Origin of the sequence: Chitinophaga sp. GbtcB8 (genome assembly GCF_019091455.1) — a bacterium.
In the GTDB taxonomy this organism is placed as follows: Bacteria; Bacteroidota; Bacteroidia; order Chitinophagales; family Chitinophagaceae; genus Chitinophaga.
Map to the genome: position 1 here is coordinate 57,672 of NZ_JAGXJN010000006.1, position 115,343 is coordinate 173,014.

The window sequence follows — 115,343 nt, forward strand, 5'->3', positions numbered from 1 at the left end:
CTTAAGCGGCCGCGCTTTTGCTGCCAAGCATTACTGGTTGCCTATTCCAAGAACAGAGATCCAGGCATCTAATAACAAGATAACGCAGAATACAGGGTATTAGAAGAATGTAAAATCATAAACCGGCGAAGGAGGTTCATAGAGACATTTAAAGACTTTATGAACGAGATAAATGCAAAATGTAAAATGTAAAAGTTAATGCAGTGAACACGTTACAGTACGCTGTTCATACTTTTACATTTTACATTTAAGACTTTACATTTTACATTCCTCATTTCTTTACGGCTATGCGACAGATTACATTATTGCTATGGTTTTTTACAGGAGCAGGCATTGCGCAGGCGCAGATCAAACCGGTTGTTGTAAACATAGATGCTGCGATCACTCATCAAACCATCCGGAACTTTGGCGCATCGGATGCATGGTCATGCCAGTATGTTGGCAACTGGCCGGATGTTAAAAAGCAGCAAATGGCAAACTGGCTGTTTGGCATGGATACTACTGCCGGCGGGCAGCCGCAAGGTATAGGCCTTTCCATGTGGCGTTTTAATATTGGCGCAGGCAGCGCCCAGCAGGGGAATGCCAGCGGCATTAAAGATGAATGGCGCCGTGCAGAATCGTTCCTGGAAAAGGATAGTACCTGGAACTGGAAAAGACAGGCCGGGCAATTATGGTTCTTACAGGCAGCCAAAGCAAGCGGCGTGCAGCAGTTCCTGGCTTTTCTTAACAGCCCGCCGGTGCAGCTTACAAAGAACGGAAAAGCGTTTGCAAGCGGGGGAAATTGCAATATTGATCCTGCTAAATACAGCGCCCTGGCTGCCTACCTGGTGCAGGTACTGAACGGTGTGTATACAAGCGCAGGCATCCTGTTCAATTATATCAGCCCGGTTAATGAACCGCAGTGGGACTGGAGTGATGGAGGGCAGGAAGGTTGCCCTTATACCAATGAGCAGATCAGCGGCCTTGTACGCAGCATCAGCAGCACTTTTGCAGATAAAGGACTTTCTACAAAAATACTGCTGCCCGAAGCAGGCCAGATCAATTATCTCTACGAAAAAGGAGATAAGCCCGGCAAGGGTGAGCAAACCAATACTTTTTTTGACCCGCATTCCACGGGATATTTAGGCAATCTGCCGCAGGTACAGCACAGCATTGCCGCACACAGCTATTTCACAACATCCCCTTACAACAAGGCGGTGCAAATGAGGGAAAAGCTGGCTGCCGGTATTGCAAACATAACCGGCCTGGAATACTGGCAATCCGAATATTGTATCCTGGGCGATAATGCAGGCGAGATCAATGGCAGTAAAAAAGACCTGGGCATGGAAGCTGCCTTATATCTTGCAGGGGTTATTCATAATGACCTGGCAGTGGCCAATGCGGCTGCCTGGCAATACTGGCTGGCCATATCGCCCTATGATTATAAAGACGGCCTGATCTACATAGATAAAAATAAAACAGACGGGCAGTACCATGATAGTAAAATGCTGTGGGCCATGGGCAACTACAGCCGGTTTATACGTCCCGGCGCCCGGCGTGTACAGGTAACCGTTAGTGACAGTGCCGCGCTGGGAAAGAACCTGTTGATCTCTGCTTACAAGAACATTGATAATACCATTAGTATAGTAGTAGTGAACAATAGTGCAGCCGCGGTGGACATAACCCTCCACTGCCGGCATGCAAAATTAAGCCGGGTACGTTCCTACACCACATCAGACCAGGGCAGCCTGGCTCCCGGCAACACTGATATTACTGTAACAAACAGCATCCGTATTCCTGCCCGTGCAGTGGTAACCCTGGCGGGGAAATCTTGATTAAATCAGTAAAGCATGAAAAGGATAAGCGTAGTGATTATTACTATGATGGCTTTTTATTTGGCAGCAGCAGGGCAGCAAACCGGCACACATAGTTTTGCGTTGGGCGATTCTGTTTTTCTGCTGGATGGTAAGCCGTTCCAGATGATCTCCGGCGAAATGCATTACCCCCGCGTGCCCCGGGAAGCCTGGCGCGCACGGATGAAAATGGCAAAAGCAATGGGGCTGAACACCATAGGTACCTATGTGTTCTGGAATGTGCATGAGCCGGAAAAAGGGCATTATGATTTTTCAGGGAATAATGATATTGCCGCCTTTGTAAACACTGCTAAGGAAGAAGGTTTGTGGGTAGTGCTGCGGCCAAGCCCCTATGTTTGTGCAGAGTGGGAGTTTGGCGGTTATCCTTACTGGCTGCAGGAAGAAAAAGGACTGGTGGTGCGCAGCAAGGAGTCCAGGTACCTGGAAGCCTATCGCAATTACATAAAAGAAGTAGGTAAACAGCTGGCGCCCTTACAGGTGAACCATGGCGGAAATATTTTAATGGTGCAGGTGGAAAATGAGTATGGCTCTTATTCAAATGATAAGGAGTACCTGGACATTAACCGTAAAATATTCCAGGAAGCCGGTTTTGACGGCCTGTTATATACCTGCGATCCGGAGCCTGCTATCAGGGACGGGCATTTACCCGGCCTGCTGCCTGCTATTAACGGGATAGATGATCCTGCAAAGGTGAAACAGTTGATCCGCACCTGGCATAACGGCAAAGGTCCTTTTTACATTGCAGAATGGTACCCTGCCTGGTTTGACTGGTGGGGAACAAAACACCATACCATACCCTATGAGAAATACCTGGGCAGGCTGGATAGTGTGCTGGCTGCAGGCATCTCCATCAACATGTATATGTTCCATGGCGGCACCACACGGGGCTTTATGAATGGCGCCAACTATAATGATCAGAATCCTTATGAGCCGCAGATCAGCAGCTATGATTATGATGCGCCCCTGGATGAAGCCGGCAATGCGACAGAAAAATTTATGAAGTTCAGGGAAGTGATCAGCAGGCATTTGCCGGCAGATCAGGTACTGCCTGAAGTGCCTGCAGCCCGGCCGGTTATTGAGATCCCCGCCATCCGGTTCACACGAACCCGCAGTTTATTTGACCTGTTGCCCAAACCGGTTAATAATACAACACCTTTAACGTTTGAAGACCTTGGGCAAGCCTATGGATGGGTATTATACCGCACTACCCTGAACGGAGGCCAGGCCGGCTTGCTGAAAATAAAAGCCCTGCGTGATTATGCGCTGGTGCTCATTAATGGTAAAAGGGCCGCTGTGCTGGACCGGCGTTTAAACCAGGACAGCCTGCAGGTGCAGCTGCCCAAGGGTAAAGTAACACTGGAGCTGCTGGTTGAGAACCTGGGCCGTATTAACTTTGGCCCTTACCTTTTACAGAATAAAAAAGGGATCACGGAAAAAGTGCTGTTGAATAACCGGGAGCTGCTGAACTGGCAACAGTTCAGGCTTCCATTTGATACGTTGCCTGCCGGTGCTGCTAAAGCGTATAGGATTCCCCGTGGTAATGCGCCGGTGCTGAAGGAAGGTACTTTTGTTTTATCAAAAACTGGCGATACTTACCTGGATATGAGCAGCTGGGGCAAGGGAACAGTATGGATCAACGGGCATAATTTAGGCCGGTATTGGGAAATAGGCCCTCAGCAAACTATTTATGTACCTGCAGAGTGGCTGAAGAAAGGTGTGAACCACGTAGCCGTGCTGGAGCTGTTAAAACCCGGTGTGGAAACGTTATCAGGGGTAGAGCGCCCGGTGCTGGATGTGCTGAAGCAGTGAGTTACCCATAATATATTATTGTGCAGCTGGGCGGTATCGTCCGGCTGTTTTATTTAGTATTTGCGCTATACCGTTGTAATGAACCTTTTTTGTTAAACAGTGTTATAGTAAAAAGTGACCCCCTTGCAGCCATACAGCCATGGCTCCCGGATCAAGACATAATGTTTGTCCTATGAAGAAGACCATCTGCTGGGGGCAGCAGTTATAAGTTTTATTAGTCTGTTCATTTTGTTCATTTTGGGAACAAGATCTTTATTTCTATGAAAAAGCAGCTACTTTCAGACCTGATAGCCCTAATGTTCATCATCCTGTTTGTATATGCCGGCTGGATCAAGCTATTGGATCATCATATGTTTCGCAATCAACTTACCGCCTTTGACTATATAAATAGTTTTGCCGGCTTCCTGGCCTGGGCGGTGCCGTTGATCCATTTGGGCCTGGCGCTTCTTTTTATCTGGCCCAGTATGCGTTTATGGGCATTGGGCGGCACCTTTATCCTCCTGCTAACCTATTCTGTCTATATTATTTTAATACTATACCGGGGCGTTAATGTTCCCTGCGCATGTAGCGGATTATTCAGATTTACGTCCTGGGCCGGACAGCTGGTAATGAACAGTCTGCTCCTTGTAATGGCAGCTGCCGGGATAATTTTTGAGATCAGCCCTAAACAGCGTCAGTCATTTTTTTAACCATAATAAAAAATACATTCTATGAAAAAGATCCATTTCGCCACCTTAGTTTTTTTACTTGTTACAACGGCCGTGTTTGTAGTAAAAGGCGCCCATAAGTCCGTTGATATATATTACCAGTTTTATACAGATGCATCCGGGGTTCCTAACCTTTTTGCCGGGGCCAGTGAGGATTTTCTGCTGACAGGCTGCAAATTCGGCCCTGTTATTTGCGGAAAGGTCTACACCGAAGCAGATGTGGAAGAAACCTCCCCCGGCTCTGGTGTGTATGTAGTAATTGCCGGCCATGAGAATAATGAAATAGCTGCCTTTAATAAGTTCGAATAAATTTTAGTTAGCATGTGAAAGGCGATAAACAAAAAACTGGTTTAGCTCCACTTGTGCAGCAAACGATTTGTATGCCCGGAAGGGGCTGACTAAAAGTAAAACCTCTTTTTAGTCAGCCCCACCATTGCTCCTCCATCAGTATCACAATGATCACCGGCATGGCCATTACCCCAGCTGAACCAGACTGGAATCTTTAATGTGAAATATATGATAAAAAAAATCATACAATTATTGATTGGGTGCTGGTGCTGCTGCTGTTCTTCAGCATTTTCCCAGACAGTGATCGTTACAGATGATGCGGCTTATACAACGGGGCAGGCATCAGCGGCGCTGGACGTAAAGTCCACCAGTAAAGGTTTTCTGCCGCCCCGTATGACAGCAGCGCAACGGACAGCAGTTGCAAGCCCGGCTGAAGGTCTGCTCGTTTTTCAGACAGATGGTACTAAAGGGCTTTACTATTATATCAATGGCGCGTGGACCATTCTCACTTCCGGGGCAGGCGGTCCCTGGTCCATCACCGGTAACAGCGGCACCAGCTCCGCCACAAATTTCCTGGGCACAACAGATAGTGTAAGCCTGCGCCTGAATACCAGCAACACTAACAGGATGATCATTGACAGCATTGGCAATATTGGCATCGGTACACTAACGCCCACACAAAAGCTGGCGGTGAACGGCGCCATTGTTTCCACAGCCACCACCTACCCGAATTATGCGTACAACAGCGCATTCAGGATGGCCTTTGGAGAAAGTAATGTACCGGCCAATGAAACCGGCTCCGTAGTGCAATACGGGTCAGGAAGCAATACCCGCAACATGCTGTTTGCTTTCACCAAAACCAATGTAAATACGTCCTTTTTCGGTAATGACGGCAACCAGATGATGCTGGGGTCAGAATCAACCAGGCCTATCACTTTCCGCACCGGCCTTGTGTATACAGCCGCAAATATTATGGGCTCCGGTACAGAGATCATGCGGGTCACACCTACCGGAGTAGGCATTGGCGTTACCAACCCTGCTAACCGCCTGGTAGTAAAGGATACCCTGGAGATCCGGCATGTGGCTGGTGTATCCCAGGTTTTGTTCTCCAATACGTCAGGCGAGGGTGTGGGAGATCTCCGTATTGCCGGCGACGGCGGAGACCTTTTCTGGCAGGGCGGAGGAGGCAGGGCCCTGCAAATGGGATCCTATCATACCACCATCCTGGGTGGGGACCGCCAGACAGCTACCTTACCGGCATTTGTGAGTGGCAGCACCCTGCTTAATACAGGCGTACTCGTAAAAGCACAGCGGGATGTAAGCGTAGCGCTGGCTCTTCAGCCCAATTCCGCTTCCCAGACCGCCAATATCACCGAATGGCGCAATGCCTCAGGTACGGTAATGAATGCAGTAGCTCCTACCGGCTACCTGGGGCTTGGCACTGGAACGCCTACAGCACCCCTGCATGTGGTAGGTACTAATCCCGTAACACTGTTAGGGGTACAGGCAGGTACTGCCACCAGTACAGACAGTATGCTAACTATTTCCAGCGGCATCGTCAAAAAGCTGCCTGTAAGCACTTTCAGCACGCCAGGCAGCAGCTGGTCTACCACCGGCAATACAGGCACCAGCCAAACCACCAACTTTGTGGGTACTACCAGTAATGTAGGGCTTAGCTTTCGCACCAATAACACGCAAAGGATGATCATTGACAGCGTTGGCAGCGTAGCTATCGGAACTACTGTATTTGATCCTGACAACCGGGAAAAGCTCCTTATAGACGCAGGCACCACTACTTCTGTGAATGCTGTTTATGCGAAAGGCACGATCAACAGCTATTTCCAGATGAATATCCGCAATTTATCCAACGGCACGCAGTCCAGCTCAGACTATGTAGCAACCGCAGATAATGGGACAGAAACCACCAATTTTGTGGACATGGGGATTAACGGCTCCGGATATACATACCAGGCTGGCAACCCCATTGAAACCGGTAAACCCAATGATTGTTACCTGATAGGTTCCGGTAACGACCTTTATATTGTCAACAATAACGCAGCTAAGTCCACCATATTCCTGGTGGCCGGTACAGCTGCCTCTAATGAGGCCATGCGGATCTCACCAGCAGAAAATGTGGGCATTGCCACTACAAGCCCTGCCGCCAAGCTGGATGTAGGAGGCACTTTTAAGCTGGGGGCCAGCGGCACTGTTATGAACAACATCATTAAAACATCCGTTTCCATTACAGATAATACCAGTATTACGTATACGGGCAGCCTTACCAAAACGGCCACCGTAACCGGCGCTACCGTTAATGCAACGGTTATTATAAATCCCCGTACCGCATTGCCTAATGGTTTAGGCATTGCATGGTCGCGGGTGAGCGCCGCTAATACGGTACAGCTCAATTTTACCAATACCGGCGCCGGGCTCTTGGGTAACCAGAGCCTGGGCACCGTGGTATTTGATATCACCGTTATTCAATAAATATGATCCTGACCCGGTATATCTTTATCCTGGCTGTTCTTATCCCGGCTGTTTTACGGGCCCAGGGGCTTATTATTCCCTCCGGCGCTTATGTGATCAGTAAAGGGAATATCGTTTTGCAGGCTAACTGGCAGAATGATGGCAGCTTTACCCAGGACACCGGTACCGTGATATTTCACGGTAACGTACAAACGCTGAACGGCGGGCCAACGATCTTTAATAATATAACAACCGGCGCTGGCAGCACCACCACAATTACTACCGCCGGCCATTCGCTGAAAGCGGTCCTCTTATCTGATGGCACGCTGCAGGCGGGCGGAAATCTCACCCTGCTTTCTACCGCAGGGCAAACCGCCCTGATCGATGGAACAGGAGCAGGAGAGGTGCTGGGTAATGTAACCATGCAGCGATATCTGGCTTCCGGCTTCGGGTACAAGTATCTGAGCTCGCCCTTTCAAAATGCTGCTGTTAGTGAGCTGGCAGATGATATAGACCTTGGCGCCTCCTTTCCCACACTGTACCGGTATGATCAGAGCCTCACAAGCTCAGGCTGGGTCCATTACGTGAACCCTTCAGATCCCCTGGTAGTAATGGAAGGGTATGCCGCCAATTTTGGAACAGGCGCCTTGCCCGTTACGGCAGATATTACCGGTGTGGTGAACAATCATACCGTATCCTTACCTGCTTTGTATAACAACCATCAGCCTTATACCCTTGGTTTTAACCTGGTTGGCAATCCTTATCCCTCGCCGGTTGACTGGGATGCTTCCAGCGGGTGGACCAAAACAAATATTGACGACGCCATCTATTATTTTAATGCAGGAACCGTGGATCAGTATACCGGCACCTACAGCTCTTACATCAATGGCGTATCCAGCGACGGTATTGCCGGTAATATCATTGGCGCCATGCAGGGTTTTTTCGTGCATGTGTCAGATGGCGCTTACCCGGTTACAGGCGCTTTGTCTGTTCAGAATACCGCCCGGGTCAATGACCTGAACCCGGACTTTCACCGGGAATATCCTAACCTGTCGCCTGTGCTGCGTTTAACCGCTGCATTTGCCGATGAAAGCTACCCGGCAGACCCCGTGGTGGTTTATTTTGAAGATACTGCCAGTACCCGCTTTGAAGAGCGCCTGGATGCTTTGAAAAGATTGAATACAGATCCGCAGGTGCCCAACCTGTATGCGCTATCCACCGACAATGCAATGTTATCCATATGTGCCTGGCCTACTCTCAAAGACAGTGCAGGCGCCATTCCGCTGGTGCTCCAGACAGATCGTGCAGGATGGATCACCTTTAAGGGGCAGGACCTGGAACGGATCCCAGCCAACTGGCATATTTATCTGCTGGACACTATTGCAAAGGTTACCCGTAGCCTCCAGGCAGAGGCGCCCTACCGGCTGTACCTGGACAAAGGAGAATATAAAAACCGCTTTTACCTGGTATTTCAAAGAAAGGATGATGCCGGGCCGGGCCCTGGCAGTAATAACAATGCTGTTTTTAATGCCTACAGCGTTGCCGGAAGATTATACGCCAATATGCAGAACGTAGCCGCTGGGAAGTGTTATATTACCGTCACTAATTTGCTGGGACAGGTTATGCTGCGGCAGCAGCTTTTTGGCAATGGCATACATGAGCTGAAAGGCCCTTTGAGCAGCGGCCTGTATATTGTAAGCTTTTATGCGCCGCAGCTGCAATACTCGAAGAAAGTGCTGGTTACGCAATAAACCAATTTCTCACTTTAAATACTTTATTTTGTACCTGCAAGCTATCATAACAGCATCCCTGGCTGTAAACGTGAAAAAGGAATTTTATGTACCGTACAAGTGCATTACAGCAATATCATCACTCAGAGCAGGACCCGTCCGGCTATTACCTGGATACTGAAGAACTTTATTTTGGGGACATTGGCCTTAAATGGGGCAGCTGCGCTAACCCTGAACAGCGCGTATATAGTTTCAAACCACGGCAGAATGCAATTGTTTCCCACTTTCGCCTGACCGATCCTGCACCGGAAACACGTTCCGGTAAAGACCAAAGTTTCAGGGAAAAACATTTTGTTGTTTTCAGGGAAGCAACGGAAACCTACGAGCTATCTATATCACCCACCTATGGCGGCACCCGGCAGTTTTTTGAGCTGATGTTATCTGAGCAGCTTTTTAAAAGCATCTTTACACCGGAAAGTGATTTTATGAACCGCTTTGAAGAAAGCGAAATAGTGAACCACCCGCTGCCTGGTTTTTGCGCAGCCATGCAGCCCAATATGTACGCCATCATAAACGAAATGAAAAGCGCACCTTATAGTGGTTCATTAAAGGGGCTCTACCTCGAGGCAAAGTCCATAGAGCTGTTCCTTTCGCAGGTGAGCCAGCTGGATAAGGGTACAGCCGGCAATACAAAATTAAAGCCCGCAGATAAAGACGCATTATACGCAGTTAAAAGCTATATAGATACGCATTATCAGCAGGCTTGCTCTATTGTGGACCTGGCCCGTATGGCCTGCATTAACCAAACCAAGCTAAAAACCGGGTTCAAAGCTTTATTCGGTAATACTGTATTTGCCTATATAAGCGACCTGCGTATGCAGGAGGCTAAAAAATTACTGCTGGACGAAAAATTGCCGGTAGGCGAGGTAGCTGATAAAGTGGGATATGCCCATGCACATCATTTTGCAGTTGCTTTCAGAAAAAAATTCGGCGTGCTGCCGGGAAGCATAAAATTGTTATAGATCATACCCCCGCCATATTAACCGCCATCTCCCGGATGGCAGCGCAGGAATTTACCGGCATTAAAGAACAGCTGGTCCGGAAAATATTCCTGATCGTCTGTAAATGCTGAATTCTCCGGAATATAATCGAAATTGGTATGGCTTTCTGCAAGGCCATTAAAGTCATATAATATGCCCAACCGCACCTGCATACTTGTTTTGCTGTTCTTCATACTACAACAAACCGGCCTGCAGGCGCAATCAGTTAATGTTTACGGCATTGTGCAGGATTCAGTGACCCAATTGCCAATGTCTAATGTAAAGGTAAGCGCAGGAAACGGCCATTATACCACCCTTACGGATACCGAAGGCAAATATTCACTGCGTATAGGCAGTAATGTGCGTTTCCTGCAATTTTCGATGGCGGGTTTTTTTACAAAGGTACGGCCTTGCACCAATGCGTATATACAGGAAATGAATGTGCTGCTGGTCTCCCGGGAGCGGCAGCTGGAAATGGTGGTGGTAAATAGCAAACGGCAGCGTTACAGCAACCGGAATAATCCTGCGGTGGAATTAATAAAACAGGTAGTTGCCCACCGTAATGAGAATGGCATTGGCGCATATACTACTGCAAGTTATGGCCAGTATGAAAAGCTGTGCATGTACCTGGATGGGTTTCCACGCTGGCTATCGGATAAAGGCCCATTGAAACGGTATCATTTTATTTTTGAAAATAAGGATACTACCAAGGTAGCAGGCAAGCAGCTGGTGCCCATTTATATAGAGGAAAATGTATCCCGCAATTATTTTCAGCGCAGCCCGCAAAAGAAGAACCAGGTGATAGAGGGGCAGAAGAAAGTTGATTACGGTGATTTTATAGATACACATGGAGTAAGCGTTATCCTGAACCGGCTATACGAAGATATTAATATCTACGATCCTGTTGTGGTGGCTTTTACCCGGCAGTTCATCAGCCCTATCTCAGACGCAGGACCTGCCTTTTACAAATATTTCATACAGGACACCATTGTAGAGGAGAATGTTAAGCTGGTACGCCTTTCTTTAATGCCCCGGAATACCAACGCACTGTTATTTACAGGTACCTTGTATATTACGCTGGACGGGCATTACGCGGTAAGAAAGCTGAACCTGCATACCAATAAGAATATGAACCTGGGCCTGGTACGGAATTTCTCTGTTATCCAGGATTTTGAGCAGGATAGCGTTACGCATAAATTTCACCTGGCTTACTCTGATGTGATCACAGACTTTGGCTTAACCAAAGGTACCTCCGGCCTGTTTGGTGAAAGACTGGTGCTTTTCAGCAACTTTGTAACCGGGCAGCCCATTGCAGACAGCCTTTTTAAAAAAGACTACACCGTCGAGTATAAGCCGGTTGTAAAACCGGATAGTTTTTTCCGGGCCTACCGGCTCAATACCCTCTCCACAACAGAAGCCCGCACCTACGGGAGCATTGATAGCCTGCTGCATATGCCATCCTACAAACTAACCACAGACCTGATAAATATGAGCGCAACGGGTTATAAATCCTTTGGTGCTGTTAGCGCAGGGCCGGTTTTCAGCTTCCTGAGCTATAACCCGGTGGAAGGTTTTAAGCTCCGGGTAGGAGGGCGCACCACTACCACTTTCAGCAAGCGGTATTACCTGGATGGTTACCTGGCATATGGTACAAAAGACCAGCAATTCAAATACTTTGGCAGCGCCACCTATTCCTTTAATAACCGCTCTGTTTACAGGTATCCCATGCATTTTCTGCGGGTAGGCTACCGGCACGATACCAACATTCCAGGTACGGATGATGAATACGTGGAAAGCAATCTTTTACTTTCCATTAATAGCGGGGCTAATGACAAATACCTGTATAACAACATTTTCCGGGTGGATTATGTCTATGAATTTAGCAACCACCTGCTGGCTGGCTTTGGTTTTAAATATAAAAAACAGCATCCCTCCGGAAGCTTGCTCTTTGCACATGGCGTGGATACGGTTAGCTCCCTGCAAACAAATGAGCTCTCCGCCACATTCCGCTGGGCGCCTCATGAGCAATTTTACCAGAATGATCTGGGCCGTTTTAGCGTTGTAAACCGTTACCCCATACTAACCCTTAATTACACGCATGGCTTTAAGGGGTTGAGTGGCGAATATAATTATAACCGCTTTGATGCCACCCTCACAAAAAGGTTTTACTGGGCACCCTTCGGTTATACGGATATAACGGGCAATGCGGGGTACATTACAGGAAGCTTACCCTGGCCTTTGTTAGAAATGCACCAGGGCAACCAAACGCTGGGATACAGCTCAAGCGGCTTTAATATGATGAACTACCTTGAGTTTGTAAGCGATCACTATGCGGGCATCAGTATTGAACACTCTTTTAAAGGCTTCTTTTTTGACCGTATACCACTGATAAGGAAATTAAAATGGCGTGAAGTAATATCCGGCAGGTTGCTCTATGGTGGCTTACGTACAGAGAACCAGCCCTGGGCAAATGGCGCTTTTAAATTTCCGGTTAAGGATAATGTAACGGCTACGTATATACTTAACAGCGGTCCGTATTTTGAAGCGGGCGCTGGTATTACCCGTATTTTCAAAGTACTGCGTATAGATGTGATCCGGCGTTTTACCTACCTGAACCATCCCTCCGTATCGCAATGGAGTGTACGGGGAGGAATAAACTTTGAGCTGTAAGTATGATCATTCCGGTTAATTACGCCAGCTTCCCGGTAGCAGTTTTAAACCTGGAGATTAAAATTTATCGTGGGCCCTTCCTGGTTGCTGCCGGAAACTTGTAATATCCTGCCTTTGCGTAAAAAAAGATGGCGCCTCACAACCGGGGCGCCATCATAGTATAAGATCGTTAAGCGCTTTATAAATGCAGCAGCTTAATAGTTTTTACAGGCTCCTTACTGCCGGCATCCTGCACCTGCAGATAGTAAATACCTTTTATGAACAGGCTGCCACTCAGCTCAAGCACTTTTTTGCTTTGATTAAATGAGCGGTCTGTAAGCACAGCCCTGCCCTGCGCATCAAACAGCTGCAGGATGTACGTTTTGTTTGCATCCAAACCAGTAACCGTAAGCTGTTCGCTGAAGGGATTAGGCGATACGCTCAGCGGGCCGGTTTCCTCCGTTATCCGCAGCTTATCGGCCCCCACCATTAATGGCGACAGGGCATTGGTAATGGTAAAGCTGCGCACTATACTGATACTATCCAGCTTGTGCTTAAAGCTCACTTTCAGCTGATGTGTGCCGGTAGTATACAATGAGGGAGAAATGATAAAGGTATGATCCGGTGTTATGGGCAGCAGCTGGTTGTTATCCAGCAGCACCATTACATCCGTACGCGCCTGTGGAATGGGATAGTTGGCTATAAGAATGGTATCCGGGGCAGCGGCCCTGCTATAGCTGCTTTCCAGCGTTCTTAAAATGGGCGGTGTATTCAGCTGCGGGTAAACGCGTAAGATCACCGGCGTGTCGTTTGCTGAATAGGCAGCCACCGTGTTAAAGCTCATCCATTGCAATGTATCTACCCCTACCATATTGGGGTTGGGTGTATAATACATGCGGTCTATTTCAGCCAGTGTTATATCAACGCTTCGTTGATAAAATACCGCCCTGCCATCTACCGTAAGCTTACCCCAGGTGGGTAGCTTGTTGATCCTGATACCGATCAGCGGGTTGGAAGAATTTTCCTTAAACTGGCTTGACCAGAAACGGATAGGCACACCTGCCAGCGTATTACGTTCAAAGGGTTTTATAGTGTCGGGCGGCAGGGTAATATTTAGATAAATATCAGCAGGCTCCGTCCAGGTTACCCCGTCAAAGGCCCGCCATTTAATGGTATCCCGGCGGATGGGCAAGCCAGGGGCGCTGTATTTGAGCGTGTCCAGGTCGGCTCTTAAAATAATGTTGTTATTGCCCAGGATAGGCTGGTTGTTCTTATTTAACAATACACCTTTTGAAGGGCGTTTAACAATTTCTATGCGGTCCAGCTGACCGGGACCGGAGCCGGGGCCTACATAATGTTCCAGGAAATCGCTGGCGGGCAGCGGGTTACGGGTGTTTGTATAAGCCACTTTGCTGAAAGACTTTAAATAATGGTTGGCAAGGGTATCCTTTATTACAGTATATAAGGTAGTGCCAATAGCAGCCAGCCAGGTAGTATCCTGGTAGTACATCCAGGAGGTGCCGCCGGCTATTTGCCTGTTATAGCTTCCATCCTGGCTAACAAGGTAGGTGCGCTGCTCTCCGCCCGACACAGTTCTTACGGCAATATCTCCCTGTGCATTTATGGCAGCCATGCGCGCATAACCAATATCCGTATGCGTTTGTATATTCAGCACATCACGGAAAGTGCCCTGCCTGTCGCGGGTATACACTTTTCCCACAGTAGTATAATAGTAAGGCGCGGTTAAATTTACGCCTGCTATATAACCGTTATTGATAATAGGGTGGGTAACGTTCATTAAAAAATCAGAAAAGCCGCCATAATCGCCTCCGGTCAGCAACAGGGTTACGGAATCCTGCTCATATAAAAAAGCCTGCGTTGCATCCTGCTCCCGGTAATTCAGGAAGGTAACGCGTTCCCCGTCGGTTTGCAGCTCATAAATGTATTCGGGGCCGTCCGGAAACTCGGAAGGTATTAAATGATAGATCAATTTGTTTACGCCGTTTTTATAGGTATACAGGTATTGACCGGTGCTGTATGTCACCATGCCATTGGCCGCCACGTTTGCAGACTGTACGCTGCTGTCTGCCACAAGGGTTTGCTGGTTGGTGGCCAGGTTCCTTAAAAACAGGCCCCCGCCGCCGCCGGGCGCTGTGGACCATATGGCATAATCGCCGGCCGTATGTACGTTGGACATTTGATCTGCCAGCTTGGTAAGCACACCTTGTTTCCATTCGTATAACGATACCAGGCCACTACCGGAAGCACTTCCAATAGTTTGTCCTGAAATGAGGGCGCCGTAAGGGGTAACCCAGGCATATGCGTGATCTGAATTGATCTGGGTTAAGCCATTAATATCGTATGATTTATTATACGGAATAACGGTAACGGCGCCTGTACTTACATCGCCCAGGTAGTAAGTGAAATTATTGACCACCTGTTTCACCGACAATACCTTGCCGTAGCCATAATCCAGTATAATGGAACTGTCCGGCCCCTTGTAAGCGGGTTTCAGGTAAGGATTCTGGGCAATTGAAGCTGTACTCCATGACAGGAGCAACAGAAAGGAGTAGATTTTTCGCATAAAGAAATTATTGAGGTTTTATTAAAGTTACTGACACAGAAGGCCGCAAACATTCAAAATGCCAATCCGGCCACAGGTCATAAATATTAAATAAGAAAACAGGAAAGCGTTAATCTTCCGCTAATGTGTGGTTAATACAACAAACACAAGTTACGCGAAAAAATTATTGGTTGTTAGTTATTTTTGTCAACCTGATGAAGGCAATGAACAAACATTTTATATCAACCAAAAGCTTATTATGAAGGGGGCGCGCAGCATATTGAAAATTAACTTGAAACGTTTTGCAGTTTGGTCCGTTCTGTGTATACCCGCTTGGGCAAATGCACAGCGCATACCGCCACAACGCCCGGTAGATCTGGTTTACCCGCTGCTGGATGCCGCCAATTCACGCTGGTTTTATTTTTCATCTGCCTGCCGGCCCTTTGGCATGGTAAGCGTTTTTCCTGATAATATTGTTACCGGCGACTGGAACGGCGGCTACCGGTATAAGGAAGATACCATCCGTTATATCAGCCATATCCATGAGTGGCAGCTCTCCGGTGTAGGGGTAATGCCCTGTACTTTTTCGGGGGATAGTTTGGCGGCGCTGCTGAAAGATCCATCCTCCGTTTTTTCGCACAAAAAAGAAACCATTAAACCCGGTTATCATTCGGTTTTTTTAGACAGATACCATATCACGGCAGAGGTAACAGCTACCGGCAGGGTAGGGCTGCACCGCTACCGTTATGCCGGGAAAGGCAGCCGGGGTATTGTTTTCCAGCTAAGCGGCAACCTCGGGCCCTCGGAAATTATAGCAGCGGGTTATGAGCAGGTATCAGATTATGAAATAAGAGGTTATGTGGTTAATGGGAAAACAAGCAGGCGTCCCAAGCCGGTGACGGTTTATTTTTCGGCAATATTCAAAACTCCTGTTACGGCCATCTACCTGTCAGAAAATAATGTTGTAAGATCAGCGGTGAAACAATGGAAAGGTACCAACGGAATGCTGCTGGTGCAGCTGGCAAATACCACTGAGCCGGTAGAAATGAAAGTAGGCATCTCTTTTACCAGCCAGGAAGCAGCAGCGGCCAACAGGCTGGCAGAAGCGCCGGACTGGAATTTTGACCAGGTGGTAAAAGCCGCAGGTAATGAATGGAATGAAATGCTGGGCCGTATAAAGGTGGAAGGCGGAACGTATAAGCAACAGCGCAGGTTTTATACGGATCTATGGCATGCCATACAGGGCCGGCGCGTAATAAGCGACATAGATGGCAAGTACGTGGATAATACAGGCAGCGCATCTGTTGTAAAACAGGTGCCGTTAAACAGCCAGGGAAAGCCTGAATTCAGCATGTACAATTCCGATGCCTTCTGGGGCGCGCAATGGACATTAAATACCCTCTGGGACCTGGTTTACCCGGAAATAACTTCCGGTTTTTGCAATTCCTTCCTGCAATATTATAAAGATGGCGGCCTTATACCACGCGGCCCTGCCGGCGGTAATTATACTTTTGTGATGACAGGTGCGCAAACAACACCTTTTTATGTAAGCGCCTGGCAAAAAGGCATCCGGGATTTTGATGTGAACCTGGCTTATGAAGGATTAAGGAAAGATCACTTTCCCGGGGGCATGATGGCAAAAGCCGGTTACGAGCATACCACTGCAAAAGGTGGCGGTATTGAGCAGTATATTGCCAAAGGGTATGTGCCTTATCCGCTCTCAGATACGGTGTATGGTATGCATATGGACGGCGCTTCCATTACACTGGAAAATGCTTACCAGGACTGGTGCCTGGCGCAAATGGCAAAGGAATTGGGTAAGCAGGACGACTACCGCCTGTTTATGGAACGCTCGGGGAATTTTAAAAACCTGTATAATTCCCAGGCAGGATACATGGTGCCTAAAGACCGGGAAGGGAAATGGCGGGAGCCATACGATCCTTTGGAAGATCAGCATGGTTTTGAAGAGGCAAACGGTGCGCAGGCTACCTGGTTTGTGCCGCATGCGCTGCCGGAACTATTTAATTTAATGGGCGGTAAAAAGAATGCGGTTGAAAAATTAAACAGCCAGTTTGAGGCTGCGCGTGCTTACCGTTTCTCCAGTGAATACCAGGGCAACCCGCCGGAAATGATCAAAAAGCAGCGCATCCCGGTTAATTATTCCAACCAGCCAAGCATACAAACTGCTTTCATTTTCAATTATGCAGGGGCACCCTGGCTTACCCAATACTGGAGCCGTACGGTGATTGACAGCGCTTACAGTGAGCTGTCGCCCTATTTAGGTTACAACGGTGATGAAGACCAGGGCCTGATGGGATCCCTGAATGTATTAATGAAAACAGGTTTGTTCCAGATGACGGGTGGCTGTGAAGCTGATCCGCGTTATGAAATTTCCAGTCCTATTTTTAACAGGATCACCTTTGTGCTGAACCCGAAATATTATAAAGCAAAAACTTTTGTGATAGAGGCCCGGCATAATTCCGCAATAAATAAATATGTGCAATCCGCCACGCTGAACGGTGCGCCGCTGAATAAATTTTATTTCAGGCAAAGCGATATTAATAAAGGCAGCACCTTAATACTGAATATGGGAGCAGAGCCTGATAAGAGCTGGGGAACAGCCATTGAATAAGAGCGCCGGGTTATAACAGGCAGCATCACCAACCTTATCACTATTCACTGGCAAGGAAGTTGTTGTAAAACAATGATATTGATAGCGCTGGTCACTTGATAAGCCGGCCAGTTGCAGAAACTTTTTCTTTAAAAAAACCAGTCTTATGGAAAAGCAGCAATCAACCCTTGTAAGCCCGGCAGAAGCAGTACAGGGCTTTCTTCAGGCATTGAATGAAGATGACTTTGATACGGCCAGGCAATACCTGGCAGATGACTTTACTTTTGTGGGCGTGCTGGGTACGCGCAATGGTGCAGAGGTGTACATGCAGGATATGAAAAAGATGAAATTTAAATACCAGGTAAAAAAACTTTTTGTGCAGGATCAGGATGTATCCGTATTTTATGACATCAATATGGGAGAGGTGGTAATCTTTGCTGCCGGCTGGTACAAAGTAGGCAAGGATGGTATTAAGTCATTGAATGTCATCTTTGATCCCAGGCCGGTACTGGCCAAATCTTAAAAATATTTTCCATTTTGTCCCCATTGAGAATTACCGGTCGTCCCTAGGGTATAAACCAATAAAACTTAAAAAAATGAAAGAGTTCTTATTTGTATTCAGAGCAGACTACAAGACCATGCCCCAGGCATCACCGGAACAAATGCAGGCCAATACCCAAAAATGGATGAACTGGGTGGCAGGGATTGCCGCACAGGGTAAGCTGGTTGACCGGGGCAACCGGCTGATGAGCACGGGCAATGTGTTAAAAAGCGATGGCATCATTTCAGATGGTCCTTACACGGAGATCAAGGAATCCATCCTGGGCTACACGCTTGTAAAAGCGGCCTCTCTGGAAGAAGCAACCGCGCTTGCAAAGGATTGCCCGATATTATCATTCGGCGGAAATGTGGAGATCAGGGAAATTAATGCACTGTAATAATTATTATAGCCCTTGCAAATTTGCAGGGGCTTTTTTTATCTATGCAACAGGATAACTTAATACCACACTTATTTAGAACGGAGTACAGCAAAATAGTGGCTGTGCTCTATCATTCGTTTAATTTAAAGCAGCTTGAAATTGCCGAAGATATTGCGAGCGAAACCTTTCTGAAAGCCGCCGAAGTCTGGAGTATTAAAGGGATCCCGGAAAATCCGGCTGCCTGGCTTTATACCGTGGCAAAAAACAAAACTAAAGACTATTTTAAACACAATGCTGTTGTTGAAAAGCAGGTCAGAGAGGCCAAACAGTTAAATGATATTGAAGCAGCGCCGGAGTTTGACTTCAGCGATCAGAATATAGCCGACAGTCAGCTGGCCATGATCTTTACGGTTTGTGATCCCGGCAATTCTGCAGAGTCCCAGATCTGTTTAGCCCTTCAGATCCTTTGCGGGTTTAGCATGGAAGAAATTGCAAATGCTTTTTTAACAAAAATAGAAACCATAAAAAAGCGTTTGCAACGGGCCAGGACCAACCTTCGTAATGGTGATTTCCAGATCAAAATTTTAAGTGAAGCGGAAATTAAGACCCGCTTGGAAAGTGTTTTAAAAACGTTATACCTGTTGTTTAATGAAGGGTATTTTTCCCAGACCAATAATCAGCTGATCCGTAAAGATCTTTGTTCTGAAGCGGTCCGGTTAACGTATATCCTTACGGAGAATAGCCTGACCAACACACCCCAGGCAAACGCATTGCTTGCCTTAATGTGTTTTCAAAGCTCACGTCTTGACGCAAGAATAAGCGATAACGGGGAAGCAATTCTGCTGGAAGACCAGGACAGGAATTTGTGGGATGGGGAATTAATTGAAAAAGGAAATCATTACCTGGTACATGCCTGCCAGGGCAATGAAATTTCAAAATATCACCTGGATGCAATGCTTGCATACTGGCATACCACCCCAACTGATAAAGATAAGTGGCAGCATATTTTGCAGTTATACAACCAGCTTATTATTATTGAATACTCACCTGTAACTGCATTGAACCGGGCATTTGCGTTTGCAAAAGTATTTGGTCATGAAAAAGGCATACAAGAAGCGGAGAAGCTAAAGCTGGATGAACATGTCTATTATCATTCCCTGCTGGGGTATCTGTATGCAGGCATCAACAGCGGCAAAGCAATTCACCATTACGAAAAAGCGGTTGGGCTTACAAAGTCCAGGATAGAAAAGCAAACCCTCTCAAAGGAAATAAAACGGCTGACTGAAAAGAAGGCTGCTGGTTAATGACATTTTTTATGCACATCCTGCCATACGCTGGTGCCCATATTCTTCCGGTTGCTGTAGTCTGATGCATATTTCTGGCGTATAGGCCAGGGCGGGCTTAACGGATATCTGACTTTGTTTTATCAGGAAGTTTAGTTTTTTTTGTACTTTTTTATTTATGATGAGTAAAAAGATTATAGCCCTGTTCATTTTAACAATAGCATCTCAAACTTCATACGCCCAGAGCCCGGAATATATATACAGGAATGCAAAAGATAGCCTCCGGAATTTTTACGTGGTAAGGCAGCCTGCCGGCAGTATAAAAGGTGCTATCGTCCTGGTAAGTATAGGATTGTCAGATAGTGCCAAGAAGGCCGCTTATGCAAAAGGGATCTTGTTAATGACAGCGGTGCCTACAGACGCTTATCCTGATTTTCTTATAGGCAGCCTGGTGCCGGAGCGGCTGGATTCAATGATCAGCGAAGCAATACTAAAGTATAAGATCCCTGGTAGAAAAATAGTGATTGGCGGGATGTCTGCTGCCGGAACAGCGGCAGTTAGGTTCGCGGAATACTGTTCGCAAGGAAAAAGTGTTTTCGGGATAAGACCGTTGGCTGTATTTGCGGCAGATCCTCCGTTAGACTATGAACGGCTCTATAATGAATCAGAAAATGCTGTTCTGAGAAACTATAGCGCTGATGCAGTCGCGGAGGGTAAACAGCTGATGTCTTTCTTTAAAGACAAACTGAAAGGAGCTCCCGGCGATAACAGGCCCGCGTATCAGCAGGCATCGCCTTTCAGCCATACCGTGAAACAGGGCGGAAATGCATCTGTTCTCACAGATATGCATGTAAGAATGTATGCAGAACCGGATATAAACTGGTGGATCAATAATAGAAGAAAAGATCTTTATGATTTAAATGTTTTGGATCTGGCTGCTTTTATTAATCAGTTAAAATTACTGGGTAACAATAACGCAGAATTAATTGTAACCAGTAACAAAGGGTATGGAAAGGATGGAAGCAGGCATCCTCATTCCTGGAGTATTGTTGATGAAACAGATCTCCTGAACTGGTGTATCCATCTATTTGAAAATCATTAAGACAGATCTTATGCATATCAGCTTAATCATTATACGCTTTTGCTTCCAGCCTGTACCCGTTCTTCAATAATGCCTTATCTACTGCTACCTGCACCTGTTTTTGCTCTTCCTGCATCAGGTTAAAATAGGAGTCGCTGATCAAAGCCGGTAAGATCTGTTTATTATTATTGTCCAGCAGCTGCACACGTACACCAACAGCAGCGGATTGCCTGGATCTGTTGGTAACGGTGAATGTAAGATGGTTACCAGATAATGCCGGTTGGCTTACAGCAACAGTTGCCCGTGGCAGTGTATTCAATGCCGTATAATTCAAATATTCTTTTCCCAGCAGGTAAGTGTTTGTTGATAGTAACACGCCTTTATCATCATATAATTTCAATCGCAGGAAATACACGGCAGACAAGCCTGAAGAATCATCCAACAAGGTAAAGGCTTCTTTTAAAGAAGTTGCATTTACCTGTAAGGTTGTTTTTTTTCCATATCCGGCAACCGGCTTACCATCTGCATTATAAACACTTGCTTCAGCAGTCAGGTTATGCAATGCATGTTGCGTATTATTGATCACTTTCACCATTCGTGTAGCCGGGTTCCATTGAATATGCAGGGGCTCACAGGCTGATCTTGCGCCAAAATAAGCGCCTGTAAGATCGTAATAGTAATCATAGGTTTGCCAGATCATGGAAGGGTAAGCGGACTGGCTCATCCAGATCAGCAGACCGGATGCATCATTCCACATATGATCATTCCATGCCTCAAACATGGCTTTCATGGTTTCAAGGTTCAGCAGCTGCGCCTTTTTACAAAAATCTTCCAGGGTAGTAGCTTTACCATAGCTTTTATTAATATCGTTGATGTATTTAACCGGGTCGGCCCCGCCGCCCATTGCACCATCTGTACTAAAGAAATGCCTGGCCCACATGTTATCCTTGCTGTTAACAGCCTCCGGGGTGGGAGGGATCCAAAACTCCTGTGGCATGAATTTTTTAAAGCTCTCGGGGTTCACAAATGTGGCCATGCCCAGCTCACTGCGCATGCCCCAGCTATTACGGGAAAATAGGTAGCCATTATGCGGGTCGGTAAAATAGGTCTTTGGATCAACATTGGCCCAAATGCCGCTGCCGGAAAGGTTTTTACTGCCTCCCTGTATGGAGAAGTTAGGGTTGGCAACTCCTGCATTTGAACGGGGCAGGTATAACCTGCTATCCCCGTCGTACTGTTGAATGGCAGCCGTAATAACATTGCTGATAGCGCCATGCGCATCACCGCCAGGTACCCCTTCATTGGCGCCGCACCATATTACAACCGCAGGGTGGTTCCTGAACTTTTTAAGCTTTTCCACAACATTATCCCTGAACATATCCAGGCTGTCAATACCGCCCATGTTGTTCAGCCAGAAATCGTCCCAAACCATAATGCCGTATTTGTCGCAGTAGTCATAAAAGGCATTATCCGTTACTTCTCCTGTCCAGTTACGGATCATATTAAAATGCATGGCCTGGTGCAGGCGTATGCGGGTATCATAGTCGCTGCCCCTTGCTTTCAGCATATAGTCGGACATGCCCCAGTTGCCGCCTTTCACAAGTACAGGTACATCGTTCACGTATAAACGCATAGGCCCGTTGAGGGAAGTTGTGTCGCTGGAAATTTTGCGGATACCAAAAGCCTGTATTGTTTTGTCTGTGACAGAGCTGCCTGTTTCAAATGACAGCTTGCAGGAATACAGGAATGGATCGCCATATCCATTAGGCCACCAAAGATGTGGATGTTGGATTGTTTGGACGGGAAAGCTGTATTCCTGGCTGCTTCCCGGTGCCAGGGTAATGGCTTTGCTATTAACGGTAATATTACCCGGGCTGATCACGGCTTTCAGTGTGCCGGTAATGCTAACCGGGGAGGCGTTCGTAAGCCGGGCAGCTACTGTGACGGCTGCCGCGCTGGTATCCGGCATATCGGTTCGTATCGAGGGATCAGAGATGTTCACAGGGCCTGTAACTGCAATGGCTACTGTATCGGTGATGCCGCTGTTCAAACCAGGTACGGCCGGCATCCAGTCCCAGCTGCCGCTGCAAATGTAGGTGGGGCTTTCCCAATTAGCCAGGCCATGATCATGGGCAGGATCGTATTTAGGAGGGGAGATCAGCACCGCAATGGCATTCCTGCCTTTTGAATGCAGCAGGGAAGTAATATCATAGATGCCCCGCTGCATATGCCCGTGTAAGTAGCCCAGGTGTTTGCCATTGAAATAGATGTCTGCGTATTTATTGATACCATTAAATTTTAACCATACACGCTGCTGCTGTTGCACCGTTATTGCAGGAAATTCTGTTCTGTACCAGAAAGGCCGGTTATATTTTGCGGCATCTACCTGGTAAATATTATCCGCGTAATCCGGATCTTTTTCTTTCCCTGCTTTCACATAGGCGTAAAATACAGTGCCGGGTACAAGGGCCGGTACCCAATCCCTGTCGGGAAAACCAGGGCTGGCAATATCAGCGGCTTGTCCCTGTACGGTTGCCTGTGGAGCGACTTTCCAGTGAAGGCTTTGACCATATAATAAGGTACCGGTAAGCAGGGATAAGAGCAGCAATGCAATTGACTTCATAAGTGGTGAAATGTTTCCGCAATAATAAAAAATATTTGCTAAACCGGTTTAGTAATGTTAAAATAGCGATTTTTACAGTTTATTATTTTACTGCTCTGCAAATAAATACAAATTATATAAATATTAATATGTTAATGATGTTGTACGGGAAATTCTTTTATACTTTATTTGCTAAATCAGTTTAGCATATTTCACGCGTATGAAAAGGTTCCTTTACCTGCTACTGACGGGCTTTTTGGGGGTATCTGCAGCGGCGCAGACCGGGCCTGTGCTCAAAAATGACAATTGCCACTTTTACAGAGGGTTGCCACGTTTTAGTATCTTGCCGCAAAATTAAATCATAGTGAAGCAGATCCAGTTAATCATCGTTTGTACGTTTGTATGTTGTATTCACCGCGCAGCCGCCCAGTCGCCGGCGGACCTGGTGAACCCCTTTGTAGGCGCCAGTACCAGCGTAGGTGCTGCCGGCACCTATCATGGGTTGGGAAAAACATTTCCCGGGGCTACTACTCCCTATGGTATGGTACAGGTTAGTCCTAATACCATCACCGGTGGCGATAACGGTTCCGGTTACAGCTATGAACATACCAGCATAGAAGGATTTGCATTTACCCAGATGAGTGGCATTGGATGGTATGGAGACCTGGGCAATTTCCTCGTAATGCCCGCTACTGGGCCTTTAAGAACACAGGCAGGCAAGCCGGGTAGCCAGGAAGGCTATCGTTCAAACTATCTTAAATCAAGTGAAAAAGCAGCTGCAGGATATTATTCAGTGCAGCTATCAGATTATAAGATCAAAGCTGAAATGACGGCAGCGCCGCATAGCGGTATATTGAAATTCACGTTCCCCGCCAGCCAGCAGTCAAGGATCCAGATCGATCTTGCCCGCAGGGTGGGTGGTACTTCCACCAGCCAGTATGTAAAAGTAGTGAATGACAGCACCATCACAGGATGGATGAAATGCACACCGGATGGCGGTGGCTGGGGCAATGGAGATGGTCATGCAGATTATACCGTTTATTTCTATGCAGTATTCAGCAAGCCGTTGCGGCACTATGGCGTATGGAGCACTGATATTCCGGATAGTTGGCCGCGCAAGCTGGAAGATGTAACCAGTGACCGGTACCAGCAGCAGGTAAGCCATGCCGCCATCCTGAACGGCGTTAAAGAGAAAGAAGGAAAACACCTGGGCTTTTTCACGGAGTTTGATACAAAGGAAGGAGAGCAGGTATTCATGAAAGCAGGTATCTCCTTTGTCAGCATGGAAGGCGCGGCAGCTAACCTGCATCAGGAAATAAAAGACTGGAATTTTGATAAAGTACATAACCGTGCACGTGAGCTGTGGAACAGGGAGCTTTCCCGCATACAGGTGGCCGGTGGCACAAAAGAAGAGCAGCAGGTATTTTATACTGCCTTATATCATACCATGATAGACCCGCGTATTGTGCAGGATGTAGATGGTAAATATACGGGCGGAGATGGCAAGGTACATACCGGCAGCACTTTCCGCAAGCGTACCATTTTCAGCGGATGGGATGTTTTCCGCAGCCAGATGCCGCTGCAAACCCTGATCAATACTTCATTGATCAATGACCTGGTTAACTCGCTGGTTACCCTGGCGCAGGAAAAGAATAAGGATTACCTGGTACGCTGGGAGCTGCTCAATGCTTATTCCGGCTGTATGCTGGGCAATCCTGCTGTATCGGTGATCGCAGACGCCTATGCAAAAGGCATCCGCAATTATAATGTGCCGGAAGCGTACCGCCTTGCTGTTAATTCTGTAGAGCGCTTTGGAAACGGCGATAAAGGTTATACGCCGGGAAACCTCTGTCTTTCCTATACACTGGAATATGCCTACACGGATTGGTGTGTATCTCAGCTGGCTAAATGGTTGCATCACCCGGACGATGAAAAGAAATACGCTTTAAGAGGCAAAAATTATAAAAAGATCTTTGACGCAGAGAAAGGATGGTTCAGGCCCCGCGATACAGCTGGCAGCTGGCTGCCATGGCCGGATGCAGGCCGCATGACGGCCTGGTATGGCACCATGGAAAGCAATCCTTATCAGCAGGGATGGTTTGTGCCGCAGGATGTAGATGGGATGGTGGCGCTCATGGGTGGAAAAGAAAAAGTGATCAGCGATCTTCAGTCATTCTTTGAACATACGCCGGAAAATATGATGTGGAATGATTATTATAATCATGCCAATGAGCCGGTGCATCATGTGCCTTTCCTGTTTAACAGGCTGGGAAAACCCTGGTTAACACAGCAATGGACAAGAGCTATTTGCCGCAGGGCCTATCATAACAGTGTGGAAGGGCTGGTAGGTAATGAAGATGTGGGTCAGATGTCGGCCTGGTATGTGCTGGCAGCTATTGGCCTGCACCCGGTATGCCCCGGCGATACCCGGCAGGAGATCACCAGCCCGGTGTTTGATAAGGTAAGCTTAAAGCTGGAGAAGGGCATCTTTACCATCAAAGCCATTAACAATTCACCAGAGAATATTTATATACAAAGCGCAAAGCTGAATGGAAAGCCGCTCAACCAGTGCCACATCGACTACCGGGAAATTGCAAAGGGTGGCATGCTGGAGCTGGTAATGGGCCCTGCTCCCGCTCAGCAATGGGGGATCAACTAATTAATAGATGCACATGCGAAGAAAACTACTGTTATTGTTCATGGCTGCAGCAGCTTTACAGGCAAAAGCGCAGCAACATCCTGCGCCTTTTCAGCAGGGCGACCGTGTTGTTTTTGTTGGCAACAGTATTACGGACGGGGGCCATTATCATTCCTATATCTGGCTGTACTACATGACCCATTTTCCGGGCAGGCGTATTACCTGCCTCAATGCCGGGATAGGAGGGGATGTTATTACCCAGATCCGCGACCGGTTTGAGGATGATGTGCTTTCAAAAAAGCCTACGGTACTTACCCTTACCTGGGGCATGAATGATACCGGTTACTTTGAATGGTACAAAGCAGATGGAAAGGATACCATGCAGAAAAAGCTGGAGCGTTCGTATAGCAGTTACCGTATGGTGGAAGATCAGCTGAAAAAGCGTGCCGATATTAAGAAGATCTTTATTGGCACTTCGCCTTATGATGAAACAACCAGGTTCACGGATAAAAATATCTTCCCTCACAAAGCCGAAGCCCTGACCGAAGTAGTTGCCTTCCAGGAACAGGCGGCAAAAAAGAACGGATGGCCGTTTGTTGATTTTTACCATCCTATGAGGACCATCAATCAGCGCGAACAACAGCGGGATTCCACTTTCAGCCTTACGCCCGGTGATCGTATCCATCCTGATAACGATGGCCATATGGTAATGGCGTACCTGTTCCTGAAGGCTCAGGGCCTTGCTGATCAGCCGGTGGCCGGCATACGGATCGATGCTGCTACCAAAAAAGTACAGCAGGCAGTGAACTGTAAGATCAATGCAGTAACAGGAACTGCATCCGGTATCAGCTTTGGTTACCTGGCGCAGTCGCTGCCTTACCCGCTGGACACTATTCCACGTGGCTGGGGCAATCACAATAGACAGGCCGATGCTATGAAAGTAGTGCCTTTTATGAAAGAGTTCAACCAGGAAATATTGCAGGTGAGCGGGCTGCAGGCAGGCTCTTATAACCTGCTGATGGATGGTGAAAAAGTTGGCGTTTATGATGCAGGGCAGCTGGCTGCAGGTATTAACCTGGCAGAAAATACCCGTACACCGGAATACCAGCAGGCTATCCAGATCCGTGAATTGAATGAGGAGCGCTGGGATATTGAAAGACGTTTGAGAATGTATGCCTGGATAGAATTTGATTTCCTGAAACCAAGAGGAATGCTTTTCAAAGATGACAATGCAGCAATGGATTCTGTGAATACCCATGCAGCAACAGATTGGGCCGTAGGCGGTAACAAGGATAACTTTTCCCGTGCCCGTTACAAAGCCCTGCGTGAAGTATGGCAGGGAGAAATGAATATCCTGACAGATAAAATTTACGAGATCAATCAACCAAAACTGCACACCGTTACTATTGCAGCAGCCAGATAGTTATGAAGAACATTTTCAGAATTAGTTTATCACTGCTTTGCATACTGTATACATCAGTATTGCTGGCAGCAAAGGTGGATACTGTTACCACATTCAGTGCTGTTATGCACAAAGAGATCAAGGCCGTTGTGATCACCCCGCGGAATTACAGCAGCAAAAGCAGGCTCCCGGTGCTTTACCTGCTGCATGGCTTTAGCGGTAATTACAGCGACTGGGTAAAAAAAGACACAGGGCTGGCAAAGCTAACAGACGAATACCACATGATCATTGTATGCCCCGATGGTGATTTTGCCAGCTGGTATTTTGACAGCCCGGTAAAAGCCGGCTCAAAGTATGAAACCTATGTTGCAGGGGAACTGGTGAGCTGGATAGATCAGCATTATTCCACTATTGCAAGCCGTAAGGGAAGGGCTATTGCAGGACTGAGCATGGGCGGGCATGGCGCGCTGTTCCTGGCTTTCCGGCATACCAGCACTTTTGGTGCAGTGGGCAGCATGAGCGGGGGAGTAGACCTGCGCGCTTTTCCGCAAAGCTTTGGGCTGGACGAGGTGCTGGGAAAATACAGTGAAAACCCCGAGCGCTGGGAAAAGAACAGTGTGATCAACATGCTGTACCTGATCACGCCCAACCAACTGGATATTACTATTGATTGCGGAGCAGATGATTTCTTCATCCGGTATAATAACAAGCTGCATGAAGCGCTGCTGGAGCGTAATATACCGCATGATTACACGGTAAGACCCGGCTCGCATGCCTGGGAATACTGGTCTAATTCCATCCGGTACCAGGCCTTGTTTTTTCATCAATACTTTGAGAAAAATAATTGATTTAATTTGCTAAACCGGTTTAGTAGTCGTATTTTAGTATTCATCAGCCAGATCAGAGAATTTTAATACTATACCATCTTAGCAGACTTTTTGGGGCAACCTATTCACTGATACAAATAAACCACGCCAATTTATGATAAAACGAATTCCCGTTTTAGTGCTAATGGCATCGGCATTGGTGTATGCATCCTGCAGGAAAGAGGGCTTCCTTGCTGCCACCTCTACCACCAATCTGACCGAACAAACTATTTTTGCTGACAGTTCCAGGACCGTTGGTTTCTTAGCCAATATTTATTCCAATACAGGACTAAGTGCAAGCCTGAGCCGCTTTTCCTATAACTATGTCGTTTGCGGCGGGCTGGAGGCTGCCTGTGATGAGGCAGAACCTTCACATGCTTTTTCAACACCCGCCACACAGTTTGCTACCGGTACAGTAAATGCAGGCATCATTGGCGAAGAGCCGTACAAAACCTGCTACAGCAATATCCGTGCAGTGAATGTATTAATTAAGAACCTTCCCAACGCACCCTTAAAACCAGCTTACAAAACCCAGATGGTAGCAGAAGCCCGCTTCCTGCGCGCCTGGTACTATGCTATGCTGGTGCAGCATTACGGAGGCGTGCCGCTGGTAGGCGATACGCTGCTTACATATGATAAGCCCATCCAGGCAAAGCGGAATACTTATGCGGAGTGTATGGATTACATCCTCTCTGAATGTGATGCTGCTGCCGCCATTCTGCCCACCGCGCAAACGGGCCTCAATTACGGCCGTGCTTCCAAAGGAGCCTGCCTGGCATTGAAAGCGCGGGTACTGTTATACGCAGCCAGCCCGCTGTTCAATGGCACTACATTACCGGCAGATGCGGGTCCGGGTGGTGGAGTAAGCGTAGATCCTGCACTGGTAGGTTATGCAACCTTTGATATGAACCGCTGGAAGCTGGCAAAGGATGCTGCACAAGCAGTTATTGCACTGGGCGTGTATTCTTTGAATACGGTGAATAATTACCAGACAAGCTTACCGGGTTATGGGTTCCAGGGATTATTTCCCTTACGTGTGAATACGGAATACATTTTTGAACTGATGCGCCCTACGGGTAACAGTGATCTCGAAAATATATGCCTGCCTCCTTCCAGGGGCAGCAATGGTACCGGCTCTTTCCCTTACCAGGGGCTGGTGGACGCTTTCCCAATGAAAAACGGAAAGCCCATCACGGATCCCACTTCAGGTTATAATCCTGCTGATCCTTATAAAGACCGTGACCCCAGGCTGGGATACAGCATTATCCGGGATCAAACGGTTTTGCTGGTACGTACCGGTAACGGGCAAACGAACGGATCTGCTCCTGTGAACATTTTCGTGGGTAATTATAACGGCATCCTCACCGGGCAGGATGCAGTGCACCAGGGTACTATTACAGGGTATTACAATAATAAGATGCTGGATCCTGCCGCCATTGCAGCAACGCTCAGCTTTGCCAGCAACAGGGTAATGCCGCTGATACGCTATGCAGAAGTATTGCTGAACTATGCAGAAGCTGCCAATGAATATGAAGGCCCTACCGGCAATGTATATGCAGCTGTAGAAGCGGTACGGCAGCGCGCAGGACTGGATCCTTACCAGCTGCCCACCGGCCTTACACAGGCTGAAATGCGCACCCGGATCCAAAATGAGCGAAGGATAGAGCTGGCGTATGAAGGGCACCGCTTCTGGGATGTAAGAAGGTGGAAGATAGCACCGCAAACGGAAAGCATACAATCCATGGGCATGGAAGTGAACCGCAATGGAGGCGCAGTTACCTACAAGCCATTCAACGTTACCAAGCATAATTTCCGCCCGGCAATGTACCTGTGGCCCTTCCCGCTTTCAGAAACCGGTAAGTCGCCGGAATTAGTTCAAAATCCTGGTTATTGATCTTAATCCTGTATGATATGAATCGCTTTATACTCTTCATCGCCGCCTGTATCTGCTTCCTTGTTTCCTGTAAAGTAGAGGAGATTGCCCCGGTAGCTGAAGCGCCCAAGAATTTAACCGGCCGCTGGAAAATTATTAAAGCTACCCGGAATGGTACGGACATTACCAACGTTTTTGATTTTACACAGTTCAGGCTCAGATTTGATTCCACGGGCAATTATATGCTGGAGAATAAGCTGCCCTTCCTGGTGAATGTAAACGGGAAGTATGCGCTGGATGATCCGGAATACCCGTTCAAGCTCACGCTTACGCCTGAAGGGGGGAGCGCTATAACTACCTCGCTCAATTATCCAACGAGCGCCGGTGTCAGGCTGTTAAACCTCACTTTCGTTCCCGGCTGTGAGCTCAATGCCTATATCTATACACTGTCAAGGGATAATTGAAATATATGAGGAACTGATTTTTGAAAACTTACCTGATTATTATATGTTACCACGTTTACGTATCAAAGGACAAAGGATCTGGATGCTGGCTGCGCTGCTTATAGTGGCCATTATTTTCAGCTTCTGTCATATAAAGATCACCAAGGTCACCATTCCCGCATCTGCTAAAGTAGGGGATGTGGTGCCTATTCAGCTGGACATTGATGTATCCTGTAATTCCGATGGCTCTGATAAGCTGATCCTGGGAGTGCTGATGCCCAAAGGCTGGAAGGGTACACAGAACTTAACAGCCACTTACAAAGGCAGCAAAGGGGATGGCAGCTTTGTAATGACGCCGCTCAGCACCCTGGCCCCGCATGGCGATGGCAAGAACTGGCCGGATTACATGCGCGCAACATTTGGTATTGCCGGCAACCTGATAGATGATATGGAATGGGTGGTGATGCAGAGTGATGTACCATTTACCTATGGCAATAATGACAAGATCACCGGCTCTATTTTCCTTAAGCTGAAAGTTGGGGCAGATGATAACCCCACGCTTGTAAAGCTGGCGTATGTAGTAGCTAACACTACCAATGGCTTTACTTCTGATGGCAACGTGGATGCAGGATACGGGCCTACCGCGGAGTATTATAATGAATATATCGGGGACTGTTTTACCGTAACCGGCGGCAGCGGCGACCTGGTTGACTTCTGTAATCCACAGCTCACCACTATTTCACCGCCCAAATCCCTGGATAATGACCTGGTGACCATCACCTTTGATTCCAATGTAGCCAATACGGCCCTGTCAGGAAGCAGTGAAGTATACCTCTGCGCTACCGGTACCACCAATGATGGTAAAACGATCATTATCTGTGAGCAGACCAGCAAAACACTGATGAAGCTCACGGGCAGGGGAAGGTACGAGATCACCCTTTGGCCGCGGTCGTTCTTTGGGATCAACGATAGCCAGACGGTCACTAATATGACTTACTATATCCGGGATAAATCCGGCACCAAACAGGTTGGGTATGGTAATACCACTGCTCCCTTCACTTATAAGTTTAAATGTGGCTGATCATTGCCACAACCAAAATCATCGTTTAAAACCTGATTCTATGCGCTATTGGTACTATAATATATGCCTGATCGGTGTAGCCTGTCTGCTGGCGCTTCCGCATACTACGCGCGCCTTTCAGTCATCACAGGATACCACCACAAAGGGCATTGCTCATCCGGGATGGGCAAATGGCACTGTTGTGAATGAATTTAATGAACCCTTGCCCGGTGTAAAGGTGGGCGTTAAAAATAAAGCAGATACGGTATTCACAGATAAGAACGGGCATTTTGAAATAAATGCGCCGGCAGGCGTCATGCTCGTGTTTTCGTATAAGGATTACTATACCCGTGAATTACCGGTAAAAGCAGGAAAGGCCCTGGATGTGCAGCTAACAGATGCTTTCCTGAGATCGCCAAAGGAGGTGAACATGTTATATGAGCGGGTAGACCGTTCACGCGTGCCAGGTGCGGTATCCACCATTTATACCAACCAGCTTACCACCACGCCGGCTTCCCTGTACGTATATGCGTTCCCGGGTCAGATGTCCGGTGTGTACACCAAACAGAATAGCGGGTTTACCTCTTTCAATGTAAAGGAAATATCTTCTCCCGAGGTTATTGGACAAACACTGGTAAATGCAGGCTCCAATAACAACCGGTCTACAGATAATTCAGAGATTGCCCTGAGCGTACGCGGGCAAACGCCTATCACGGTGATAGACGGGGTGCAGCGGGAGATCTCTTCTATTGATCCGGAATCCATCGAATCCATTTCAGTGCTGAAAGATGGTTTCTCCACCTTATTGCTGGGCAATAACAGCTCGCACCCCGTGGTGCTGGTCACTACCCGGAGGGGAGAGCTGGGACGCCCGCGTATTTCGTTTACTGCGCAATCAGGCGTACAGCAGTCATTAGGCATGCCAAAGCCGCTGCCCGCCTACCAGTACGCCTATCTGCTGAATGAAACGCTGGCCAATGACGGCAAGCCCGCACTGTATAGCGCGGAAGATTTCAATGCTTACCGGAACCATACTGATCCTATTGGTCATCCGGATGTGAACTGGTTTAATACCCTGTTGCGGAACTATTCTCCTATCTCCAATTATAAGCTGAACGTGAACGGGGGTACGAATGTAGCGCGCTATTCCGTATCGCTGAGCTATTTTGACCAGGAAGGGATCTTCAAAACCAGCCCGGATATTACTTATAATACCAACAACAGCTTAAAACGTTACATCATCAATTCCGACATCGGTGTGCAGGTTAATAAAAACCTGGATGTAGACCTGCAATTGTTTGGCCGTGTGCAGAATGCGCGGGAGCCTGGAAATGATTACAATGCACTGCTGTCGGCACTGTATGCCACACCCAATAACGCTTATCCCATCTATAATCCTAACGGCACTTTCGGCGGTAATAATACCGGCGGTAATAACGGCCCTTATAGTAATAACCTGTTGTCAAGGGCGCAGTACTCCGGGTATACACAGAATAATACCAATGATATCCTGGCGAATGTAGACCTGCATTATAACCTGAATAGCGTATTACCCGGACTAAGCGCAAAGCTGAAAGGGAATTTATCTTACCAGTCCATTACAGCGCTGGACAGGAGCCTGCAGAACCCTTCCTATGGCCTGATGGATAATGAGTATCTGATTTATGGCACTACCACTGCGCAGAACAATAAGTTCCGTACAGTATTCACTTCCCGCCAGTCCTTCGGACAATTAAGCCTGAACTACGACCGGCACTTTAATAAAAGTAATGTAACGGCACAGGCATTATATGATGTGAAGTCTATTGTGGCAAACTACGACCTGGCTTCTACCACCACGAATGTTGGTCTAAGGGCAGGGTACGATTATGAGAATAAGTATTTTGTAAATGCAACGCTCATCGGCAGCAAAAATAACCGTTATCCTTCCGGCGGCCAGTGGGGCCTGTTCTATGGCGCAGGCCTGGGCTGGGAAATGGGGCGTGAATCATTTATAAAAGATAATATTTCCTGGATCAGCGGCTGGAAATGGAGGGCTACCTATGCAAGAACAGGCAATGCAAACATTGATCTGAACGCAGCGCTGTATTACGCCTATTCACAAACATATTCTTCCAACAACAATAATAAGAATTACCAGGTAGGCACCAGCTATACCAATGTGTATTACCAGTATGAGGGTACCCTGGCTAATCCATACATCACCTGGGAAAAAGGCGATAAGCTGGATATTGGTACGGATATTTCTTTCCTGCATGATCATTTGCAGCTGTCAGCTGATTATTACCATGACCGCTATTCGGATGTGCTGGGCTTTCGCGGCAATTCCATCGCCCTGTTAGGTACTGCTTACCCGTTGGAGAATATTGGTAAGAACCTTTACCAGGGTATAGAGCTGTCCCTTACCTATAACAACCACGCAGGCAATTTCAACTACTTTGTAACAGCCAATGGCAGCCTGGCTTATTCAAAGATCCTTTACAACGACGAGCTGGCAACGCCATACGCCTGGAACAGCCGCACAGGATTACCGGTATCAGGTACCTTCTACGGTTATACGGCATTAGGGCTTTACCAGGATGCGCATGATGCTGCCACTAGCGCGCATATAGCAGGGTATACCCCCAGCCCCGGTGATATCAAGTACAAAGATCTTAACGGGGATGGAGTTATTGACTACTTTGACCAGTCCACCATCGGGGGCCGTAAGCCGCTGGCTTTTTACGGTGTAACCCTGGGCGCTAATTACAAGGGATTTAATTTCAGCGTTATTATCCAGGGGGTAGCCAACCGGCAGATCAGCGTAGAAAATAATGTGATCGATCATTTTGGCCTGGATTATTCCACTACTAACGGGCAGGCATATGCCAGCGCCACGGGCCGCTGGACGCCGGAAACGGCAGACAGGGCTACGCTCTCACGCCTGGCAGTATCTGCGGCAAATAATAACGCACTGTTCTCCACCTTTTACCTGAAGAATGGAAACTATGTACGCTTGCGCAATGCGGAGCTGGGATATTCATTGCCTTATAGTTTACTGAGAAGGATCCGCATCTCCGGTTTAAAGATATTCCTGGATGGCGAGAACCTGTTCACCATGGCAGGATTTAAGGGGATGGACCCGGAAGTAATGCCCACCAGCTACCCTATACAAAGAGTGGTAACTGCCGGGGTTAATATTAAGTTATAAATGAGATTGAGCTATGCAAAGACATTATATCCATACAATAGCTGTTTTCCTGCTGGTGGCGGTCATTTTGGGCGCTTGCAAAAAATATGAGCAGTTCCCGGTAGACAAAGTGACCGGTAACTATGTATTTGATCCGCTGGATTCTGCAGGGGTAAATGCACAGTCGTTCTTATATGGGATCTATGCCATTGTCAAGAATGGCCACAACCGGGTGGGCGGTGATTACCTGGATGCAGCCTCAGATGATGCAGTATCTTCCAAAACAGGCGGCAATATACCGGTTACCCTCATCGCTACCAATGCGGTAACTGCTTTCAATTTCCCGGGTGCGGAGAATCTCTGGGAAGGTACCAATCTCTCGCAGTCGCCTAATAGTACCGGCGTACCGGAATCTTTCTGGGCAGGGATCCGCAATGCCAATATTTTCATCAATAACATTGGCGTAGTGCCGGTAAAGGGAGGGCTTGCCAATGGCACTACAACAGCCCAGGTGTGGAGAAGCGAAGCGCGGTTCCTGCGTGCCTATTTCTACTTTGAGCTGGTAAGGCGTTATGGCGGCGTACCGCTGCTGGGCGATAAAGTGTATAACATCGGAGAAGATCTTAGCCTTCCCCGCAGCAGCTTTGCAGATTGTATATCTTATATCACAGGGGAATGTGATGCCATCAGGGATAGCCTGCTCACAGCCCCGGTAGCAGATGCAGATAACTACCGCGTTACAAAGGGTGCCGCTATGACCCTTAAGATGAAAGCCCTGCTGCTGGCTGCCAGCCCGCTCTTTAACGGCAACAATATTGATAATGCAAATAACCTTACCGGGTATACGAATTATGATGCAAACCGCTGGGTGCAGGCAGCACAGGCTGCAAAAGATGTGATAGACCTGCATACTTATGCCCTGCATACTTCTTTTACCGGCATTTTCCTGGATCAGAATAACAGTGAGCGCATTTTTATCCGGCCGGGGAACAACACTACCAGTATTGAAACAGGCAATAGCCCTGTAGGGTTTTCAGCAGGCGGCACCGGCAATACCAGCCCTACGCAGGAGCTGGTGGATGCTTTTCCCATGCAGAACGGCCTGCCCATTACAGACCCGGCTTCCGGGTACCTGGTATCTGATCCCTATAGTGTATTGTCTGATGTAAAACGTGATCCACGCTTTACCGCCACCATTTTCTATAATGGCGCCAAATGGCTGAACGGCACGGTACAAACATATGAAGGAGGGCAAAGCAAGCCTAATTCCTCTTTACAGCAAACAGTAAGCGGTTATTACATGCGCAAGTTCATGGGCAATTTTGAAGCTGCCGCCACCTTCAGCAATCATTCTTCCGACTGGATCATTATGCGGTATGCAGAGGTGCTGCTGGCCTATGCAGAGGCGCGTAATGAAGCAGAACCTGCGCCGCAGGCAGATGTGTATGAGCAGCTGTATGCCATCAGGGCACGTGCAGGAATTGAGGCCGGGGCAGGCGGCAACTATGGCCTGGCGCCTGGTATGACGCGGGAGCAGATGAGAGCTGTTATTCAGAATGAATGGCGGATAGAGTTTGCCTTTGAAGAGCACCGGTATTTTGATATCCGCAGGTGGAAGATAGCCGGCACCGTTATGAACCAGCCACGTACGGGCGTATCCGTAGTAAAGAGCGGTAACGCTTTTACCTATAATCCCATTACGGTGCTCACAACGGTGTTTAAGGAAAGTCAATATCTGTATCCCATCCCTTACAATGAGGTGGCCAAGAACCCGAATATGAAACAAAATCCGGGACAGTAAACCCATTGCATTCCTAAAATTATAAACAAACAGATATGCGGAAAATAATACTGCTCATTTGTATAATTATAAATATCATTCCCGGTTATTTGCTGGCGCAGAACCGCGTTATCACCGGCACCGTGCGGGATCTCCAGGGACCGCTGCCCGGGGTATCTGTGGGCGAGAAGAATGTGCCGGGTAACGGGGCGGTTACCGATGCCGGAGGTAAGTTCAGAGTAACGTTAAAAGGCAGATCCAATACGCTGATATTCCGTTTCGTGGGATATGTAACCCGGGAGCTGAACGTTGCAGGAGAGGAGAAGAGTATCGACGTAACCATGGCTTCAGATAACCAGGCGCTGGGCGAAGTAGTGGTGGTAGGTTATGGCAAAACAACCCGTATTACCAATACCGGTTCTGTAAGCACCATTAACGCAGCGGAGATCAGGAACGTGCCAACAGCCAATGTGCAGAATGCATTAACAGGAAGGCTGCCGGGCTTCTTTTCCCAGCAGGGATCAGGCCAGCCGGGAAAAGATGCTTCTGACTTTTATATACGGGGCGTAAGCTCGCTGAACCCAGCCGGCAATAAGCCCCTGATCATTGTGGATGATGTAGAGTACACCTATGACCAGCTGCAGCAGATCAATGTGAATGAGATTTCTTCTATCTCTGTGCTGAAAGATGCTTCTACCACTGCTATCTATGGTATCAAGGGGGCAAACGGGGTGCTGGTAGTAACTACCCGCCGTGGTAAGCTGGGCAAGCCGCAGATCAATGTGCGGGTGGAAGGTGGGATACAAACGCCTACAAAGATCCCTAAATTCCTGGATGCCTACCAGTCTGCCACCCTGATCAACCAGGCGGAGGCAAATGATGGCCAGATCCCTGAATTTACACAGGATGACCTTAACCTGTTTAAGAACGGGCAGGATCCTTACGGGCATCCCAATGTGAATTGGTATGATGCTATTTTTAAACAGTACAGCTACCAGCAAAATACCAACCTGGATATTTCCGGTGGTAATAACGTGGTGAAATACTTTATTTCCGGCGGTGCGCTGAACCAGAATGGACTGGTGCGTAGTTTCCCTGATCCGCGGGGCAACGTTAATACCAACTACAATTTTAAGCGGTATAATTTCAGGTCTAACCTGGATCTGAAGGCCAATAAAACATTGGACCTGCGGCTGGATGTGACCACCCGTTTTTCCACCACCAACTCGCCTAACCTGAGTGCGGCCAGCGCCTTATCAGAGGTGTTTGACTTTAGCCGTTTAACGCCTTTTACAGCGCCCTTCCTGAACCCGGATGGATCTTACGCTTACGCCTACTCGCGGTTCAACAGCGGGCATTTGCCTACCCTGAATGCTAGGCTGGCCACCGGTGGTTACCAGAATGCAAAACGTACGGATTATAACATTATGTTCAATGCTACCCAGCAGCTGAATGCTATTACGGATGGATTGTCTGTGACTGCGCGCGTGGCTTATTCCAGCCAGGAGCAATATACCCGGGGTACCGGTAACTACGGGCCTATCCCATCTTACCACTATGATCCGGCCAGTAAATCTTACCTGCTGAATCCCGGCGGTACCTATGTATTCCCGAATATTTACTATAGCGGCAATACAAATATTTATACCACCAATGTCAATGTGCAGCTCTTTTCCAATTATGACCGCACTTTTAATTCCAAACACCATGTGAGCGGCCTGGTATTGCTGAATCAGCAGTCGCAGACCTTTGATGCGTATGATAATTTAGATCCCGCATCAGTAGGCGTGCCGGCAAAGTTCCAGGGGGTATCTGCATCTGCTAATTATGAATATGACGGCAAGTATTTATTGGACCTGAAAGCCGCCTATAACGGAACGGACCGGTTTGCGTCTAACCACCGTTTTGGGCTTTTTCCTGCCATAGGCATCGGGTATAATTTGTCCGGTGAAAAGTTCTTTAAAGAAGCCTTCCCCGTGTTCGGGCTGTTCAAGATCCGCGGTTCCTATGGCATTGTAGGTTCAGATGCAGCGCCTAATAACAGGTATATCTATGCACAGAACTACATTCAAAATCTCAATAATTATCCGTTCGGGGAATCACCCATTAATTACAACATGTTTTATGAGGGCAACCTGGCCAACAGCAATGTGGTATGGGAAAAGCAGCGGGAAATCAACCTTGCGCTGGACCTGAACATGCTGAAGGATAACCGCCTTTCCGCTACCATCGAGGTATTCCGTAACATCCGTTATGATCAGCTGATAGTGCCTAACAATGTACCTGATATTATTGGGGTAGGGTTGCCGGCTATAAACGTGGGGCGTACACGTAACCAGGGCTTTGACGGGCAGATAGGTTATCACAGCAGCATTGGCAATGTACAGTGGGGAACTAACTTTGTATTCTCCTATGCAAAGAATAAAATATTGTATGAGAGTGAAGCAGCGCCGGCATACACCTGGCTGGCACGCACCGGCCAGCCGCTGAACCAGCCATTCGGGTATCATTCTTTAGGGTATTATACCGAGCAGGATCTTGCAAATGTAACCACCTATCAGAATGCAAATGGCGGCAGCAATGCCGGTAATAAAACAGTAGCTATCCCGGATAACGGGCTGCCATTACATGCAGGCGATCTCAAATACCAGGACCTGAACGGGGATGGCTTTATTAATATCTTTGACCAGCGGGCTATCGGGCATCCTAATTTGCCTAATACCAACCTGGGTTTAAATCTGCAGGCATCTTACAAGGGCTTTAGTGTGAGTGTGCTGCTGCAGGGCTCTTTCAACTATAGCTTTATTATTACAGGCACCGGTATAGAGCCGTTTATAGGGCAGTTCCAGCCTGTACACCTGGAATCCTGGACGCCTGAGAATGCGGCCGCTGCAGGGTATCCAAGGCTTACTACTAATAAGTCATCTGTGAACAGTCCTACATATTACCCTTCAGATTACTGGCTGGTGAATGCGCATTATGTGCGCCTGAAAACAGTGGATATTGGTTACCAGTTCCCGACCCGGATGTTACCTTTCAAATTGAACAGCGTACGGCTTTATATGAGCGCGTACAACCTGTTCACCTGGGATAACTACCGTAAATACCAGCAGGATCCGGAGATCAGCACCAATACCGCCGGAGATGCGTATATTAACCAGCGTGTGCTGATAATGGGGCTGCAGATCAGTCTTTAAAATATGCCGTATGTTCCCGACTATAGGAGACCTCGTCAGCTATTTATTCCCTATATCCGTAAAGGTCAATCTACAGACCTTCGGTACCTTGATGGCCCTGGCATTTGCCGGGGCCTATGTTGTATTTGTGGCGGAGTTTAAAAGGAAGAAAGCTGATGGCACTATCCGGGCAATAACGGTTAAGGAAACGGAGGGGCTGCCGGCATCACTGCCGGAACTGTTGCTGAATGCGGGCCTGGGCTTCCTGTTGGGATACAAGGGCCTGGATGTATTGCTGGCTCTTTTACGTGGAGATGATCCTGCGCCGGGTTTCCTTTCCTTGCAGGGTAATATAGTGGCAGGGCTTATCCTGGCCCTTGTTTGGGGAGCATGGGTATATATAGACCGGCAGCGCTCCCGGTTAGCGGAACCAAAGGAAATAGTTCGTTATATTCATCCTTACCAGCTGATGCCGTTCATTACTTTTATGGTAGGCATCTGGGGTTTCCTGGGGGCAAAGCTGTTTGATGCAGCGGAGCATTTCCAGGAGCTGTGGTACCAGCCGCTGGAAGTATTGTTGTCACGCAGCGGGTTTACTTATTATGGAGGTTTGATCTTTGGCGCCTTAACTTACCTGTATATAGGATACCGGAATAAGATCCCGCTGATCCATATGGCGGATATAGGTTCGCCGGGCATGATGCTGGCTTATGGTATTGGAAGGATCGGCTGTCAGCTATCCGGCGATGGTGACTGGGGCATTGTGAACGGGCATGTTAAACCGGCCTGGATGCCGCAATGGGCATGGGCTTCCACCTACCCGCATAATGCCATTGATGCAGGAGTATATATTCCGGGCTGCACGTTGCAGCATTGCCACGTATTACCCGTTGGCGTGTATCCAACACCGTTTTATGAAGCCGCCTTATGCATCCTGTTGTTTGGAATAATGTGGATGCTGCGGAAACGGTTGAAAACACCAGGGGGTATGTTCTTTTTATTTCTTATACTGAATGGTGCAGAGCGGTTTTTTATAGAGCTGTTGCGTATTACGCCAAAGTACCCGGTATGGGGTATGCAGCTAAGCCAGGCACAGATGATAGCCTTGCTGTTTATTGCTGGCGGAGTGGCAGGTATTATTTTTCAACGTAAAAAATTTTCATGGATATGAAACGAATGTTGTTTACGGCAATAGGTGTGTTACTCCTTTTCCATGTGCACGCACAAACGCCGGACCTTACACCACCGCAGTTTAAGGTAGAGGAAGCCCCGGAATGGTCAGCGCTTTTTATCCGGAATAACGGATGGTTTGGGGGCGATGGGATCTACACCATCCCGTTTAATGGCAGGGAGCATCAGGCATCGGATAGCCTGCTTTTTATATTCAGTGATTCCATGATCGGCAGCATTGTGAATGACTCGCTGCTGCCGGGTTCCAGGATGATCCATAATAGTGTGGCTACGCTGAAGGGGCATTTACCGGATAGCAACAAAATGCATTTTGCATGGGATGTTAATGAAAAAGGAGAGGCAATATCAGCGTTTGATCCGCATACCCCCAAAACCGGGAAAACAGATTACTACTGGCTGGGCGATGGTTTTGTGAACCAGGAGCAGGATAATACCCTTTATATTTTTGGTTACCGGATCAGGAACGTATCTGAAGAAGCGTTTGGCTTTCGTGAAGTAGGCAATACGCTGATCAGGATCCCCGCAGGCAGCAAGCCCCCGTTTAAAGGATATAAGGAAATGGATACGCCTTTGTTTTTCAAGGATAAAGACGGGCATACCGGCTCTTACGGTGCAGGCATTTTTGTAAATACCGCCAAAGCTGGTGCGCCTGCACCGGATGGTTACGTGTATGTATATGGGGTACATGGCATGGCAAAACAAATGGTGGTAGCCAGGGTAAAGCCCGCTGCTTTTGATAAGTTTGACCAGTGGCGTTTCTGGGATGGCGCTGGCTGGAATAAGGAAATGAGCAAGGCGGCAGATGCAACGGATAAGGTGTCAAATGAATTGAGCCTTTCTCCGTTGGGAGATGGACGTTATATCCTGGTATTCCAGGAAGGAGGAATGGGCACTCACATCAGCATGCGCATAGGCGCCAGTCCTGTAGGGCCTTTCGGGCCGGTTACCAGGTTATGGGATTGCAGCAGTGATGCAGAAGAAAAAACGTATGTAATGTATAATGCTAAAGCACATCCGGCCCTTTCAGCGCCAGGGGAGCTGCTCATTAGCTACAATGTAAATTCAGTGGAGTTCTTAAAAGATCTGCAAAAGCATCCTCATTTATATCGTCCAAGGTTCATCAGGCTAAAAATTAATTCGCTAAAGTAACATAACGGGGATGAAGCATTTATTCGTAAGCCTGGCCCTGGTTATGGTCGCTATGCTGCCGGGCTTTGGCCAGGATAACCTGGTGCAGTACGTGAATACCAGGCAGGGTACCAACAGCAAATATGAATTTTCCTATGGTAATACCTATCCTGCAACGGCGCTGCCATTTGGTATGAATACCTGGACACCGCAAACAGGTAAGAACGGCGATGGCTGGAAGTACCAGTATTTTGTGCATACCATCCGTGGCTTTCAGCAATCGCACCAGTGCAGCTCCTGGGTGAATGACTATGCTGTTTTTTCGCTTTTCCCGGAAGCAGGTGAGCTTGTGGTGGATGAGGATAAACGGGCAGCGTCGTTCAGGCATGAGCAGGAGGTTGCCCAGCCCGGGTATTATAAGGTAGTTTTCGATAATGGTATAAAAACAGAGATCTCTCCCACAGAAAGAGGGGCACACCTCCGGTTCACTTATCCCAAAGGTAAAAAGTCCATCCTTATACTGGATGGCTATACGAAAATGAGCCAGGTGAAGATTGATCCCAGCGCGCAGAAAATTACCGGTTATGTAAATAATTGCCGCTGGGCGCCACAGAACTTTCGCAACTATTTTGAGATCACTTTTAATAAGCCTTTTAAAAGTTATGGTACCTGGGAGAACAGGCATAATACCATACATGCGGATAGTGTGGCTGCGGAAGGAGAAGGGGCAGGTGCTTATATTGAATTTGCAGCAGGACAGCAGGTGGAGGCAAAAGTGGCATCTTCCTATATCAGTTCTGAGCAGGCAGCCCTTACCTTACAGCGTGAGCTGGGAGGTTATACGAAATTTGAAGATACACACCGTGCTGCAGATAAGATCTGGAATACCTTGCTGGGCCGGATGAAGATAGAAGGAGCAACAGAGGAAGGGAAAGCAACTTTTTATTCCTGTTTATATCATGCCAACCTGTTCTCCCACCAGTTCTTTGAATATGGGAAGGATGGGCAGCCTTATTATTACAGCCCTTATGATGGAAAGGTGCATAACGGGTATATGTACACGGATAACGGGTTCTGGGATACCTTCAGGGGCCAGTTCCCGTTGAATACCATCCTGCATCCCGCTATGCAGGGGCATTATGTACAGGCGCTGCTGGATGCGCAGCTGCAATGCGGCTGGCTGCCTGCATGGTCGTTCCCGGGGGAAACCGGTGGTATGCTGGGCAATCATGCTATTTCCCTGCTTACAGATGCATGGGTAAAAGGTATCCGCACTTTTGACCCGCAACAGGCGCTGAAGGCTTATTTACATGAGGCCACCAATAAAGGCCCCTGGGGCAGCGCTAACGGCAGGCCGGGATGGAAGGAATATTACCAGCTGGGGTATGTGCCTTATTCACAGCAAACGCTGGGCGCTTCTTCCTGGACACTGGAATTTGCCTATGATGACTTTTGCGGGTATCAGCTGGCAAAAGCAACGGGACAGCCTTTTTACGAGCAAATTTTTAGCAGGCAAATGTACAATTACAAAAATCTGTATGATACTGCTACAGGTTTTATGCGTGCAAAGGATGAGGAAGGCAAATGGATCACACCTTTTGATCCGCTGGACTGGGGCGGTCCTTATACAGAGGGCAATGCCTGGCACTGGACCTGGTCTGTGTTTCATGATGTGCAGGGACTGATTAACCTCATGGGCGGTGAAACAAATTTTACTGCTAAAATAGATTCGGTTTTCAGTGTGCCTGGCACCATCAAAGTAGGAGGATACGGGCAGGTGATCCATGAAATGACAGAAATGGCGGCTTTTAAGATGGGACAATATGCGCAGGGCAATGAGCCCATCCATCACCTGGTATACCTGTATAATTATGCCGGGCAGCCCTGGAAAGCGCAATGGCATGTACGGCAGATCATGCAAAATATGTACAATGCTACGGAGAACGGTTATCCGGGCGATGAGGACCAGGGGCAGATGTCATCCTGGTATGTGCTCAGCGCTGCAGGTTTTTACAGCGTGTGCCCCGGCACGGATCAGTATGTGATCGGCAGCCCATTGTTCCCTAAAATGACCATCACCCTGGAAAATGGAAAACAGTTTGTAGTGGAAGCGGAACATAACAGCCCGGAGAACGTATATATCCAGTCGGCCACCCTTAACGGGCAGCCTTACACGTTTAACTGGATCTCCCATGCGGATATTATAAAAGGCGGTGTGCTGCACCTGGTAATGGGCCCCAAGCCTGCTTTACAACGGGGAGGCGCTCCGGAAGACCGTCCTTTTTCACTAACAGCGATCAATTAAGAGATGAGGATTATGGTTTTTATAGAAGAACTTGTGTTGTTCAGGAATAAATGTTTCCTTTATTATGGCTGTGCGGATGGGAGAGTAGCGGTAGTGGTAGCCAATGAAAAGGAATGAATAAACTGAGATAAGATGAGCGACCAGGCAAATTTCACAGAGAGAAGATACCTGACGGTGTTATTATTTGTAACCTCCCTGTTCTTCTGCTGGGGGGTAGCGCTCACGCTGGGTGATGTATTGAACCGGCATTTTCAGCATGTGCTGCACATCTCGAAATCACGTTCAGGACTGGTGCAGCTGTCACTGTTTGGCGCTTATGCTGTAATGGGCATACCAGCAGGCGCTTTCATGAAGCGGTTCGGCTATAAGAAAGGCATTTTGCTGGGGCTTGGATTGTATGCGCTGGGAGCATTCCTGTTTATTCCGGCAGCAGAAGCAGTTTCTTTTAATTTTTTCAGGTTTGCGCTGTTTGTGCTGGCCTGCGGGCTGGCAACCCTGGAAACGGTTGCACATCCTTTGATAGCGGCTCTTGGCGACCAGCGTACCAGTGATCAGCGGATCAATTTTTCGCAGTCGTTCAATGGGCTGGGAGGCGTGATAGGCCCGGCCATTGGCAGCTATTGTATCCTGAAAGCAGGGCAGGAGCATTCAGGCGACCTGCTGGCTGTGAGGGATCTGTATATGGTGATAGGGATTGTAATTGTTTTGCTGGGGCTTGCTTTCCTGTTTATTAAAATACCTTCGCTCCATACCGCGCATGCTGTAAGTGATGGTGGCGCGGGCAATATAAAACAGCTGCTCCGGCGCAAGCATTTTGTATTTGCTGCAGTGGCCCAGTTCTTTAATGTGGCGGCACAGGGAGGTACCTGGGCTTATTTCATAAACTATGGGCATGATGTAATGGAGCTGAGTGATGAAAAGTCGGGGTATTTCTTTTCATTGAGTATGGTGATGTTGATGGCCGGGCGTTTTGCCGGTACAGCCTTAATGCGTTTTATAGCGCCGTATAAGCTGCTGGCGGTTTTTGCGGGCATGAATATACTGATGTGTATTATCGTGGCGCAGCAGCTTGGCTGGATCTCGTTCATTGCCCTGATCATGATCAACTTCTTTTTCAGCATTATGTTCCCTACCATCTTTAGCCTGGGGCTGAAGGACCTGGGAAGGCATACGCAGCAGGCTTCTTCCTTTATTGTAATGGGCGTGGTAGGCGGCGGCATCTTTCCACCGCTTATGGGCCTCATTGCTAATCATAGCGTGGCGGAGGCATATTATCTTCCAATTGTTTGTTACGGGGTGATATTGCTTTTCGGATACAGCTATCCAAGGCTGGCTAAATTTTAATTCATTTTTGATCTTAAATAACCTCTTGTGAAGAAACTAAGAATCAAGGATATCGCAAAGGACCTGAGTATATCCAAGACGGCTGTATCTTTTATCCTGAACGGAAGGGCGCAGGAGAAAAGGATCAGCGGGGAGCTGGTGGAGCGTGTGGAGAAGTATATACAGGAGGTGGGGTACAGACCCAGCTCTATTGCCCGTGGATTAAGAACAGGGAAGTCGCATATCATCGGTCTGATGGTGGAAAGCATCTCCGATCCCTTTTTCGCTACCATTGCCCGTTTAATTGAGAACGAGGCTTATAAGGAAGGCTACAGGATCATTTATTGCAGTACGGATAATGATACGGAAAAAACGAAAGAGCTGATCAACGTGCTGCGGGAAAGGAACGTGGACGGCTATATTATTTCTCCGCCGCCAGGGGTAGAAAAGGAGATCAATGAGCTGATCAAAGCCGGCATGCCGGTGGTAATGTTTGACCGCTACCTGGCAAAAGTGAAGACGGATTATGTAGTTATTGATAATGAGTTTAGCGCGGAAAATGCTACCCGTTACCTGCTGAGGCAGGGGTACCGGAATATTGGATTTATTACGTTCTCATCGTCCCTCACACAAATGAAAGGGCGTATGAAGGGATATAGAACTGCCCTTAGAGAAGAAGGGTGGAAACCTTATGTGCTGGAAATAGATTTTACGCCGGATGAAAAAGTAATGGTGCAAACGGTGAAGGACTTCCTGGTAGCGAACCCGAAACTGGATGCGGTGCTGTTTGGAGCAGTGCAGGCCGGCGCATGCGGACTAAAAGCCATGACACAGCTGAAGATGAAGGTGCCGCAGGACCTGGCCGTGATCTCCTTTGATGACCATGACATTTTTGAGCTGTTTGCAACGCCGGTAACGGCTATTGCGCAGCCTATCGAGAAGATCGCGCACAAGGTCATCAGCCTGTTGCTGGACAGGCTGGATGCGGAGAACGGGGCTGGGGTTGTGAAGGAGATTGTTTTAAAGACCAGGCTAAAGGTACGGGCATCATCGGGGGCGAAAGCTGAGTGAACACCTTGAAATAATGCCCGCACCTAAGAAAATATTAAAGGCTCAAATGGCGGAAAGAGAGTAATCTTACATATACTTCATAGCCCCGTATCCCAATAACCGGCGGTATAATGCGATTTGCCCTATACAATTGGCTTCCCGGTACATGGAAAAAGTGATCATGTCAAAAAAAGGAAATTGCATACCGGGCATTTCAAACATGCTGTTCAGCTTTTCATCGCTGGCTTTGGCAAGTGCTTCCCTGCAAATAGGAGCAATATACGCCCAGTCTTTTTTGTACGATTCCAGTGAGGGATAGGTAACGCCTTCCTGAATGCCTTTATTCTCTTTAAAAAGATCGTAGGCAGCCTGTTTATGCCCTGTTGCGCCAAACATTTCCGCCAGGTCAAACCGTTGCTGTACCAGGCTCCCGGCCAGCCATTCAACGTGATTAGCTTTTGTGTTCAGGCGGTTATGGGCATCTTCATCTGAAATTTCATCCAGCACATTATTGAAAAAAGGAGTTTGCAGATCATACAGGGCTATTATCCCCAGCATCCTGTTACTAACTATTGCTGTTTCCATGATATTATGATTTAGATCGAAGGTACTCCGATCCGTACGTTTAAAGCAGGGTTAAACGCGTCAATTTAAGGGGGCGATAACGACGGAGCTTATGCCGGGGAAAGGCTCCGCGATCTTAAATAAACTACGGTCCTGTTCAAGTATGGGAAGAGGGCAATGAGCAGCAGCGTGCCTACAATGAGCCAGCACATCAGCTCATAATAATCCATTGCAAACCGGAGCTGCCCCTGCCCGTTAATACCCTGCACCAATAATTTGTGGGATGCTTTTACCGCCTGCCCTGGCGGCATTCCTTTTGCCATCAAATGCCTGGATTGCGTGTGAAAGTTTTGCCGTACCACCGGGTCAATTTTAGTCAGGTGATCCTGGAATGCATTGTAATGCCGGCTTCTTTCAAAGAGCTCAAAATAATTGATGATGCCAATGCTAACGCAAAAGCCCAGGTAACGTATGGCAAGGCAAATGGCCGAAGCGGAGGCGCCTGATGATACCGGCACGGAAGAAATGGAGTAAACAATCGTAGGCACCATGATCATTCCTACACCAAGGCCCTGGATAAATAATGGAATAAGATAGTTGTGCTCATCAGCCTGCACATCAAAAAGAAAGTACATGCGCATATGAAAAACCAGCAACAGCAGGAATCCCGGCAGCCATACATAACGTATCCGCTTTTGCTGGAGGATCATACAGCAGGCTATCACCACGCCCGCAACCAGCCCCGCAAGGTTCAGCAGGTTAATATAGGAAACATGCATAGGATCAAAACGGAGTACCGTTGCAAAGAAGCTGTTGGTGATGCCGGAAGCAAAACGGCAGATATACATTACAAACAGTACCAGCAGCCCTATTCTGAAATTGCGGAACCGGAGTGTGCGCAGATCAATATAGGGGCGTTTCATGGCTTTCTGCCGCAGTATATATAAAGCGGCCAGTCCGGCAATAGCTATAACGCTGTACCTTATACGGGGATCTTCCAGCCAGTAATATTCCTGTCCATAGATCATAATATAACCGCACAGGCAAAGCATAATACTGTACAGGGTAAAGCTTTGCCAGTCCAGCTTATACAATGGGAAGCGCACATTTAACCGCACATTGTTCATGGTTAGCAGTAACAGGATCAGGCAGGGCATGTAAGAGAACAGCGCGCCTTTATAAACAATATTGAAATTATATGCGTCAACCAGGTCGGCGGTTACAAAATTGTTGAACGGCATGGCGCACAGCAGCAATCCGAAGAACACGGAAAAGCTCACCTCTCTTGCCCGTTCGCTGCGCAGGCGGGTAAACATCAGGGCCAGGGAAAGGTTCACCGTGCTGGAGAACAGCATACCCTGGATAAAACGTACCGGGAACAGGATATACAGCTCATGGGTATGATAGCAGACAAGGCTGGTGAGTATTTGCAGGAAGGTGAACAGGATGAAATACTCCCGGGTGGCCAGGTAGCTAAAGAAACGGCGTTCCAGGCTATAAAAGCCAACATAACCCGCATAAAAAAGTGCTACGGCAAATTGTATATCCGCAGGCTCGCTGCCATAATAACCTGCTGCTGCATTGATATTGGCCAGCGGCAGAAAGAACAGCACTATGCTGGGCAGCAGCACCAGGAACAAAATGATCTTTATCAGCCATTCAGGCGCCCAGTCCCGGAATATAGGAACGGTGTTATTCATGATGCTGGCCTTTGGGCGTATAAACATTCACGTTCATGCCGGCTTTCAGCATAGCTATATCCTTCCGGTTACCATCGATCCGGATGCGCACCGGTACACGCTGCACAATTTTGACATAGTTACCGGTAGAGTTATCCGGCGGCAGCAGTGAAAAGCTGGAACCGGTAGCGGGCGACAGTGAAATAATAGTTCCTTTAAATTGCCGCCCGGGGTAAGCATCTGCAATCACTTTAACGGAATCGCCTATACGCATATGGCCTACCTGCGTTTCCTTGTAATTGGCTACTACCCATTTATCCGTTTCGTCATTTACAATGAAGGCAAGTGTTTCACCTGCATCTATCATTTGCCCTGCTTCCACAGTGCGTCTTCCCATCCGCCCATTGTAGGATGCGGTGATAACCGTATAGCTTACATCCAGCTTGTGCCGGTCCAGCAAGGCTTTTAACCGGGCAATTTCTGCGGCCACCACCACTTTTTCCGCTTTAATGTCTTCAATACGGGAAGTGGCTGCATCATAATTGTCCTGCGCTGACTGGAAATCACTGGTGTTAACGTCCAGTGTTGCCTTCATGTTTTCCAGCTGTTGTTTGGTGGCCGATTCTTCATTATAGAGCTGCTGGTAGCGGTCGTAGTCCAGCTGCTGTTTCCAGACCTTTGCCTGGTTGGCCGTGATCTGTGCTTTGGAAGCGCTGGCCGTTTTTTCCAGGGTATGGGAAACACTTTCCAATACCTGCAGCTGCGCTTCGGATTTTTGAATGGAGGCTTCGGTCTGCTGCTGTTGCAGTATATATTCCCGGTTGTCAATGATCAGCAGCGTATCACCTTTTTTAACAAGCTGATTTTCCTCGAATTTTACGGCAACAATAAAACCGCCTGCTCTTGAAATTACCGGGTTAATATATTCCTCAACCTGCGCATCATTGGTTTGCTCGTAAGTATAATAGCCCCATATGGTGTAAATGCCCCAAACGGCGAGTGCAATAACAATAATGCCTGCCATCCACCCGGTTATGATCGTTATCAGCCTGTCTGTAACGGTGTATTTCTTTTTCATTGTATTTATAGAACGCCTGTTATGTTTTGGAGTAAATAGTATTTGGTTTGGGCCCTGATACGGGCTGCAGCCAGCTCAAAGCGGGTTTGCAGCACCTGTACATCTGCATCCAGCAGGTCTGTGATGAGCGAGGTTTGGTTGAAGTAGGTATTCTTAGTGATGCGCGCATTTTCTTCTGCCTGCGCTACATTCACTTCCGCTACCCCTATCTGCACCAAAGCTTCTTTATAGCGGAGCAGCGCTTCTTTTACCTGTTGCCGGACTTTGTCCTCTGTATCCTTATGGGCTTCTTCTTCCTGTTCCAGCTCCAGTTTTGCGGCCCTTACCTTATGCACATTGTGATAGAGTGCGGAGATCGGAAAGGAAGCTTTTACGCCGGCTATGCCAAGCGAATACCAGTACGGGTTATAGGGATATAAAAAGATCTGCGGGTTAGCATAGTAAAAATCCCCGTAGGCCCCGGCTTTGGGACGTGCATTGGCTTTTACCTGCCGCAGGTGTATTTTACTGAGCTCCGTTTGTTGTGCTGAAATATGATAATCGAAAGAATGCTGCAGGGCTTCTGCCAGGTACTGCTCATAGGAAATGTGCTCATCCTGGTGGGTATTGAGATCCGCAGGCAGCAGGGGCCGTTCATCCGGCTCACCCATAATAATATTGAGCTTTTGACTGGTAATGAGTATATCATTTTCAATGGTTACCAATGTCATTTTCCGTTTGGACAGGTCAAGCTCTACGCGCAGCACATCGCTTTTAAGCACTGTTCCGTTTTTGTGGAATGCCCTGATCTCTTTGAGCTGTCTTTCCTGGTCGGCAATATCCTCTGTGATCAGGCTTCTGAAAATAAAGGATTGCTGCAGCTCCAGGTACAGCGCTGCGGTCTTATAATGTATATCTGAAACAGCCTGGTCTTTCCGGATCAGACTGATCTGGTGCAGTGTTTTGTCCTCTTCTATTTTCAGATTGAGCTTATTGCCATTATAGAGGTTCAGGTAAAAGTCGGTACCTACCCGGTATAACGTGTGAATGACCTCATGCTGGGTGGGTGAGGAAAACAGCCCGTGTTCATAGATGGGAATATTGGTTGCTTTTTCTGCGCTGCTCATGATACCCAGTTCAGGATAGCGCTCTGTCCGGGCATCCCGGATCTCTTCATCTGCTGCCTGGGCAGCCTTTCTTTTGATCTCAATTAAGCGGCTGTGCTCTTCTGCTTTTTGCCAGGCTTCCGGCAGGGAGATCCTCAGTGTGTCATTTGCAGCAGTGATAGCTTGTCCATAGGCGGGAAAGGCATAACCTGCAAATAACAAACCGGCTAAAAATGTACTTATTCTGCGGCTCATAATTTCTGGACGCAAAAGTATTAAGCGGATGCTTATCCCGTTTCCCTTAAAAAGACAATTTTTACATGATTCCGGCCAAAGTTATATTTACCTTTGTTCCGGCAGATAAAAGTGCCTGCCTGTATTATAATATGGGATTGATTGCCGCCCTGCCGGAAATTGACAAGCAGAAGAACAGCGTGTTCGTGATGCACGAGAAGTCAGAAAAGCTCATCCCCCTGCACAAGCATACCAAAGGGCAGCTAAGTTATGTAGAAGGGGGTATTGCCTATATTACAATTGATTACCGCACCTATGTGGTGCCGGCCAGGCATTATTTCTGGATCCCGCAGGGTATGGAACATATTCTGCGTATCGGTTATTCGGCAACGGTGCTCCGGTCGTTGTATTTCTATGCGCAGGAAGATGGGGTAAACCCTTTTTATGGTAAGCTGGGTATTTATCCCGCCAGTGAGCTGCTGATCCAGATGATCAATTATACCGAACGCTGGGACGGCAGGCATGTAAGTAATAAGGATGAAAATTTTGAGTTCCTGGTGGCGCTGAAAAATATTCTGCCGCAGCTTAATAATAAAGCACTGCCCATTATCCTGCCGACAACGGATAATGAGCAGATGCAGAAGATCATCCGGTACCTGGAAAAAAATATGGGTGAGCGGCTTACCCTGAAAAGCGTCAGCAGCCGCTTTAATATCAGTGAACGTTCTATGTCGCGGCTGTTCCAGTCAACCATACAGCTGTCCTTTCTTCAGTTCCTCAAAACCATTCGCATGGTGAAGGCCATAGAAATGATCCTGAAAACGCAAAAGCCTATCAGTGATATTGCGTATGAGGTAGGGTATTTCACTATCAGCTCTTTCAGCGATGCTTTCCAGGAGTTTACCCAATCACGCCCCACCGATTTCCGGAGAAAATAGGATGTATTTACCGGTTACCTGCTGTTTGCATTTTAGTGAGCTGGGCAAGGGTGTAAGCGCCTATCGCCATTACCAGGTCACGTACGGCTACATCGAAATAATTGCCACCAATGATCAGCTGCAGGGCAATACAGATCAGCCAGGCCATAACAACGTAAGCGCCGATCAGCGGCCGCACCAGCACAAGGATCCCGGCAATGATCTCAATAACGCCTACCATTTTCATAAATGTCATAGGGTCAAAGGGGATCATGCTTTTATTATTGCCAAGGTAATCAACCCAATTGGTCAGCAAATTGGTAAATTTGTCCAGGCCGGCTACGATCGGTACAATACCGAATGTGAGCTTTAAGGTGCTTTGGAGTTGCTTAAGAGTTGCCATGATAGATTAATTTTGATACACCTTTTAGAGCAATGACTTCTTAAAAGGTTACAAAATTTTTTCAAATGCGCGGGGCTGAAGATTTTTTACCCAAAAAATGTAACCTTTTTAGGATGCTTTCATCTAAATGATATGACAGGTCAACCGGGTACAATATCGGGCTCTATGTCCGATGAGGAACTTATTGCAAGGATCCTTGCAGGCGAAAAGCGGCTTTTTGAGCTGCTCATCCGAAAGTATAACCAGCGATTGTACCGGATAGGCATGTCTATCCTGGAAATTGAGGCAGAAGCGGAAGATGCCATGCAAACGGCTTATATCAATGCTTATGAAAACCTGCCCCGTTTTGAACAGCGTTCCTCATTTGGCACCTGGCTAACAAGGATCATGCTGAACCAGTGTTATGAGCAAAAGCGGAAAAGTAAGCGTATCCTTTCCAATCCTGAACAACCAGATAATTTCATAAGTATGCAAACACCGGCCAATGAATTAGACAATAAGGAGCTGAGCCATGTGCTGGAACAGGCCATTGCACAGCTGCCGGAAAAGTACCGCCTTGTTTTCGTACTGCGGGAAATGGAAGATCTGTCTGTGCGGGAAACATCCGCCGTTTTAAATATTGAAGAACCGAATGTAAAGGTCCGTTTGAACAGGGCTAAAACAATGCTGCGGGAAAATTTGACGGGTTATCTGAAAGAGCGTGTTTACAATTTCCACCTTAGCCGTTGCGATAAGATTGTGAATAATGTAATGTTGCATTTGGGGATTGTGTGAATACAATTGCGTTATAAAATTAGACCGATGATCTTTATCTTCAATAAATATTGTACCGGGAAAGGATAAACAATTTTATTGTGAGATCAAAACAACGAACCTTTATCATTGCTTTTATAATTGGAGTAACTCTATTGCGGCTAAATACAGTAAGCGCACAAGAGAATAAGATCAGCATTGAGCACTTGCGGCAAAAGATCACTGCTTTAGGGCTGCCCGGGTTAACCATAACAGATATTCAATACGTGGATTCCGGCTCTTACCAACCGGCCGCATTTGCAAAAGCATTGGATGGGCTTCCCGCATTTTGCCTGGTATCAGCAACCCTTAAACCAACACCGGTTTCAAACATCAGGATAGCGCTCTGGATGCCGCGCAACAGCTGGAACGGCCGTTTCCTTGGAACCGGTAATGGAGGCAGCGGGGGCAATATTGTTTATGATAAGCTGGCCCAGGGTTTAAGAAAGGGATATGCAACGGCTAATACAGATATGGGTACATCCCCTAATGTGGATTCATCCATCGGCCAGCCGGAGCGCTGGATTGATTTCGGATACCGTTCCACTCATTTAATGACGCTTGTATCTAAACAGATCCTGGAAGTTTATTATGGGAAAGCCGCCCATCATGCTTATTTTATGGGCTGCTCAACCGGCGGTCAGCAGGCATTAATGGAAGCGCAGCGGTATCCGGGCGATTATAACGGGATTATTGCAGGTGCACCGGCAAATAACCGCACCCATTTACACACCGGATTTATATTAAATCATCAGGCCACCAATGAAACAACGGGTAGCCGGTTTTCAGCAGCAGACCTTTCCTACATCACCAAAACGATTGTGGAAAAATTTGCAGGCGCAAGTGGCGGCGCACCCACAGACAGCTTTCTCACCGATCCGCGAATAGTAAAGTTTAACCTTGATTCACTCTTTAAATGTGGGAATGGCAGCAAGGGCCAATGCCTTACGGATGCTCAGATAGCTGCCCTGAAAAAAATATACCGGGGACCGGTGAATCCCCGCACAGGAGAGCAAATTTATTGCGCTCCGCCGCCCGGTAGTGAAAATGCAGGTGGTGGTTTGGAATACCAGCAAACGGCCAAAGCAGCCGGCCTGTTTTACCTTTACCGCTGGGTGTTTGGCGCCGGATTCGATTACCGGCATTTTGATTTTGATAAGGACCAGGCTATCATAGATTCCCTGCTGGGGCCAGCATTGAATGCCAATGATCCTGATCTGAGCCGCTTTGAAAAAGCGGGGGGGAAATTGATTATGTTCACAGGCACAGCAGATCCGCTGGTGCCCTACCCGGACGCTATAAATTATTATGAACGGGTGATACAGCGGCAGGGCAGCTTAAAAAAGACACAGCATTTCTTCCGCTATTTTCTGATACCGGGAATGGGCCACTGTGGCGGCGGGTCAGGCATTAATGATTTCGGGCAAAACCCCGTTACCGCTGCAAAACAAGACAGTGAGCACGATGTGCTGCTGGCATTGGTTAAATGGGTGGAGCAGGGTGCAGTCCCGGATAAAATTATAACCAGCGCGCTAGGCTGCTGCGGCACGCAGGATGTTAGATTTCAAAGACCTGTTTATCCTTATCCGGAATTCCCTGAATATACTGGTACGCATTCCAATTATAAAGCAGCGGATCACCCTCGTGGCGGCGTTTTGAAACCGGCGGGGAAATATGTGAAGTGATCGCAGAAAGGGAACCGGGAAAAATCCCGGCCATCCTGATTAAAATTTGCTAGATTAGTGGGCAGGGGTCAAATGAAACGTTATGAAAAAAGCTGTACACAGGATTCTCTATACACTGTTTGCTTTTTTATATTTCCATGCAGCATACGCTGGGCCGTACCCGGCTATCAATCACCTGGGCATAGAACAGGGCTTATCGAACAATACGGTCCGCTGTATTTTCCAGGATCACAATGGTTTTATATGGTTCGGTACCTACGATGGGCTGAACCGGTATGATGGTTATGGTTTTAAAGTGTTCCGCAATAAGCTGAGCGATACCAATTCCCTGGTTAATAATATTATTACTGCCATTGCAGAAGATCAGCATCATTTTTTGTGGATAGGCACCCGCCAGGGTGTAAGCTGCTATAACCCGCTGCTGTCAAGGTTTACCAGCATTACCTATGGGCCATCTTCACAAAAGCTCAACACCGTTATAAGAAGTATCGGAATAGATAAACAGGATCATGTTTTTATAGGAACAGAGGGATTGGGATTACTGTTAAGCGGACAGGGCGCCAGCTCCTGCAGCTCAATACCCCTTATTCTCAACGGCACGGAAACCCATAAATACGGGGTGCATGCCATTCTTACGGATGCTGGCAACCGCGTATGGGTAATGGTGCAGAACCAGGGCCTGGCCCTGTACAATGCAGCTACGCAAAAGCTGAACCTCGTGAACACTTTACTGCCAGGCGCCACCTGCCTGGCTACAGATGGCAAAACTATCTGGGTAGGCGCAGGTACGGCGGTATATGCTTATAACGTAGTTTCCCGTGAGCTGAATAAAATATTTGACGGCATAAACGATCCGCTGGAACCTGGCCTGGTGCTTTCACTCATGCTTACAAAAGATAAGCAGCAGTTATGGATCAGCACTGAAACCGGCAACATTTGCACCTGGAATATTTACAGCGGTGAAGTGGGGCATATTAAAGCAGGAGAGGGCCGGGATGAATTAAGCGGCGGCGCTATTCATACTATGTATGAAGATGGTGCATCGCGGAAATGGATCGGCACTTTGCGGGGCGGCATCAATATTATTGACCCGCAGAAAAGCCGCTTTCAAACCATCCGGCGGGAGCGTGGCAGCAATAATACTATGACAGGCAATGTGGTTGCTGCATTTTATGAAACGCGCGACAGCAGCCTCTGGATAGGCACAGACGGTTATGGCCTTAACAAATGGAACCGCCATACCAATACCTTTACAGCCTACGTACATAATCCTGCAAATCCGCATTCGCTGTCCGATAATTTTATTACCTGCCTGGAAGGGGATGCGCAGCAGCATTTGTGGATAGGTACTTATACAAAAGGCATTCAGCAGTTTGATAATACCACGCAGCAGTTTAAACATTATCCCTGTATTAACCCCGTTTCACATGCGGAAAACAAGGTGGTGTTTGTGTTGTATACGGATAAGGATAAGCAGCTGTGGGCATCTACCCTGCGCAGTGGCGGGGTGTACGGCGCTTTGTACCGCTACAACACCGCCAAAGATGCTTTTGATATGTTTGATGACCGCTTATCAGACCTGTTCTGTTTAAAGGAAGATGCGAACGGGGATCTCTGGGGCGGTAACCTGAACCAGCTGATAAAGATCGATAAGGTGAACCGGCAGCATGCGTTCTATACCATTGGCCATACAGTGCGCGCTATTTATGATGATGGCAGCAACCAGTTATGGGTAGGTACGGAAGGCGGCGGCTTGTTCCTGTTTGATAAACGCACGCATACTATTACTGCACGTTACACTACGGAGAACGGCTTGTGTAATGATGCGGTTTTAAATATGCTGGATGATGGCAGCGGCAACCTGTGGATCAGCACCTATAACGGTCTGTCCAGGTTTAACCGGGCAGCGCGCAGCTTTACGAATTATTACCAGGGTGATGGCTTGCAGAGTAACCAGTTCTTCTACAATGCAGCCCGGCAGCTGCGTTCGGGCGAGATGGCCTTTGGCGGCATTAAAGGCTTCAGCCTTTTTTACCCGGGGCAGATCAAAAGCCAGGATAACCAGCTAAAGCTGGTATTAACGGATGTGGCGGTGAACAATGCCCCCCTGCAAAAGAACGAAGCGTTTATTACTGCCATTAGTCCTGAAGCCATAGCAGCAGTTAAAGTGCCCTATAACAAAGCAGTTTTTTCCTTTGCATTCACCGCGCTGGAATTTTCATCTCCCAATAAAATTACCTACTCCTATTATATGGAGGGCTGGGATAAAGGCTGGAACAATGCCGGTAACATGCGTACTGCTACCTATACGCACCTCAATGAAGGTAAGTATACTTTCAGGGTACGCTGTACCAACGCAGAAGGCGTAATGAACAAACAGGAAATTGCCCTGGTAATTACAGTGCTGCCGCCCTGGTACCGCAGCTGGTGGGCATGGCTGTTATATACGCTGCTGTTAACAGGCTCCGTTTACCTGTACTTTTTGTATAAAATGCGGCAGAACCGCCTGAAGTATGAGGTACGGCTGGCGCATGTGAATGCGCAAAAGGAGCGGGACCTGCATGAGAAAAAGCTCTCGTTCTTTACGCATATCTCACATGAGTTCCGCACCCCGCTTACACTGATCATTAACCCGGTTAAAGAAATGCTGACAGCCGGAACAGGCGGCCAGGAACAGGAAGAGCTGAACACGGTGTACCGTAATGCGCGCCGTTTACTAAGCCTGGTAGATCAGCTGCTGCTGTTCCGCAAAGCAGATAGTGAGGCCGACCAGCTTAAAATAGTGCAGCTGGATTTCGGGCACATTTGCAAAGAGGTGTACTTATGTTTTGTACACCAGGCAAAGATCAAAAAGATAGACTACCGCTTTGAATGCCCGGATACGCCGTTGCCCATGTATGTGGACCGGGAAAAGATAGAGATCGTGCTCTTTAACCTTTTATCCAATGCATTGAAATTCACCTCCACCGGCGGAGCGGTTACCTTTAGCATAACGGAGCTGAATGATAGTGTACAGGTATCTGTAACAGATACTGGTTGCGGCATTGCGCCGGAAACAGGCGATCAGCTGTTCCGTAAATTTTACCAGGTAAAAAATGCAGCAGCGCCATCTGCCAAAGGTTTTGGCATTGGCTTATACCTGGTAAAACACTTTGTGGACCGGCATGGCGGCCGGGTGAGCTATGAAAGTAAGGAAGGGGAAGGCACCCGCTTTCAGCTGGTGCTGCTAAAAGGCCAAACACACTTAGGGCATGAAACCATTTTCCAGGATGTGCCGGAAAATTCCATCTTCCTGCGGGAGCTGGCTGCCGATACTATACCTGAAAAGCCCGGAACAGACCTGCCGGTGCTGGTTACAGAGCAGCAAACCATCCTGGTGATTGATGACGATGAGGAGCTGCGTAAATATGTAGCCCAGCTTTTTGCAGATGGTTTTACCATCCTGGAAGCTGCCAGCGGGGAAGAAGGGCTGAAAATGGCCACCGATTACCTGCCGGATGTAATTATCAGCGATATAACCATGCGGGAAATGAGCGGCATAGATGTTTGCCGCAGCATAAAAAGCACTCCGGCGCTAAGCCATATCCCGGTGATACTGCTTACAGCCACCACCACCTCCGAAAGCCAGCTGAAAGGCATTGAAAGCGGGGCCGATGATTATATTACCAAACCTTTTGAAAAAGAGCTGCTGAAAGCCCGGGTACAGGGCACTTTAAGAAAGCGCAATACCCTGCAGCAGTATTTTTATAATGAGATCACCCTTAAAAGGAACGACCTCAAAGTTTCCGTTGAGTACAAAGAGTTCCTGGACCGCTGTATTAAAATAGTGGAAAGCCACCTGGACGACGATAACTTTTCCATCCGCACCCTGGCCCGGGAAATGGGCATGAGCCATTCCGGCCTGTATAAAAAGGTAAAATCAGTGTCCGGGCAGTCCATCAGCGGGTTTATCCGTTTTATACGCCTGCGCAAAGCCGCGGAGTTTATGATCAATACCGAAAACAATATCACCGAAATAGCTTCCATGGCAGGCTTTAATAATATTAAGTACTTCCGCCAGTATTTTAACGAGCTTTTTGGCATGAACCCATCGGAGTACATTAAGAAGTTCCGCAAACCTTTCCACAATACCCACCATGTAAATTTTAAGCAGGGCTAAATTCCCCGTACCAATTCTATACCCTCCCTTTTTCCGCTGTTAATGCGCCTTTCCGGGCGCTTTGGGCGAAAAATATACCCTTTTTATCCGAATCTGTACCTCCATGATCTTGGGGGTATCTGATACTTTTGATTTGTCACTGGCCGGGGACAAGGCGTCATGTGAACACTCTGTAAATCAAAAATTCCCGTATGAAAAAAACACGTTGTAAAAGGTATGGCCTGGTTTCATTGCTTTTTACCTTTTTCATTTTCGCACACACCTATGCACAAACTTCCGTTGTAACAGGGAAAGTGGTGGATTCTGCCGGCGCACCGGTGGCAGGCGCCAGTATTATTATTAAAGGTGTGCCAAACAGGGGCACCCATAGTAACAGTGACGGCTCATTTAAGATCAATGCATCCGGCAACGAGGTGCTGGAGGTGCGTTACCTGGGTTTTGAGTCGCAGGATATATCTGCCAATGCCGCGCAGGTATCACGCATCACCTTAAAATTAACCAATGCTAACCTGAACGATGTGGTGGTAGTAGGTTACGGCACCCAGAAAAAAGCCACCCTCACCGGCGCCATTGCGCAGGTAGGCGCAGAAGTGTTTAAAGACCGGCCGGTGGCCAATGCAGCAGTAGCGTTGCAGGGTACAGTACCGGGGCTTAGCATCACCAGAACATCTTCGCGCCCCGGCAACGAGGGGCTGGCCATCCGTTTGCGGGGTGAATCATCTGTAACCGGTGTGGACCCGCTGATCATTATAGATGGCGTACCGGTAATAGGCACCTGGGAGCTGAACCAGATCAACCCTTATGATATTGAAACGGTAACGGTGCTGAAAGATGCATCGGCCGCTATTTATGGCGCCCGCGCACAGGGCGGGGTAATGCTGGTAACCACCAAACGCGGTAAAAGCGGCAAAATGCAGGTGAGCGTAAACAGCAATGTAAGCGTAAACACCATAGGCATTAATGTGCCATGGGCTAATATGCCGCAGTGGGCCAGCTTATACCTGGCTACCGCCACTGCTGATAAGCGGGATGCAAACGGCAACCCGGTGGAGTGGTACCCGCAATGGACCAAAGACAACTTGCAGCGCATGGCCAACAACGAATCATTTGACTACACAGATCCCAACGGTATCATACACCATTATGCTGATAATAACTGGCAAAATGCATTATACGGGCCGGCATGGTCAACCCAGCAGAATGTATCTCTGCGGGGCGGTTCAGATAAAAGCAGGTATATGCTGTCGCTCGGTTACGCCAATAGTAAATCACTCTTAAAAACAGCGTATGACGGGGAAAAGAAATATACCCTGCGCCTGAACTACGATTATAATATATCCAAAGCCGTTAAGCTGGAAACACAGGTTGCCTATGACGACCGTTTAGTGCAAAGCCCGCGTAACGGTATAGGTAACGGTTATTTTGATGCACCCATTTTCCCGGTGTATAATGCCACGGGCCAGTATTATGATGATTACGGCTACCGTAACCCCGTAGCCTTTACAAAGAGCGGCGGCACTTCCAAAAATACAGAAGGCATTTTACGGCTCAATGGTAAGCTTACGGTGGAGATCATAGACGGACTTCGTTTATCCGGTACCGCAGCCATTGTGAAAAGGAACGGCTGGCAGGAAGCTTACAATCAAACTTTTAGCCTGTACAACTGGGTGGGTGATAAGGTGAACTCTGTACAATACGCGCCACCTAATAACCCGTCAGTAACAAATACAGTAGGCAATACCCTTTACCAGAACTATGGCGTTCAGCTCGACTATACGAAAACGATTGGTGCGGATCATAACCTGGCTTTTATGGTGGCCAATACGGCGGAGCTGTCGGAAACCAGGGGCCTCAGCGCCTCGCGCTCACAGCTGCAGTTTGATGGTTTGTATGATATTAATACCGCCATTTCTCCCGCCAGCGCAGCGTATAATCAGCTGAACGGCGGAGGGGCCAGCCATTGGGGCCTGGTATCTTACATAGGCCGTGCGAACTATGATTTCCGGAAAAAATATTTATTGGAAGTATTGGGGCGGCGGGATGGTTCCAGCCGTTTCCAGGCAGGTTACCGCTGGGCCAATTTTTATAGCGTTTCAGGAGGATGGCGTATCACGGAAGAAACGTTTATGAAAAACCTGCGCTGGTTAAATGACCTGAAGGTGAGGGGCAGCTACGGTGAAACCGGCGGCCAGGCCAATATTGGCCTGTACGATTATATTGCTACGGTGAATGTGAACGGCACTGCGTTGTTCGGTGTTACGCCCGGCCTGCAAAGCACCGCTTACCTGGCAGGTATCACCACCAACCAGCGTACCTGGGAGCGCATGGTGAACAAGAACATTGGCCTTGATTTCAGTGTATTGAACAACCGCTTAAGCGGCAGCTTTGACCTGTTTGAAAAACAGAACGTGGGCATGCTGATAGCGCTCGTATATCCTACCATGTTAGGCGGCAATGCGCCTACTACCAATAATGGCACCTTCAGAACACGCGGCTGGGAGCTGGCGCTTCGCTGGGATGGCAGCGCCGCTAACGGTAAGGTACGTTACAACCTGGGTTTTAACCTGAGCGATAATAAAACCATGGTAACATCCTACGCCGGTAAAGATACCTGGGTGGCCGGCAAGAACGCCATTCGCCAGGGTTATCCTTTAAATGCCCTGTTCCTGTATAAAACAGATGGTTATTTTAAAACCCAGGAAGAGGTTACTGCTTACATGGCTAAATACGGTGCATCAGGCGATGCAGCCAGCTATACCGGTGTTACCAATACCTTTCACCCCGGCGATCTCAAACGGGTAGACCTGGATGGCGATGGCAGGATCACTACCACTGGTACCGGCGTAAAAGGCAGTGGCGATGTATCTTATTACGGCGATGCTAACCCGCATTACACCTTTGGTTTTAACCTGGGCGCGCAATGGAACGGCTTTGATTTCGGCGCCTTTATACAGGGTGTTGCCAAATGGAACATTCTGCGTACCGGTAATGCCCGTGCGCCTTTCTTCCGTAATTACCTCAATGTGAACACTACCTACATTGGCAAAACCTGGAGCGCTGAAAATACGGATGCAGCATATCCGCGTTTGTCTTTCGATAATAATATCAACAACTGGAACTGGCAGAACAATGATGTGAATGTGCAGAACCTGCGCTACGCAAGGTTAAAGAGCCTGGTAATAGGGTATACCATACCGGTTTCGCTTACCTCAGTTATAAAAATGGAAAAGGCCCGCCTTTATTTCTCCGGCAATGATCTGTTTGAGATCACTTCTGTAAAAGATGGCTTTGACCCGGAAAGGGGAGAGAGCTCTGATAACAGCTATCCATTTTTCAGAACCTGGTCCTTTGGCCTTGATATTACTTTCTAAGCAAAAAAAATTACGGATGAAAAAAGCAAGATTTTATATACTGATGCTGGTTGCAGTTACGCTGTTACAATCAGCCTGTACCAAAAGATTCCTGGACCTGGATCCGCAGGATACGCCTTCGGAAGCCGTGTACTTTACCAAACCGGAACATTTTAAAGCCGCGGCCAATGATTTTTATAACAAGATGATCGGCTTCCGGCCGGTAGATGGCAGCAGCATTTATAACTGGGAAGACAAGGGCAGTGATATTATTGATGGTGGTTACGGATGGCCGGTGGCACTGAATGCCAGCGATATTTACTGGAACAACCCTTATAAGTACCTGCGCGGTAATAATATTTTAATTGAAAAAGCGCGGGAGTATAACGGTAATGCTGCGGATATAACAAAGTACGTGGCGGCCGCGTATTTCTTTCGTGCCTGGCATCATTTCTTTTTGCTGAAGCGTTTTGGCGGCGTACCCATTGATACCATTGTGGTAGATATTAACAGCCCCGAGCTGTACGGTCCGCGCAACAGCCGCTACGAAGTAGTAAAACAGATCTTATCAGACCTGGATGTGGCCATTGCCGGCTTACCGTTGGAAGCCGCCATAGCTGCGGCTGATAAAGGCCAGGTAAGCCAGCAGGCAGCCAAAGCGTTTAAGGCACGGGTACTGCTATACGAAGGTACCTATGAAAAATACGTGGGCAATACTACGGATGGCGATGGGGTAAGCACAGGCGCAGGCTCTAAAGGCGTCAGCTCTGCCAACATCCCGGCCTATCTTACACAGGCCGCCAGCCTGGCTGCCGACGTAATGAGCTACCCGGATTACAAGCTGTTTAACGACCTGGACTCCTTAAGCTATTACTACCTTTTTGTGCTGGAAGATAACCTGTCCAACCCCAAAGGCCTTACCAAGGCTAATAATAAGGAGTTTATACTTTCCAGCAAATATGATTATTCGTTGTTGCAGGGTAATGCCAACCTTACGCATACCGGTGCAGGTGCGCCTACCCGCAAGCTGGCTGATATGTATACCTGTAAAGATGGTTTGCCGCCTTCAGCCTCCCCGCTGTTTAAAGGATATGCCAAAATGAGGGATGAGTATGAGAACCGCGATTACCGCATGCTCGGCATGGTGGGTATTCCCGGAAACCGCTACTGGGGCTTTAGCTCAGCCTTTGGCGCTAATTATACATTAGCCAACTATATAGACCTGTTTAACTGGCCATCCAGTATAAAACCGTATTACCCGGATCTTTATAATAACAGCAACACAGGTTACAGCAACCGCAAATGGTCGTCGGAGCACCCGAACAGGAACGATTACCAGGAATCGTATGATTACCCGCAGATCCGTTTGGCAGAGGTATACCTTATTTATGCAGAAGCAAAATGTGAGCTGGGTAACGGAAGCATTTCTGATGCAGACCTGAACCTTTCTGTTAACAAGGTACGGGAAAGGGCCGGTGTGGCGCCCCTCACCAATGCTTTGATAGCACAGCATCCCGGTCTTACCATGCTGGGAGAGATCCGCCGGGAAAGAACCATTGAGCTGCAGAATGAGAATACCCGCTTTACAGACCTGTTCCGCTGGGGCATAGCAGAAGCAAACCTGAACCAGCCGGCAGAAGGAGTGGTGATCCAGTATAACGGGCAGCCTACAGAATTTGCCACCGCCGTAAATCCGAATAACAACCTGCCTATTTACAGGGCCAGTGTTTTTCCTTATGGTGTAAACCCTGCAAATGGCGCATTGAAATTATTTGCGCCGCCAACAGCGCCTATGACCCGCAAGAATTATTTAACATCCATTCCGCAGGATCAGATAGGGATTAATCATGCGCTGGTGCAAAATCCTGGGTATTGAGCACCGTCATTGCGAGGAGCATAAAGGATTTTGTGGGTGTGGGGCGACGAAGCAATCCCCCGAATGAATGGCAGGAGATTGCTTCAGGCATGCTCCGCACAAACCTGCCCTATGCTTCGCAATGACGAAGCAGGGCCTGGATAATCATAAAAATAAAGACAGGCAATTATGAGATTTTTATGGCTCCTGGCGCTGGGATGTTGTATCACCATTCAGCTGCAGGCACAGTTAACAGAACCTATTGGAAAGGCAGACCTTTCAGACTGGCAGGGCGGCGTTTACCGTTACCCGGATGGTAGGCAATATAACCATGGTTTCCGCATCATTAACGAAGGTGTGCACGACTGGACAAAATTTTACGGCATCAGCTTGCAGGTGTTTGCAGATAAGCCGGTAAATGTAGAGGTGGTAATAAAAGTACCTGGCTATGAAAAAGATAACATCTATCCTGAAATAGCAGCCGCCATTCCGCTTGCCGGTACCGGCTGGCAGCGGGTGGTGGTGCCCTGGCGGTTGTTCCGCATTAGTGAGGCGCAGCGCACAAAAGCACTGCAAACGGTAAAGGAGGTCATCATCCGGGTCGCAGGCGCACGTGTGCGGGATGTACAGCTTACAAAAGGAGAGGTGATTGCACTTAGCACAGCGGTTATGGGTAAGTCAGCCCAACCCGGTACAACGGCCACGTATATACTTTCCGTAGGTAATACTACGCAGGAAAAACAATCCGTGAGCCTGCAGGCAGCCCATTACGGCTGGGAATCCATGCAAACCACGCTGGAACCCGCTTTGCTGGAGCTGGCGCCCGGCGAAACCAAAACCTGCACGGTAAAAGTAAAAGTTACAGACCGTTCGCCTGCAGGCAGCCGCGAAAAGCAGGTGATCAGCGTACTGGCCAATGGCAGAACTTTAACGGATGCTGGTATAACGCTTATCACGGCATCGGCGCTGCCTTATCCCAACATCTTACACACAGCTGCGCGCTGGCAGCAGGTAAAGGATAAGGTAACACATTATGCATGGGCCAAAGCAGCGCAGGGTAAATATACAGACCTGGCTGATAAATGGCAGGTACCGGAACCGGCTACACGAATTGGTACCGATAATGCTGATAAAGGCCTGCATCTTTTTAATACGCAGGAGGAGTTCAATTTTATGGCAGCAGGTATTGCCTACCAGCTTACCGGTAATAAGCAGTATGCGGAAAAAGTGGCCCTGTTCCTGCGGCGCCTGAGCGATCCGGAGAGCGGGTATCCTAAAACCCTGCGGGCCTGCCACCAGAGCTTTGTGCAGGAAGGCCATTTCTTTCAGCATATTGCCATGGCTTATGATATGATCGTTCCATCCGGTGTGTTGACACAAAAGGATCTTGCGGACATAGAAAACACCTTCCGCCTTTTTATTGAAACAGTTAACCTGGGCGCACGTGGCGGCGCTATCAACAACTGGCAGCTGAGTGAGGAAACCGGCGCTTTGTATTGTGCGCTGGCCCTGCAGGACTGGCACCTGGCAGAAGGCATTTTCAGCGGGCCATGCGGCATTACTGATCACCTTTCAAACGGGGTAATGAATGACGGATGGTGGTATGAGTGTTCCATCAGCTATAACGTTTGGTGCGCCAGCGAATTTTCCCAGATAGCCCTGGCCCTGGAACCCTGGGGCATTAACTTTAAAGATATGCGCCTGCCTTCCGGCACCACGCGTTATTACTCGCTGATGCCCGACATGATGCAGCCGGGTTTGTACGGCATGAACTTCGACAAATGGGGGCCGGTAACCAAGAACAGCACCGGTATTAAAGATATGTGGGATGCGCTGCCCTCTTTTACAGATTACCGGGGTATTATGTTTGCCGTAAATGATGCACAGGAAAACCTGGTAACCGGCCAGCCTTTTGAGCTGGCTTATTATCTGTATCATGATCCTGAATATGCAGCCATCATCCGCAGAAGTAGTGAAAGGGACTTGTTATATGGTGTGCCGGAGCTGCCGCAGGTATCCTCTGTATTAACAGGTAAATCGGCCTTTGCAGACAATATGGGCATTGTAATGTTACGCTCCGGTAAAAGCGGCAGGCCGCAGCGGGAGCAGATCCAGGCAGCGCTGCATTACGGTACCCATGGCGGCTTTCATGGCCACTTTGACCGTACTAACCTGCTGAACCTGAGCCGGTATGGCCGCAGCTTTTATAATCCGGAAATGGTGTGGTACGGTTACGGCAATTTCATGTATAAATTCTATGTACAAACATCCATGTCAAAGAACATGGTAGTAGTGGATCAGAAAATGCAGGAGCCGGTTGAAAGCCATCGTACCCTTTTTTATACCGGCAGCAAAATGCAGGCAACCGTGGTGGAAACCAAAGCAAGATGGTCAAACCCGCCTTATGGTGGTATGCAGTACGAAGAACGCGGCGGTATTTCTTTCGCAGAAAAATGCTGGCAGGAAGGCCGCTCAGTGCCCACACCAGCCGGAGCGCCTGCCTATGGCGCTGTTACCGGGTATACGGAACCGGTGTTCCAGCGCCGCCTCATGATTGTAACAGATGATTATGTAGTGCTGGCCGACTATGTAAAAGCACAGCAGGAACATACCTATGACTGGCTGTTTAACGCCAAAGGATTTAAAGGCGTCACCGCAAACGAAAAACAATTTGCACGCCACACCGCACAAATGAATACCGACCCGCTGGGCAGCGCGCAGTTCATTACAGATTGCAGCTGGCGGAACGTAAACGGAGCTGCCAAAGCCGCATTCGGCACCTGCTGGGGCAAGGATTGTGATAACAGCGGCACCCGCGCGCCTAATAGTGAGGATGGCGTTTTACAGCTGGATGTATACAATGTTTGGCCTTTACAAACAGAGATCATGACAGCTACCACGCCTGAAGATCATGGCATCAGTAACCAGGTAGTATATACGATAAAAGGTGATGGCAGCACCCTGAAAAAAGATAGCACCGGTGCATGGATCCTGGGTACGGCAGATATTGACCTGCCGCTTAATAATGTAAAACAGCTGTCGCTGGAATTGCGTTTGAGAGCTGCTTCAAATCCGGCCCTGTTCTGGGGTAATGCCATCATTGTATTGCAAAATGGAAAGAACATACCGTTAAGCAGCTTACCCATTACATATACCAACATCCGGCAGCCTGCGGTGAAAAATAAAGATTACCTGGGCGGGCCGGTGAAGCTAAGCGGCGATTCTATGTTAACCGCGCTGGCAGCTACGCCTGAAGATGTTTCACAGCCTGCAACAGTAAGCATTGATCTTGGCAGTATAAAAGCAGTACGGTTAAAAGTAAAGCTGGGCAGCGATTATCCTTTTGGTGATGAAACACCCAGAAGGAAAACCTATGCGGTGCGCAGCAAGGGCCGGCAGGCGGTATACCTTTCTGTAATTGAGCCGTATGAAAATAAGGCAGTGATCAAAAGCGTGCAGGCCACTGCTGCAGACAAGCTACGCGTGGAGCTGCTGGATGGCAGGGTACAGGAGTTTAACATCAGCCATCTTGAGCAGGAAACAGAGAAGGTAAAGGTAACAATGACGGAAAAGAACGGCACAGCCATCACAAAGGAAGAAACACATTGAAAATGAGCGGAACTAATTATCTAAGCAAGGCTTTTAAATATGCCGGTTTTATTTTTTGCTGTTTATGTACAGGTGTTGGTTATGGGCAGTCGCCAACAAAGGTAACTTTCTCATCGCCGGACAGTAACCTGGTAGCTAAGTTTTACCAGGTGCAGGAAGGGAAGGGTAAAACCATGTATTACGAGGTAAGCTATAAGGGCAAAACCGTAATACGCCCGTCTGTACTGGATATTCTGCTGGATAATCATTTATCAGAAAGCGCCATGGCGCTAAAGGTAGATACGTTTACCCCCTGGACATCCAACCTGGTAATACAACATATTACCCGGCAACAGCAGGATACCAGCTGGATACCGGTAACAGGGGAGCGGTCGGTAATACGCGATCATTACAATGCCGTTACCATTGCCATGGAAAAAGCAGGTAACCCGGTGTATCATATGAATATAGAAATGCGGGCCTACAATGAGGGCATTGCCATCCGCTATTACTTTCCGCTAAATGAAAAAGGAAGCTATTACCACGTTACGGCCGAACATACCGAGTTTGCTTTACCCGCTGGCAGTACTGCCTTCCATGCTTTATGGGGGCAGGCTGCCTACCGGGAGCTGCCTTTGAAAAACTGGCCTGGTGAAGCAGAACGCCCACTCACCTTAAAGCTGCCCAATGGCTTATACGCCTGCCTGGCGGAAGCGCAGATGGTGGACTATGCAAGAACCAAATTTGCCTTACATCCGCAAAAGCCTAATACCATTATAACGGCTATGTATACACCGGCCGACCTGATCTCACCTTTTGCAACGCCCTGGCGGCTGATCATGGTGGCTGAGCAGCCTGGCCGTTTAATAGAAAATGATTTTGTGCTGCTGAACCTGAACCAGCCAACCGGTATTAAGGATCTGAGCTGGATAAAACCCGGCAAGATCTTTCGGGTAATGTCGCAAACAACCGCTGATGCCAAAGCCGGTATTGACTTTGCGGTAAAGCGCCACCTGCAGTATATCCTGTTCGACTGGAAATGGTACGGTCCTGCCTTTGATTTTAATGCAGACGCTACCAAAGTAGCGATTCCCGATTTTGACCTGCCGGGTATCATACAATACGGGAAGGAAAGAGGTATTGGTGTTTGGTTATATGTAAACCAGCAGGCATTGCTGAAACAGTCCGACTCACTATTCCGGGTATACGAACAATGGGGCGTAAAAGGCGTAAAATTCGGCTTTGTGCAGGCAGGCTCCCACCGCTGGACCACCTGGCTGGAAGAAATGTTTAATAAAGCAGCCGGAAGCCATATGATGGTAAATGTGCACGATGACTGGCGCCCTACCGGTGAGCAGCGTACCTGGCCCAATTTAATGAGCGCAGAAGGCATTCGCGGCAACGAGGAAATGCCGGATGCCACCCACAATACTATTTTGCCCTTTACCCGTTACATTGCCGGCGCCGCTGATTATACCATTTGTTATTATGATCCGCGCATAAAAACCACACATGCGCATCAGCTGGCGCTGGCAGCCATTTATTACAGTCCACTGCAAACCCTTTACTGGTATGATAAGCCGGAGCTGAGCAAAGGAGAGCCGGAGCTGGAGTTCTGGGATCATATACCCAGCACCTGGGATGAGACCCGGGTGCTGCAGGGAACCCCTGGCCAGTATATTTCCGTAGCCCGCAGAAAAGGCGCGGAATGGTTTGTAGGCACCATTACTAACAATAACGCACGTACGCTGCAGCTGGCGTTTAACTTTTTACCGGCCGGGAAAACTTTTACCGCTAAGTTCTACAGTGATGATCCTGCGGCTGATACACCTACTAAAGTAAGAACGGAACAACGTAACGTTGATGCAAATACGATCTTGGACATCAAGCTGCCTGCCTCGGGCGGGCTTGCAGTGTGGGTGTATTAAAACCGGACACTCCCTATCCAGAAACGGACATATGCGTTTATTTTTTATTTCTTATAAATTGAAAAATAATATCATAAGATCGGGCATATAATTCGTTTATATTGATCCCTATGTTTAAAAGCTACTTCAAAATAGCGTGGAGAAATCTCCTGAGAAATAAGATCAATGCATTTATAAACATTGCCGGCTTAGCGCTTGGTATAAGCGCCAGCATGGCCATATACCTGGTGGTGAGCTTTGAATTGAGCTATAAGAAGGGTTTTCCGGACACAGAGCGGATCTACCGCGTGGTTTGGGGTAACTCAGGCGCTGTTCCGGATCCTGTTGCTTCTGCGCTTAGGGATGAAGCAGGCAGCCTTAAAACGCTTGTCCGTTTTCATAACTACGATGCTAAAGTGGCTGTACCCGGTAATGAAGGAACCGGAAAGCTGTTCGATTATCCGCAGTGGGGCAGAGAGAGATCGGATATCGTTATTGCAGAACCGCAATACTTTTCCATTTTCAAATATCAGTGGCTGGCCGGAGATGCTGCCACCGCGCTAAGCGCTCCTTTTTTAGTAGTGCTCACGGAAAGCAAAGCTTATAAATATTTTGGCAGGCAGCCTTTTGAGGACATGATAGGGCGGACCATTGTTTATAATGATTCCTTGACGCTAACCGTATCAGGCATTGTAAAAGATCCTGCTAAGAACACTGTGTTTCCTTTCCGGGATTTCATTTCTTTCATGACGGTAGATCACAGCTTCCTGAAGAACGAATTTCGCTTTAACAATTGGGAGGAAGCAAATATCGGCGCCCAGACCTTTGTTAAGCTAAGAGAAGGCGTTACTGCACAGAGTTTTAATTCCCGGCTTGCAGCATTTGCCCGCCGCCATTTATCGAAAAATGCATTGAAAGATGGGACCTTACAGTTACAACCGCTGTCAGATATGCATTTTAACAGCAATTATGCGGACCTGTACTCACCCAGGGTACACCTGCCAACCCTGTATGCGCTGATGTTGATTGCCGGGTTTATACTGCTTGCTGCAGTCATTAACTTCATTAACCTCTCTACTGCACAATCCATGGTAAGGGCGCGGGAGATCGGCATACGCAAAGTGCTGGGCGGCAACCGCTTTGGCGTTATGATCCAGTTCCTGAGCGAAACCTTTATGCTAACCGTGTTTGCAGCAATAGTGGCCTTGCTTTGCCTGCCGCCGCTTTTAACTCTTTTCAGATCAATGATACCGGATGGCGCCGGCCTCCGGCTTTTTCAGCCTGCCACGCTTATCTTCCTGCTGCTGATCACAATAGTTACTACACTGCTTGCGGGCTGGTATCCTGCACGTGTTTTATCCGGCTATTTACCCGTTACCAATCTGAAAGGCGACACCGGCCCAAAGAACCACCGGCAGGAATACCTGCGGAAAGGACTGGTGGTTTTCCAGTTTACCATTTCTCTGGTATTTATGATAGCGACGCTGGTCATTGGGAACCAGGTGCGTTTTATGATGAATAAGGATATGGGCTTCACGAAAGATGCTATTATTACGGTAGACAAAAAGAATATGGCTTCCCACAGCCGGCATAACATACTGGTAGAAAAGATCCGGCAGCTGCCGGAAGTGGAAATGGTAAGTGTAAGCGATGGTACTCCTGCTGCTGTAGAGCATTTCCATTTACCGCTTTCCAACAAAGGAACGCATGCAGAATGCCAGCCAGAGTGGGTGGATACAAACTTTGTACCCTTGTACCAGCTGAAGCTGAAAGCAGGCCGTAACCTCCAGGCTTCCGATACCATGCGGGAAATGCTGATCAACGAAACAGCTGCAAAGGCATTAGGATTTGCTTCGCCGGAGCTGGCCGTTGGTCAGCTGGTAGAGACCATTGCCATTGACGTTAGTACCGGCAGCGTACGAAATGTACTATGCCCTGTTGTTGGTGTGCTGGCTGATTTTCACCTGCAGTCATTGCACACCGCCATTAAGCCCACCTTCTTTAGCACCAGTAAGGAATTTTCCTGGTGTATAAACATTAAGCTCAGTAATATCAGCCGGCAGCCGGGTCACCTGAAAGCAACGCTGGAAAAAATTGAACGGATCTGGACATCCGTTTATCCCGCTGAAGTGTTCCACTATGATTTTTTCGATGCCACCGTTGCCCGCTTCTATGAAAATGAGCAGCGTACCGCCCGGCTTATAAATACCGCTATGGTAATTGCCATCTTTATTTCCTGTATGGGATTATTTGGCCTGGCGGCATTCACGGCAAGACGGCGTATAAAAGAAATTGGTATCCGCAAGCTGCTGGGGGCCAGTGTAGCCAACATTGTGCTGATGCTGAATAAGGAATTCATCCTATTGATCATGATCGCCATCATCGCCGCGGCTCCCTTTGCCTGGTACCTGTTGAATAAATGGCTGGAGAATTTTGCATACACCGTTAATATAACCTGGTTTACATTTTTACTGGCCGGTACTATAGCGATTGTAATAGCCCTGGCAACAGTAAGCCATCTGGCTATCAGGGCTGCAACTATGAATCCGGCTAAGAGTTTGCGGACGGAATAGTTTGCGGCAGGCGTGTTGCCCTTATTGCTATCTTCGAAGGCATTGGCCTTAATGATTTCCCTACCGCATCGAAAAAAGAAAGTCCTGGATAAACGCCGCTTATAAAAAGAATGTCAACCAATGAGGCGTTTAAATACTGCTGGAAAAAAAGGATACTCCTTATTACCTGTTGAGATAACACTAAGCGATGTTTTCGGTGAAATATTATACAAGGTGCAGGAGAAGATAACCCGCATGTGTTTGATATGAAGGCGTTACCGGCAGGCGTTACTTTGTTACGCTGGTAAATAGGAGCAGGCGGTTTACGGTAATGTGTTAAAAGATGTGAGGCAAGAGGAAAGTATATATTGAATAATAATTATATTACAGTGTTTTATCCTTAGATTGATTGATGATACCCAAAGATTTCTTACCTTTTAAAAGAATGAAATGATTAATCCCAAAACCAATGGCTTTAATTTCGGTGCAAAATGTGGACATATTTCAAGGGAATAGCCTTATTCTTAGCGACGTATCTTTCAAGATAAATAAAGGGGAATTCATTTATATTGTCGGTAAGACCGGCGCAGGCAAGTCATCTCTTTTAAAGACGCTTACTGGTGAGATATCTATCAAAAAGGGCAAGGTTAATGTTGGCGGTTTTGAAGTCAATGAATTAACTGAGACATCGCTTCCCTTTTATAGGCGCGAAATTGGAATAGCAAGTTTTGAAAGCCCAATTCTTGATGTTCCTTGCAGTTTTCACGATATCTTTATCACTGCGCTTAAAGCAGCGGGATGGCGGGACTTAAAGCTGATGAAAGAAAGAATTCACACTGTTTGCTCTGATTTTGGTGTTCAAAAGTTTCTCTATAGAAGACTAACGGAATTATCGATGGGCCAATATTACCAGTTTAGAATAACACTCGCATTTCTTAATATGCCCAAAGTCATCTTTCTTGATGGTATAAGTAAGTATTTTGACCCGGAAACGAATGAAAACTTAATGCAGGTATTTATTAGCTATGTCAAAAAATGGGAGTGTACTATACTGATGGCTACACATGATTATATTTCTATTAACCGATATCCGAATCGGCTTTTAACAATTTCAAACGGTCAATTATTAGATGAGGAGGATCCGGAATATTATTCCAAAATTGAAACCGAAGTAAAAAGCATTATTTATGTTTTCGATTAAATAAACTGAAGCAAATGAAAACATTAAGCATAACCTCATTTGGTGATGTAAAGACTTCAATCAATAGTCTGAAAATTAATTTAGAACCTCTTTTAAAAGATCGTAAAGACGAGGTAAACAATTTTTTTGACGTAACGGTAAAAAAATATTTTGAGACTCAAGGATCACGTATTTCTACTCTGAAAACAATTTTGCACAGAGCGCATCCAGTTTATTTTTTTGATATCTATCACCCCACCTCCTTACGATTTAAAGGTGACCTTCAGGAGTCAGGAACGGTTGAACAATTGTTCCGGAAAAGAAATTTTATTGCAGTAATAGGAGAAGCCGGAAGCGGAAAAAGCATGCTGGCGAAATATATTTTTCTTACCGCTATAAATGAGGCAGACCGTATACCCGTTATTGTGGAGCTAAGATACCTCGATGCAGACAATAAGGACCTCTTTCAATATATTAGCCATATACTGGAACGGAAATTGTCGCAGGACCGGAATATATTAGAAACACTGTTGAAAAATGGGAAATTCTTAATTATACTGGATGGATTCGATGAAATGAGTGGTGCCAGCTCAGTTAAAATTACTGACTCAATCAACAAGTTCGTTGAGGATTTCCCGCATAATTACTATTTATTACTCTCCCGGCCTTATGCGAACGCAGAATTATTACCGGGGTTTTCAAATTATACAATAAACCCATTGAGCTTCCAGGAAATTGAAACTTTTATCAAAAAACAGAGCATGGATTCGGAACTGGCAGAGAACGCCATACAATCCATCAAAGAGCAGCAATCAGATGTTCTTACCTCATTCCTTCAAAATCCACTTTTGCTTTCGCTTTATCTTCTTACCTACCAAGGAAATTCAAATATCCCTGCGAAAAAGTCCATTTTTTACAGGCGGGTCATTGATGCGCTTTTTAAGGAACATGACAGTTCGACAAAGTTCGGTTTTGAACGGTCACTAAAATCAAAACTTAGCCAGGAAAATATTGAGGCATTACTTCAGTCTTTTTCATTTGCGTCTTATTGTGATGGTAAATTCAGCTTTACGAGGGACTACGTTAATTACCTCCTGTTAAAGATAAAGGACACGCTAAATATTCCGGATTTTTCTGTTGCTTCACTTGTTGATGATTTAAAAACAGGGATTTCCCTTTGGCTGGAAGAGGGAAATAGTTTTTATTTCACACATCGCTCTTTACAGGAGTACTTTGCTGTGATGTATCTGAGAAGGATTAGGATACGGAAAGAAAATATATATGAAATCATTCAGAAGAATATCTGCAGTAAAGGAGCCGTAAATGAAACAAGAAATTTCCTACTTCTCCTTAAGGAAGGGGAAGAGTATGATTATGTCAAATACTTACTATTACCTAACCTTCAGTTAATAAGGTCAAAACTTACTGATAATGCAATTCCTTCAGCACCGATAGCCCTTTTTTTGAGTAAAATAACCGTTTATGAGAACATCAGAAGTGTAAAATTCATTTTGTCCAGGGCAAGCAAGCCTTATGCCTTTATATTTGACATAATTGATTTTAATATCATCAAGGCATTTGAGGGTTTTTTACTAAGTGTGGAAATACAGGATTATTTTATAAACAAGATCATCAAAGCAAAAATGGAGGCTCGCGATGATATGATGTCAAAAGAGCCAAAAACAAATGAATTTATCTTTGATATACAGTCAGAGGAATCTTTCATTTTGTTAACCAAGTTTTCTGCTACAGACGAAGGAGAGCAATCTATTGCTTCCTTTTACGAAACATTGAACCGCGAAATCGAAAACGCGCAACAGTTCATTAAAGAATATGAACAGGAAGAAAGCCTTGCCATAGAAATGTTGCTAAACAAACTTTCTCCTCCAAATTCAAATAATAGCTCCCCGAAATCATGATGCAATAGCAGTGCATTTCAGCCAAAAGGATTTTGTAGCTCATTGCAACTAATACGCTATTGCCCAAATAAACAAACCTGACGCTGACCGAAGACCAGTAACTACAAAAAGTAGATACCCTTTTAATCACCAGATAACCAATAAGACATGTCATCAATCGGAAGATTTCATCTACATACATTTTTTGATGAAGATGCCAAGACTCTTATCAGTGCCAGGCAAAAGGGCCTTGCAATTCATAGGACTAAAAATATTGATGCTGCAGGCGATGAAATCGAGCTTCCTATCAGGGACATTATTCGCCGCCGTTTACCTGTAAATTACTATATCGGTCATGGACATATCGTGGATGCGAGTCTCAACACCAGCGGACAATTTGATGTTCTAATTGCAGATAACAAGGGGTCTCCCGTGTTGTTTAGGTCTGAAAATTCGACCGATTACCTTACCTATGAAAGTATTTACGCCATTGGGGAAATAAAATCTACTTATTACAGGTCAAAACATTATGTAAGCGAATTTGTGGAGAAGATCAGGATAGTCAACCAAGGGATGAGCCGGGCCAAAACTCCACGGGACCAGTTGACGCAGGACTTAATTTTTTCAGGCGACGGTGCAGTGGAGATTATCAGCAGTGACCCGCGCCCGTATAAAAATCCACTTTTCAAGTTTATGTTTTTTGTCGATAGCGGAGATTTGGATCTGACAGCGTTGTATAATGACCTGAACAAGGCTGACAACAGAGATTGCCCAAACCTTATTTGTTTTCTGGACAGGGGAGTGATTCTCAAAGCAGAAGCAAAAAAAGGGGATACTTGGGATATTGGCAATATTGTCTTTTATCCCGAGTTCATTGACCCCGGCAGAGGAACAGACTATCAATGGCTTTTGTATGAGTTTGATGTCCGCACCACAGCAGCTTCCACCTTAGCTTATCTTGTTTATATGCTAAATGAGCATGTCAGTAGCTCCATGGTATTAAAGCCAGATTTGCTCAAATATCACAGTAATATGTTTGTCGTTAAACAGGGGATTGTGATTGGCTCCAACTCAATTGTCATCAATAATAGCATAACAACTAGCAATGATGACCATTTCAGTAAATGTGACTGACTTACCTTTACGATCTGGATGCATCCATGGCGACCGGGGAATGAGAGGAACTCTTATCTTTTTTGCCATTCTCGCTTTTTTTTCCTATATTCAGTATGAAGTTATTTACCTGTCATGTCAAAAGAAGCACAGATAAAAGCGGTTTTAGAGGATTATCTAAATGCTGAATCCTCCCTGAAAGAATGTGCTCAGGCAAGAGAAGAGACACTGATAAGATATAATCACCTCACTGAAGAACATCATCCTCCCGGTAACAGCTATAACACGCATACAGCAGCCCCCATCATAAGCGCCTATGAAGAAATAAAAAGCCTGGATAAGACTATTGAAGATACCCGGTACAAGCTAAATGAGGCCACTGCAAAAATAAAGGAGTATATACATGCCCTGAAAGAACGGCCGCTTGAAGTACAATTTGCATTTGATTCGCTGAACCACCGGGCCGGCGCCCACCAGTTTTACCTGGAAAATGACGAATTAAAGGTTAGGCATTTATCCGCGAAAATAGAGGAGCTTTAGAACCGGATTTCATACCGCTCTGTCTCTTCTGACCAGGTATTTATCCAAAAACATCAATCCCAGCAACACATTCAGAAAAAGCAAACAATTAACAGTTTTACGGTTAAAGTACTGGCCGATATCCAGCGTGCTAACATCAACGGCTAAACGGAATTTGCCCGCCGCAGACCAGTTAAAAGAGGGGAGGGCATACACCACAGCAGCGGCTATCAGCAGCAGGAAGAACAGCCCCGTTCCATACACTACCTTTTTATTGAGATAGCTGCGGGATGCAGGTGCAATGCGTGTTCCGGCAATAGCGCCCATTACTTTTTTAGAAAAGTCAGGGGAGGGAGGGCTAAGCTCCAGGTCTTCCCGTAAATGTTTTTCTATATCAAAACGTTTCTCCATATCCGTTCACTTAACACTAATTTAAGATTTCTTTTATTTCATCTGCAAAATATAGCTCCAGCTTTTCTTTGAGCCGTAACCGCGCCCGGTGCAGCTTCACCTTCACCGCATTGGAAGTAAGGCCCATGATAACACCTATTTCCTCAATACTTTGCTCTGCTTTATAGAAAAGAGTAATGATCGTTGCATCATCTGCGCTTAACAGCCCGATCACATGATTGACCAGCAGGTGTGTGGAACGTTTTTCCGTTGGATCAGCACCATTCCCGGTATGTTGTGCATGCACCGTTCCAGGATCCAGGGGATCCATGCGGGGCTTTACCTTTCGTAAAAAGGTTTTGGTGGTATTCATGGCAATGGTGCACAGCCAGGTGCTGAATTTGGCATCCCGCCTGAAATCTGCCAGGGAGCGGTAAGCTTTCACAAATACATCCTGGGCTATTTCTTCCGCATCCTCGCGGTTGCGGGTGTAACGTAACGCAATGGTAAATACAAAGTGCTGATAACGTTTTATCAATTCCTCAAAACTTTGCTGATCACCTTGTAGTACCTGGTTGATAATTTCAATGTCATCCATTCCTGCGTGCATAGATGAGAGGTATGACTACAATTATAACCCGGAGGTTACACTACAATTTAAAATAATTAGGGCGTTTCCTGTAACCTGATCTTTTTAGCGGTAGTCAAAGCATGTACAAACTTAATATTCACAACAAACACCTTATCATGAACAGTAATGAAATGTTGACGGCCGTACTGGTACCCCTGGCCGCTATGGCCTTAGCTTTCGGGATTATATACCTCCTCAGGAAAGAGAACCTGGCTATGATAGAAAAGGGCATGAACCCTAAAATAGACCGGCCGGCCCCTTACACCAACCTAAAATATGGTTTGCTGCTTACCGGCGGTGGGTTGGGCTTATTGCTGGCATATCTCATAGATGTTGCCGTGCCGGCCATTAACGGAGAAGATAATGCCTCTATTTATTTTGCCCTTATTGCTATCTTTGGAGGCCTTGGCCTTATTGCATCTTACCGCATCGAAAAAAAGGAGCTCCTGGATAAACGCCCGGAATAAGCGGTTCACCTCACCCCTTAAAAACAGCTCATGAAAACCTTGCTGCTTGTGTTCATTCTTTTACTACCCTTTACTGCACCTGCTCAGTCTAAGAAAATACTGGCAGAAAAACTGGGATACCCTAAAGACGCTAAGCTCTTGATCATTCATGCGGATGATGCCGGTGTATCCCATTCCGTGAATGCCGCTATCATTGCTGCTTATGAAAAAAAGGCCATCAGCTCCGCCGCTATTATGGTACCCTGTCCCTGGTTCCCTGAAATAGCCGCTTATGCAAAAGCGCATCCCGAGCTGGATTGGGGCATCCATATTACCTTAACCGCTGAATGGAAAAACTATAAATGGGGCGGTGTGTCATCCTCCAATGAAATCTCAAGCCTCCTGGATAAAGATGGGTATCTCTATGCTTCGTTGGAAGAATTTAAAAAACATGCAAAACCGGAAGAAGTGCGGAAGGAGATCCGGGCGCAGATCCGGAAGGCAATGGCTGCCGGCATCAAATTAAGCCACCTGGATACCCATATGGGCAGCGTGTATGCATCACCGGAACTGGTAGAAATATATCAGCAGGTGGGCAAAGAATTTCATTTGCCGGTATTGGTGCCAATGAATATGATACAGATAATGGCTCCGCAAATGCTGCCCTATATCGACACTGTAAATAACGTGATCGTTGATCAGTTTATAACGGCCTATAAAGCCGCTCCGGCGGATCAGTGGCATGTGTATTATGACCAGGCGCTGGACCGGTTAAAACCCGGGCTGAACGAGATCATCTTTCACCTGGCGTATGATAATGATGAAATGCAGGCCGTTACCATTGAGCATCCTGATTTTGGTGCTGCCTGGCGGCAAAATGATTTCAATTATGTGACCAGTGACGCGTTTAAAACACTGCTTGAAAAAAAAGGGTTCCGTGTTATTACCTGGAAAGAGATCCTCACATCGCTATAATGATGCCACCTCATTTGAAAATCTTTAAATTTGGAGAAAATCTGTCACCTAATTTCTCCCCATGACCTCTTATTACGATACCTTATTCGCCTATATCGCCCGTATCCTGGAGCTGCCGGAGCATGACCGGATCTCCTGCCGGGAAACCTTCCATCCGTTGACAGTGCCTAAGGATACGCTGCTGGAAACAGCTGGTAAGGTGCCCTTATACCATAACTTTATTGTTTCGGGTTATATGCGGAAGTATTATATCAATGAAAAGGGAGAGGAAGTAACCAGTGACCTGAACGATGGACCCCGTTTTTTCACCTCTTACATGGCATTCGTTAATCAAACGGTGTCCAATGAATACCTGCAATGTATTACGGACTGCGAGCTGCTGCGTATTTCCAAGCCGGATGCCGACCGTACGGCAGGCACCAGCTATACCCAGAAGGATTACACCATCCGGCTGTTCCACCAGGTACAGGAAGAGTACCTGGAACGGATAAACGATCTGGCCAACCTGACAGCAGAGCAGCGTTACCTGAAATTCCTGGACAGGTCGCCCAATATTATGAAACATGTACCGCTGAAATATATCGCCTCTTACCTGGGTATCAAACCCGAAAGCCTTAGCCGTATCCGGCGGGAGATTTCCTAACAATTGTTAAGTGGATTTGGCTGCGCAGCGGATATTTTTGCGGTTATGCTTACATATCTGCTAAAAGCCCCTCAGGCGGTGGCTGCAAAAACCTTGCAGTGGGCCGTCCGGAGCTGGTTTGCCGTTTTTTTCGCAGGGCAACTGATCTTTGCCTCCTATATTATCCTGCTCTACTGGTGGTCCGCAGCACAGGGGCGCCTGGAGCGCTGGAATGCTGCAACACCGCATTTATATGTTGAAGGCGCCCCTCTGCACAATGCAGTATTTGCGCTGCACATAGCAGCAGCAGCGCTCATAAGCCTGCTGGGGCCTTTGCAGCTGCTACCGGCCATCCGGCGGTATGCACCGCGGTTTCACCGGCTTAGCGGACGTTTTTATATCTTCTTTGCCTTTGCTATCGGTATCGATGGGATGCTGCTGGCCTGGCGGAAGGGATCAGTGGGCGGAACTATGGATCATGTTATTATTTCCATCAATGCACTCATTATCCTGGTATGTGCTTATTATACTATCCGGTACGCAGTAAAACGTGAGCTGGCAATACATAACCGTTGGGCTGTGCACCTGGTTCTGGGTATGAGCGGGGTATGGCTGTTCCGTGTTTTTCTCATGTTGTGGCTGGTAATTAACCAGGGGCCGGTTGGCTTTGACCCGGATACATTCACAGGCCCTTTCCTGACCACATTAGCCATTGCAGTATACGTATTTCCACAAGTGATCGTATGGGGGTATTTCCAGGCGTGGGAGGCAGAGGCTGCCGGGCCTAAATGGATCTTTTCCGCTGTGCTGTTATGTATTACCCTGGGAATGTTGACCGGTGTTTTTGCTGCAACCATGGGAATGTGGCTGCCACGGATCAAATGATAGGGAAGGTGGGAAAAACATTTTATCTTGGGTGGCTAAACCCACGTCATGAAGTTTCTCTTGTTACCCGTGATCTTCTTATTCATAGCTGTTGCAACCATTGCACAGGCAAAGGTAGATCTGAAGAATTATAAACAGGCCAATGGTGCTGTGGTTACCCAACAGGGTCAATTGCTGGAGATCAGCTGGCCGGCAGGCAATTCGCTCAAAGGCAGTATAGTGCTTGATCTGGCGCCCTCGCGGCCGCTCTTTAAAACGATATCGCTTGGCAGGCAGCAGATCACTGCCGGTGTAGATCCGGCTTTTGTGATGACCATTGGCGAAAGGGATCTGGTGTCCCAGAACGGCTGGAATATTTTCTTTGACAAGGTGCCCAACAAGCCGCATCAAACTTATCCGCTGACACTTAAAAAAACTACTGCTGCGGTAAGAACGGAGGGCAGCCGTACTATAGCCAGCATTGGCCCGGTTACGGCGGAGCAATTTTCCGGCACGCTGGAAATTACGTTCTATAATGGAAGCCCTCTGTTCAATATCGCTGCTGTGATCAGCACGGAAGCACAAGCAAAGGCTATCATTTTCGATGCCGGTATGGTAAGCCCGGAGCCCGACTGGCAGCGTGTTTCATGGATGAACACGGGGGACAGCCTGCAACAGACGCGGGTTATTCCCAGTGATACTGCACGCAATCTTGCCGTGAAATACAGGGCCATCGCGGCAGCTGGAAAACAGGGCGCCATGGCCATTTTTCCACCACCGCATCAATATTTTTATCCGCTGGATGAAGCCTTTAACCTGGATTTTACCTGGTACGGCAATCAATACCGGCAGCTGGTAAACGGCTACGGCATTGGCATACGGCAGGAGCTGCAGGGCGATAAACGCTTCGTGCCCTGGTTCAATGCGCCACCGGGTACCAAACAGCGGCTCAATTTCTTTTGCTTGCTCAGCCAGGATAACGATGCGGCAGCATTCACTGCCCTGAAAGCGTTTACCCATAACGACCGGTACGCAGTATTGCCGGGATTCAAAACCATGTCCAGCCATTTTCATAACGAGTTTGTGATGAAAGTTATGATGGCAGGAGGGCCTGTGCCGGAACATCCTGAGTTCGTAAAAGTTTTTAAGAATATGGGGGTGGACATTGTGCACCTCGCAGAATTTCACTACACCGCTGATCCCAGGGGGCCGGATGAAAAGCGGCTGCCGCAGCAGAAAGCGCTTTTTGAATTATGCGAAAAGCAGTCAGACGGTAAATTCCTGCTGCTGCCAGGCGAGGAACCCAATGAATTTTTCGGTGGCCACTGGCTGGATCTCTTCCCACGGCCGGTGTATTGGGTAATGTCCCGTAAGCCGGACCAGCCTTATGTAGAAGAAAAACCCGGTTACGGGAAAGTATATCATATCGGGAACAAGGAGGAAATGTTGCGATTACTCCAGGACGAGCGGGGACTGGCATGGACCGCACATCCACGAACAAAAGGCTCTGTGAATACACCCGACAGCTACAACCACGAAGCCTTCTTTTTGTCTGACCGTTTTATGGGAGCTGCCTGGAAAGCCATGCCCGCAGATCTTTCACAGCCCCGCCTGGGAAAAAGGGTGCTTGATCTGATGGATGACATGAATAACTGGGGCACAAAAAAGACCGTCATCTGTGAAGCAGATCTGTTCACCATTACACAGCGCAACGAGATGTATGCGCACATGAACGTGAACTATCTGATGCTTGATAAGCTGCCTGCTTATAAAGACAGCTGGCTTCCCATCCTGGATGCCATGCAGCACGGACGTTTCTTCGGCAGCACAGGAGAAGTATTAATGCCGCTGCTGAAGATCAATGGTCATATTTCCGGCGATAGCCTGCAGCTCCCGATCAATGGTATTGCCACCATTGATCTGCAGCTCCGCTGGACCTTTCCTATGAACTTTGTGGAGATCATTTCCGGCGACGGTGAAAAAGTGTACCGCGATAAAATAGCGCTAACTGATACAGAGGCATTCGGGGAAAAAAGTTTCCGGTTCAGCAGCAAACTGGCCGGCCGGAAGTGGGTGCGTGTGGAAGCCTGGGATGTTGCCGCCAACGGGGCTTTCAGCCAAACGTTCTGGTTAAGGTAATGGATCATTTCCCAGGAAGTAAGGATCTCCTGCACGCGGTCCGGGATCGTACACGCCTGTCCGTAACCGGACATAATTCTATGAGTGATGATTTTTATTGTGTTGAAAATCAATCGTTTTTGCTTTGGTATATTCATTGAGCCGTAAGATCTTTTTACTGCCTATGTTTAAGAACTATTTCAAAATTGCCATCCGCAATCTTACACGCAACAAAGCATATGCTATCATTAACGTAGCCGGGTTAAGTATTGGCCTGGCCTGCGCCATGCTGATCTTACTCTATGTGAAGGATGAAGTCAGTTTTGACCGGTTCCATACAAACGGCTCCCGTATTTACAGGATTGTTACCAGATCTGTTCATAACGGCGTAGCATCCAAACAGTCCAGTACAGGCCCGCTGCAAGGTCCCCGGTTCACACAGAATGTTACGGGCATCAGATCGTTCGTACGGGTTGTAAGCGGCAATGAGGATTTTAAAAAAGGCACTGAGGTGGAAAGCCGGGAGCTCCTGCGGGTGGATCCCAATTTTTTTTCGGTCTTTAATTTTCCATTGATCGATGGCGATAAGAAGACCTGTTTGATACAACCCCACTCTATAGTGCTTACCAAAGACGAGGCAAAAAAACAATTTGGCAGTGCGGATGCTGTGGGCAAAATACTGATGATGCGGGAAGATAGCGCCTTTGTACCCTATAAAGTAACCGCAGTAACCGCTAACTGCCCGCAGAACTCATCCATTCAATACAAGATCCTGCTACCCTTTAAGGAAACAGCAGCAGAAGCAAAGAATAACGAAAACTGGTTTAGCTATTACCTGAATACATTCGTGCTGTTAGATGACCATGCCAGCCCGGTAACCGTATCAAACCAGATGCAGCGGTTCTATGAAAGAGATGCTTCGGAAATTTTCAAAACCATGAATGCCAGATACGGTACTAGCGGGGATGCACAGATGGATACTTACTTCCTGCAACCTTTCGGGGACATGCATCTGAGTACAGAGCTGCCGGCACAAAATGGCCTGCAGAACGCCAGCAACCCGATGTACGCTTACATTCTTTCATCTATTGCATTATTTGTGCTGCTGATCGCATGTATCAATTTTGTGAATCTGACTGTTGCGCGATCCGTTAAACGGGCAAAGGAAATAGGCATCCGAAAAGTGGTTGGAAGCGACCGGCGGCAGCTTGTGATACAGTTTTTGGGTGAATCTTTCCTGTTATGTGCAGTGGCCTTTACCATGGCCATTCTCCTGGCGCAGATCATATTGCCGCTCTTTAATGATCTTGCAAACAAACGGTTATCACTAAGCTATCTGCTGGACGGAACCCTTGTTAGCGGGTACCTGTTCCTGTTTATCATAACAGGGTTGCTTGCCGGCTTTTACCCGGCACTGGTGTTATCCGGCTACAGACCCGTTGAAACGCTCTACAGCAGGTTTAACCTGAAAGGCAAAAGTTATTTGCAAAAATCGCTGGTGGTATTACAGTTTACCCTGGCTTCGTTCCTGATCATTGCCACCTTCACCATTTATGCGCAGTTCAGCTTCCTCACCAAAACACCCCTTGGTTATGATGACAGCAATATTGTGATGGTCAATAAAAACAATATGTCACATGCAGAGGCAGCAACATTTAAAGCGGAGCTGCTGAAGTATCCGGGTATTGAGTATGTAGCCCCCAAAAATGGCGGTTCGTGGGCTACTGCTGCCAGGCTGGAAAATGATTCCGCTATCAACTACTTTGCGTATGAGACGGTGGATGAATCCTATCTCAAAACCTTAAAGATCCCGCTGCTCCAGGGCCGGAATTTTTCCGCTGATTTTCCGTCTGATTCCGTTCATTCCATCCTGGTCAATGAAGCATTTGTAAAGCAGGCCGGATGGGAAAACCCCATCGGAAGATCCGTGATCTTTAACTTCGATAATAACAGGGTTTACCAGGTGATCGGCGTTGTAAAAGATTATCATTTTACTGCGCTTAATCAGAAGATCACGCCGCAGCTTTTCACCATGAAAAATGCCAATCCATACGGGACCTTCTATATTAAGATCCGGCCAAATGCAGTCACCGCAAGCCTTCGGTATATTCAACAGGCATTTAAACAATTCTTTCCGCTTAGCCCCTACACTTATACCTTCAGGAATGAAGCAAACCTGAAAAGCTATGAATCGGAAGCCAAGTGGAAACAGATCATCCTGTTTGGCGCCCTTCTTACTATTTTTATTTCCTGCATCGGCCTGTTCGGGCTCTCTGTTTTGTCTGCGGAAAAGCGCACCAAGGAGATCGGTATAAGGAAGGTGCTGGGTGCATCTGTTCAAAGCATTGCCGGCATTCTTTCAAAGGACTTCGTGAAGCTGGTGCTCATTGCCCTGGTGATTGCCGTGCCCCTGGCCTGGTTTGCCGCAAATAAGTGGCTGGAAAATTATCCTTACCGTATTACGCTAAGCTGGGCAATGTTTGCTTTTGCGGCAGGACTGGTGATCATGATCGCCCTTTGCACGGTGAGCTTTCAGGCTATTAAGGCGGCGCTCGCTAATCCCATTAAAAGCTTAAGGTCTGAATAAATACAATTACCAGTAAAAATTGTCAGCTTATTATTACATCTTTGTCCCCGCATTGTCAAATAATTTAGCATCAGAAACGTCATTGAATATTGCGCATGTACGAACAAAACGGGGTATCAGGTCTTAACGCTACCAAACAACATTTTAAAATACTGGATGGCCTTCGGGGATTAGCAGCGGTTGCAGTTGTTATTTTTCATTTTATGGAAATAGCCGTACCGGATTACAGCAACAATTTTATTGCGCATGCTTATTTGGCCGTTGATTTCTTTTTTTGTCTTTCGGGTTTTGTGATCGCTTATGCCTATGATCAGAAATTACTGAAGATCGGTGTTGCGAACTTCTTTAAGCTCCGGCTGATCCGCCTGCACCCCCTGGTTATAATTGGGGCAGTTATCGGGATCATTGCATTTATTTTTGATCCGTTCAGCGATCTTTACCAGCATTATTCCGGTAACCTGGTTACGATGTTCCTTACATCCTGCCTGATGATCCCTTACCCGGTAGTACCTGAACGTTATTTTAACCTGTTCCATCTCAATCCTCCAACCTGGTCTTTATTCTGGGAATACGCTGCCAATATTTGTTATGCTTTTATCCTGATCAGGGTACGTAATAAATTACTATGGATCCTGACTGTCATTGCCGGCGTTGCACTCTTTTATGAAGCGCACCGTTCAGGTAATTTAAGCGGAGGCTGGGGCGGCAATAACATCCTTGGCGGCTTTATCAGGGTATCCTATTCTTTCCTGGCAGGCATCCTGGTATATCGCTCAAAGTGGATCATTAATTCAAAACTGAATTTCCCTGCTGTCGGCATATTGTTGGCTGTTGTATTTTTAGTTCCCTTCAGAGAGCATTTAAATCCCATCGTGGAGCCGCTTATTGTGATCTTTTACTTTCCATTCCTGATCGCACTTGGAGCGGGCGCACGGTTAACAGCATCAACAACCCGTGTTTGTAATTTTTCAGGGGAGATCTCTTACCCGCTTTACATGGTGCACTATCCCTTTATATGGATCTTCTTTAGCTATGTTGAAAAATACAAGCCGGCCATGAGCGAGCTGACTATTGTTATTATCATAGGTGTGATATTGCTGATTGCCTTTGCCTATTTGGTGATGATCTTTATTGACATTCCGGTTCGTAACCGGCTGAAGGGTTTGTTGAGAAAGAGTGTACCGGTTAAGGGGAATAGCTGAGGAAAGCCCTCACCCCTTAAAAACCACTTCCCGCTCACTCGCGCGCCGCACAAACGATCATATATTTTGTGATACGGAACATAAGGGGTGCAATTATGATTATAAACTACCTTTTACTTCCAGTTCAATAACAGTTGCAATGGGGTCAGGGCTTATCCCGGAAATGCCAATATCCATTCCATTGCCGGAGGCAGCTATTGGCAGCTTTTTCCCGTTTGCCAGTAGCTTGCAGGCCACTACGCTGTTTTTGATCCCGTCAACATGCAGTGTTCCGCCGGCCGGAATATTAAATACGGAAAGGTAAAGGATGGTATTTCCGTTATGTTCTTTTTTAGTGCAGCGACCCCATGAGAGCGAAGGCAGGGGGCTTTTTTGCGTTGCATGAATGGCATCGCCGTTCTTTTCCATCCAGCTGCCCATTCCCTTCAGGATCTCAACGCTTTCCTGTGGAAAAGTTCCATCTGCTTTGGGTCCTACATTCAGCAGGTAATTCCCGCCTTTTGAGGCAATATCGATCAGGTTCCTTACCAGCGTTTGTACGCTCTTCCATTTATCATCAAAACTTTTATATCCCCAGGTGCCGTTCATGGTCATGCATACTTCAAAATCTTTTCCGGCCATGGCTTCAGCAGGAATGTGCTGTTCCGGCGTTACAAAATCACCGGGATAATTGGGCCGTTTCAGGCGGTCATTGGTGATGATGGCCGGCTGCAGCTTCAGCACGGCTTGCAGCTTCTCCGCAAATTCATCTGTCATATTCGTGGGTGTATCCCACCAAAGCACCGCTACATCTCCATAATTGCTTAATAATTCTTTCACCTGTGGAACAGCTACCTTGTTGATATAATCTGACATGGACCGGCTGGTCTGAACAGGATCCCAGTGCCCTGTATGTTCTTTCGTATAGGCGTCTATTTTAGTGGAGTCCGGGTTGTCCCAACCTTCCGAAGCTACTTTCCTGGCAGCTGCACCACCCGGGTTGTTCCAATCCTGCGCCTGCGAGTAATAAAAGCCCAGCTTAATACCATACTTTCGGCAGGCCGATACCAGCGGTGTTAGCACATCTTTTCCGTATGGAGTGGCATCCACCATATTCCATTTACTGGCCTGCGATTTGAACATGGCAAAACCATCGTGATGTTTTGCGGTGATCACGATATATTTCATACCGGCATCCTTCGCCATTTTTACCCAGGCATCTGCATCATATTTTACGGGATTGAACTGCCGGGCATATTGCTGGTATTCAGATATGGGGATCTTTGCCCGGTTCATGATCCATTCACCTCCGCGTTTTACCTGCTGGCCTTTATAATTGCCTGCAAGCACCGCGTAATCTCCCCAGTGAATAAACATACCAAAACGGGCCTCCCGCCACCATTTCATTTTCTGGTCATGGTCCGTATTCTGCTGGGCAAAAAGCAGCAGGGGTGCTAGAAAAAGCGCAGATAAGAAGATAGCTAGTTTTTTCATTTACGTGTATTTATGCAAACGTTAGCATAACATTTTAAAAAAAACGTGGGATTTTATTGAAAACTGAAATTATGGAGAAATCCATGATAAAAAAATATCCAATCTTCACCAATGGTGGTTCTTTTTTACCATAAGGGATTACAGGTAGCCATTATATAGGAAGGGTATTTATTTAGCCTTGGGCGTTTTTTCCGTTTTCCATTTAATAACATGGTACACCGCCTGAGTAGTGCCCACATTTTTAAGACCATGCAATTGATTCGATGCCTGGAAAATAACAGAACCCGGACCCACACGTTTGGTGATGCCGTTTACGGTAGATTCAACGGTTCCCTCTTTTATGATGATCAGCTCTTCATCAGGATGTTTATGCGGTGGATGAGGGGCCTCTCCGGGGTTCAGGGTAGTTACATGCAGCTCCAGCTCATCCAATGTGGGCGTGGGAGCCTGCAGGAACTGGCGCCTTTCTCCTGTTTTAGTAGCTTCTACTTTAATACTGTTCCAGTCATATATAGTAGACGATAAGGGGGCCTGCTGGTATTTATGCGCAATAATGGCCATCGGGATGCACATTACCAGTGCAGTGATACAAATAAGGGTTATTTCGCGTTTTGTCATAATGTTGGGTTTAGGTAAATTAATTTACAAAACATTGTTTACAACTTTGCAGGTAATTGTAAACAGATGGTACCGTACCCCGGAATGAAGAATAAAAAAGCCAGGCAGGAATGCCCGGCTATTTTTTAACCATATCCTATGAAAAACCTACGTAAAGGTATATACGACTTTCATCAGAGGGTGTTAACCGGTTGTTAAACAAAAAGCCGCCCGGAGGCGGCAGAGGATGGTTTGAGATCAGGCGGGTCGTTAACCGTATAACGGCATGTACATTTTATCCATGATAGCTTTAAAATTTGTAACTTTGTTGCAAAAATTAAACGGGATCATGGAAGATAATACCGCTAAGCCAGAGTTTTGGGAAGCAGCTTTTAATGAAAAACATGAAATGTGGGGCTTTGAGCCGGCAAAGTCTGCCGTATTAACGAAGGATCTTTTTGTGAAGGAATCAGTAAAAAATGTTCTAATTCCTGGCATTGGTTATGGTCGGAATGCACAGATCTTCATAAACAACGGAATAGCTGTAACAGGGATCGAGATCTCAAAAACAGCAATTGAAATGGCCGGAAAACATTATGGCGCAAATATGATCATCCATCATGGCTCTGTAACAGATATGCCTTTTGATAACAACAAATATGATGGCATATTTTGCTATGCTTTGATCCATTTGCTGGACAGTAATGAAAGGCTGAAGCTGATCCATGATTGTTATGCTCAGCTTTCTGAAAATGGCTACATGGTTTTTACAGTCATTTCAAAAGATGCTCATACCTACGGGCAGGGCAAATTTCTTAGCAAAGACCGTTATGAAATGTTTGGGGGTGTGAAAATGTTCTTTTATGATGCAGCCTCCATCCATGCAGAGTTTGACAGCGCCGGATTATTTGAGATCACAGAAATTACTGAAAACTATCCCTTCTTTTTAATCAAATGCAGAAAAGGCGGTAAGGGCAACAATTAAGATTTGGCAATGTCCGGAAATAAATGAAAATTGCCTCAAAGCTTATGCATAAAGAAACATTTAAAATGCATAACTTATCCTTCCATTTTTATATCCCTTTTTTAACCGCACAACAAATTTAATATGGCAAAAGTAACAGGCCTTGGCGGCGTATTTTTTAAATGCGATAACCCAAAAGGTATGAACGAATGGTACGCTAAAAACCTAGGATTGCCCACCAGCGAATACGGAACAACCTTTGAATGGCGGGAGGCCGGTGATCCCTCAAAAAAAGGATCCACCACCTGGAGCACCTTTCCGCAGGACACCAAATACTTCAATCCCTCAGCCAGGCCATTTATGATCAACTACCGGGTAGATGATCTCGTTACGCTGGTAGAGGAGCTGAAAAAGAACAACGTAACCATTGTTGATGAGATCGTGGATTATGAATATGGAAAATTCGTGCATGTGCTGGATCCGGAAGGGAATATTATTGAGCTTTGGGAACCCAAAGAGGATGCGGATCAGGATAAGGCGGAAGGGTAAGCCGGGCCTGCTTTTTAACCACACAACTCATTAAATACATTCTATGATATTGCAATACCTGATAGGAGAATTTGAGCATGAAGTAAACAACACGCGTAAATTGTTACAGGCAGTTCCTGAAAAAGACCTCAGCTATAAACCCTCGGAAATTTCCTGGACAATGGGTCAGCTTAGCCAGCATATTGCCACCATTTACCACTGGTATGTGGGCGCGCTCACCCAAGATGTTTACGATGTGGCTACTGATCCGCTTGAGCGGGGCGATCCTAATGATATTAAAGCTACGCTGGCGCTTTTTGAAAATAATGTTGAGAAAGCCAGGACTGCATTAAAATCACTTACGGAGCAGAAATTGCAGGACAACTGGATCATGAAAGCAGGTGAGCGGGTGATCCTGGGTCCCATGCCAAGGGGCATTGTATCGCGTGGATTTCTTTTTAATCATATTTATCACCACCGCGGTGAATTGATCGTTTACCTGCGCGCTACGGGAAATAAAGTGCCAGGTATGTATGGCCCCACCTATGAAGAAAGCCGGAAAAGCTAAATTGCTGCACCCCATCCTCCATTTCAGAGAAATGTATAAGTTTTGCCGTTAAATGTTCAAGTAAAGGAAGATGGTTTGAAAGAACTTTGTGTTATAAAAATTTATAATCATGAACACAAAGGATCAGCAATCAAAGATCGTCCTGGTAACCGGTGGCAGCCGGGGCATCGGGAAAAGCATTGCATTAAATGCCGCTAAGCGTAACTTGGGCGTAATTCTCACCTACAACAATAATCCGGAACAGGGGCAGGCTGTAGCAGATACCATCAACAGGAATGGCGGTAAAGCGGTTGCTTTACAAATGGATGCTGCCAAGATCAGCTCAATCGGCGATTTTGCCGGCCAGGTATTGCAGGCGCTTAAGAAAGAATGGAACCGGGATAACTTCGACTATCTTGTAAATAATGCAGGCATAGCCCAGCGTACGCTCATCAAAGACACCACAGAGGATGTCTTCGATCAGCTCGTAAACGTAAATTTAAAAGGAGTATTTTTTCTTACTCAAAAACTGATCCCTTTGATGGTGGATGGCGGTCAGGTTATTAATATCTCATCCGGACTTGCCCGCTTCGCTTTTCCCGGTGTGGCAGTGTATGGCTCGCTCAAAGCTGCGCTGGAAGGATTGACCAGGTATTTTGCCAAAGAATATGCGGAACGGAAGATCCGTTTCAACAGTGTGGCCCCCGGGGCAATTGATACTGAGTTTGGCGGAGGAAAAGGTGATGAAAGCCACCGTCAGCAAATTGCGGGTATGACTGCACTGGGCCGCCTCGGTGAAGCGGATGATGTGGGCGCTTTTGTTGCATCGCTGCTTTCAGAAGACAGCCGCTTTGTAAATGCCCAGCGGATTGAAGTAAGTGGCGGTATTGTTATCTGATCATTCATGGGGGCAGCAAAATGCCCCCCCCTGGATTGGCACCATGCTGTAGGTAAATGCCTGTTTTTCTGTAAATTTATTTGTACTAACTCAACTTCCTCCAATGGAATATATCGATATAGGATCGATTTCGGAGCTGCACGATTTCTTTCATTACGATAAGCCGCTGCACCCGCAGATAAGTGTGGTAGACCTGGCCAAAGTGGACCGCTCGCACAGGAAGGAAGGGGATGCATACCGCTTGAATTTATATTCCATTGCCTGCAAAAAAATAGAAGGCTCCTTTAAGTATGGACGCACTTCCTACGATTTTTCCGAAGGTTCATTGATGTTCACCGCACCACACCAGGTTTTATCGCCCGGAATTGAAAACAAGGTAGAAGGCTGGGCAATTTACATCCACCCTGATTTTCTGCACGCAAACAGCAGGGGGCAAAAGCTGACCGCTTATTCTTTTTTTGGTTATGATACCAACGAGTGCCTGCATATTTCAGATGCTGAAAAAAGTGTGCTGGAAGATTGCCTGCAGAATATCAGGCGGGAGATCTCGATGAACCTGGATACCCACTCGCACAATCTTATCCTTACGAATCTTGAATTGATGTTATCCTATTGCTCCAGGTTCTACGATCGTCAGTTCCTTACAAGAGTAAAGGCAGGTAATGACATTACAAAGAAATTTGACAGGATGCTGAACGATTATTTCGCGCAGGAAACACCCATTGAATCCGGGATCCCGGATGTAAAATATTTTGCCTCGCGCCTCAATCTCTCTGCAAATTATTTGTCTGATCTGTTAAGCAAATACACCGGTAAGTCAACGCAGGAGCATATTCACCTGAAATTGATAGACAAAGCCAAATCTTTGTTGTGGAGCACTCAAAGCTCCATCGCAGAAATAGCTTACGATCTGGGCTTTGAACATCCGTCTCACTTCACAAAATTATTCAAAACCAGGACAGGTTATTCACCGCGGGCATTCCGGAATTTGAATTAATGCCGGGGTATGGGAGCTTGCATCAGCTTTTCCATCAGTCCGTTCCACTTCTATTTGCCTCATACTTTGAAACATTAACAGGCTTATCCTTTGTTTGGTCACGTTTGCCTGCATAAGAGATCATTAGGGAAATAAATGAGCCCACGCTGAAGTTTATGAGGAGAGCATTAATACAAACCATAAAAAGCCAGCCTGCCGGACGATCCATGGACGTGTTGGAAGGCGCGTTTGTTAAGGCATCCGTTGAAGGTGTAGTGGAAAAAATATTAGGATGAAAACTAAGCATCAGAAGCGCTCCAAGAACAACTGACAGCAGGGTGCCCATCGCAGTAGCCAGATGGGCGGACCCGGACATTGCCACGGCCCTTTCTTTTTGATACGGCCGCTTTATAAGCTTCAGGTTATATAAAAGGATGGGAATAGCAAATGCTATATTTCCGATGTATAAAAGATAGGAGCTTTTATAATCACCGGCCTTTAAATGGTAAAATAGAAATACCAGGTAAAGAAGAGCAGCCATGCCGCCATATATAAGATAGTCTTTCAGATGTTGTTTGTTAATGAATGGGTTCTTCATCTTTTTTTTAATGTTCAGGGGAAATATTGTGCCAGCAGGCATCCCGCTGCAACATGGAATGCAGATGAAGTTCTTTACCCGGTTTTATGTTTCTTTTTTGTGAAAGACGTGTCTGTAAAGAAACACTTCTGTAGAGCGTTTACACGGCTCTGCTGTTACGTTCTTGCCATTGCCGGGAATACAGGCCGAATATCCTGTTGCTGTGCAGGCGGGTAGGTATTGTAATTTGAAATTGTAGCTGGTGCATTATTCCTTAGGAACAGTGCCTTCCAGGTTCAGGATCATAACATTCCTGAAATCGATCGGCTGCCCCTCGCTCTGCAAGGCAATATATCCTTTCGAGAGCAGCTTGCCGTCCTGCTTTTGCTTAGGGTCATACCGGTTCACCACCGGCCCGCCTATCTGCGGTTTGGAATACTGCAGCACTGTATCCCCGTTAATAATGTGCGTGATCAGCGAATCGCCTAAAACAATCAGCTCCACCTTTATCCATTCATCTTTATCATAGGTCTTTGAGCTGGAGTTGATGCAATGCCGGGTGTCCAGCTTGCCCTGGTACACGATATGTGTGCCGGGGGAGCACATATTGCCGGTGGGTCTGGGCTTTCCATCGCTCAGCCCTGCTAGGAACTGCATTTCAATAGAGATCGGCCAGTCCTGTTCTTTGGGCATGGTCCGCGGGTCCTGGGAATGATACATTACCCCGCTGTTAAGTTCCGTATAGGAAGGCGCTGTTTTACACCATTCACCCACAAAGCGGTATTCCAGTTTAAGATGGTAGTAAGAGAAAGGTGTTTTATAATAGAGGTGGCCAAACTGGTCATTGAAATTTCCGTATTGATCATAACGCACCTGGATCATGCTGTCCTGCACCCGGAAGGTATTGCCGAAGTTATCGCCCGTTTCATGGTGATGGATCTTCACGATCCAGTCATTAATATCCGTACCATTAAATAGCGGCATCCATTGTGGTCCCTGGGCCTGCGCGGCATGCTGAAAGATAACGGCCAGCAGCAAGGCCAGTGTGCGGGAAAGTTGTTTGTGGATCATAACGTAAAATATTAGTAAAAGGTTGCCATTCAACCAGCTGGTTATCAATATACAACTATTGTATCATTGACAATAATTTAGTCTTGTTTTATATTTAGGGTCATATGTTAGTCGTACCGGCAACATGATTGAAAATCCTATGACCCAGCAATGTCACGTTTAGCCAAGACTGTTAATCTAACCATATTTTTATTATTACTTTGTCATAACCCGGCCTTTGCCAGGCTGGATACCGTTCATTATAATCTACAGCATTTTACGGATGAGAACGGCCTTCCTCAGAATAGCGTAAAGTTTATTGCAGCGGACAAAGCCGGATATGTGTGGCTGGCAACCGAGAATGGACTGGTACGTTTAGAGAGCGGCCGTTATATCAGGAATTTTAATAAGAATGAGCTGGATATTTCTTCCAGCCGGATCAGCTTCCTCTATTCAGCTCCCGGTGATAATGAATTGTTTGCCCTCACAGAATTTCATCAGCTGATCGGTATCAGCTGCGGCAAAGCTACGGTGCAGCAAAATGTAGCAGCAAATGCAGACGCAGAGCTGATCTATAAAGAGGGGGCAGGCACTTACCCGGTTGTCGGGTTACCAAATCTATATGAGAAAAACATCCGGGCAGTCCGGTACCTGATCCCTGTAAAAAGAAATAGTTTTTTTCTAATCCATAAGGACAGTATTGTCTTTATAGGGGAGCATCAGCAGCAGTTTCGTATAGCCTTCCATTATACCAGCCCCTGGAGCTTTTTTTCAATGAATGGACAGTTATATTATTTAAATGCCTTGGGTGAAGCAATGGTGTTTAACGGGAGGGATATGAGAACGGTAGCGTTTACAGGCGATATTCTGCAGAACCACGGTTACAGGAGCCGCCGCCGTTATTTAAAGTTATACTGGAATTTTGCGGCAAAACAAACTTTCGTTTACCTGGATGAGCATTGTTATATGCTGCAACGCATGCCGGATGGCAGCTTACATACCAGGTTGGTGGTGGACGATTTTGATTTTGTATCAAACAGGATCATGTCTGTTTATTACGATGCAGCACATGAACGGGCTTTTCTTGGCAGCGTTACCAGGGGGCTGTATGTTTTTACCCGGCAGCCTTTTAATGTGCTGAGTAGTGAGCAGAACTCTGATGACGAAGTTTATTATGCCCAGGCGGAGCTTGAGGAAAACCAGGTATTAACGCCACAGGGCATGCTCTTTGATTCAGCCGGCCGCAGCTCCGTGTTTGGGCACATTAGCGCCCGGAGCTTCACCGATGGCCGGTACAGCATGGTTGTAGATAGTTCGGAAAATGTATGGTATAAGAATGAACAAACGCTGTATAAATTTAACAGCAAAGGACGGTTGCAGTGGCAGTGGGAGAGCCCTTCGCCCATTAACCAGCTATATATGGGAAAAGATGGCCGCCTTTGGATAGGTACCAAAACAGCGGGACTCTACCGTTTGGCCCCGGCAGCGCCGGAACAGGCGCCGGAGCTGGTGGCTGAACAGCTGGTAAATGCATCCTACCTGCAGCAGGAGACCGCAGATATGCTCTGGATGGGTAACAAAAGAGGCCTTTACCGCCTGCATATTTCCTCCCGCAGCATTGATACCATCAGAGAGCTTAATGGTAAACACATTCGCAGCTTAAACATTCCGCGCCCGGGTGAAGTTTGGATCACTACCTATGATGATGGTTTTTTTCTGTACCGGCAGAACCGCTTGCACCTGTTTCCGCTGGATCAGCATAAATATCTTCAAACAGTACATTGCCTGGTAGAAGATGATAAAGGATATTACTGGATCACTACCAATAAGGGACTTTTTCAGGCAGCGCGAAAAGATCTGCTGGCTTATGCTGATAAACAGCAGTCGTACGTCTATTACCTGTACTATGGGAAAGACAGGGGATTTAAAACAAATGAATTTAACGGTGGTTGTGAACCCTGTGGGGTGAAATGGAGTAACGGAAATATTTCCTTCCCATCCATGGATGGGTTGGTGTACTTTGCTCCCAACCGCATAAGCGCCGAACTGCCGGATAAGGAGCTGTATATTGAGGAAGCAGTGTTGAACGGTAAGCTGGTTCCTCTTAGTGATTCACTGGTATTGCCAAATACTTTTCAGCAGCTGAAATTAAGCGTAAGTACGCCTTATTTTGGAGATGCTGCCAACCTGCAGCTAACCTATGCACTGGTAGCAGCATCGCAAAAGGACAGCGCAGTATGGCTGCCCCTTGGCAATGACCATACCCTGTCATTTTCAACACTCCCTTCCGGTACTTACCAGCTGCGCATCCGGAAAATAAACGGCTTTGGTAAAAATAATTATACAGAGAAAGTATTACTGATCACGGTGCTGCCGGCCTATTATGAAACGGTTTGGTTCCATTTGCTGGTGGTGCTGGTGTTAGTAATAGCCTTTGCTGTTTATACCAGGTTACGCACGTATAAAATAAAGCAGCAGAACCGGGTGTTGGAAACCCGGGTAACCGAACGCACTGCAGAGCTGCAAACCATCCTGGCATCCCTGGCTGCTTCCGAGAAAAAGTTGCGCCGCCAGGCACGCACACAGGAGCGCTTAATGGCATCCATCACACATGACATTAAAACTCCTATGAAGTATCTGATGATGTTAGCCGGCAACATGTCGTGGAAAGACAAAGAGACGCTGGGCCCGGAAATGATGACAAGAAGCGCCAGGGCTATTTACGACACCTCTTACCGTATGTACTACCTGCTGGAAAATCTCATTCAGTATATAAGAACACATATCAAGAACGGAACTGCAGTACCTGAAGAAGTTGACCTGCATGAGCTGCTCGAAGAAAAAATAGACATCTTTCATAGTATTGCATTGTCCCGCTCTACCAGCATTGTGAATAACGTATCACCGGATCTGCAATTCCAGGCCGACTACCAGGTGCTGGGAGTAGTGCTTCATAATTTGCTGGACAACGCAGTGAAGAACACGGAGGACGGAGTGATCAGGCTCTCTGCGGTGAACGGTAATGGAAAAATATCTATTATAGTGGAAGATGCCGGAACCGGGCTGCCGCCGTCGTTACTGGACTGGATCAATGGCTACCATGGTTTAAACGGGAACGAAGCTTCACCTATGCATGGTGGTATAGGCTTACTGATCGTATTAGAGCTGCTGGAGCTGGTGAACGGAAAACTGATAGCAGAAAATAATCAGGTGAAAGGAGCTACTTTAAAAATAGAGCTGCCTGCAGCTTAGCCCATGTTCGGGTTATATAGTTTTACTTTTTCAATTAATTCAACAATATTCGCGGTCCCCATCTTTTCAAAGATCCTGGTCTTATAGGTACTTATTGTTGTTAGCTGCAGGTGTAATGTAGCTGCTATTTTGGCCATGCTGCTGCCTTTGATCAGCAGGTTCAATACTTCCCTTTCCCTGCCGGATAGCGAGTTCAGAGGGTTTTCAGCAGCAGGTCTGGGTTGTTGCAGCCGGGAGAGGAGCTGGTCTTTTACAGCAGCGCTGATATATTTCTCGTTATTCATTACCATCCGGAGGGCCGTTCTTATTTGCTCTTCAGAAGAATATTTTACCAGGTAACCATCTGCACCTGCCTGTATATAATTAAGTGCAAACAGCTGTTCCTCGTAGCCGGAGAACATCAGTATCTTAATATCAGGCTGCCTTAACCGTACCGCATCAATCATCTGCAGGTTGTTGCCACCAGGAATATTAATATCCAGTATTAACAGGTCAAAAGGTCTTGATTCCAGCTGTGTTATAGCCTGGTCCAGTGTTTCAGCCTCTATAACCTGCGCATTCAGGAACATGCTTTTTATGATCAGTAACACGCCCAGCCGGACTATGGTGTGGTCATCGGCAATGAGTACGGTTTTCATAGCAGGGGATGGTTAATGTATAAACAATCGGGTTCACAAGGGCTAAGTTATAATATATCTTTTTACCCCGGGCGCCTTTTCATGTAGAATAATTACTACACGCACTACGAATTACTACTATAGATGCCGGTAATTTATTTGTCTAATTTAGCAATGTGAGAATGTTTGGTGTGCTTTCTGATACTGTCGTATGAATGTATGTAGAATTTTTACTATACAAATAACCACAACTATATCCTATGGGAAACTTTACCCAGTCCCAACGCTCAAAAGATCCTTTATCTCTTTTATTGCTGTTGCTCACATACCCAATCGTAGTCTTATTGCCTAATGCCGGTTGTTACAGGTACAGGTTACCTGTTCTTGCGGTCGTTTAGCCAACAAGTTTATATCACCCTATTTTGAATTCCCCTATAGAGTTTTCCGGTTGCGCTGTTCATGACAGCCGCACAAGCCCCCTTTTACCCAAAGCTATTGCATTATGACCCGTTCAACTGTATCCATCCTGAATACCCGGTTTTTCAGCAGAGGAGGTAAGCATATCTTACTGTTGTTATGCAGCATGATCATAACAGCCACCACACTGGCTGCCAGCTTCCCGGTCACCAATACCAATGATGCCGGGCCAGGTTCATTAAGACAGGCCATTCTGGATGCAAATGCCGCAGGGGCGGGGCCGCATGCAGTGGTGTTTAACGTGTATGGGCAGATCACTCTTTTAACTTCGTTGCCTGCTATTACGGTAAAAAAGCTTACGATCGACGGGCAGAACAAGATCACTATTAACTCCACCGGAACGAATAGCATAGTGAATCCCTTTGTGATCAATGCAGACAGTGTAGCTGTCCGCAATTTTACATTGACCAATAACGGGGATATTGATTTTGATATCCTGGCAAACACAAAAGGGGTCACTATTGAGAATATACGTACTTATAGTACGGTAGGCAACTTCCTGAATGCTGTATTAAGAGTAACAGGCGCCTCTACCGATCTGACTATCCGGAACCTGACATCTTCAGATGTGGAACCCGCGAGCGGCGCCTATAACGGAAGGGCGTTCTACTTCACGGGTGGCATGCAAACCAACCTGGTAATGGATAATATCCAGCTTACTACAGCCGGCAATACCCGTGGTTCCGAAGGCATAGTGTTCCGTGACGCATCTGTGAACGGTTTCACGCTTACCAATTCCAATATCAGCGGTTTCCAGAATGCGGTTATACTGGATAATACAGGCGGGGCGGTGGAAACGGCCAACAATGTGTTGCTCAGAAGCGTAACCATTGATTCCCTTTGGAGCGGTGTAGCCCTGGGATTTTATTCTGATTTCGTTAATACCAATATACAGATCAAAAGAACGTCTATTGATCTCGATGTGATCGGTGCGGATGATGACGGGGATTATGCTATCCGGTTTGATAATACCACTAATAACGTAACCATAGATACGGTAAATATAAATGAAGATGATATCCATTATATATGGTTCAACGGTGCTGCCAGTAATATAACGATCGATCATACCACGCTCGAGAACCGGATCCCCGGCATTTATGGCGGTTCTACCCTGATCCGCTTTGAAACAACCGCCAATACGGTCAATATCAGCAACTCAGTGCTGAATGCAGATAAACCGGGTACTACGGACGAAGCGGACTATGGGATCTATTTTATTGGTGCTGCAACGGGTGTAACCATCAATAATGTGGCCATGAATGAGCTGGATGCAGATGGCATCACGGTAGCTGCTGCTGCTACCAATTTTCAGATCAATAATTCAAAGTTCACCAATAACGTAGATGGTATTGAGCTTGCCGCAAATGCGGCAAGGAATAATGTAGACATTATTAATTCCTCGTTTACCGGCAACACCCGTTCCGGTATAGTGGTGAACGGCGCCAACGCTGTTACGGATGTAGACCTTAGCGGCGATACGGTAATGAATAACGTCAACCATGGAATCTGGTTTTACGGCGGTGCAGGCGTAACAGATGCGCAGGTTACCGGTTGTGTGATCCGTAATAACGGCGGCGCAGGTATTAATAATGATGCGCCCAACAAGGTAGTCATCACCAACAACTCCATTTATAATAATACCGGCCTGGGAATAGCAAATCCTGCAGGCAACTGTACCTATACCGCGGCTGCCGGCAGAACGCCGGTGCTGGTGTCTTCCACTACGCTGGGCGGAGGGCAGTATCAGCTACAGCTCACCATTCCGAATATAACGGCAGGTGCGCAATACACGGTGGATATTTATGCGAATGATCCCGCTACGAAAAAAACGAGCGGGCAATATTTTGTTACGTCTTTAACAGGATTGAGCGCAGGCACCTCTACGCAAACGATCACTTATAATGCAGGCCCCGGCGCTACAGGACTTGGCTTCTGGACTGCCACCCTGCGCATACCCGCTAATAACTGCGGTACCTCAGAGTTCGGCAACAGCATACCCATGACCTTACAGGGCCCTGCCTGTGTAAATAATGGCATCCGTGCCTGGTACCGTGCAGACCAGGCGGTGAACGGTGTGAACTGGGGCGATATTTCCGGTAATGCCAATCACATGACGGTTGTTGGCGACCCTGATAATACAACCGGTTTGGTGAACTTTAACCCCGCCATTTATTATGACGGCAATGATGCTCACCTGGTACCGGCTGCAGCTGGCGTAACAGGCGCTTATACCATGGGAGGCATGACGCAGCTGGAAGGCACACAGAACGGCCGTGTGTTTAACAGCTCAACCGGTAATAAGCTATTCGGCTGGCACGCCAATTTTGAGAACCGCTTATATATAGAGGCATGGCTGAATACCGGAAATGCCATCACCACAAACAGTAAGCTGTATACCCTGGAAAGGGGCGCCACCGGCAGTTACGAGTTTAAGGGGAACGGTGTATCGGTAAAAACAGGAGCAGCTTCTGATGCAGGTGTGTGGACGCTGGATGTTGGCGGGGCCACTTACGGGGAATATTCAAAGGTATATGTGCCCGAAGTATTTATTTATAGCCGGGATCTTACAGCAGCGGAAATACAGCGCATTGAATCTTACATGGGCCTGAAATATGGGATCACTCTCAATAACGGCGCTACCAATTATATTACCAGCGATGGAACTGTGCAGATGTGGACAGCCGCATCCAACACCGGTTTCGGTACACGCATTACCGGCATTGGCCGGGATGATTGCAGCATGTTAAACCAGAAGCAGTCGCTGAGCCAGGATACCGGTATTGTAACCATTGCATTAGGGGATACCATTGCCGTTTCCAACGCTGCCAATACCAATACCTTCACGCAGGATAAAACCTTTTTGGTTTTCAGTGATAACAACGGCACTACTAATTATTTCACGGCAGTAACCGGCACTAATGTAACCCAGCGTATGGGCCGCATTTGGAAAGTGCAGAAAACGGCCACCTGGAATAATAGCCAGCAGGTAACGCTGCAGCTGGAAGGCGGTGTGGAGAACAATTACCTGCTTATCAGCACCGATGCTGCTTTTGGAACGCTTACCCGTGAGCTGCAATTAAGCAGCAATGGTACCATCACCCTCTCCAGTGCCGACCTGGCAGATGGCGCCTTCTTTACTTTCGGCAAGCAGCAGCGGTTCCCCGGCGGGGTGGCTGGCGGTTTACAGTCATGGGTGAAAGCCGATGCAGGTGTAACGGCTGTTAACGGGAATGTTGGCAAATGGACCGATCAGGCCGTACAAAGAGAATGGCCCAAAGCTTTTCCTGCTGTTGCTCTTCCCTGGCAGGCGAGTGCCGTTAACTATAACCCGGCCGTCAATTTTGCCGGCAACAACTATTTTACGATACCCAGTATTACAAGCGCATTTACAGCAGGAGAGATCTTCTCCGTGCAGTTCTCTAACCTGGCCGCTGCTTCCACCACTGCCAGCTTCCCCTGGGAGTTCGGTGGCGATCCAGCCAACCTTACAGACCAGTTTTACCATTATAGTAACGGTAGCCACTATACGCATTTTGGCACCAACTCACGGCCGGGCTATCCGTTAGGCGGCATCAACATGCAGAAAGCCCACCTATTAAATAACTGGAGCGCGCCCGGTAACTGGAGTCTGAACTTCGATGGCAAAACAATAGGCAGCAGCACTGCTTTCCCGGTTACTTTCAGCAGGGGAGCAGCCGTAAACAGTGCCATTGGCGCCGGGCATAACTCTATTTTCAACGGCCGCATTTCCGAAGTAATACTTTACAACCGGCAGATAACCGGCCCCGAGCGCATACAGGTGAACAGCTACCTGGCCCTGAAATACGGCCTGACCCTGAAGAATGCTTCAGGTGATCTGACCGACTACATAGCCAGTAACGGCAGCACCAGGATGTGGACCGCTTCCAAGAACACCGGCTACGGCGCGCGCATTACCGGTATTGGCCGGGATGATAACGGCGCCTTGTTCCAGAAACAAAGCCGCTCGCAGGTTGACGGGGCCACTTTAGCCATTGCAGTTGGAAGTGATTTTACTAACTCCAACGGAGAGAACCTCAGCACTATTGATAATGACCGCTCTTTCTTCACTTTCAGCGATAACGGAGGGGCAGCTACCTATACCCAGCCTGTCAGCGGATTAGGCAATGTTACCCTGCGTCAGGCGCGCATCTATAAAATAGACCGTACTAACTGGGCAAAGAGCAACATCCGGTTTGCACTCACAGGAGGAGACAGTACAAACTACCTGCTGGTGAGCAGCGATGAAACTTTTGGAGCAGGGGACCAGGTTTACCCGCTGGAAGCAGGAGGACTGGTGAACATTGACAGCGATCTGCTGCCCGACGGTGTTTATTTCACCTTCGGTAATTCCTACCGCGGCCCGGCAGGCGTAGCAGCCGGCCTGGAAGTATGGACCCGTGGGGATTCCGGTTTGGTGGGTACAGCAGCCAACATAACACAATGGAAAGACCAGGCTCCCTCAGGCCGTTTATGGGCAAAAGCAAATGGCAACGCAGTGCCGATGAATTTCAAGGATTTTAATTTCAATACCGGCGTTGGTTTCAGAGGCGCAAGCTATTTTACCCTGCCACAGTTTGCACAAACATTTACTGCCGCTGAAATATTTTCCGTTCAGCTGCAAACGCAGCCTAACAGCGCTACCGGCCAGGGATTCCCGTGGGAGTTCGGAGGTAGCTACAGCGCCGGCGCTGAGTATGCATGGGCTAACAACCATTACACCTATTTCGGTTCGTCCAATGCCCGCAGGAATTTTGTTATTCCTGCAACGGTAGACGGACGTAACCCGCACCTGCTCAATTCCTGGAGCGCGCCCAACGACTGGGCTGCCGGTTTTGACGGCAAGGTGCTGTTAACGTCGAATGTTAACACGGTAAGCCTGAACTCAGTACCACTAACTGACTATATAGGCGCCGGCCATAATACTGTTTTCTATGGAGATGTATCGGAAGTGATATTGTATTCCCGCAAGTTGAGCAATATAGAACGCCAGCAGGTGCAATCCTACCTGGCATTGAAATACGGGCTTACCCTGGGGATCGGCACTCCGGTGGATTACCTGGCCAGTAACGGCAGCACTAAGATGTGGGATGCCGCCGCCAACAGCGCTTATGCAAAACATATCACCGGCATTGGCCGGGATGACAGAGGCATGCTGTACCAGAAACAATCGCAGAGCGCAGATACCGGTATTGTTACCATCGCTGTGGGTGCAACAGTAGCCGCTTCCAACAAGGCTAATACAACGGCTGTCACCAACGATCTTTCCTTCTTTACTTTTGGAGATGACGGCGGGGCTACCACCTATCTTACCCCGGTTGCGGGTATTGCCAGCGTTAACAACCGTATGGCCCGCATTTTCAAAGCCCAGAAAACAAACTGGGTTGATCAGAATATTACGTTCAAATTATCCGGCGGCAATGCAGAAACCTACCTGCTGGTAAGCACGGATGCAAGCTTTGGCGCAGGGGATGCGGCTTATGTATTAACTGCAGACAGTACGGTAACCATTAATAGCAGCTTACTAAGCAATGGTTCCTACTTTACCTTTGCCAGGGCCATAAAAGGCCCCAATGGTGTAAAGGACGGCATTACATTCTGGTTGCGTGCCGATGATGGTAAGTCCAATGGCAGTGCGTGGAACGACTACAGTAACTTTGGCAATAATGCGTCACAGAATCTGGTAAGCGGCCAGCCTGTTACGGATGCACGCGGCCTGAACTTCAACTACAGCCTGGTGTTCGACGGCACGGACGATTTCCTGGATATTAACACTGCCCGCATAGATCCTTCTACCTCTACTGTATATGCTGTTGCCAGCGGTTCGGGATATGATGCTGTAAGGGAGCTTTTTGGCAGTGGCGCTGTAGGCTCAGCTCATGGAATGGAATTCCGGGTTGGTGCAGGCAAGCTCTCATACCTGGAAAACGCTGCGTCAGTTGCTGGCATAGGCGGCCTTAAAACCATTCTTCCTGGCAGACCCTATATCTTCAGCGCTACCCAGACGGATGCTGCCAATGGCATACGCCTGTTTGAAAATTATGCTGCTGATAACCAGGGTACCATTAATTTAACGCCCAGTACCGCCAATCTTGTTTCAATAGGCTCCCGTACCATTGCAGCCAGGGGATTATACTGGTTAGGCAGCATGGGAGAGGTGATCGCTTATAATCGCGTACTGTCGGATGTAGAACGCCAATCCGTAGAATCTTACCTGGGCCTTAAATACGGTATGACGCTGAACAACGGTGCCACCAACTACCTGGCTACAGATGGTTCTTCCTACTGGACGGCAGATGCTACCTATAAATATCGCATTACCGGTATAGGCAGGGATGATGCTACCAGTCTGAATACCAAACAATCACTAAGCGTAGATACCGGCTTTGTGACCATCGCCTTAGGCAGCGGCATTGCAATTACCAACGAACAGAATACCAATACGATCACCAACGATAAGTCATTCCTTGTTTTCGCAGACAATGGACTCTCCGGTACATCCTATGCAAATAATGTAAGTGGTACGAATGTTACCCGCCGCCTGCCACGCGTTTGGAAGGTGAATAAAACCAACTGGGCGGATCAGTCCATTACCCTGAAAGCAAATGCAACCGGTACGAATGTATATATGCTGATCAGCACTGATCCAACTTTTGCTACGATCACCCAAGAGCTGCCTCTGAATGCAGACAAGACTATTACCCTGAACAGTAGCCTGCTGCCCCACAACATCTACTTTACTTTTGGCGCTCCGGTTAAATATCCGGGCGGCGTAAGCAGCGGTACGCTGGTATGGCTGCGCGCGGATATAGGAACATCCGCCACAGCAGACAATACACCTGTAAGCAGCTGGAACGACTACAGCCCCAACATGAACAACGTGTTGCAGGCTACGCCGGCCAATCAACCATTGTATCTCAATAATGCCACCAGCAACCTGAACTTTAACCCTGTGGTAAGGTTTAATGGTGCTCCTAATGCGATGGCCGGTAACTCTATGCTGAAGACCGGCACCTACAACGGCGCTGCCGCTTTCTTTGTGGGCAACCAGGCAGCGGCCGTTGCAACTGTTATTTACACGGAACCCTCTGGTACAGGTACCCAGTTTACGCTGCATGCTACCTGGTCTGATAATATTGTGTACTGGGATGCTCCTTATACCAGTAACCGCCTAACCTATAATACGGGTGGCATCAATAATCAAACGATCCTCTGGACAACCACCAGCGACATTAGCCTTGCAGCCAATAAGCAGGCCATCTACAAGAATGGCTTAAGCGTGGCTACAGGTAATAATACCAGCACCTTTACCGGTAACAACAGCCCCTTCCAGCTGGGTTATAATGCTGGTAACTCCTATAACGGCCGCATGGGTGACCTGATCGTTTATGCAAATGCGCTGACACCCATTGAGCAGCAGCGCGTAAATACATATCTCGCCATCAAGTACGGCATTACCCTGAACAACGGCGCTACAGATTACCTGGCCACCAATGGCACTACCAAAGTATGGGATGCCGCTGCCAACAGCGCTTATAAGAACAACATTGCCGGCATAGGCCGTGACGATGCGGAAGACCTGCAGCAAAAGCAGAGCCGCAGCATTAACCCCGGTATGCAGCTGGCCATTGGCCTGGGCAGCCTTGCCGAAACAAATGCCGGCAACACCAATACCTTCGCCGCAGACAGAACATACATGCTGTGGAGCGATGATGGCGCCAGCACATTGTTTAAAACAGCCATTACGGGCAATCCTGCCGTGAACTTTCGCATGACCCGTATCTGGAAAGCGCAGGAAACAGCTACCGTAGGTAATGTGCAGATCGCAGTGCCTTATGATGCGCTGCCCAACGCAAATGGAACCTTCCTCATTATAAGTAACGATGCAACCTTTGATGGAACAGACCAGTTCCTCCCATTAACCGAAATAACCCTGAATGGAGTGAAACACTATGCCGCCACTGTTGATGTGGTGAACGGACAGTACTTCAGCTTTGCGTCTTCTATCAAGGCGCCCGGCGGCGTAGTGGGTACTTCACTCTGGTTACGTGCAGATGCAGGTACTTCCAGCACTACTGATAATACTGCTATCAGCGGCTGGACAGATTATGCATCAGAGCTGAATAATGCAACGCAGGTTACAGCAGCTAGCCAGCCCCTGTACCTGAATAACACTGCAAACAATACCAATTTTAACCCGGTAGTGAAGCTGGATGGTGCTGATTACATGGATCTGAATATCACCAAGCTGCCGGTAGGTACCACTGCCAGAACATTCTTCACCACCGGTAGCTTAACCAGCACCGCCGGCGGTAATAAGTTTATTATCGCATATGGAGCCGGAGCTACCAACGTGGGTAGTGGTATGGCGGTCGTAAGTGGGAACGGAACAGCCGATTTTGTGGGATGGGCCAATGATGTAACAAGTGCTGCCGGCAACTGGCAGCCAGGCGTGTTTAATGAAATGGCGGGCGTATGGGCAGGTAATGGCGGCAATGCCACCCTGTACAGCAAGATGAAGGTTTTAGGCGGGCCGGTGGCCAAGGCATGGAATACTGGCAACGTAGCGGCCGGAATAGGCGCCTGGCCCTGGGATCGTGCCCAGGCATGGAACGGCGTAATAGGTGATGTTATCGTATATCCTGCTGCGTTAACCCCCAATGAGCTGCAGCGTGTGTCCACTTACCTGGCTGTTAAGTACGGCTATACAATAGATCAGACCTCTGCCACCGACTACCTGGCTACCGACGGCACTACTAAGGTATGGGACGCCACCGCCAACACTGCCTATAAGAACAACATCACGGGTATAGGCCGCGATGATGTAGAAGGTCTTGCACAGAAGCAATCCAGAAGCACCAACACAGGCTTCCAGCCCATAGTGGGCCTGGGCGCTATTGCAAAGGATAACCTTTCAAACGCTAATAACTTTACTGCTGATAAAACATACCTGGTATGGGGTGATGATGGTGCTTCCACCGGCTTCGCCACTGCCATGACAGGGATACAGGGTATTACCGCCCGTATGACCCGTATCTGGAAAGTACAGGAAACCGGTACGGTAGGTAACGTGCAAATAGCTATTCCTGCCACTGCTGTATCCTCCAGCGTTTCATCGCCCCAGCTGGTGCTGAGCAATGATGCAGCTATTGATGGAAATGACCAGTACAGCGCACTTTCATTGACCACTATAGATGGTGTGGACTACTACACGGCTACCGTTGACCTGAACAATGGCCAGTACTTCACCTTTGCCGCGCTGGTAACAGCACCGGGTGGTGTGCTGGGCGATGTATTGTGGGTGAAAGCAGATGCCGGCGTAGAGGTGGATGGCAGCAACCAGGTGGAACAGTGGATAGACCAGAGCGGCAGCAACAATACAGTTACAGAGCTGCGCGCCTCCACGATTAGCCATACAGATCCCATTACACCTACTGCAGCAATTGTGCAGGTGCCGGGCGCCATCAACTTCAACCCTTCACTTGATTTCACCGGCGCTGCGAGCAGATCCCTGAAAGGTAATGCTGTTGCTGACTGGAATGCTACTGCAACAACCCTCTTTAGTGTAAGCGTAGTGGAAGGCCCAATGGGTAATGCCAGTGCCGGATCCTTTGGAGGTGTATTTGACGGGTTAAACGACTGGATATCTGACAGCCCGACGCCTTCAGCGGGGATGGGCCTGAATGCTGGCCCGGCTGGTTATCAACTTGATGGATCTGGCTGTTCGCCGGCAGTAAGCACTTCACCCAGCACGGGAACGCCAAGAGCGGTCCGCGGGATCTATAACACGCCCGGTAACGGTCTTAATAGCCAGTTGGCGGTAAATGGCAGAATCGAAGTAGCTGCCGGTACAAACTGTCTCGGTTATGCAACGACCCTATTCGAAGTAGGCGGCCGCACATCAGGAGCCGCTGTATATGATGCCCGTATCTTTAATGGTAAGATACCGGAAGTGATCGTTTACAGGTCCGCACTTTCAGCAACAGAAAGCAACCGTGTAGAATCTTATCTCGGTATCAAATACGGCCTGACGCTTGATCAGACCACCGCCACCGATTACGTAGCATCAGATGCTTCCATTATGTGGAATGCTGCTGCTAACGGAGCCTATAAGATCAATATAGCCGGCATTGGCCGCGACGATGCTTCAGCTTTACAACAGAAGCAGTCACGCAGCGTAAACCCCGGCAGCATATTGAGCCTTGGCCTGCGCACCATTGCAGCCACCAATGCGGATAATACCAACACGTTTGCCACTGACAGAAGTTTCTTTATGGTGGCCAGCAACAGCGCAGCTTTAACCGTAACCGGTACAGACCTGCCTGTTGGCAGCTGTATCAGCGAACGCCTTACCCAGGAATGGAAAGCATCGCTCGCCAATTACGATATCAGTACGCATCCGCTGCGCCTGCAGTTTGACCTTAGCGGCATCACCGTAGCAGGCGCCGATGCCAGTGATTTCACTATGATGATAGACCAGGATGGGGATGGGAATTTTGCTACCGGCGCCGTTACAGAAATACCTGCATCAGACTTTAATACCGGCGTTGTGGGCTTTGATAACGTAAGCGCGCTTACCAACGGCGCAGTGTTCACACTGATCACCAGCCATCCTGAACGCAGCGCTAACCTGGTGCAGGATGCTACTGTAAGAACAGTGACCGCTACCTGTATTGAAAACGGAACCTTGTATTTTATTGACCCATCTGATCCGAATAAATACATCGCCAGCATTACGCTGAACGGTAATACCATGGACGTTACCAAGCTTTCTGCCGTAATAGATGTGAACAGGGATATGAGCGCTGCACTCGGTAAGAACAGCGGTACGGATTATGGTACACAGCTCATGCGCAGGCTGCTGCAGATCACTTACACCGGCGCTGACCTTACACAGAACGCCGGCGTTACCCTGCGCCTGTTCTGGAATCCCGTGGAAAGGACCAATGCGGAAACCGCACTTTCCGGCACCCGCGGTGTAACAGGCGTTCAAAAATGGGCATGGTTCAAACACAACGGTGATATTACCGCTACCCTGGCAGACCTGGCTCCGCAAGGCCTGGCAAACATTACCGAATTGGTGCCCACAGCCAGCGGCCAGCAGGATGGTGTTGACTATGTGGAATTCAGCGGCATTGAGAGCTTCTCTACCTTCGGTGGCGTAACCACCGCCAACCAGATCCTGAGTATCCTGAAGGTACAGGATGGCACAGAAGGCACTCAGGACGGTGCTTTCAGCATTAGTCTGCCAACAGGCGTAATGTCCACTGAAGACCTCACCGTGAACTATACCGTCACCGGTACCGCAACTAACGGCACCGACTATACTGCATTAACCGGTACCGCAACATTCCCCGCCGGTAGTAATAGTATAACCCTGCCCGTTACTGTAACAGACGATAACATTATTGAGGCAGCAGAAGGGCTGACCGTTACGCTGAACACTGCAACGGGTAATACCAGCAGCACAACCTATACGATCGGCACCGTGAATAATGCTGCCGTAGTAATTAATGATAATGATAGCAATGATCCGGCAAAAACCGTAATAGCCGTAGCTAAAGGCAGTGATGCCATAGAAGCAGGCAGCAGCGGTGGCTTTAACATTAGCCTGCCAGCAGGGGTTACCGCATCTGAAGACATTACGGTGAACTATTCCATTACCGGTACTGCCACACCGGGCGTGGATTATGGCACCCTGAGCGGATCTGTGGTGATCCCTGCCGGACAGAATGGGGTAGTGGTGCCGGTAACCGCCGTAGACGATCAGCTGATCGAGAATACAGAAACCGTTGTATTAACGGTAACAGGCGGCAGCTCAACCAGCTTCACCTTCACATCCAGCACTACCAGCGGTAACGCCACCGTGAACATAACAGATGATGATAATAACCCGGCTAACCGTATACTGAGCATCACCAAAACGGCGGACGGTGCGGAACCGGCCACCGGCGCTGCATTCAGTATAAGCCTGCCTGCAGGTGTTATACCTTCGGAAGCCATCACGGTGAATTATAATATTGCAGGTACAGCCACAGGTGGCACTGATTACACAGCCTTAAGCGGCACGGTTACCATACCTGCCGGTCAGAATAGTATATCCATTCCTGTTACTGTTACCGATGACCAGATCATTGAAACAACAGAAACGGTATTATTAACAGTAACCGGTGGTACCTCTGCCAGCTTTACCTATGCTGCCAGCACCACTAACGGCAGCGCTTCGGCCAGCATAGCGGATAACGATAACACGGCAGCCAATCGTGTGCTGAGCGTGGTAAAAACCACCGATGCAGCAGAACCGGGTACCAATGGCGCCTTCAGCATCAGCCTGCCCACCGGTATTACTGCAGCGGAACCAATTACAGTTACCTATACCGCTAGCGGTACAGCTGCCAGTGGCACTGATTATACAGCGTTAAGCGGCACCGTTACCATACCGGCAGGACAGAACAGTGTATCCGTACCCGTAACAGTACTGGACGACCAGATCATAGAGAACACTGAAACAGTGATCTTAACAGCCACAGGTGGCGCTTCCACCAGCTTTACATTCACTATCAGCAGCACCGGTACAAGCGCTACGGTAAATATTGCCGATGATGATAACACCGCCGCTAACCGCGTATTAAGCGTGAGCAACACCGGCGACGCAGCAGAACCGGCGACCAATGGTGCATTTTCTATCAGCCTGCCTGCAGGTTTCACCTCTTCCGAACCTATTACCGTAACTTATACGACAGGCGGTACAGCTACAAACGGCACTGACTATGCTAACCTGACCGGTACGGTAGTAATACCTGCAGGCCAGAACAGTGTAACGGTGCCCGTAGCTGTTACCGATGATCAGCTGCTGGAAAGTACCGAAACAGTGATCCTAACAGCCACAGGTGGCGTTTCCACCAGTTTTACGTTCACAGCCAGCACTACCAATGATAATGCTACCGTAAATATTACGGATGATGATAACACACCGGCCAATCGTGTGCTCAGCATCACCAAAACAGCAGATGCAGCAGAACCATCCACCAACGGAGGGTTCAGCATTAGCTTGCCCACTGGTATCACTGCTTCAGAACCGGTTACAATTTCCTATACTATTGGCGGTACATCTACTAACGGTACCGACTACACTACACTGAACGGTACGGTAACCTTACCTGCCGGCCAGAACAGTGTAGCCGTACCGGTTACCGTTACCAACGACCAGGTAATAGAGAATACAGAAACAATAGTGCTGACAGTGACCGGAGGTACCAGCACAAACTTTACTTATACTGCCAGCACTACCAATGGAAGCGCCTCTGCAAATATCGCGGATGACGATAATACCGCGGCTAACCGTGTGCTGAGCGTAAGCAACACTGCAAATGCAGCAGAACCGGGTACTAATGGCGCCTTCAGCATCAGCCTGCCAGCAGGCGTAACAGCCGCTGAGGACATTACGGTGAATTATACAATGGCCGGTACAGCCACCAGTGGAACAGATTATACCGCCCTGGGTGCTACAGTAACCATACCTGCCGGCCAGAATAGTGTAACCGTACCGGTAACTGTTACCGATGACCAGATCATTGAGCCGGCAGAGACAGTTATAATGACTATTACCGGCGGAACCGCACCTAGCTTCAGCTTTACAGCCTCTGCAACAGGTAAAACCGCTACAGTGAACATTGCGGATAATGATAATACCCCGGCCAATCTCAGGGCAATAGTTACAACCGCGCGTGACGGGGCAGAAGGCGGCTCCACATTCAGGTTCAATTTCCAGCTTCCGGCGGGGATCAGCTCTTCTGAAACAGTTACCATAAATTATACAATAGGCGGTACTGCGGTATTTAATACCGACTATACGAATACCGCAGTTGGGGCAAAATTCACGGGAACAATAACTATACCGCCGGGAGGAGGTACCGCTTTGATCGGTACCGTGGTAGATGACCCGATCATTGAAGGCACCGAAACAGTGGTGATCACCATCACCGGCGCCTCTTCACCCAGCTATACCTTTACCCCGGATCCTGTTCAGGGCAGCGCTACTGCAAACATTGCTGATAATGACGACATACCGGCCAATCGTGTGCTCAGCATCACCAAAGCCGGGGATGCAGCCGAACCGGCAACAAACAATATTTTCAATATTAACCTGCCTGCAGGAGTAACAATGTCCGAGCCTGTAACGGTGAATTACACTGTAAGCGGCACGGCTGCCGCCGGAACGGATTACGCTAACCTTAGCGGCGCTGTTACCATCCCTGCCGGTGCAAATGGTACCACACTGCCTTTAAATGTGATTGATGATAAATTCATCGAGAATACGGAAACAGTAGTGGTTACTATTACCGGTGGCACTTCCCCCAGCTTTACTTTCACTGCCAGCCCAACTGATGGCGACGAAACGATGAACATTGCAGATGATGATAATACGGCAGCCAATCGTGTGCTTAGTATCCAGAAGCTGACCGATGTAGAAGAACCGGCCACCAATGGCGCCTTCAGGATCAGTCTTCCGCCGCTGATCAGGTCTTCCGAACCCGTTACCGTGAATTACACTGTAACTGGTACAGGTACTAACGGCACTGACTATACGACGCTTACCGGATCTGTGGTTTTACCTGCCGGCCAGAATAGCGCACTCATATCAGTAGATGTAATAGACGACCAGATCATAGAAGGTACAGAAACGGTAATAACTACTGTTACCGGCGGTGCTTCCACCAGCTTTGCCTTTACGGCCAGCACTACCAATAGCAGCGCTACAGCCAATATCCTGGATGATGATAACATAGCCGCTAACCAGGTGCTTAGCGTAAGCAAAGGCGGTGATGCAGCAGAACCAGGTACTAATGGCGCCTTTACCATTAGCCTGCCTGCAGGTTATACCGTAGCACAACCAGTTACCATCAGCTATACCATAGCAGGTACTGCTACCAGCGGCACAGATTATACTGCGCTGAGCGGCACGGTAGTATTACCGGCTGGCCAGAACAGTGTAAATGTACCGGTAGCCGTGATCAATGATGCATTCGTAGAAAATACAGAAACAGTAGTACTCACACTTACCGGCGGCGCTTCCACAGACTTTACGTTCACAGCCAGCACTACCGGCAGCAGTGCCATGGTGAATATTACAGATGATGAGAATACGCCGGCTAACCGTGTACTGAGTGTTACCAATACCGGGAACGCAGCAGAACCGGGCACTAACGGCAGCTTCACTATCAGCCTGCCCACAGGTGTAACACCGTCAGAAGATGTAACAGTAACTTATACCATTAGCGGCACTGCCACAGCGGTGAACGACTACACAGCATTAAGCGGCACGGCCACCATTCCGGCTGGTCAGAACAGTGTAGTGGTGCCTGTAACGGTTGCCAATGACCAGATTATAGAAGGTACAGAAACCGTGATCCTTACCGTAAGCAGCGGCGCTTCTGCCAGCTTCACCTATACGGCCAGTGCCACCAATGCCAGTGCTACCGTAAACATAGCAGATGATGATAATACCGCTGCCAACCAGGTACTTGCGATCACTAAAACAGCGGATGCAGCCGAACCAGGCACCAGCGGCAGCTTTGCCGTAAGCCTGCCCACCGGCATTACTGCTGCCAGGGATATACAGGTAACCTACAGCGTAGGCGCCGGTACAGCTACACCTGGCACTGATTACCGTGCCATCACCGGTACAGTAACTATACCGGCAGGGGCAAACAGCGTGAGCATTCCTGTGATTGTTATAGACAATACCGTAATAGAGCCCACCGAAACCGTGATCCTCGACATCAGCGGTGGCACTGATACGCAGCTTAGTTATACCGTAGCTTCCGGCGGCGGCAGCGCCACCGTGAACATCGCGGATAATGACCAGGTAGCCAATAGTAATATTGTGCTGCTTACAAAAGTATCCGACGCTATAGAAGGCGGCACCAACGGCCAGTACAGGATCTCCCTGCCGCCGGGTGTTACC

Annotated in this window: 70 protein-coding genes (2 of these 70 cut by a window edge); 55 read left to right on the forward strand and 15 right to left on the reverse strand. The window is 47.7% G+C overall.

What is annotated here, in order from left to right; all coding sequences use genetic code 11:
* The 8 genes from KVT36_RS08675 to KVT36_RS08710 all read left to right on the forward strand — a co-directional run.
* Window positions 1-103 carry the 3' portion of a RagB/SusD family nutrient uptake outer membrane protein gene (locus tag KVT36_RS08675; RefSeq protein WP_217603099.1) on the forward strand. Its footprint begins 1,562 nt before the window's first position, so 103 of the gene's 1,665 nt are visible here — the last part of the coding sequence; the start codon falls outside the window, past its left edge; the stop codon is at window positions 101-103.
* A gap of 184 nt (window positions 104-287) precedes the next feature.
* Window positions 288-1,814: a glycoside hydrolase family 30 protein gene (locus tag KVT36_RS08680; RefSeq protein WP_217603100.1), complete on the forward strand. Its 1,527-nt coding sequence runs from the start codon at window positions 288-290 to the stop codon at window positions 1,812-1,814.
* Between the two features lie 15 nt (window positions 1,815-1,829).
* On the forward strand, window positions 1,830-3,662 hold the full coding sequence (locus KVT36_RS08685; protein WP_217603101.1) for a beta-galactosidase family protein: 1,833 nt from the start codon (window positions 1,830-1,832) through the stop codon (window positions 3,660-3,662).
* A gap of 260 nt (window positions 3,663-3,922) precedes the next feature.
* A complete protein-coding gene (locus KVT36_RS08690) occupies window positions 3,923-4,351 on the forward strand; it encodes a MauE/DoxX family redox-associated membrane protein (protein WP_217603102.1) in 429 nt (142 codons plus the stop codon).
* A gap of 21 nt (window positions 4,352-4,372) precedes the next feature.
* A complete protein-coding gene (locus tag KVT36_RS08695; protein ID WP_217603103.1) occupies window positions 4,373-4,678 on the forward strand; it encodes a hypothetical protein in 306 nt (101 codons plus the stop codon).
* A 207-nt stretch (window positions 4,679-4,885) separates the two neighbouring features.
* The gene (locus tag KVT36_RS08700; protein ID WP_217603104.1) at window positions 4,886-7,144 is read left to right on the forward strand and encodes a hypothetical protein; all 2,259 of its coding nucleotides are present in this window, start codon (window positions 4,886-4,888) and stop codon (window positions 7,142-7,144) included.
* 2 nt (window positions 7,145-7,146) lie between these two features.
* Window positions 7,147-8,874: a T9SS type A sorting domain-containing protein gene (locus KVT36_RS08705; protein WP_217603105.1), complete on the forward strand. Its 1,728-nt coding sequence runs from the start codon at window positions 7,147-7,149 to the stop codon at window positions 8,872-8,874.
* A gap of 86 nt (window positions 8,875-8,960) precedes the next feature.
* Window positions 8,961-9,875, forward strand: a complete 915-nt coding sequence (locus KVT36_RS08710; RefSeq protein ID WP_217603106.1) for a helix-turn-helix transcriptional regulator — start codon at window positions 8,961-8,963, stop codon at window positions 9,873-9,875.
* 17 nt (window positions 9,876-9,892) lie between these two features.
* Here the strand turns inward: KVT36_RS08710 and KVT36_RS08715 are convergent, their stop codons facing one another.
* Entirely contained in the window at window positions 9,893-10,066 is a 174-nt protein-coding gene (locus KVT36_RS08715; protein WP_217603107.1) for a hypothetical protein, read from the reverse strand.
* On the opposite strand from KVT36_RS08715, the gene KVT36_RS08720 reads away from it, so the two are divergent.
* Window positions 10,047-12,563: a DUF5686 family protein gene (locus KVT36_RS08720; protein WP_217603108.1), complete on the forward strand. Its 2,517-nt coding sequence runs from the start codon at window positions 10,047-10,049 to the stop codon at window positions 12,561-12,563. The genes KVT36_RS08715 and KVT36_RS08720 overlap by 20 nt on opposite strands.
* Window positions 12,564-12,741: 178 nt before the next feature.
* Here the strand turns inward: KVT36_RS08720 and KVT36_RS08725 are convergent, their stop codons facing one another.
* A complete protein-coding gene (locus tag KVT36_RS08725) occupies window positions 12,742-15,126 on the reverse strand; it encodes a T9SS type A sorting domain-containing protein (RefSeq protein WP_217603109.1) in 2,385 nt (794 codons plus the stop codon).
* Window positions 15,127-15,397: 271 nt separating this feature from the next.
* Here KVT36_RS08725 and KVT36_RS08730 point away from each other — a divergent pair, with 271 nt between their 5' ends.
* From KVT36_RS08730 to KVT36_RS08750, 5 genes are all read left to right on the forward strand, one after another.
* The gene (locus tag KVT36_RS08730) at window positions 15,398-17,737 is read left to right on the forward strand and encodes a GH92 family glycosyl hydrolase (protein WP_217603110.1); all 2,340 of its coding nucleotides are present in this window, start codon (window positions 15,398-15,400) and stop codon (window positions 17,735-17,737) included.
* 145 nt (window positions 17,738-17,882) lie between these two features.
* Complete coding sequence (locus KVT36_RS08735; RefSeq protein WP_217603111.1) at window positions 17,883-18,239, forward strand: nuclear transport factor 2 family protein; 357 nt, start codon at window positions 17,883-17,885, stop codon at window positions 18,237-18,239.
* A 73-nt stretch (window positions 18,240-18,312) separates the two neighbouring features.
* Window positions 18,313-18,654: a YciI family protein gene (locus KVT36_RS08740; protein ID WP_217603112.1), complete on the forward strand. Its 342-nt coding sequence runs from the start codon at window positions 18,313-18,315 to the stop codon at window positions 18,652-18,654.
* A gap of 44 nt (window positions 18,655-18,698) precedes the next feature.
* Window positions 18,699-19,940 carry an RNA polymerase sigma factor gene (locus KVT36_RS08745; protein WP_217603113.1) on the forward strand — a complete coding sequence of 414 codons (1,242 nt, stop codon included), beginning with the start codon at window positions 18,699-18,701 and terminating at the stop codon, window positions 19,938-19,940.
* Window positions 19,941-20,097: 157 nt separating this feature from the next.
* The gene (locus KVT36_RS08750) at window positions 20,098-21,021 is read left to right on the forward strand and encodes a hypothetical protein (RefSeq protein ID WP_217603114.1); all 924 of its coding nucleotides are present in this window, start codon (window positions 20,098-20,100) and stop codon (window positions 21,019-21,021) included.
* Window positions 21,022-21,043: 22 nt separating this feature from the next.
* Here KVT36_RS08750 and KVT36_RS08755 read toward each other — a convergent pair whose 3' ends face one another.
* Window positions 21,044-23,623, reverse strand: coding sequence for a sugar-binding domain-containing protein (locus KVT36_RS08755; protein ID WP_217603115.1), 2,580 nt, complete (start codon window positions 23,621-23,623; stop codon window positions 21,044-21,046).
* A gap of 343 nt (window positions 23,624-23,966) precedes the next feature.
* Here KVT36_RS08755 and KVT36_RS08760 point away from each other — a divergent pair, with 343 nt between their 5' ends.
* From KVT36_RS08760 to KVT36_RS08825, 14 genes are all read left to right on the forward strand, one after another.
* Window positions 23,967-26,261 carry a GH92 family glycosyl hydrolase gene (locus KVT36_RS08760; protein ID WP_368670012.1) on the forward strand — a complete coding sequence of 765 codons (2,295 nt, stop codon included), beginning with the start codon at window positions 23,967-23,969 and terminating at the stop codon, window positions 26,259-26,261.
* A gap of 13 nt (window positions 26,262-26,274) precedes the next feature.
* Window positions 26,275-27,663 carry an SGNH/GDSL hydrolase family protein gene (locus KVT36_RS08765; protein WP_217603116.1) on the forward strand — a complete coding sequence of 463 codons (1,389 nt, stop codon included), beginning with the start codon at window positions 26,275-26,277 and terminating at the stop codon, window positions 27,661-27,663.
* A 2-nt stretch (window positions 27,664-27,665) separates the two neighbouring features.
* Window positions 27,666-28,490 (forward strand): alpha/beta hydrolase family protein, encoded by an 825-nt coding sequence (locus tag KVT36_RS08770; protein ID WP_217603117.1) that lies wholly within the window; start codon window positions 27,666-27,668, stop codon window positions 28,488-28,490.
* A 133-nt stretch (window positions 28,491-28,623) separates the two neighbouring features.
* The gene (locus KVT36_RS08775; protein WP_217603118.1) at window positions 28,624-30,402 is read left to right on the forward strand and encodes a RagB/SusD family nutrient uptake outer membrane protein; all 1,779 of its coding nucleotides are present in this window, start codon (window positions 28,624-28,626) and stop codon (window positions 30,400-30,402) included.
* A 17-nt stretch (window positions 30,403-30,419) separates the two neighbouring features.
* Window positions 30,420-30,845, forward strand: a complete 426-nt coding sequence (locus KVT36_RS08780) for a DUF5004 domain-containing protein (protein WP_217603119.1) — start codon at window positions 30,420-30,422, stop codon at window positions 30,843-30,845.
* A 43-nt stretch (window positions 30,846-30,888) separates the two neighbouring features.
* Window positions 30,889-31,905, forward strand: a complete 1,017-nt coding sequence (locus KVT36_RS08785; RefSeq protein WP_217603120.1) for a DUF4961 domain-containing protein — start codon at window positions 30,889-30,891, stop codon at window positions 31,903-31,905.
* Window positions 31,906-31,945: 40 nt separating this feature from the next.
* On the forward strand, window positions 31,946-35,074 hold the full coding sequence (locus tag KVT36_RS08790) for a SusC/RagA family TonB-linked outer membrane protein (RefSeq protein WP_217603121.1): 3,129 nt from the start codon (window positions 31,946-31,948) through the stop codon (window positions 35,072-35,074).
* Window positions 35,075-35,087: 13 nt separating this feature from the next.
* Entirely contained in the window at window positions 35,088-36,854 is a 1,767-nt protein-coding gene (locus KVT36_RS08795; protein ID WP_217603122.1) for a RagB/SusD family nutrient uptake outer membrane protein, read from the forward strand.
* 35 nt (window positions 36,855-36,889) lie between these two features.
* Window positions 36,890-40,030, forward strand: coding sequence for a TonB-dependent receptor (locus tag KVT36_RS08800; protein ID WP_217603123.1), 3,141 nt, complete (start codon window positions 36,890-36,892; stop codon window positions 40,028-40,030).
* 10 nt (window positions 40,031-40,040) lie between these two features.
* A complete protein-coding gene (locus tag KVT36_RS08805; protein WP_217603124.1) occupies window positions 40,041-41,180 on the forward strand; it encodes a prolipoprotein diacylglyceryl transferase in 1,140 nt (379 codons plus the stop codon).
* Complete coding sequence (locus tag KVT36_RS08810) at window positions 41,177-42,349, forward strand: DUF4185 domain-containing protein (RefSeq protein WP_217603125.1); 1,173 nt, start codon at window positions 41,177-41,179, stop codon at window positions 42,347-42,349. The genes KVT36_RS08805 and KVT36_RS08810 overlap by 4 nt, the downstream gene beginning before the upstream one ends.
* A 10-nt stretch (window positions 42,350-42,359) precedes the next feature.
* A complete protein-coding gene (locus KVT36_RS08815) occupies window positions 42,360-44,633 on the forward strand; it encodes a GH92 family glycosyl hydrolase (RefSeq protein WP_217603126.1) in 2,274 nt (757 codons plus the stop codon).
* A 132-nt stretch (window positions 44,634-44,765) separates the two neighbouring features.
* Complete coding sequence (fucP, locus tag KVT36_RS08820; RefSeq protein WP_217603127.1) at window positions 44,766-45,977, forward strand: L-fucose:H+ symporter permease; 1,212 nt, start codon at window positions 44,766-44,768, stop codon at window positions 45,975-45,977.
* Window positions 45,978-46,004: 27 nt separating this feature from the next.
* Window positions 46,005-47,027, forward strand: a complete 1,023-nt coding sequence (locus KVT36_RS08825; RefSeq protein WP_217603128.1) for a substrate-binding domain-containing protein — start codon at window positions 46,005-46,007, stop codon at window positions 47,025-47,027.
* A 66-nt stretch (window positions 47,028-47,093) separates the two neighbouring features.
* Here the strand turns inward: KVT36_RS08825 and KVT36_RS08830 are convergent, their stop codons facing one another.
* From KVT36_RS08830 to KVT36_RS08845, 4 genes are all read right to left on the reverse strand, one after another.
* On the reverse strand, window positions 47,094-47,591 hold the full coding sequence (locus tag KVT36_RS08830; protein ID WP_217603129.1) for a DinB family protein: 498 nt from the start codon (window positions 47,589-47,591) through the stop codon (window positions 47,094-47,096).
* 89 nt (window positions 47,592-47,680) lie between these two features.
* The gene (locus tag KVT36_RS08835) at window positions 47,681-49,270 is read right to left on the reverse strand and encodes a beta-carotene 15,15'-monooxygenase (RefSeq protein ID WP_217603130.1); all 1,590 of its coding nucleotides are present in this window, start codon (window positions 49,268-49,270) and stop codon (window positions 47,681-47,683) included.
* Entirely contained in the window at window positions 49,263-50,327 is a 1,065-nt protein-coding gene (locus tag KVT36_RS08840) for an HlyD family secretion protein (protein ID WP_217603131.1), read from the reverse strand. The genes KVT36_RS08835 and KVT36_RS08840 overlap by 8 nt, the downstream gene beginning before the upstream one ends.
* A 5-nt stretch (window positions 50,328-50,332) precedes the next feature.
* Entirely contained in the window at window positions 50,333-51,667 is a 1,335-nt protein-coding gene (locus tag KVT36_RS08845; protein ID WP_217603132.1) for a TolC family protein, read from the reverse strand.
* Window positions 51,668-51,732: 65 nt separating this feature from the next.
* On the opposite strand from KVT36_RS08845, the gene KVT36_RS08850 reads away from it, so the two are divergent.
* Window positions 51,733-52,584: an AraC family transcriptional regulator gene (locus KVT36_RS08850; RefSeq protein ID WP_254639914.1), complete on the forward strand. Its 852-nt coding sequence runs from the start codon at window positions 51,733-51,735 to the stop codon at window positions 52,582-52,584.
* A 7-nt stretch (window positions 52,585-52,591) separates the two neighbouring features.
* On the opposite strand, the gene KVT36_RS08855 is transcribed toward KVT36_RS08850, so the two are convergent.
* Entirely contained in the window at window positions 52,592-52,966 is a 375-nt protein-coding gene (locus tag KVT36_RS08855) for a hypothetical protein (RefSeq protein ID WP_217603133.1), read from the reverse strand.
* A gap of 165 nt (window positions 52,967-53,131) precedes the next feature.
* Here KVT36_RS08855 and KVT36_RS08860 point away from each other — a divergent pair, with 165 nt between their 5' ends.
* From KVT36_RS08860 to KVT36_RS08915, 12 genes are all read left to right on the forward strand, one after another.
* A complete protein-coding gene (locus KVT36_RS08860) occupies window positions 53,132-53,740 on the forward strand; it encodes a sigma-70 family RNA polymerase sigma factor (RefSeq protein WP_217603134.1) in 609 nt (202 codons plus the stop codon).
* A gap of 80 nt (window positions 53,741-53,820) precedes the next feature.
* Entirely contained in the window at window positions 53,821-55,443 is a 1,623-nt protein-coding gene (locus tag KVT36_RS08865; protein WP_217603135.1) for a tannase/feruloyl esterase family alpha/beta hydrolase, read from the forward strand.
* 82 nt (window positions 55,444-55,525) lie between these two features.
* The gene (locus KVT36_RS08870; RefSeq protein ID WP_217603136.1) at window positions 55,526-59,602 is read left to right on the forward strand and encodes a two-component regulator propeller domain-containing protein; all 4,077 of its coding nucleotides are present in this window, start codon (window positions 55,526-55,528) and stop codon (window positions 59,600-59,602) included.
* A gap of 191 nt (window positions 59,603-59,793) precedes the next feature.
* Window positions 59,794-62,973: a SusC/RagA family TonB-linked outer membrane protein gene (locus tag KVT36_RS08875; protein ID WP_217603137.1), complete on the forward strand. Its 3,180-nt coding sequence runs from the start codon at window positions 59,794-59,796 to the stop codon at window positions 62,971-62,973.
* A gap of 16 nt (window positions 62,974-62,989) precedes the next feature.
* Window positions 62,990-64,828, forward strand: coding sequence for a RagB/SusD family nutrient uptake outer membrane protein (locus KVT36_RS08880; RefSeq protein WP_254639915.1), 1,839 nt, complete (start codon window positions 62,990-62,992; stop codon window positions 64,826-64,828).
* A gap of 168 nt (window positions 64,829-64,996) precedes the next feature.
* Window positions 64,997-68,416 (forward strand): alginate lyase family protein, encoded by a 3,420-nt coding sequence (locus tag KVT36_RS08885; RefSeq protein WP_217603138.1) that lies wholly within the window; start codon window positions 64,997-64,999, stop codon window positions 68,414-68,416.
* Window positions 68,417-68,418: 2 nt separating this feature from the next.
* Complete coding sequence (locus KVT36_RS08890) at window positions 68,419-70,323, forward strand: glycoside hydrolase family 97 protein (RefSeq protein ID WP_217603139.1); 1,905 nt, start codon at window positions 68,419-68,421, stop codon at window positions 70,321-70,323.
* 110 nt (window positions 70,324-70,433) lie between these two features.
* Window positions 70,434-72,875, forward strand: coding sequence for an ABC transporter permease (locus KVT36_RS08895; RefSeq protein WP_217603140.1), 2,442 nt, complete (start codon window positions 70,434-70,436; stop codon window positions 72,873-72,875).
* Between the two features lie 448 nt (window positions 72,876-73,323).
* The gene (locus KVT36_RS08900) at window positions 73,324-74,055 is read left to right on the forward strand and encodes an ATP-binding cassette domain-containing protein (RefSeq protein ID WP_217603141.1); all 732 of its coding nucleotides are present in this window, start codon (window positions 73,324-73,326) and stop codon (window positions 74,053-74,055) included.
* Between the two features lie 14 nt (window positions 74,056-74,069).
* Window positions 74,070-75,953: an NACHT domain-containing NTPase gene (locus KVT36_RS08905; RefSeq protein WP_217603142.1), complete on the forward strand. Its 1,884-nt coding sequence runs from the start codon at window positions 74,070-74,072 to the stop codon at window positions 75,951-75,953.
* A 147-nt stretch (window positions 75,954-76,100) separates the two neighbouring features.
* Window positions 76,101-77,066 carry a DUF6602 domain-containing protein gene (locus KVT36_RS08910; protein ID WP_217603143.1) on the forward strand — a complete coding sequence of 322 codons (966 nt, stop codon included), beginning with the start codon at window positions 76,101-76,103 and terminating at the stop codon, window positions 77,064-77,066.
* A 114-nt stretch (window positions 77,067-77,180) separates the two neighbouring features.
* The gene (locus tag KVT36_RS08915; RefSeq protein WP_217603144.1) at window positions 77,181-77,585 is read left to right on the forward strand and encodes a hypothetical protein; all 405 of its coding nucleotides are present in this window, start codon (window positions 77,181-77,183) and stop codon (window positions 77,583-77,585) included.
* A 9-nt stretch (window positions 77,586-77,594) separates the two neighbouring features.
* On the opposite strand, the gene KVT36_RS08920 is transcribed toward KVT36_RS08915, so the two are convergent.
* Both KVT36_RS08920 and KVT36_RS08925 read right to left on the reverse strand, forming a co-directional pair.
* A complete protein-coding gene (locus tag KVT36_RS08920; protein ID WP_217603145.1) occupies window positions 77,595-77,975 on the reverse strand; it encodes a hypothetical protein in 381 nt (126 codons plus the stop codon).
* Between the two features lie 16 nt (window positions 77,976-77,991).
* The gene (locus KVT36_RS08925) at window positions 77,992-78,564 is read right to left on the reverse strand and encodes an RNA polymerase sigma factor (RefSeq protein ID WP_217603146.1); all 573 of its coding nucleotides are present in this window, start codon (window positions 78,562-78,564) and stop codon (window positions 77,992-77,994) included.
* Window positions 78,565-78,701: 137 nt separating this feature from the next.
* On the opposite strand from KVT36_RS08925, the gene KVT36_RS08930 reads away from it, so the two are divergent.
* The 7 genes from KVT36_RS08930 (at window position 78,702) to KVT36_RS08960 (ending at window position 87,399) form a co-directional block, all read left to right on the forward strand.
* Complete coding sequence (locus KVT36_RS08930; RefSeq protein ID WP_217603147.1) at window positions 78,702-79,052, forward strand: DUF6249 domain-containing protein; 351 nt, start codon at window positions 78,702-78,704, stop codon at window positions 79,050-79,052.
* 30 nt (window positions 79,053-79,082) lie between these two features.
* Entirely contained in the window at window positions 79,083-80,006 is a 924-nt protein-coding gene (locus KVT36_RS08935) for a polysaccharide deacetylase family protein (RefSeq protein WP_217603148.1), read from the forward strand.
* Window positions 80,007-80,067: 61 nt separating this feature from the next.
* Window positions 80,068-80,649, forward strand: coding sequence for a Crp/Fnr family transcriptional regulator (locus KVT36_RS08940; RefSeq protein ID WP_217603149.1), 582 nt, complete (start codon window positions 80,068-80,070; stop codon window positions 80,647-80,649).
* Between the two features lie 45 nt (window positions 80,650-80,694).
* Window positions 80,695-81,513: a DUF2306 domain-containing protein gene (locus tag KVT36_RS08945; protein ID WP_217603150.1), complete on the forward strand. Its 819-nt coding sequence runs from the start codon at window positions 80,695-80,697 to the stop codon at window positions 81,511-81,513.
* Between the two features lie 48 nt (window positions 81,514-81,561).
* A complete protein-coding gene (locus KVT36_RS08950; protein WP_217603151.1) occupies window positions 81,562-83,631 on the forward strand; it encodes a hypothetical protein in 2,070 nt (689 codons plus the stop codon).
* A gap of 124 nt (window positions 83,632-83,755) precedes the next feature.
* Entirely contained in the window at window positions 83,756-86,197 is a 2,442-nt protein-coding gene (locus tag KVT36_RS08955; RefSeq protein ID WP_254639916.1) for an ABC transporter permease, read from the forward strand.
* A 95-nt stretch (window positions 86,198-86,292) separates the two neighbouring features.
* The gene (locus tag KVT36_RS08960) at window positions 86,293-87,399 is read left to right on the forward strand and encodes an acyltransferase (protein WP_217603152.1); all 1,107 of its coding nucleotides are present in this window, start codon (window positions 86,293-86,295) and stop codon (window positions 87,397-87,399) included.
* A 99-nt stretch (window positions 87,400-87,498) separates the two neighbouring features.
* On the opposite strand, the gene KVT36_RS08965 is transcribed toward KVT36_RS08960, so the two are convergent.
* On the reverse strand, window positions 87,499-88,872 hold the full coding sequence (locus KVT36_RS08965; RefSeq protein WP_217603153.1) for an alpha-L-fucosidase: 1,374 nt from the start codon (window positions 88,870-88,872) through the stop codon (window positions 87,499-87,501).
* Window positions 88,873-89,040: 168 nt separating this feature from the next.
* Window positions 89,041-89,490, reverse strand: a complete 450-nt coding sequence (locus KVT36_RS08970; RefSeq protein WP_217603154.1) for a cupin domain-containing protein — start codon at window positions 89,488-89,490, stop codon at window positions 89,041-89,043.
* A 304-nt stretch (window positions 89,491-89,794) separates the two neighbouring features.
* Here KVT36_RS08970 and KVT36_RS08975 point away from each other — a divergent pair, with 304 nt between their 5' ends.
* The 5 genes from KVT36_RS08975 (at window position 89,795) to KVT36_RS08995 (ending at window position 93,403) form a co-directional block, all read left to right on the forward strand.
* Window positions 89,795-90,454 carry a bifunctional 2-polyprenyl-6-hydroxyphenol methylase/3-demethylubiquinol 3-O-methyltransferase UbiG gene (locus tag KVT36_RS08975; protein ID WP_254639917.1) on the forward strand — a complete coding sequence of 220 codons (660 nt, stop codon included), beginning with the start codon at window positions 89,795-89,797 and terminating at the stop codon, window positions 90,452-90,454.
* A gap of 123 nt (window positions 90,455-90,577) precedes the next feature.
* Window positions 90,578-90,982: a VOC family protein gene (locus KVT36_RS08980; protein ID WP_217603155.1), complete on the forward strand. Its 405-nt coding sequence runs from the start codon at window positions 90,578-90,580 to the stop codon at window positions 90,980-90,982.
* A gap of 43 nt (window positions 90,983-91,025) precedes the next feature.
* Window positions 91,026-91,529 carry a DinB family protein gene (locus tag KVT36_RS08985; RefSeq protein ID WP_217603156.1) on the forward strand — a complete coding sequence of 168 codons (504 nt, stop codon included), beginning with the start codon at window positions 91,026-91,028 and terminating at the stop codon, window positions 91,527-91,529.
* 109 nt (window positions 91,530-91,638) lie between these two features.
* Complete coding sequence (locus KVT36_RS08990; protein WP_217603157.1) at window positions 91,639-92,406, forward strand: SDR family NAD(P)-dependent oxidoreductase; 768 nt, start codon at window positions 91,639-91,641, stop codon at window positions 92,404-92,406.
* Window positions 92,407-92,509: 103 nt separating this feature from the next.
* Window positions 92,510-93,403, forward strand: a complete 894-nt coding sequence (locus KVT36_RS08995) for an AraC family transcriptional regulator (RefSeq protein ID WP_217603158.1) — start codon at window positions 92,510-92,512, stop codon at window positions 93,401-93,403.
* 34 nt (window positions 93,404-93,437) lie between these two features.
* Here the strand turns inward: KVT36_RS08995 and KVT36_RS09000 are convergent, their stop codons facing one another.
* Both KVT36_RS09000 and KVT36_RS09005 read right to left on the reverse strand, forming a co-directional pair.
* Window positions 93,438-93,980 (reverse strand): hypothetical protein, encoded by a 543-nt coding sequence (locus KVT36_RS09000; protein ID WP_217603159.1) that lies wholly within the window; start codon window positions 93,978-93,980, stop codon window positions 93,438-93,440.
* Window positions 93,981-94,226: 246 nt separating this feature from the next.
* Window positions 94,227-95,030 carry a DUF1080 domain-containing protein gene (locus KVT36_RS09005; protein WP_217603160.1) on the reverse strand — a complete coding sequence of 268 codons (804 nt, stop codon included), beginning with the start codon at window positions 95,028-95,030 and terminating at the stop codon, window positions 94,227-94,229.
* Window positions 95,031-95,180: 150 nt separating this feature from the next.
* Here KVT36_RS09005 and KVT36_RS09010 point away from each other — a divergent pair, with 150 nt between their 5' ends.
* Window positions 95,181-98,261 carry a sensor histidine kinase gene (locus KVT36_RS09010; RefSeq protein WP_217603161.1) on the forward strand — a complete coding sequence of 1,027 codons (3,081 nt, stop codon included), beginning with the start codon at window positions 95,181-95,183 and terminating at the stop codon, window positions 98,259-98,261.
* Here the strand turns inward: KVT36_RS09010 and KVT36_RS09015 are convergent.
* Window positions 98,258-98,899, reverse strand: coding sequence for a response regulator transcription factor (locus tag KVT36_RS09015; RefSeq protein WP_217603162.1), 642 nt, complete (start codon window positions 98,897-98,899; stop codon window positions 98,258-98,260). The genes KVT36_RS09010 and KVT36_RS09015 overlap by 4 nt on opposite strands.
* A 481-nt stretch (window positions 98,900-99,380) precedes the next feature.
* Between KVT36_RS09015 and KVT36_RS09020 the strand changes: the two genes are divergently transcribed.
* A protein-coding gene (locus tag KVT36_RS09020) for a Calx-beta domain-containing protein (RefSeq protein ID WP_217603163.1) crosses the window boundary here: on the forward strand, window positions 99,381-115,343 show its 5' portion. 8,826 nt of this gene lie beyond the right edge of the window; 15,963 of the gene's 24,789 nt are visible here — the first part of the coding sequence; the start codon lies at window positions 99,381-99,383; its stop codon lies off the right edge, out of view.

What these genes read in the sequence shown, in the direction of transcription:
- KVT36_RS08680 (WP_217603100.1), top strand. Translation starts at nt 288, where the DNA reads ATGCGACAGATTACATTATTGCTATGGTTTTTTACAGGAGCAGGCATT.
- KVT36_RS08685 (WP_217603101.1), top strand. Translation starts at nt 1,830, where the DNA reads ATGAAAAGGATAAGCGTAGTGATTATTACTATGATGGCTTTTTATTTG.
- KVT36_RS08690 (WP_217603102.1), top strand. Translation starts at nt 3,923, where the DNA reads ATGAAAAAGCAGCTACTTTCAGACCTGATAGCCCTAATGTTCATCATC.
- KVT36_RS08695 (WP_217603103.1), top strand. Translation starts at nt 4,373, where the DNA reads ATGAAAAAGATCCATTTCGCCACCTTAGTTTTTTTACTTGTTACAACG.
- KVT36_RS08700 (WP_217603104.1), top strand. Translation starts at nt 4,886, where the DNA reads ATGATAAAAAAAATCATACAATTATTGATTGGGTGCTGGTGCTGCTGC.
- KVT36_RS08705 (WP_217603105.1), top strand. Translation starts at nt 7,147, where the DNA reads ATGATCCTGACCCGGTATATCTTTATCCTGGCTGTTCTTATCCCGGCT.
- KVT36_RS08710 (WP_217603106.1), top strand. Translation starts at nt 8,961, where the DNA reads ATGTACCGTACAAGTGCATTACAGCAATATCATCACTCAGAGCAGGAC.
- KVT36_RS08720 (WP_217603108.1), top strand. Translation starts at nt 10,047, where the DNA reads ATGCCCAACCGCACCTGCATACTTGTTTTGCTGTTCTTCATACTACAA.
- KVT36_RS08715 (WP_217603107.1), bottom strand. Translation starts at nt 10,066, where the DNA reads ATGCAGGTGCGGTTGGGCATATTATATGACTTTAATGGCCTTGCAGAA.
- KVT36_RS08725 (WP_217603109.1), bottom strand. Translation starts at nt 15,126, where the DNA reads ATGCGAAAAATCTACTCCTTTCTGTTGCTCCTGTCATGGAGTACAGCT.
- KVT36_RS08735 (WP_217603111.1), top strand. Translation starts at nt 17,883, where the DNA reads ATGGAAAAGCAGCAATCAACCCTTGTAAGCCCGGCAGAAGCAGTACAG.
- KVT36_RS08740 (WP_217603112.1), top strand. Translation starts at nt 18,313, where the DNA reads ATGAAAGAGTTCTTATTTGTATTCAGAGCAGACTACAAGACCATGCCC.
- KVT36_RS08745 (WP_217603113.1), top strand. Translation starts at nt 18,699, where the DNA reads ATGCAACAGGATAACTTAATACCACACTTATTTAGAACGGAGTACAGC.
- KVT36_RS08750 (WP_217603114.1), top strand. Translation starts at nt 20,098, where the DNA reads ATGATGAGTAAAAAGATTATAGCCCTGTTCATTTTAACAATAGCATCT.
- KVT36_RS08755 (WP_217603115.1), bottom strand. Translation starts at nt 23,623, where the DNA reads ATGAAGTCAATTGCATTGCTGCTCTTATCCCTGCTTACCGGTACCTTA.
- KVT36_RS08765 (WP_217603116.1), top strand. Translation starts at nt 26,275, where the DNA reads ATGCGAAGAAAACTACTGTTATTGTTCATGGCTGCAGCAGCTTTACAG.
- KVT36_RS08770 (WP_217603117.1), top strand. Translation starts at nt 27,666, where the DNA reads ATGAAGAACATTTTCAGAATTAGTTTATCACTGCTTTGCATACTGTAT.
- KVT36_RS08775 (WP_217603118.1), top strand. Translation starts at nt 28,624, where the DNA reads ATGATAAAACGAATTCCCGTTTTAGTGCTAATGGCATCGGCATTGGTG.
- KVT36_RS08780 (WP_217603119.1), top strand. Translation starts at nt 30,420, where the DNA reads ATGAATCGCTTTATACTCTTCATCGCCGCCTGTATCTGCTTCCTTGTT.
- KVT36_RS08785 (WP_217603120.1), top strand. Translation starts at nt 30,889, where the DNA reads ATGTTACCACGTTTACGTATCAAAGGACAAAGGATCTGGATGCTGGCT.
- KVT36_RS08790 (WP_217603121.1), top strand. Translation starts at nt 31,946, where the DNA reads ATGCGCTATTGGTACTATAATATATGCCTGATCGGTGTAGCCTGTCTG.
- KVT36_RS08795 (WP_217603122.1), top strand. Translation starts at nt 35,088, where the DNA reads ATGCAAAGACATTATATCCATACAATAGCTGTTTTCCTGCTGGTGGCG.
- KVT36_RS08800 (WP_217603123.1), top strand. Translation starts at nt 36,890, where the DNA reads ATGCGGAAAATAATACTGCTCATTTGTATAATTATAAATATCATTCCC.
- KVT36_RS08805 (WP_217603124.1), top strand. Translation starts at nt 40,041, where the DNA reads ATGTTCCCGACTATAGGAGACCTCGTCAGCTATTTATTCCCTATATCC.
- KVT36_RS08810 (WP_217603125.1), top strand. Translation starts at nt 41,177, where the DNA reads ATGAAACGAATGTTGTTTACGGCAATAGGTGTGTTACTCCTTTTCCAT.
- KVT36_RS08815 (WP_217603126.1), top strand. Translation starts at nt 42,360, where the DNA reads ATGAAGCATTTATTCGTAAGCCTGGCCCTGGTTATGGTCGCTATGCTG.
- fucP (WP_217603127.1), top strand. Translation starts at nt 44,766, where the DNA reads ATGAGCGACCAGGCAAATTTCACAGAGAGAAGATACCTGACGGTGTTA.
- KVT36_RS08830 (WP_217603129.1), bottom strand. Translation starts at nt 47,591, where the DNA reads ATGGAAACAGCAATAGTTAGTAACAGGATGCTGGGGATAATAGCCCTG.
- KVT36_RS08835 (WP_217603130.1), bottom strand. Translation starts at nt 49,270, where the DNA reads ATGAATAACACCGTTCCTATATTCCGGGACTGGGCGCCTGAATGGCTG.
- KVT36_RS08840 (WP_217603131.1), bottom strand. Translation starts at nt 50,327, where the DNA reads ATGAAAAAGAAATACACCGTTACAGACAGGCTGATAACGATCATAACC.
- KVT36_RS08845 (WP_217603132.1), bottom strand. Translation starts at nt 51,667, where the DNA reads ATGAGCCGCAGAATAAGTACATTTTTAGCCGGTTTGTTATTTGCAGGT.
- KVT36_RS08850 (WP_254639914.1), top strand. Translation starts at nt 51,733, where the DNA reads ATGATTCCGGCCAAAGTTATATTTACCTTTGTTCCGGCAGATAAAAGT.
- KVT36_RS08855 (WP_217603133.1), bottom strand. Translation starts at nt 52,966, where the DNA reads ATGGCAACTCTTAAGCAACTCCAAAGCACCTTAAAGCTCACATTCGGT.
- KVT36_RS08860 (WP_217603134.1), top strand. Translation starts at nt 53,132, where the DNA reads ATGTCCGATGAGGAACTTATTGCAAGGATCCTTGCAGGCGAAAAGCGG.
- KVT36_RS08870 (WP_217603136.1), top strand. Translation starts at nt 55,526, where the DNA reads ATGAAAAAAGCTGTACACAGGATTCTCTATACACTGTTTGCTTTTTTA.
- KVT36_RS08875 (WP_217603137.1), top strand. Translation starts at nt 59,794, where the DNA reads ATGAAAAAAACACGTTGTAAAAGGTATGGCCTGGTTTCATTGCTTTTT.
- KVT36_RS08880 (WP_254639915.1), top strand. Translation starts at nt 62,990, where the DNA reads ATGAAAAAAGCAAGATTTTATATACTGATGCTGGTTGCAGTTACGCTG.
- KVT36_RS08885 (WP_217603138.1), top strand. Translation starts at nt 64,997, where the DNA reads ATGAGATTTTTATGGCTCCTGGCGCTGGGATGTTGTATCACCATTCAG.
- KVT36_RS08890 (WP_217603139.1), top strand. Translation starts at nt 68,419, where the DNA reads ATGAGCGGAACTAATTATCTAAGCAAGGCTTTTAAATATGCCGGTTTT.
- KVT36_RS08895 (WP_217603140.1), top strand. Translation starts at nt 70,434, where the DNA reads ATGTTTAAAAGCTACTTCAAAATAGCGTGGAGAAATCTCCTGAGAAAT.
- KVT36_RS08900 (WP_217603141.1), top strand. Translation starts at nt 73,324, where the DNA reads ATGGCTTTAATTTCGGTGCAAAATGTGGACATATTTCAAGGGAATAGC.
- KVT36_RS08905 (WP_217603142.1), top strand. Translation starts at nt 74,070, where the DNA reads ATGAAAACATTAAGCATAACCTCATTTGGTGATGTAAAGACTTCAATC.
- KVT36_RS08910 (WP_217603143.1), top strand. Translation starts at nt 76,101, where the DNA reads ATGTCATCAATCGGAAGATTTCATCTACATACATTTTTTGATGAAGAT.
- KVT36_RS08915 (WP_217603144.1), top strand. Translation starts at nt 77,181, where the DNA reads ATGTCAAAAGAAGCACAGATAAAAGCGGTTTTAGAGGATTATCTAAAT.
- KVT36_RS08920 (WP_217603145.1), bottom strand. Translation starts at nt 77,975, where the DNA reads ATGGAGAAACGTTTTGATATAGAAAAACATTTACGGGAAGACCTGGAG.
- KVT36_RS08925 (WP_217603146.1), bottom strand. Translation starts at nt 78,564, where the DNA reads ATGCACGCAGGAATGGATGACATTGAAATTATCAACCAGGTACTACAA.
- KVT36_RS08930 (WP_217603147.1), top strand. Translation starts at nt 78,702, where the DNA reads ATGAACAGTAATGAAATGTTGACGGCCGTACTGGTACCCCTGGCCGCT.
- KVT36_RS08935 (WP_217603148.1), top strand. Translation starts at nt 79,083, where the DNA reads ATGAAAACCTTGCTGCTTGTGTTCATTCTTTTACTACCCTTTACTGCA.
- KVT36_RS08940 (WP_217603149.1), top strand. Translation starts at nt 80,068, where the DNA reads ATGACCTCTTATTACGATACCTTATTCGCCTATATCGCCCGTATCCTG.
- KVT36_RS08945 (WP_217603150.1), top strand. Translation starts at nt 80,695, where the DNA reads ATGCTTACATATCTGCTAAAAGCCCCTCAGGCGGTGGCTGCAAAAACC.
- KVT36_RS08950 (WP_217603151.1), top strand. Translation starts at nt 81,562, where the DNA reads ATGAAGTTTCTCTTGTTACCCGTGATCTTCTTATTCATAGCTGTTGCA.
- KVT36_RS08960 (WP_217603152.1), top strand. Translation starts at nt 86,293, where the DNA reads ATGTACGAACAAAACGGGGTATCAGGTCTTAACGCTACCAAACAACAT.
- KVT36_RS08965 (WP_217603153.1), bottom strand. Translation starts at nt 88,872, where the DNA reads ATGAAAAAACTAGCTATCTTCTTATCTGCGCTTTTTCTAGCACCCCTG.
- KVT36_RS08970 (WP_217603154.1), bottom strand. Translation starts at nt 89,490, where the DNA reads ATGACAAAACGCGAAATAACCCTTATTTGTATCACTGCACTGGTAATG.
- KVT36_RS08980 (WP_217603155.1), top strand. Translation starts at nt 90,578, where the DNA reads ATGGCAAAAGTAACAGGCCTTGGCGGCGTATTTTTTAAATGCGATAAC.
- KVT36_RS08985 (WP_217603156.1), top strand. Translation starts at nt 91,026, where the DNA reads ATGATATTGCAATACCTGATAGGAGAATTTGAGCATGAAGTAAACAAC.
- KVT36_RS08990 (WP_217603157.1), top strand. Translation starts at nt 91,639, where the DNA reads ATGAACACAAAGGATCAGCAATCAAAGATCGTCCTGGTAACCGGTGGC.
- KVT36_RS08995 (WP_217603158.1), top strand. Translation starts at nt 92,510, where the DNA reads ATGGAATATATCGATATAGGATCGATTTCGGAGCTGCACGATTTCTTT.
- KVT36_RS09000 (WP_217603159.1), bottom strand. Translation starts at nt 93,980, where the DNA reads ATGAAGAACCCATTCATTAACAAACAACATCTGAAAGACTATCTTATA.
- KVT36_RS09005 (WP_217603160.1), bottom strand. Translation starts at nt 95,030, where the DNA reads ATGATCCACAAACAACTTTCCCGCACACTGGCCTTGCTGCTGGCCGTT.
- KVT36_RS09010 (WP_217603161.1), top strand. Translation starts at nt 95,181, where the DNA reads ATGTCACGTTTAGCCAAGACTGTTAATCTAACCATATTTTTATTATTA.
- KVT36_RS09015 (WP_217603162.1), bottom strand. Translation starts at nt 98,899, where the DNA reads ATGAAAACCGTACTCATTGCCGATGACCACACCATAGTCCGGCTGGGC.